Annotated in this window: 107 protein-coding genes, 2 tRNA genes and 1 riboswitch (2 of these 110 running past the window's edge); of the genes, 35 read left to right on the forward strand and 74 right to left on the reverse strand. The window is 69.1% G+C overall.

Annotated features, from left to right (window positions below):
• The 3 genes from ACYVGQ_RS16565 to galU form a co-directional block, all read right to left on the reverse strand.
• A protein-coding gene (locus ACYVGQ_RS16565; protein ID WP_460785779.1) for a hypothetical protein crosses the window boundary here: on the reverse strand, window positions 1-795 show its 5' portion. The gene continues 60 nt to the left of window position 1, outside the view; only the first 795 of its 855 coding nucleotides appear in the window; its start codon is at window positions 793-795; its stop codon lies beyond the left edge, outside the window.
• A gap of 63 nt (window positions 796-858) precedes the next feature.
• Window positions 859-1488 (reverse strand): GNAT family N-acetyltransferase, encoded by a 630-nt coding sequence (locus ACYVGQ_RS16570; protein ID WP_460785780.1) that lies wholly within the window; start codon window positions 1486-1488, stop codon window positions 859-861.
• A gap of 18 nt (window positions 1489-1506) precedes the next feature.
• Window positions 1507-2391: a UTP--glucose-1-phosphate uridylyltransferase GalU gene (gene galU, locus ACYVGQ_RS16575; RefSeq protein WP_460785781.1), complete on the reverse strand. Its 885-nt coding sequence runs from the start codon at window positions 2389-2391 to the stop codon at window positions 1507-1509.
• A gap of 38 nt (window positions 2392-2429) precedes the next feature.
• Here galU and ACYVGQ_RS16580 point away from each other — a divergent pair, with 38 nt between their 5' ends.
• From ACYVGQ_RS16580 to mscL, 3 genes are read left to right on the forward strand one after another with little or no spacing between them, the layout of a single operon-like run.
• Entirely contained in the window at window positions 2430-3026 is a 597-nt protein-coding gene (locus ACYVGQ_RS16580) for a 5-formyltetrahydrofolate cyclo-ligase (protein WP_460785782.1), read from the forward strand.
• Between the two features lie 15 nt (window positions 3027-3041).
• Window positions 3042-3314, forward strand: coding sequence for an FmdB family zinc ribbon protein (locus ACYVGQ_RS16585; protein ID WP_460785783.1), 273 nt, complete (start codon window positions 3042-3044; stop codon window positions 3312-3314).
• A gap of 24 nt (window positions 3315-3338) precedes the next feature.
• Complete coding sequence (mscL, locus tag ACYVGQ_RS16590; protein WP_460785784.1) at window positions 3339-3737, forward strand: large conductance mechanosensitive channel protein MscL; 399 nt, start codon at window positions 3339-3341, stop codon at window positions 3735-3737.
• 276 nt (window positions 3738-4013) lie between these two features.
• Here mscL and ACYVGQ_RS16595 read toward each other — a convergent pair whose 3' ends face one another.
• The gene (locus ACYVGQ_RS16595) at window positions 4014-7724 is read right to left on the reverse strand and encodes an AAA family ATPase (protein WP_460785785.1); all 3711 of its coding nucleotides are present in this window, start codon (window positions 7722-7724) and stop codon (window positions 4014-4016) included.
• 166 nt (window positions 7725-7890) lie between these two features.
• On the opposite strand from ACYVGQ_RS16595, the gene ACYVGQ_RS16600 reads away from it, so the two are divergent.
• Window positions 7891-8433 carry a methylated-DNA--[protein]-cysteine S-methyltransferase gene (locus tag ACYVGQ_RS16600; RefSeq protein ID WP_460785786.1) on the forward strand — a complete coding sequence of 181 codons (543 nt, stop codon included), beginning with the start codon at window positions 7891-7893 and terminating at the stop codon, window positions 8431-8433.
• Window positions 8434-8500: 67 nt separating this feature from the next.
• Here the strand turns inward: ACYVGQ_RS16600 and ACYVGQ_RS16605 are convergent, their stop codons facing one another.
• Both ACYVGQ_RS16605 and ACYVGQ_RS16610 read right to left on the reverse strand, forming a co-directional pair.
• Window positions 8501-10135 carry a solute symporter family protein gene (locus tag ACYVGQ_RS16605; protein WP_460785787.1) on the reverse strand — a complete coding sequence of 545 codons (1635 nt, stop codon included), beginning with the start codon at window positions 10133-10135 and terminating at the stop codon, window positions 8501-8503.
• Window positions 10132-10479 carry a DUF485 domain-containing protein gene (locus tag ACYVGQ_RS16610; RefSeq protein ID WP_460785788.1) on the reverse strand — a complete coding sequence of 116 codons (348 nt, stop codon included), beginning with the start codon at window positions 10477-10479 and terminating at the stop codon, window positions 10132-10134. The genes ACYVGQ_RS16605 and ACYVGQ_RS16610 overlap by 4 nt, the downstream gene beginning before the upstream one ends.
• A 109-nt stretch (window positions 10480-10588) precedes the next feature.
• Between ACYVGQ_RS16610 and ACYVGQ_RS16615 the strand changes: the two genes are divergently transcribed.
• The 3 genes from ACYVGQ_RS16615 to ACYVGQ_RS16625 all read left to right on the forward strand — a co-directional run bounded on the left by ACYVGQ_RS16615 (window position 10589) and on the right by ACYVGQ_RS16625 (window position 12290).
• A complete protein-coding gene (locus ACYVGQ_RS16615) occupies window positions 10589-11440 on the forward strand; it encodes a LuxR C-terminal-related transcriptional regulator (protein ID WP_460785789.1) in 852 nt (283 codons plus the stop codon).
• Window positions 11441-11495: 55 nt separating this feature from the next.
• A riboswitch (guanidine-III (ykkC-III) riboswitch) is annotated at window positions 11496-11564 on the forward strand.
• Window positions 11565-11575: 11 nt separating this feature from the next.
• A complete protein-coding gene (locus ACYVGQ_RS16620) occupies window positions 11576-11902 on the forward strand; it encodes a DMT family transporter (protein ID WP_460785790.1) in 327 nt (108 codons plus the stop codon).
• A 40-nt stretch (window positions 11903-11942) separates the two neighbouring features.
• On the forward strand, window positions 11943-12290 hold the full coding sequence (locus ACYVGQ_RS16625) for a histone-like nucleoid-structuring protein Lsr2 (protein ID WP_460785791.1): 348 nt from the start codon (window positions 11943-11945) through the stop codon (window positions 12288-12290).
• A gap of 107 nt (window positions 12291-12397) precedes the next feature.
• On the opposite strand, the gene ACYVGQ_RS16630 is transcribed toward ACYVGQ_RS16625, so the two are convergent.
• Window positions 12398-13195 carry an ABC transporter ATP-binding protein gene (locus ACYVGQ_RS16630; RefSeq protein WP_460785792.1) on the reverse strand — a complete coding sequence of 266 codons (798 nt, stop codon included), beginning with the start codon at window positions 13193-13195 and terminating at the stop codon, window positions 12398-12400.
• Window positions 13192-13860: a FadR/GntR family transcriptional regulator gene (locus tag ACYVGQ_RS16635; RefSeq protein ID WP_460785793.1), complete on the reverse strand. Its 669-nt coding sequence runs from the start codon at window positions 13858-13860 to the stop codon at window positions 13192-13194. The genes ACYVGQ_RS16630 and ACYVGQ_RS16635 overlap by 4 nt, the downstream gene beginning before the upstream one ends.
• A gap of 392 nt (window positions 13861-14252) precedes the next feature.
• On the opposite strand from ACYVGQ_RS16635, the gene ACYVGQ_RS16640 reads away from it, so the two are divergent.
• The 3 genes from ACYVGQ_RS16640 to ACYVGQ_RS16650 all read left to right on the forward strand — a co-directional run bounded on the left by ACYVGQ_RS16640 (window position 14253) and on the right by ACYVGQ_RS16650 (window position 15542).
• Window positions 14253-14999 (forward strand): gamma-glutamyl-gamma-aminobutyrate hydrolase family protein, encoded by a 747-nt coding sequence (locus tag ACYVGQ_RS16640; protein ID WP_460785794.1) that lies wholly within the window; start codon window positions 14253-14255, stop codon window positions 14997-14999.
• Window positions 15000-15114: 115 nt separating this feature from the next.
• Window positions 15115-15324 (forward strand): hypothetical protein, encoded by a 210-nt coding sequence (locus ACYVGQ_RS16645; protein WP_460785795.1) that lies wholly within the window; start codon window positions 15115-15117, stop codon window positions 15322-15324.
• Window positions 15321-15542 (forward strand): CDGSH iron-sulfur domain-containing protein, encoded by a 222-nt coding sequence (locus ACYVGQ_RS16650; RefSeq protein ID WP_460785796.1) that lies wholly within the window; start codon window positions 15321-15323, stop codon window positions 15540-15542. Before ACYVGQ_RS16645 ends, ACYVGQ_RS16650 begins: the two co-directional genes overlap by 4 nt.
• Window positions 15543-15553: 11 nt before the next feature.
• Here the strand turns inward: ACYVGQ_RS16650 and ACYVGQ_RS16655 are convergent, their stop codons facing one another.
• The 10 genes from ACYVGQ_RS16655 to ACYVGQ_RS16700 form a co-directional block, all read right to left on the reverse strand.
• Entirely contained in the window at window positions 15554-16582 is a 1029-nt protein-coding gene (locus ACYVGQ_RS16655) for an iron-containing redox enzyme family protein (protein WP_460785797.1), read from the reverse strand.
• A 205-nt stretch (window positions 16583-16787) separates the two neighbouring features.
• Complete coding sequence (locus ACYVGQ_RS16660; RefSeq protein WP_460785798.1) at window positions 16788-17888, reverse strand: reverse transcriptase family protein; 1101 nt, start codon at window positions 17886-17888, stop codon at window positions 16788-16790.
• 68 nt (window positions 17889-17956) lie between these two features.
• Window positions 17957-18616 (reverse strand): hypothetical protein, encoded by a 660-nt coding sequence (locus ACYVGQ_RS16665; RefSeq protein ID WP_460785799.1) that lies wholly within the window; start codon window positions 18614-18616, stop codon window positions 17957-17959.
• Between the two features lie 94 nt (window positions 18617-18710).
• Window positions 18711-19424, reverse strand: a complete 714-nt coding sequence (locus tag ACYVGQ_RS16670) for a GntR family transcriptional regulator (RefSeq protein ID WP_460785800.1) — start codon at window positions 19422-19424, stop codon at window positions 18711-18713.
• 10 nt (window positions 19425-19434) lie between these two features.
• Window positions 19435-20460: an aldo/keto reductase gene (locus tag ACYVGQ_RS16675; protein WP_460785801.1), complete on the reverse strand. Its 1026-nt coding sequence runs from the start codon at window positions 20458-20460 to the stop codon at window positions 19435-19437.
• Window positions 20457-21602 (reverse strand): mandelate racemase/muconate lactonizing enzyme family protein, encoded by a 1146-nt coding sequence (locus ACYVGQ_RS16680; protein WP_460785802.1) that lies wholly within the window; start codon window positions 21600-21602, stop codon window positions 20457-20459. The genes ACYVGQ_RS16675 and ACYVGQ_RS16680 overlap by 4 nt, the downstream gene beginning before the upstream one ends.
• Complete coding sequence (locus ACYVGQ_RS16685; protein WP_460785803.1) at window positions 21602-22492, reverse strand: carbohydrate ABC transporter permease; 891 nt, start codon at window positions 22490-22492, stop codon at window positions 21602-21604. Before ACYVGQ_RS16685 ends, ACYVGQ_RS16680 begins: the two co-directional genes overlap by 1 nt.
• Window positions 22485-23330 carry a carbohydrate ABC transporter permease gene (locus ACYVGQ_RS16690; protein ID WP_460785804.1) on the reverse strand — a complete coding sequence of 282 codons (846 nt, stop codon included), beginning with the start codon at window positions 23328-23330 and terminating at the stop codon, window positions 22485-22487. The genes ACYVGQ_RS16685 and ACYVGQ_RS16690 overlap by 8 nt, the downstream gene beginning before the upstream one ends.
• A 130-nt stretch (window positions 23331-23460) precedes the next feature.
• On the reverse strand, window positions 23461-24717 hold the full coding sequence (locus tag ACYVGQ_RS16695; RefSeq protein WP_460785805.1) for an ABC transporter substrate-binding protein: 1257 nt from the start codon (window positions 24715-24717) through the stop codon (window positions 23461-23463).
• A 41-nt stretch (window positions 24718-24758) separates the two neighbouring features.
• Complete coding sequence (locus ACYVGQ_RS16700; protein WP_460785806.1) at window positions 24759-26117, reverse strand: alpha-L-fucosidase; 1359 nt, start codon at window positions 26115-26117, stop codon at window positions 24759-24761.
• 81 nt (window positions 26118-26198) lie between these two features.
• Here ACYVGQ_RS16700 and ACYVGQ_RS16705 point away from each other — a divergent pair, with 81 nt between their 5' ends.
• The gene (locus tag ACYVGQ_RS16705) at window positions 26199-26528 is read left to right on the forward strand and encodes an L-rhamnose mutarotase (protein WP_460785807.1); all 330 of its coding nucleotides are present in this window, start codon (window positions 26199-26201) and stop codon (window positions 26526-26528) included.
• Window positions 26529-26797: 269 nt separating this feature from the next.
• Here ACYVGQ_RS16705 and ACYVGQ_RS16710 read toward each other — a convergent pair whose 3' ends face one another.
• The 8 genes from ACYVGQ_RS16710 to ACYVGQ_RS16745 are packed head-to-tail and all read right to left on the reverse strand — an operon-like array spanning window position 26798 to window position 37008.
• Entirely contained in the window at window positions 26798-28114 is a 1317-nt protein-coding gene (locus ACYVGQ_RS16710) for a glycosyltransferase family protein (RefSeq protein ID WP_460785808.1), read from the reverse strand.
• Window positions 28108-29649 (reverse strand): glycosyltransferase, encoded by a 1542-nt coding sequence (locus ACYVGQ_RS16715; protein WP_460785809.1) that lies wholly within the window; start codon window positions 29647-29649, stop codon window positions 28108-28110. Before ACYVGQ_RS16715 ends, ACYVGQ_RS16710 begins: the two co-directional genes overlap by 7 nt.
• An 8-nt stretch (window positions 29650-29657) precedes the next feature.
• Window positions 29658-31988, reverse strand: coding sequence for a preprotein translocase subunit SecA (gene secA / locus ACYVGQ_RS16720; protein ID WP_460785810.1), 2331 nt, complete (start codon window positions 31986-31988; stop codon window positions 29658-29660).
• Window positions 31985-32425, reverse strand: coding sequence for an accessory Sec system protein Asp3 (gene asp3 / locus ACYVGQ_RS16725; protein WP_460785811.1), 441 nt, complete (start codon window positions 32423-32425; stop codon window positions 31985-31987). The genes secA and asp3 overlap by 4 nt, the downstream gene beginning before the upstream one ends.
• Window positions 32415-33941: an accessory Sec system protein Asp2 gene (gene asp2 / locus ACYVGQ_RS16730; RefSeq protein WP_460785812.1), complete on the reverse strand. Its 1527-nt coding sequence runs from the start codon at window positions 33939-33941 to the stop codon at window positions 32415-32417. The genes asp3 and asp2 overlap by 11 nt, the downstream gene beginning before the upstream one ends.
• On the reverse strand, window positions 33916-35481 hold the full coding sequence (gene asp1, locus ACYVGQ_RS16735) for an accessory Sec system protein Asp1 (protein ID WP_460785813.1): 1566 nt from the start codon (window positions 35479-35481) through the stop codon (window positions 33916-33918). The genes asp2 and asp1 overlap by 26 nt, the downstream gene beginning before the upstream one ends.
• Window positions 35478-36752: a hypothetical protein gene (locus tag ACYVGQ_RS16740; protein WP_460785814.1), complete on the reverse strand. Its 1275-nt coding sequence runs from the start codon at window positions 36750-36752 to the stop codon at window positions 35478-35480. Before ACYVGQ_RS16740 ends, asp1 begins: the two co-directional genes overlap by 4 nt.
• A gap of 31 nt (window positions 36753-36783) precedes the next feature.
• Window positions 36784-37008, reverse strand: coding sequence for a hypothetical protein (locus ACYVGQ_RS16745; protein ID WP_460785815.1), 225 nt, complete (start codon window positions 37006-37008; stop codon window positions 36784-36786).
• Here ACYVGQ_RS16745 and ACYVGQ_RS16750 point away from each other — a divergent pair.
• The 3 genes from ACYVGQ_RS16750 (at window position 36992) to ACYVGQ_RS16760 (ending at window position 42196) form a co-directional block, all read left to right on the forward strand.
• Entirely contained in the window at window positions 36992-41215 is a 4224-nt protein-coding gene (locus ACYVGQ_RS16750) for a hypothetical protein (protein ID WP_460785816.1), read from the forward strand. The genes ACYVGQ_RS16745 and ACYVGQ_RS16750 overlap by 17 nt on opposite strands.
• A gap of 102 nt (window positions 41216-41317) precedes the next feature.
• Window positions 41318-41452: a hypothetical protein gene (locus ACYVGQ_RS16755; RefSeq protein WP_460785817.1), complete on the forward strand. Its 135-nt coding sequence runs from the start codon at window positions 41318-41320 to the stop codon at window positions 41450-41452.
• A gap of 165 nt (window positions 41453-41617) precedes the next feature.
• Window positions 41618-42196: a hypothetical protein gene (locus ACYVGQ_RS16760; RefSeq protein ID WP_460785818.1), complete on the forward strand. Its 579-nt coding sequence runs from the start codon at window positions 41618-41620 to the stop codon at window positions 42194-42196.
• On the opposite strand, the gene ACYVGQ_RS16765 is transcribed toward ACYVGQ_RS16760, so the two are convergent.
• The 9 genes from ACYVGQ_RS16765 to ACYVGQ_RS16805 all read right to left on the reverse strand — a co-directional run bounded on the left by ACYVGQ_RS16765 (window position 42129) and on the right by ACYVGQ_RS16805 (window position 48404).
• A complete protein-coding gene (locus ACYVGQ_RS16765; protein WP_460785819.1) occupies window positions 42129-42566 on the reverse strand; it encodes an ATP-binding protein in 438 nt (145 codons plus the stop codon). The two genes, ACYVGQ_RS16760 and ACYVGQ_RS16765, sit on opposite strands and share 68 nt — an antisense overlap.
• Window positions 42556-42888, reverse strand: coding sequence for an STAS domain-containing protein (locus ACYVGQ_RS16770; RefSeq protein ID WP_460785820.1), 333 nt, complete (start codon window positions 42886-42888; stop codon window positions 42556-42558). The genes ACYVGQ_RS16765 and ACYVGQ_RS16770 overlap by 11 nt, the downstream gene beginning before the upstream one ends.
• Window positions 42888-44117 (reverse strand): PP2C family protein-serine/threonine phosphatase, encoded by a 1230-nt coding sequence (locus ACYVGQ_RS16775; protein ID WP_460785821.1) that lies wholly within the window; start codon window positions 44115-44117, stop codon window positions 42888-42890. The genes ACYVGQ_RS16770 and ACYVGQ_RS16775 overlap by 1 nt, the downstream gene beginning before the upstream one ends.
• A gap of 9 nt (window positions 44118-44126) precedes the next feature.
• Window positions 44127-44555 (reverse strand): hypothetical protein, encoded by a 429-nt coding sequence (locus ACYVGQ_RS16780; RefSeq protein WP_460785822.1) that lies wholly within the window; start codon window positions 44553-44555, stop codon window positions 44127-44129.
• A 287-nt stretch (window positions 44556-44842) separates the two neighbouring features.
• Window positions 44843-44914: transfer RNA gene (locus tag ACYVGQ_RS16785), tRNA-Arg, on the reverse strand.
• Window positions 44915-44927: 13 nt separating this feature from the next.
• Window positions 44928-45494 (reverse strand): cysteine hydrolase family protein, encoded by a 567-nt coding sequence (locus ACYVGQ_RS16790; RefSeq protein ID WP_460785823.1) that lies wholly within the window; start codon window positions 45492-45494, stop codon window positions 44928-44930.
• A 342-nt stretch (window positions 45495-45836) separates the two neighbouring features.
• The gene (locus ACYVGQ_RS16795) at window positions 45837-46334 is read right to left on the reverse strand and encodes an HNH endonuclease (RefSeq protein ID WP_460785824.1); all 498 of its coding nucleotides are present in this window, start codon (window positions 46332-46334) and stop codon (window positions 45837-45839) included.
• 305 nt (window positions 46335-46639) lie between these two features.
• A complete protein-coding gene (locus tag ACYVGQ_RS16800; protein WP_460785825.1) occupies window positions 46640-47449 on the reverse strand; it encodes a M23 family metallopeptidase in 810 nt (269 codons plus the stop codon).
• A gap of 253 nt (window positions 47450-47702) precedes the next feature.
• Complete coding sequence (locus ACYVGQ_RS16805; protein WP_460785826.1) at window positions 47703-48404, reverse strand: metal-dependent transcriptional regulator; 702 nt, start codon at window positions 48402-48404, stop codon at window positions 47703-47705.
• 99 nt (window positions 48405-48503) lie between these two features.
• Between ACYVGQ_RS16805 and serC the strand changes: the two genes are divergently transcribed.
• A complete protein-coding gene (serC, locus tag ACYVGQ_RS16810; protein WP_460785827.1) occupies window positions 48504-49616 on the forward strand; it encodes a phosphoserine transaminase in 1113 nt (370 codons plus the stop codon).
• A 204-nt stretch (window positions 49617-49820) separates the two neighbouring features.
• Here serC and ACYVGQ_RS16815 read toward each other — a convergent pair whose 3' ends face one another.
• The 4 genes from ACYVGQ_RS16815 to ACYVGQ_RS16830 form a co-directional block, all read right to left on the reverse strand.
• Entirely contained in the window at window positions 49821-51419 is a 1599-nt protein-coding gene (locus ACYVGQ_RS16815) for a helix-turn-helix transcriptional regulator (RefSeq protein ID WP_460785828.1), read from the reverse strand.
• Window positions 51420-51675: 256 nt separating this feature from the next.
• Window positions 51676-55818, reverse strand: coding sequence for a DUF7507 domain-containing protein (locus tag ACYVGQ_RS16820; RefSeq protein ID WP_460785829.1), 4143 nt, complete (start codon window positions 55816-55818; stop codon window positions 51676-51678).
• A gap of 446 nt (window positions 55819-56264) precedes the next feature.
• A complete protein-coding gene (locus ACYVGQ_RS16825) occupies window positions 56265-56882 on the reverse strand; it encodes a DUF3027 domain-containing protein (RefSeq protein ID WP_460785830.1) in 618 nt (205 codons plus the stop codon).
• Window positions 56866-57246 (reverse strand): cold-shock protein, encoded by a 381-nt coding sequence (locus tag ACYVGQ_RS16830; protein ID WP_460785831.1) that lies wholly within the window; start codon window positions 57244-57246, stop codon window positions 56866-56868. Before ACYVGQ_RS16830 ends, ACYVGQ_RS16825 begins: the two co-directional genes overlap by 17 nt.
• Window positions 57247-57344: 98 nt before the next feature.
• Here ACYVGQ_RS16830 and ACYVGQ_RS16835 point away from each other — a divergent pair, with 98 nt between their 5' ends.
• The 6 genes from ACYVGQ_RS16835 to ACYVGQ_RS16860 all read left to right on the forward strand — a co-directional run bounded on the left by ACYVGQ_RS16835 (window position 57345) and on the right by ACYVGQ_RS16860 (window position 63992).
• Complete coding sequence (locus ACYVGQ_RS16835) at window positions 57345-57620, forward strand: multidrug ABC transporter ATPase (protein ID WP_460785832.1); 276 nt, start codon at window positions 57345-57347, stop codon at window positions 57618-57620.
• 1 nt (window position 57621) lies between these two features.
• Window positions 57622-59310 (forward strand): helicase-associated domain-containing protein, encoded by a 1689-nt coding sequence (locus tag ACYVGQ_RS16840; protein ID WP_460785833.1) that lies wholly within the window; start codon window positions 57622-57624, stop codon window positions 59308-59310.
• Between the two features lie 11 nt (window positions 59311-59321).
• Complete coding sequence (locus tag ACYVGQ_RS16845; RefSeq protein ID WP_460785834.1) at window positions 59322-60962, forward strand: DNA repair helicase XPB; 1641 nt, start codon at window positions 59322-59324, stop codon at window positions 60960-60962.
• Between the two features lie 146 nt (window positions 60963-61108).
• Window positions 61109-61804: a response regulator transcription factor gene (locus ACYVGQ_RS16850; RefSeq protein ID WP_460785835.1), complete on the forward strand. Its 696-nt coding sequence runs from the start codon at window positions 61109-61111 to the stop codon at window positions 61802-61804.
• Window positions 61805-61846: 42 nt separating this feature from the next.
• A complete protein-coding gene (locus ACYVGQ_RS16855; RefSeq protein ID WP_460785836.1) occupies window positions 61847-63553 on the forward strand; it encodes a sensor histidine kinase in 1707 nt (568 codons plus the stop codon).
• 151 nt (window positions 63554-63704) lie between these two features.
• On the forward strand, window positions 63705-63992 hold the full coding sequence (locus tag ACYVGQ_RS16860) for a WXG100 family type VII secretion target (protein ID WP_460785837.1): 288 nt from the start codon (window positions 63705-63707) through the stop codon (window positions 63990-63992).
• A 324-nt stretch (window positions 63993-64316) separates the two neighbouring features.
• On the opposite strand, the gene groL is transcribed toward ACYVGQ_RS16860, so the two are convergent.
• The 3 genes from groL to ACYVGQ_RS16875 all read right to left on the reverse strand — a co-directional run bounded on the left by groL (window position 64317) and on the right by ACYVGQ_RS16875 (window position 66978).
• A complete protein-coding gene (gene groL / locus ACYVGQ_RS16865; protein ID WP_460785838.1) occupies window positions 64317-65936 on the reverse strand; it encodes a chaperonin GroEL in 1620 nt (539 codons plus the stop codon).
• Window positions 65937-66089: 153 nt separating this feature from the next.
• Window positions 66090-66647, reverse strand: a complete 558-nt coding sequence (locus ACYVGQ_RS16870) for a LytR C-terminal domain-containing protein (protein WP_460785839.1) — start codon at window positions 66645-66647, stop codon at window positions 66090-66092.
• Window positions 66648-66720: 73 nt separating this feature from the next.
• On the reverse strand, window positions 66721-66978 hold the full coding sequence (locus ACYVGQ_RS16875; protein ID WP_460785840.1) for a DUF3263 domain-containing protein: 258 nt from the start codon (window positions 66976-66978) through the stop codon (window positions 66721-66723).
• Between the two features lie 118 nt (window positions 66979-67096).
• Between ACYVGQ_RS16875 and msrB the strand changes: the two genes are divergently transcribed.
• Together msrB and ACYVGQ_RS16885 are read left to right on the forward strand one after the other, a co-directional pair.
• A complete protein-coding gene (msrB, locus tag ACYVGQ_RS16880; protein ID WP_460785841.1) occupies window positions 67097-67507 on the forward strand; it encodes a peptide-methionine (R)-S-oxide reductase MsrB in 411 nt (136 codons plus the stop codon).
• Window positions 67504-68043: a nitroreductase family protein gene (locus ACYVGQ_RS16885; protein WP_460785842.1), complete on the forward strand. Its 540-nt coding sequence runs from the start codon at window positions 67504-67506 to the stop codon at window positions 68041-68043. The genes msrB and ACYVGQ_RS16885 overlap by 4 nt, the downstream gene beginning before the upstream one ends.
• A 196-nt stretch (window positions 68044-68239) precedes the next feature.
• Here the strand turns inward: ACYVGQ_RS16885 and ACYVGQ_RS16890 are convergent, their stop codons facing one another.
• Complete coding sequence (locus tag ACYVGQ_RS16890; RefSeq protein WP_460785843.1) at window positions 68240-69178, reverse strand: DMT family transporter; 939 nt, start codon at window positions 69176-69178, stop codon at window positions 68240-68242.
• 73 nt (window positions 69179-69251) lie between these two features.
• Here ACYVGQ_RS16890 and ACYVGQ_RS16895 point away from each other — a divergent pair, with 73 nt between their 5' ends.
• Entirely contained in the window at window positions 69252-69908 is a 657-nt protein-coding gene (locus tag ACYVGQ_RS16895; RefSeq protein WP_460785844.1) for an SOS response-associated peptidase family protein, read from the forward strand.
• A complete protein-coding gene (locus ACYVGQ_RS16900; RefSeq protein WP_460785845.1) occupies window positions 69908-70288 on the forward strand; it encodes an MmcQ/YjbR family DNA-binding protein in 381 nt (126 codons plus the stop codon). The genes ACYVGQ_RS16895 and ACYVGQ_RS16900 overlap by 1 nt, the downstream gene beginning before the upstream one ends.
• A gap of 21 nt (window positions 70289-70309) precedes the next feature.
• Here the strand turns inward: ACYVGQ_RS16900 and ACYVGQ_RS16905 are convergent, their stop codons facing one another.
• From ACYVGQ_RS16905 to ACYVGQ_RS16915, 3 genes are all read right to left on the reverse strand, one after another.
• The gene (locus ACYVGQ_RS16905; RefSeq protein WP_460785846.1) at window positions 70310-70474 is read right to left on the reverse strand and encodes a hypothetical protein; all 165 of its coding nucleotides are present in this window, start codon (window positions 70472-70474) and stop codon (window positions 70310-70312) included.
• 140 nt (window positions 70475-70614) lie between these two features.
• Window positions 70615-71589, reverse strand: coding sequence for an aldo/keto reductase (locus ACYVGQ_RS16910; protein WP_460785847.1), 975 nt, complete (start codon window positions 71587-71589; stop codon window positions 70615-70617).
• Between the two features lie 132 nt (window positions 71590-71721).
• Window positions 71722-73524, reverse strand: coding sequence for an RNA polymerase sigma factor (locus ACYVGQ_RS16915; RefSeq protein WP_460785848.1), 1803 nt, complete (start codon window positions 73522-73524; stop codon window positions 71722-71724).
• 343 nt (window positions 73525-73867) lie between these two features.
• On the opposite strand from ACYVGQ_RS16915, the gene ACYVGQ_RS16920 reads away from it, so the two are divergent.
• The gene (locus ACYVGQ_RS16920; protein WP_460785849.1) at window positions 73868-74518 is read left to right on the forward strand and encodes a helix-turn-helix transcriptional regulator; all 651 of its coding nucleotides are present in this window, start codon (window positions 73868-73870) and stop codon (window positions 74516-74518) included.
• 84 nt (window positions 74519-74602) lie between these two features.
• On the opposite strand, the gene ACYVGQ_RS16925 is transcribed toward ACYVGQ_RS16920, so the two are convergent.
• From ACYVGQ_RS16925 to ACYVGQ_RS16935, 3 genes are read right to left on the reverse strand one after another with little or no spacing between them, the layout of a single operon-like run.
• On the reverse strand, window positions 74603-75103 hold the full coding sequence (locus ACYVGQ_RS16925; protein WP_460785850.1) for a MarR family winged helix-turn-helix transcriptional regulator: 501 nt from the start codon (window positions 75101-75103) through the stop codon (window positions 74603-74605).
• 56 nt (window positions 75104-75159) lie between these two features.
• Entirely contained in the window at window positions 75160-75615 is a 456-nt protein-coding gene (locus tag ACYVGQ_RS16930) for a MarR family winged helix-turn-helix transcriptional regulator (RefSeq protein ID WP_460785851.1), read from the reverse strand.
• Window position 75616: 1 nt separating this feature from the next.
• Window positions 75617-77323, reverse strand: a complete 1707-nt coding sequence (locus tag ACYVGQ_RS16935; RefSeq protein ID WP_460785852.1) for an MFS transporter — start codon at window positions 77321-77323, stop codon at window positions 75617-75619.
• Window positions 77324-77454: 131 nt separating this feature from the next.
• Between ACYVGQ_RS16935 and ACYVGQ_RS16940 the strand changes: the two genes are divergently transcribed.
• On the forward strand, window positions 77455-77856 hold the full coding sequence (locus tag ACYVGQ_RS16940) for an ester cyclase (protein WP_460785853.1): 402 nt from the start codon (window positions 77455-77457) through the stop codon (window positions 77854-77856).
• Window positions 77857-77940: 84 nt separating this feature from the next.
• On the opposite strand, the gene ACYVGQ_RS16945 is transcribed toward ACYVGQ_RS16940, so the two are convergent.
• The 8 genes from ACYVGQ_RS16945 to ACYVGQ_RS16980 all read right to left on the reverse strand — a co-directional run bounded on the left by ACYVGQ_RS16945 (window position 77941) and on the right by ACYVGQ_RS16980 (window position 85436).
• Window positions 77941-78954 (reverse strand): Gfo/Idh/MocA family protein, encoded by a 1014-nt coding sequence (locus tag ACYVGQ_RS16945; RefSeq protein ID WP_460785854.1) that lies wholly within the window; start codon window positions 78952-78954, stop codon window positions 77941-77943.
• Between the two features lie 10 nt (window positions 78955-78964).
• Window positions 78965-79918: an aldo/keto reductase gene (locus ACYVGQ_RS16950; RefSeq protein ID WP_460785855.1), complete on the reverse strand. Its 954-nt coding sequence runs from the start codon at window positions 79916-79918 to the stop codon at window positions 78965-78967.
• A 1-nt stretch (window position 79919) separates the two neighbouring features.
• Window positions 79920-81131, reverse strand: a complete 1212-nt coding sequence (locus tag ACYVGQ_RS16955; protein ID WP_460785856.1) for a mandelate racemase/muconate lactonizing enzyme family protein — start codon at window positions 81129-81131, stop codon at window positions 79920-79922.
• Window positions 81128-81970 carry a carbohydrate ABC transporter permease gene (locus tag ACYVGQ_RS16960; RefSeq protein ID WP_460785857.1) on the reverse strand — a complete coding sequence of 281 codons (843 nt, stop codon included), beginning with the start codon at window positions 81968-81970 and terminating at the stop codon, window positions 81128-81130. The genes ACYVGQ_RS16955 and ACYVGQ_RS16960 overlap by 4 nt, the downstream gene beginning before the upstream one ends.
• Window positions 81967-82848, reverse strand: a complete 882-nt coding sequence (locus tag ACYVGQ_RS16965; RefSeq protein ID WP_460785858.1) for a carbohydrate ABC transporter permease — start codon at window positions 82846-82848, stop codon at window positions 81967-81969. Before ACYVGQ_RS16965 ends, ACYVGQ_RS16960 begins: the two co-directional genes overlap by 4 nt.
• Before the next feature lie 40 nt (window positions 82849-82888).
• Complete coding sequence (locus ACYVGQ_RS16970) at window positions 82889-84133, reverse strand: ABC transporter substrate-binding protein (protein WP_460785859.1); 1245 nt, start codon at window positions 84131-84133, stop codon at window positions 82889-82891.
• Between the two features lie 75 nt (window positions 84134-84208).
• Complete coding sequence (locus ACYVGQ_RS16975) at window positions 84209-84964, reverse strand: GntR family transcriptional regulator (RefSeq protein WP_460785860.1); 756 nt, start codon at window positions 84962-84964, stop codon at window positions 84209-84211.
• A complete protein-coding gene (locus ACYVGQ_RS16980) occupies window positions 84957-85436 on the reverse strand; it encodes a heme-binding protein (protein ID WP_460785861.1) in 480 nt (159 codons plus the stop codon). Before ACYVGQ_RS16980 ends, ACYVGQ_RS16975 begins: the two co-directional genes overlap by 8 nt.
• Window positions 85437-85552: 116 nt before the next feature.
• Here ACYVGQ_RS16980 and ACYVGQ_RS16985 point away from each other — a divergent pair, with 116 nt between their 5' ends.
• The 4 genes from ACYVGQ_RS16985 (at window position 85553) to ACYVGQ_RS17000 (ending at window position 88673) form a co-directional block, all read left to right on the forward strand.
• Window positions 85553-86161 (forward strand): hypothetical protein, encoded by a 609-nt coding sequence (locus ACYVGQ_RS16985; protein ID WP_460785862.1) that lies wholly within the window; start codon window positions 85553-85555, stop codon window positions 86159-86161.
• Window positions 86162-86272: 111 nt separating this feature from the next.
• Window positions 86273-86887, forward strand: coding sequence for a copper resistance CopC family protein (locus ACYVGQ_RS16990; RefSeq protein ID WP_460785863.1), 615 nt, complete (start codon window positions 86273-86275; stop codon window positions 86885-86887).
• Window positions 86888-86898: 11 nt separating this feature from the next.
• A complete protein-coding gene (locus ACYVGQ_RS16995) occupies window positions 86899-87435 on the forward strand; it encodes a copper chaperone PCu(A)C (RefSeq protein ID WP_460785864.1) in 537 nt (178 codons plus the stop codon).
• Window positions 87435-88673, forward strand: a complete 1239-nt coding sequence (locus ACYVGQ_RS17000) for a Dyp-type peroxidase (RefSeq protein ID WP_460785865.1) — start codon at window positions 87435-87437, stop codon at window positions 88671-88673. Before ACYVGQ_RS16995 ends, ACYVGQ_RS17000 begins: the two co-directional genes overlap by 1 nt.
• Window positions 88674-88819: 146 nt before the next feature.
• On the opposite strand, the gene ACYVGQ_RS17005 is transcribed toward ACYVGQ_RS17000, so the two are convergent.
• The 8 genes from ACYVGQ_RS17005 to ACYVGQ_RS17040 are packed head-to-tail and all read right to left on the reverse strand — an operon-like array spanning window position 88820 to window position 99396.
• Complete coding sequence (locus ACYVGQ_RS17005; RefSeq protein WP_460785866.1) at window positions 88820-90574, reverse strand: ABC transporter ATP-binding protein; 1755 nt, start codon at window positions 90572-90574, stop codon at window positions 88820-88822.
• Window positions 90571-92331, reverse strand: coding sequence for an ABC transporter ATP-binding protein (locus ACYVGQ_RS17010; RefSeq protein ID WP_460785867.1), 1761 nt, complete (start codon window positions 92329-92331; stop codon window positions 90571-90573). The genes ACYVGQ_RS17005 and ACYVGQ_RS17010 overlap by 4 nt, the downstream gene beginning before the upstream one ends.
• A complete protein-coding gene (locus ACYVGQ_RS17015; protein WP_460785868.1) occupies window positions 92328-93530 on the reverse strand; it encodes an alpha/beta hydrolase in 1203 nt (400 codons plus the stop codon). The genes ACYVGQ_RS17010 and ACYVGQ_RS17015 overlap by 4 nt, the downstream gene beginning before the upstream one ends.
• The gene (locus ACYVGQ_RS17020; protein WP_460785869.1) at window positions 93523-94440 is read right to left on the reverse strand and encodes an ABC transporter ATP-binding protein; all 918 of its coding nucleotides are present in this window, start codon (window positions 94438-94440) and stop codon (window positions 93523-93525) included. Before ACYVGQ_RS17020 ends, ACYVGQ_RS17015 begins: the two co-directional genes overlap by 8 nt.
• A complete protein-coding gene (locus ACYVGQ_RS17025) occupies window positions 94437-95483 on the reverse strand; it encodes a FecCD family ABC transporter permease (protein ID WP_460785870.1) in 1047 nt (348 codons plus the stop codon). Before ACYVGQ_RS17025 ends, ACYVGQ_RS17020 begins: the two co-directional genes overlap by 4 nt.
• On the reverse strand, window positions 95480-96523 hold the full coding sequence (locus ACYVGQ_RS17030; protein ID WP_460785871.1) for a FecCD family ABC transporter permease: 1044 nt from the start codon (window positions 96521-96523) through the stop codon (window positions 95480-95482). The genes ACYVGQ_RS17025 and ACYVGQ_RS17030 overlap by 4 nt, the downstream gene beginning before the upstream one ends.
• Window positions 96520-97491 (reverse strand): ABC transporter substrate-binding protein, encoded by a 972-nt coding sequence (locus ACYVGQ_RS17035; protein WP_460785872.1) that lies wholly within the window; start codon window positions 97489-97491, stop codon window positions 96520-96522. The genes ACYVGQ_RS17030 and ACYVGQ_RS17035 overlap by 4 nt, the downstream gene beginning before the upstream one ends.
• A gap of 30 nt (window positions 97492-97521) precedes the next feature.
• Entirely contained in the window at window positions 97522-99396 is a 1875-nt protein-coding gene (locus tag ACYVGQ_RS17040) for an SIP domain-containing protein (RefSeq protein ID WP_460785873.1), read from the reverse strand.
• A 129-nt stretch (window positions 99397-99525) separates the two neighbouring features.
• Here ACYVGQ_RS17040 and ACYVGQ_RS17045 point away from each other — a divergent pair, with 129 nt between their 5' ends.
• Window positions 99526-101118 carry an AraC family transcriptional regulator gene (locus ACYVGQ_RS17045; RefSeq protein WP_460785874.1) on the forward strand — a complete coding sequence of 531 codons (1593 nt, stop codon included), beginning with the start codon at window positions 99526-99528 and terminating at the stop codon, window positions 101116-101118.
• 48 nt (window positions 101119-101166) lie between these two features.
• Here ACYVGQ_RS17045 and ACYVGQ_RS17050 read toward each other — a convergent pair.
• Window positions 101167-101239 (reverse strand) — tRNA-Thr (locus ACYVGQ_RS17050).
• An 86-nt stretch (window positions 101240-101325) separates the two neighbouring features.
• Window positions 101326-102270 carry a DsbA family protein gene (locus tag ACYVGQ_RS17055; RefSeq protein ID WP_460785875.1) on the reverse strand — a complete coding sequence of 315 codons (945 nt, stop codon included), beginning with the start codon at window positions 102268-102270 and terminating at the stop codon, window positions 101326-101328.
• A 216-nt stretch (window positions 102271-102486) separates the two neighbouring features.
• On the opposite strand from ACYVGQ_RS17055, the gene ACYVGQ_RS17060 reads away from it, so the two are divergent.
• Together ACYVGQ_RS17060 and ACYVGQ_RS17065 are read left to right on the forward strand one after the other, a co-directional pair.
• Window positions 102487-103593 (forward strand): ABC transporter ATP-binding protein, encoded by a 1107-nt coding sequence (locus ACYVGQ_RS17060; protein ID WP_460785876.1) that lies wholly within the window; start codon window positions 102487-102489, stop codon window positions 103591-103593.
• An 83-nt stretch (window positions 103594-103676) separates the two neighbouring features.
• Window positions 103677-104981, forward strand: a complete 1305-nt coding sequence (locus ACYVGQ_RS17065) for a DUF4032 domain-containing protein (protein ID WP_460785877.1) — start codon at window positions 103677-103679, stop codon at window positions 104979-104981.
• Window positions 104982-105062: 81 nt separating this feature from the next.
• On the opposite strand, the gene ACYVGQ_RS17070 is transcribed toward ACYVGQ_RS17065, so the two are convergent.
• From ACYVGQ_RS17070 to ACYVGQ_RS17100, 7 genes are all read right to left on the reverse strand, one after another.
• The gene (locus ACYVGQ_RS17070) at window positions 105063-106943 is read right to left on the reverse strand and encodes a VaFE repeat-containing surface-anchored protein (RefSeq protein ID WP_460785878.1); all 1881 of its coding nucleotides are present in this window, start codon (window positions 106941-106943) and stop codon (window positions 105063-105065) included.
• 175 nt (window positions 106944-107118) lie between these two features.
• Complete coding sequence (locus ACYVGQ_RS17075) at window positions 107119-107760, reverse strand: NAD(P)-dependent oxidoreductase (protein ID WP_460785879.1); 642 nt, start codon at window positions 107758-107760, stop codon at window positions 107119-107121.
• Between the two features lie 13 nt (window positions 107761-107773).
• Entirely contained in the window at window positions 107774-108781 is a 1008-nt protein-coding gene (gene rlmB / locus ACYVGQ_RS17080) for a 23S rRNA (guanosine(2251)-2'-O)-methyltransferase RlmB (protein ID WP_460785880.1), read from the reverse strand.
• A complete protein-coding gene (gene cysS / locus ACYVGQ_RS17085) occupies window positions 108774-110174 on the reverse strand; it encodes a cysteine--tRNA ligase (protein WP_460785881.1) in 1401 nt (466 codons plus the stop codon). The genes rlmB and cysS overlap by 8 nt, the downstream gene beginning before the upstream one ends.
• A gap of 47 nt (window positions 110175-110221) precedes the next feature.
• Window positions 110222-110743 carry a hypothetical protein gene (locus ACYVGQ_RS17090; RefSeq protein WP_460785882.1) on the reverse strand — a complete coding sequence of 174 codons (522 nt, stop codon included), beginning with the start codon at window positions 110741-110743 and terminating at the stop codon, window positions 110222-110224.
• Window positions 110740-111963 carry a 2-C-methyl-D-erythritol 4-phosphate cytidylyltransferase gene (ispD, locus tag ACYVGQ_RS17095; RefSeq protein WP_460785883.1) on the reverse strand — a complete coding sequence of 408 codons (1224 nt, stop codon included), beginning with the start codon at window positions 111961-111963 and terminating at the stop codon, window positions 110740-110742. Before ispD ends, ACYVGQ_RS17090 begins: the two co-directional genes overlap by 4 nt.
• Window positions 111964-112067: 104 nt before the next feature.
• Window positions 112068-112550, reverse strand: coding sequence for a CarD family transcriptional regulator (locus ACYVGQ_RS17100; RefSeq protein ID WP_120229576.1), 483 nt, complete (start codon window positions 112548-112550; stop codon window positions 112068-112070).
• Window positions 112551-112685: 135 nt separating this feature from the next.
• On the opposite strand from ACYVGQ_RS17100, the gene ACYVGQ_RS17105 reads away from it, so the two are divergent.
• Window positions 112686-113022 carry the 5' portion of a DNA modification methylase gene (locus tag ACYVGQ_RS17105; RefSeq protein ID WP_460785884.1) on the forward strand. It continues 254 nt past the right edge of the window, so the window shows 337 of its 591 coding nt (coding positions 1-337); it begins with the start codon at window positions 112686-112688; its stop codon lies beyond the right edge, outside the window.

The raw sequence follows: 113022 nt of genomic DNA on the forward strand, positions 1-113022 counted from the left end.
GACGAAGCCCATCTTCGCGTACGGCGAATCCAGCCGGGCGGCCGGTTCCAGCTTCACCGGCTCCTCGGACGCGATGCTCGCAGCGCGCTCGCGCAGTTCGGCGATCCGCGCCGCATGGCGCAGATCCTCCTTCGCCTCGATCTCGGCGCGCGCGACCTGAGCGCGGGAGCCGGCGACCGTCACGAGCGGCTGCGGCAGCGGACGAGGGGTCCAGGAGGCCGCGCCCTGGTCATGCAGCGGAGGAGACTCGCGCACAGCGGCATCCTCCACGACGACCGCAGGACGGCGTGCGGCACGCGCGACCACCGAGGCCATCCGCTGCAGGACGAGAAGGCTCAGAAGCGCGGTCGCCCCTCCGGCCCATACCAGGGTCTGAGCGCCCGTCGAGAGGAGCTGCCACGCACCGAGCCCGGCAACCGCGAGACCTGCGAGCAGCACGGCGAAGGCCGCCACCCGCACGCGCCGACGCGCACGCGCCTGCCGCAGCGCGGGATCGGCCTGAGCCGTGGCCAGCTCCTCGCGGAGCCGCACGAGCTCGGCGGCCTCCTTCTCGGACTGCACGCGCCTGGCGAGCTTCTGCTGGGCGAGGGCCGTGCGGGCGTTGAGCTCCAGTCGGACCTCCTCCGGCGTCTCGCTCGTCTCGGCGAGGACGCGGAGGGCCTGGTTGAGCCGCACGGCGTTGCGCTCCGCCGCATAGTACTGATGCCGACCACGCCAGCTGGGCAGCAGGTACAGCATCCACAGGAGCACGGCGACGAGGACGATCACTCCCCCGCTCAGCACCGGCCCGTTCATAGGGTCAACGGTAAGGGACCGTCGGCCCCCGGCCCCGGACTCCGGACGCGTGTCGTCCGCGAATCAGATCGAGAGCCGGTCCGAGGGCGGGATCGCCGCCGCATCCGCCGGCGCCGCGCCCTGCACCCACCGCGCGAGAACCCCCTGCGGGACGTCCTCACGGGTGAGCGCGAAGGCGTAGTGATCGCGCCAGTCCCCGTCGATGTGGATGTACCGGCGGCGCAATCCCTCGTACCGGAAGCCGAGCTTCTGGACGACCCGGAGACTGGCCGCGTTCTCCGGGCGGATGCAGATCTCCATCCGGTGCAGCCCGAACTCGGTGAAACTCGCGTCCGTGGCGAGAGCGACGGCCGTCGGGGTGATCCCCTTGCCTGCGAAGCGCTCGCTCACCCAGTAGCCGATCGTCGCCGAGCACAGCGATCCCCGCGCGACACCCCAGATGTTCAACTGGCCTGCGATCTCGCCCTCGTACTCCATCACGAACGGATACCCGGCGCCCTCCCGGTACTGCTGCAGGAGCCGCCGGATGCTCACGCGCATGTCGAAGGAGGCCACGCCGTTCGGGATCGTCGCCTCCCAGGGCTGCAGCCAGGAACGGTTGGTCAGCAGTTCGTGCTGGAGCGGGCGCGCGTCACGGGCCCGGATGAGCCGAAGCTCCACCGGCCCGTGACGGCGACCGCCCATCAGGTCCATGTCGTCCTCCACCGGTCCTCAGAGGCGGCCGGCGAACTCCTTCAGCCACGGACGGAGGTCCGGGCCCAGGTCGTCGCGATCGGCGGCGAGCTGCACGATCGCCTTGATGTAGTCCACGCGATCACCGGTGTCGTAGCGACGACCGCCGAAGATCACGCCGACGACGCCGGGACCGCCGGCCGTGGCCAGCTCCTCCAGAGCGTCGGTGAGCTGGATCTCTCCGCCTTTGCCCGGCTCGGTGCGCTCGAGGATCTCGAAGACGCTCGGCGGCAGCACGTAGCGCCCGATCACGGCCAGGTTGGATGGCGCGTCCTCCGCCGCGGGCTTCTCGACGAGTCCGGTCACGGTCACGACGTCCGCCTCCTCGGTCGGCTCGATCGCCGCGGCGCCGTACAGATGGATGCTGGCGGGGTCGACCTCCATGAGGGCGATCACCGCCGCGCCCGTGCGCTCGTGCACATCGATCATGCGCGTCAGCAGCGGGTCGCGCTCATCGATCAGATCGTCTCCGAGCAGGACGGCGAAGGAGCTGTCGCCGACGTGGGTCCTGGCCCGGAGCACCGCGTGTCCCAGCCCCTTGGGCTCGCCCTGGCGGACGAAATGGATGTCTGCGAGATCGCTGGACTTCACCACTCGCTCCAGGCGACCGGTGTCGCCCTTCTCCATCAGCTTCACCTCGAGCTCGGGGACGGAGTCGAAGTGGTTGGAGATCGCGTTCTTGTTGCGTCCGATGATGACGAGGATGTCGTCGATGCCCGCCTCGGCGGCCTCCTCGACGACGTACTGGATCGCCGGCTTGTCCACGACGGGGAGCATCTCCTTCGGCATGGCCTTCGTGGCAGGGAGAAAGCGCGTGCCGAGGCCGGCGGCGGGGATGACGGCTTTGATCTTCTGTGTGCCCATTGGCACAGCCTACTGGAGCACCTGCCTACAATCGGAGCATGCCGAACGACGTCGAGCACGCCAAGCGCGCACTGCGCGCCGAGCTCCGCGAGCGGCGCCAGCTGCTCTCCGAGGCGCAGCGGGACGCCGCGGCGGCCGCCATCGGCGAGCGGCTCGACGAGCTCGTGGACACGCTCGGCGCGACCTCCGTCTCCTGCTTCCTCTCCACGACGACCGAGCCGGGAACGCGCGACTTCGTGACGAGGGCGGTGCGTCGCGGCATCCGGGTCCTGCTGCCCGTCACCCGCGCGGACGGGCTGCTGGACTGGGCCGTCGCGAACGACACCGACGAGGTCTCCGAGGGGCTGTTCGGCCTGCCGGAGCCGACCGGCGAGGTCCTCGGCCCGATCGCGGTGAACGATGTCGACCTCATGATCATCCCCGCGGCGGCCGTCGACCGCACCGGTATGCGGATGGGCTGGGGACGCGGCTACTTCGACAAGACCATCGGATCCATGCAGAAATGCCCTCCGGTGTATGCGGTGATCTATGATTCCGAGGTACTCGATTCACTTCCTCGCGAGGTGCACGACCAGCCGGTGAACGGCGTCGTCACCCCCACGAGGACGCTCACCCTGTCGCCTGCGCGACGCTGACAACCCGGAGCGGACATGCCCACCTACGCCTATGCCTGCACACAGTGCGGCCACCAGTTCGACGCCGTGCAGAGCTTCTCCGACGACGCCCTCACGACCTGCCCGGAATGCGGCGGGGCGCTGCGCAAGCAGTACGGATCCATCGGCGTCACGTTCAACGGGTCCGGCTTCTATCGCACGGATTCGCGGAGTGGTGCTGGCGGAAAGAGCGATTCGTCGGCATCATCGAAATCGGATTCGTCGACGAGCGCCACCCCGGCTCCCGCGTCGAGTCCTGCCTCCAGCTGAGGCACGAACCAAAGGGGGGTTCCCGTGATCCAGGGATTCAAGGAGTTCATCACCAAGGGCAATGTCATCGACCTCGCGGTCGCCGTCGTCATCGGCGGCGCTTTCACCGCGATCGTGAACGCCGTGGTGTCCAGCATCATCAACCCGCTCGTCTCGCTGTTCTTCGATGCGGATGCGACGGGCAAGGTCGGCATCCAGGTGCCCGGCATCTACGGCCAGATCGTGACCTTCCCGATCGGAGAGCTGATCTCGGCGGTCATCAGCTTCCTCGCCGTCGCACTCGTCGTCTACTTCGTGTTCGTCGTCCCGATGAACAGGTACAAGGAGCGGCAGGCCGCGAAGAACCCGGCCGTCGAAGAGGAGACCCTCCCGACCGAGCAGGAGCTGCTCATCGAGATCCGGGACGCGCTCCGCAAGGGCTGAACCCGCGGCATCCGCTTTCCCGAGCCGGCTCAGAGCACCGTCCGCCACAGGACGCCGTGCTCTGAGCCGGCTCGTCGCTTTGAGAGCACCGCTCAGTAGTGCGGAGGGACGTCCTGTCGCAGACGGGCGTCGTTCGGGCCGGAATCGGCCGGCTGTGCGGGCGCGGCGGCACCTGGATCCTCGCGAGGCGGCTCGGGCGCCGGATCGCTCCCGGGCGCCGGGGTCAGTCGCGCACGGCGCGCTCCCGCCACCCTGACCACCCGCTGGCGGGGTTCGTCAGACATCGCCCCGCTCGATCGGCTGGGTGTCCATGTCGACGCGCTGGGTGTCCGCCGAGATGCCGAGCACCTCGGCGATGCGCGCGGCCGCGGTCGCCGGGTCGCTGTAGAGATCGAAGGCGTGCACGCGCACGTAGTGCCAGCCGAGCCGGCGCAGCACGTTCGGACGCAGCCGCAGGGTCTCGCGCAACGACTCCCCGCGGGACTCGGGATCGGACTCGATGACGACCGCCCTGCCGTCGTGCTGGGCCACCAGCGGGAGCAGGCCGCGGTAGTCGACGTCGACCGAGGCTCCGAACCGGCGCAGCTCTCTGGCAAGAGCGAGCGTGAGCGGATCGGCGAGATCCTCCAGCCGCGCATCGCGGCCTCGAGCGGCGAGACCTCCCAGGATCGACATCAGCGTCGCCGCGCCGTGCTCCAGCCGCCCGTCGTCGAACGCCGAGGGCCGGATCGAAGAGACGATGACCATGGAACGGCGCGCCCTGGTCATCCCGACCGTGAGAAGGCGCTCGCCGTCCGCGGTGGACAGATCGCCGAAGTCGCTGAGCACCCTGCCGTGCTTGGTGAGGCCGAAGCCGAGCGAGAAGATCACCCGGTCGCGGCTCTCCGCCACCGACTCCTCGAGCGTGAGCACGGCGAAGGGCTCCGCCGTGTCGCGGGAGACGAAGGCCGTGACGTCGCCTCGCGCCGCGAAGGCGCTTGTGACGGCGGCTCGGATGCGTTCGGCGTGACGGCGGCTCGCCGTGACGACCATGAGCGACTCGGACGGGCGGTGCACGGCGTGCTCGACCACCAGCGTGACGACTCGGGAGACCTCGGCCTCCGGGCTCTCCACCGCGCCGGAGACCGGATCGGGCGCCCCGACCCCGCCCTCGACGTAGTCGACGGTGAGGCTGCCCCGGCCGAGATAGGACCCCGCCCACGGCAGCGACTGGATCTCGCCGCCGTAGAAGGCGTCGTTGATGAGCTCGGCGAGATCCTCCCCGCCGGCGCGGTAGCTGCGGGTAAGGGTGAGCACCGGCAGAAGCTCGGCGAGCCGCTCGAACACCGACACGGTGTCGAAGGGGACCTCGGACTCCCAGTCCGGATCCGCGTCGACGGCGACCCGGAACGGGGTCGGGCGCTGCGTCACGGGGTCGCCGAAGGCGACGACCTGACGGGCACGGCGGATCGCCGGCGCGGCCTCGGCGAGATTGATCGCGGCGGCGTCCACGAGCAGCACCGTGTCGAAGGAGATGCTGTCCGGGATCTCCGGCACCTCGTACGGCGAGGATATCCACGCCGGGGCGAGCACCGACATCAGCGTCGGCGCCGCCGAGACGATCTCCGCCGTGGTGGGCGCGCCCTGGGTCAGAGCCCGACGGAGGTTCCGGGACTCGGCGGGCTCGTCGACGATGGCGATCTTCCACTGGTTCGCGAGCTGCCACGCCAGCAGAGGGCCGGCCGCGGAGGCGTGCGCCTCGTCGACGAGGCGGAAATCGCGCTCCAGCCGGTCGACGACCGCGGTGTTGGCGCCGAGGAGCGCGCGGTCCTGCTGCAGGGCGCGCTCCAGCAGGGACTGCCACCAGGCGAACTCGAGCTCCTCCGCGACGCGCTCCTCTGAGACGTGCCGCACCGAGAGCTCGGCCAGCAGCGGCTCGAGTCCCAGCTCTGCCAGCTCGTCGCGGATCGTGGCGCGCTCGACGAGGTTCTCGAAGACATCCGATCTCGCGGCGAGACCGGCGAGCGTGCGGGTCAGGCGCGCGACCGGAAGCGTCGACAGGGGCTCCCGGCGGCCGAGCGCGGTGTCCAGCTCGGCCAGCTCGGCCTCGGCGCGCTGCCACGCGGCATGCACCTCGCCGAGACCGATCGGGATCTCAGGGGCGACGCCGGCGTCGACGAAGCGCTGCCACTGCGTCCGCTGCTGCTGGATGCGCAGCAGCGCCTCGTGCATGTCGAGGATGTGCACACCGGGACGGACGTACTCCTTGGCGAGCTTGCGCAGCCGGCGCCGGTTCGCACCGGACATGCCCGGCGCATCCCGGCGGGAGCCGTGCGCCTGGATGAGCTCGCCCAGCGGACGCTCGAAGACGGTGGGGCTGAAGCGGTCCAGGGAGTCGCGCATCCCCTGCAGGAGTTCCAGATACTCCCCCAGCTCGTCGATCGTGGCGAAGGGACGCATGCGGGTCTGCGCGATGAGCTCGTAGCCCCGCTCGAGCAGCGCCGGGACGCTCGCCGCGTTCAGCCGTCCGGCCAGCTCGTGCGCGGCGCGTGCGGCCTCCGTGCTGTCGAAGCTCACGCCGTACCAGGGCGAGTCGTCCGGCCCGAAGCGGAACTCGCCGAGCCTGGCGGCCTGCACGAGCCTGGCCGCGGCGGCTGTGCGGTCGCCTGCGAGCCGGACGAGAGCATCCGGTCCGAGCCGCGCGGTCGTGGACGGCGGATGCTCGAGGGATGCCAGCCGGGTGAGCTGGCGCGTCGCGTCCAGAACGGACGCGCCCGTGTCGGCGACCGGAGCGGTCAGCGCGCGGCGGTAGTCGCGCAGCACCGTGCGCAGTCGCACCAGCGCGTCGTCGATTTCACTGACCTTGGGCGCCGATGCCTTCTCATTGCGCCCGATCGCGCGGACCAGGTCGCGACGAACGGCGGAGGGACCGACGGCCAGGCCGTCCAGGCCGATGCCGGCGAGGCGGTGCCGCACGCCCTCGAGCGTCGACCGGCGCGCGGAGACCACGAGCACACGCTTGCCCGCCCTGACGAGCTCGCCGAGCGCGTTGATCACGGTCTGCGTGCCGCCGGTGCCGGGGAGCGTCGCGATCGCGAGCGACTGACCGGCCGCGATCCGCGCGAGGACGGCCTCCTGCTCGGCGTCCGCGTCGAGCAGGAGCGTGTCGGACGCCGGGGCGCGGTCGTCGGGGCTCGTGACGTCCGGCTGCGCCCGCGGCGCGGTGAGCCGCTCGCGCTCGTCGACGTGACCGGCGAGCGCGTTGAGCACGGGATGGTCGAGGTCGCGGTTGTCGACCGCCATCGCGCTGGCGATGTCGGCGAAGACCGAGACCACGAGGCGGGGCTGCACCGAGAAGGTGTCGATCGCACGGGTGGTCGCCCGCAGGCTGTCGATGACCCGCTGCGGCTTGAAGATGCCGCCGTCATAGGCGAGCGCGGCGAGCGCCTCCGCGTCGAGGGCGATCCCGAAGTGCTCGCGCGCGATGCGGACGAGCTCGGGGTTGACGGCGAAGGCGCCCTGCAGCTTCAGCTCGAAGTCGGCGTGATGACGCCGGATGGCGAGCGGACGCAGCAGGACGGGTGCGGCGAACTGCACTCCGCCGATCCGCCAGCCGGCGAGGCCGACGGCCAGGTTCACGGCCTCGATGCCGCGGACCGTGCGCAGCTCGGTGTGCTTGGCGGTGATCCGCTCTGCGGCCAGACGCGCGGTGCGCAGGCCCACCTCGTCGCGGAACAGGTTCGAGAGCAGCGTGGAGCGGCCGGTGATGAACTGCGGCAGGCTGCCGGGGTGGGCCTTCGAGATGTCGATGCCGCCCTCGACGCCGTCGCGGTACCGGATCAGAGGCGAAGGGCCTCCGAGGTCGGCAGCCTCCGTCCTCAGGCGAACGCGCTCCGCGTCGGCGGCATGGGAGATGCCCACGCCGGTGGATGACTCGCCCAGCGCGCCGAGCGTCACCGAGGCAGCCGTCACCGCGTCATCCGCGGACTTGTCCTCACGTCGCCACACATATCACAGAGTAGGTGCGGACGACCGGGTCCGCCGGTATCCTCGTGGGGTTTCCCCGGATTGATGCTCAACGCACTCCCTCTGCACAATCTCCGATCCGACCGGGTACTCCCCATTCACGTGTTCTCGGCTGTCCGCCGCTCGCCGGGACGACCAGGATGGAGGCATGAACTTCCGCTACGACTTCGTTCCCACCCCGCTGGGCGACGCCCTCGTCGTGTTCTCCGACGAGGGCGTCGTGAGCTTCGACCTCTCTGAAGGAGACGATCCCACGGTCCCCTGGCTGCTGGAGGGGGTCGCACGCCGCCTGCGTGCCGTGCCGGAGCCCGATCCCGGTGCGGCCGACGAGCTCGCGCATCTCGCCGCCGCGTACTTCGACGGAGAACCCGTGCGCTTCGACGAGCACGTGCCGCTCGACTGGCGGCTGATCGACGGCTTCCACCGCACGGCGCTGCAGACCATCTGCGGGATCCCCTGGGCGCAGACCGCGAGCTACGGCGAAGTGGCCGTGCTGGCCGGACACCCCGGCGCGGCACGGGCGGTGGGCACGGCCTGCCGCCTCACGCCGTTCTCCCTCATCGTGCCGGTGCATCGCGTCGTCCGCTCGGACGGCTCGGCCGGTCAGTACGGCGCGCATCCGGAGCACAAGCGGTTCCTCATCGATCTCGAGGCCGACAACGCAGCCGCCCGCACCCCGGCCCAGACCTGACGAGGCCCCGGCGGGTAGGCAGCCGGGGCCTCGTCCGGACGGCACCGCCCGGCTCCGAGGAACGAGGTCAGTGCTGGACGGGCTTCTCCGCACCGAAGCCGGTGAGCGAGCGCACCTCCATCTCGGCCGCGAGCTCGCGCGACTCCGCGCTGCGCGCCGTGACCGTCCCGAGCCATCCCAGAAGGAAGCCGAGGGGGATCGATACGATGCCGGGATTGTTCAACGGCCAGATCGCGATGTCGATCCCGGGGATCATCGCGGTCTCCGATCCGGAGAACACCGGAGAGAGCACGATCAGGATGATCGCCGAGCCGAGCCCTCCGTACATGCTCCACACGGCGCCCCGGGTGTTGAAGCGGCGCCAGAACAGCGAGTAGAGGATGGTCGGCAGGTTCGCGGATGCCGCGACGGCGAAGGCCAGTGCGACGAGGAAGGCGATGTTCTGCCCCTGTGCTCCGATGCCGCCGACGATCGCGAGGATGCCGATCACGACGACCGTGCGGCGGGCGACCCGCACCTCTCCGTTCGGATCCGCCGAGGCCGGAGAGCCGTCCGTGCTCCTCCGCCGCTTCTGGATGACATTCGCATAGATGTCATGCGCGAAGGAGGCCGCCGCCGTGATCGTGAGCCCGGCGACCACGGCGAGGATCGTGGCGAACGCCACAGCCGAGATGAAGCCGAGCAGGATCGGACCGCCGAGCTCCGCTGCGAGCAGCGGGGCGGCGGAGTTCACGCCGCCGGGCGCCGACAGGATCGTCTCGGGTCCCACCAGCGCACCGGCGCCGTAGCCGAGCACCAGGGTCAGCAGGTAGAAGCCGCCGATCAGCCAGATCGCCCACACGACGGACCGGCGGGCCTCCTTCGCGGTCGGCACCGTGTAGAAGCGCATCAGCACGTGCGGAAGGCCGGCGGTGCCGAGCACGAGCGCCATGCCGAGGGAGAGGAAGTCCCAGGGATTCGCGCCGTACTGCAGTCCCGGCGCGAGGATCGCATCGCCGTTCGGCGAGTTCGCCACGGCGGCCTCCAGCAGGGTGCTCAGGTTGAAGCCGTTGATCGCGAGCACCCAGATCGTCATCGCCAGCGCGCCGCCGATGAGGAGGAAGGCCTTCACGATCTGGACCCAGGTGGTGCCCTTCATCCCGCCGATGAGGACATAGACGATCATCAGGACGCCGACCACCGCGATGACGATCGACTGTCCCAGCCGGCCGTCGATCCCCAGGAGCAGGGCGACCAGGCCGCCGGCGCCCGCCATCTGCGCCAGCAGATAGAAGAAGCACACCGCCAGCGTGGTGATGGCGGCCGCCATCCGCACCGGTGTCTGCTTGAGCCGGAACGAGAGCACGTCTGCCATCGTGAACTTGCCGGTGTTGCGCATGAGCTCGGCGACGAGCAGCAGCGCCACGAGCCACGCGACGAGGAACCCGATCGAATAGAGGAACCCGTCATAGCCGTTCACCGCGATCGCGCCGCAGATGCCGAGGAAGGATGCCGCGGAGAGGTAGTCGCCCGCGATCGCGAAGCCGTTCTGCGGCCCGGTGAAGGATCTCCCCGCGGCGTAGTAGTCCGCCGCCGTCTTGTTATTGCGGCTCGCGCGGATGACGATGAAGAGCGTCACGGCGACGAACGCCGCGAAGATCGAGATGTTCAGGACGGGGTTGTTCTCGGCCGTCGAATCCACGGCCATCGGAATGCGGATCATGCTCGCTCCTGCGCCTTCTCGAGTTCTTCACGGATCCGTGCGGCGACGGGATCGATCCTGCGATTAGCGAATGCCACGTACCACATCGTGATGGCGAAAGTGGTGACGAATTGCCCGAGGCCGAGGAGCAGGCCGACGGTGATGTCGCCGGCGACGCGCTGTCCCATGAATTCAGGGGCGAAGGCCGCCAGCAGCACGTACCCGAAATACCAGATCAGGAAGAGCGCCGCCAAAGGGAAGATGAACGATCTCTGCGTCCTTTTCAAACCCTGGAAAGCGGGCGATTGCTCGATGGCGATGTAGTCGATGTCTCCGGCCGATTCATCGTCGATTCGGTCAGTCATGAGGCCTCCTTGCCGCATGTCGGATCCCCGCGCGGAGGTGACCGCCCGGGTGGTAGGGTCGACGCTACGAAACGGGGAACAGGGCCGTCACCCCCGAAAGTAGGTAGATGTGATCTCCACGATCTCGAGCGAGTCGGATGCCGAGCTCGTCGCGCAGGCGGTGCGCGAGCTGGCCCGGCGCACCCGCTTCCCGGTGGCGTTCGGAGGGCTCTTCGAAGACGGCGAGGTCTCCGTCACGAGCATCGTCGGCTCACGCACGCACAGCCTGGAGGGCCTGCGCGTGCGCCCGGAGCGCGGGCTCGGCGGTCGCGCCATGACCGAGCAGCGCCCGCGGATGACGAGCGACTACCGCACGTCCCAGCAGATCACCCATGACTACGACGGCTTCGTCCTCGGCGAGGGGCTGCGCACGCTGCTCGCCATCCCGATCGTGGTCGACGGACGCTCCAGGGGCGTGCTCTACGCGGGGGCGTGGGAGCGGTCGCCGGTGGGCGGGGTCACGACCGCGCCCGCGATGAGCGTGGCGGAGTCCGTGGCCGCCGAGCTGCGCATCCGCGATGAGGTGGGACGGCGCCTGCGTGCGATGGCGTCCACCGCGCACACCTTCACGCCGTCGCATCGGGAGGAGCTCCGGGAGAGCTTCGCAGAGCTCCGCAGCATCTCGGCATCCGTGAAGGACGAAGGACTGCGTACGCGGCTCAGCGAGCTGGAGCAGCGGCTGCTGCAGCTGGCCGGCGATGCTGCGACGACCGGGCCGATCCCTCAGATCCACCTCTCACCGAGGGAGAAGGACGTTCTCGCCTGCGCGGCGCTGGGCGCGACGAACGCCGAGATCGGAGCACAGCTGGGGTTGCGCGAGGGAACCGTGAAGGCCTATCTCGGCACCGCGATGTCGAAGTTGGACGCCTCCACCCGGCACGCCGCGGTCGCGAGAGCACGGCGTGCCGGGCTTCTGCCGTAAGCAGTTCGCGAGGACCTCTGCACCGGCTCTGCCCAGGTTCGGCCGCTAGCCTGGACCTCGGCTGCTCCCCCGCGGCCCCGGACGAGGCGGACCAGTACCCGGCGCGCGAAAAGACTGGCTCCGCGGGAGCGCGTCATGTCGTGGATCGTCCTCATCGTGTCGGGAGTACTGGAGGCTGTCTGGGCGACCGCGCTCGGCAAGTCCGATGGGCTCAGCAGACTCTGGCCGAGCGTCGTCTTCTTCGCGGGACTCACCGCGTCCATGTTCGGCCTCGCCTGGGCGATGCGTGAGATATCGACCGGAACCGCTTATGCCGTCTGGGTGGGGATCGGCGCATCCCTCACCGTCATATGGGCGATGATCACCGGCGATTCCGATATCTCCTGGATGCGCATTCTGCTTTTGCTGGGACTCGTCGGATGCATTGTCGGATTGAAGCTCATCGATCCCGGTCATGAATGAATTCCTGGCGGATAACAATTCCTGCGCCTAGAATTGCGGAATGGCCAGAAAAATCGTGCATCAGCTTGTTGACGACATCGACGGAACGGTTCTCGAGGTCGGGGAGGGGGAAACGGTTCATTTCTCCCTCAACGGCATCTCCTATGAGATCGATCTGACCGACGACAATGCGGCCGAGCTGCGTTCGGCGCTCGAGCCCTACATCGCCGCAGGGCGTCGTTCCTCCACGGGATCCGCTGCGCGCTCGGGCGCGACCCGCAAGCGGGCCTCGACGCGCAACCCCGAGACCGCGGCGATCCGCGAATGGGCGAACGCGAACGGCTACACCGTCTCGGAGCGCGGCCGCGTCCCCGCTCCGGTCGTCGAGGCGTATCGCGCCGCGCACTGAATCGTCGACGCGCTCTCACTCGGTGAATGCTCGCCGAGTGAGAGCGCGTCGCCGCGCGAGCCCTGGCATCTCAGGACCTGGCTCGCACGACGATGCCGGTCCGATGCTCAGACGGCGGCGCGCCGGCGCGCTCTGGCGCTCCACCGCCCGCCGTCGTGCCCGACATCGATGGGATGCCGGAACGCCTCGGTGATGATCTCCGAGGTGATCGTCTCGCCGACCGGCCCGGCTGCGAGCACGCTCCCCTCGGCGATGATCATGGCGTGCGTGATCGATTCCGGCAGCTCCTCGAGGTGATGGGTCACGAGGATCGAGGCCAGTTCGCCCTCCGTGTGCGAGAGTTCGTCGATCGTCTCGAGGAGCTGTTCGCGAGCGGCGACATCGAGACCGGTGGTCGGCTCGTCGAGCAGCAGCAGCGCGGGGGCGGCGGCGAGCGCCCTGGCGATGAGCGCACGTCCGCGCTCGCCTTGCGACATCGTCGGCCAGATGACGTCGGTGCGCTCGTCGAGGCCGACGAGGCCGAGGAGTCCGGCGGCGCGCTCGAGCTCTGGACCGCTCGGCGTCCAGCGCATCACCGGCTCGACCGTCCCGGTGAAACCCGTCAGGACGACATCGGTCGCGCTGAGCGCCGAGCGGATCGGATGCCGCGGGTTCACATGCCCGATATGTCGACGCAGCTCCTGCATGTCGACACGGCCGAGGCGATGCCCCAGCACGTCGACGGTCCCCGTCGTCGGGTGCGCCTGCGCACCGCAGAAGCCGAGGATGGTGCTCTTTCCCGCGCCGTTCGGCCCGAGCAGCGCCCAGTGCTCGCCGCGATGCACGGCGAGATCGATGCCGTGCAGGATCTCCTTGCCGTTGCGGCGGAACGTGACGGCATCGAGCCGGAGGACCTCATCCGTCACCGCAAGGCCTCCTTCAGATCCGCGAGGTGGTTGCGGCTCTCCGCAGAAGCCGCGACGGCGTCATGCGCGGCGATCGCGTCGGCGAGACGCTCATGCCGTTCGTCGTCGGCGCGTCCGCCGTCTTCGCCCCGAAGCCGGAGCATCTCCACCATCGCCTGCCGCAGCCGAGGGGTGAAGCCGTCGAAGAGCTCGAGCAGGATCGGATTGCGCGCGGCTGCGATGACGCTGCGATGGAACGCCGTGTCGGCGTCGACGTGCGCCTCGATCCCGGGCGGATGCGTGCGCCGTCCGACGAGCGCGCGACGGATGGCACGGAGATCGGATGCGGTCCGCCTCCCGGCGGCGAGCGCCGCCGCCTCCGCCTCGATGGCGATGCGGGCCTCGATCACGGCGATGATGTCCGCGCGGCGGAGAACGACATCCCAGTCCTCCGCCGCGTCGAGGGCGGTGACGAAGACTCCGGCCCCCTGGCGCGTGGCGAGCACGCCGCGCCCTGCGAGCTGGCGGATCGCCTCGCGCATCGTCGATCGGCCGATGCCGAGCTGCAGGGCCAGCGTGGTCTCACCCGGAAGCTTCTGCCCGAGCTGCCACTCGCCCGTACGGATGCGCTCGAGCAGGAGGTCGGCGGCCTGATCGGCGAGCGGCATGCGCTGGACGTGCACCATGAACGACAGCCTAGCTTGTCGACTTGTCTGAGGAGTGGATCGAGAGCCAGCGCTCTCGTCGAGCGAGCACCACTCCCCACCGCTCGGCGAGCATCATCCTCCACCGCTCTTCGGCGAGCATCATCCTCCACCGCTCTTCAGCGAACGCCACTCTCCACCGCTCGTTGAGCGAGCCGAAGGCGAGTCGAAACGCCGTTCGACCCAGATCCGTTCGTCCCGCTGCGCTCCCCCGCCGAAGAACCGCCTGATGACGCCCCATCGCACGGGAAGCGGAAACATCCCGGAAACATCGGCGACTCAGCCGCGCAAAGCTCGTCTTGCAGGATGGATGCCACACCTCAGCAGTAACGGGGTCGTGTGGGTGACACGGCCTGAGAACGACCGGAGACGCAATGCCCACCGCCGCCCGCCGAGTTGCGATCCTGCATCCACGAACGAAGCGCCCCCATGCCGCCCTCTACCAGGCCGAGCTGGACATGCTGAACGCCTCGACGATGGAGACCGCGAACCGGCTGGGATGGGACCCTCTCCTCGTTCCCACCGCCGAGGTGCCGACCGCGGACACGCTGGCCGCCGCCCGGGCCGCGGATCTCGTCATCCTGATGGGCGGCGAGGACGTGGACCCGCGCCTGTACGGCGACAAGGTCGACTATCCCGGCTCGGGCCATCACGAGCCGCGCACGGACAGCACGCACATCGCCGTGGTTCTCGAGGCCCTGCAGCAGCAGAAGCCGCTGCTCGGCATCTGCCGAGGACTTCAGGTGATCAACGTGGCGCTCGGCGGAACGCTCGTGCAGCACCTGCCGACCGTGCACAACCACCGCGGTCCCTCCGCGGCGGACGCCTTCGTCAAGATGCGCATCCGACTCGAGCCGGATTCCGGTCTCGCACGCGATGTGAACGCCGCGCTCCCCGTGCTGTGCACGCACCACCAGGCGGTGGAGGTGCTCGGATCCGGCCTGCGCGTCGCCGGCCGGGCTGCGGACGGTGTGATCGAGGCCGTCGTGCACGAGACCGCCCCGATCACCGGGGTGCAGTGGCACCCCGAGCATCCGGACACCGCGACGTCGCAGCTGCTGCCGCTGCTGAAGCGTCTGGAACGTCAGCTGAAGCAGGAGCCGGTCCGCGCGGCGAGCTGATCGCCCTGCACCGAGCCTCCGAGCGCCAATAGCGCTGTCGGGGCCGTCGGTCAACCCGATCGCCGTCGGCCGCGGGCGCGTCTATCGTGACGACATCACGACGAAGGGATGCGCCATGTCCGATGAGAAGAGCTCGTCACCGGAGGGGGATGACGTCGAGGAGGTGCCCGCCGGCGGGGCGGGTGCGGATTCGGGCTCCGCGGAGACCGTCAGGATCGATCCCGATGACGAGGCCGAGATTCCGAACCGGTCGGAGGCGAACGACGAGGCCGGCGTAGGAACGCGCCCGCCGTCACGGGATCCCCGCGGGACGGAGCTCCCGTGACGGCATCGGCATCCGACGGGAGCATCTCGGCCTACCGGGACGGTCCCCTGATCGTGCGCGGGAACGTGCGGATCTACGGTTCGGACGGGGAGCCCGTCGACCTGCGTCGGGCGACGGTCGCGCTGTGCCGGTGCGGTGTGAGCACGATCAAGCCGTTCTGCGACGGCACTCACAAGCTGGTCGGCTTCCGCACCGACGACGATCCGACGAACGCCTGACGAACAGGTGATCAGGCCCGCTCGGTGCGCAGCGATGAGGCTCCGGTCGCCCAGGCATCGAGGATGTGCGCTCCGACGAGACCGTCGACGGTCAGGCACGCCGCCGCGCCGAACATGATGTCCGGCAGCAGGACGGGCTCCGCCTCGGCCAGCGCACCGGCGAGATCGTGACCTGCGATCTGCTCGTGGACGGCGTCGGCCTCCACGTGCTCGTCGAAGTACGCCGTGACCACCGTGCCGTACCCGAGGCGACGCAAGCCGTCGGCATAGTGACGGTTCGGGATGGAGGAGGTCATCTCGAAGGCGGCGAGATGGCCGACGATCGCACCGACGAGACGCCGGTTGAGGCCGAACATCGACATCATGTTCAGCGATGCCAGCGTGATCGCGGGCACGGCATCCACGTAGGCGCCGTAAGTCGCGTCGAGGCCCGCGCCCGCCATGCTTTCGGCGAACATCTGCGCGTGCACGCGTTCCGGACGGCCTCCACCGTATTCATCGGCCTGGATCTCCACGAGCGCCGCCTTGGCCGCGCCCGTCAGGCGGGGGATCGCCCAGCTGTGCGGATCGGCCTCGCGCAGCGTGTAGACGGACCGCTGGATCAGGAACTCCTCGGCCTGCTGCAGGGTGGCCTTCTTCGCCAGGTGGCGAGCAAGGCTGGGACCCGCGTCCTCCGATGTCAGAGCGAACAGCGCCGCGGCCACATCACCGGCGACAGGAGAGGGAAGCGAAGGGACGGGGACGCGCTCGCGAATCGCCGTCTCGAACCCGTGCTCGAGACGGCGGCGCACCCGGATCAGCTCCGGATCCCACTCGAGCGCTGCGGGGAGCGCGGGCACGGATCCATAGCTCAGGCCGTAGAGCACGAAGAGGCTGAGCTGGATGTCGTCGTCCATGACGACGTCCTCCACTGCGGTCAGGGCGTCGGTCGCGACGCGGATCAGGTCGGCGAATCTGTCGCCCTCCTCATCGCCGATGCTCCCGAGAAGGATCTCGCTCAGCGGTCCTCGCGCCGAGAACGGGACCTGTGTCGTGCTCATGCCTGCCGCTCCTCAACTCCGACGGCGTCGGCCGTCAGCTCCACTCTCGCACCGGACACGGGACGAGGCGAGGGGGTTGCGCCCGCGCGGCGGGGACCGGTAGGCGGAGGGATTCTGCGACGGTCCTGGACGACGAGGGCTCCAGAGGCGGTGCGCGATTCGGCTCGCGATCGCTCGCACTGTGGATGCGGGAGAGCGCGGCTTCTCAGTCGCCGTCGGAGGTCGTGGAGAGTCCCTCCATCGGGCCGAGCTCGATCGTCGGCGTGTAGAACGGCAGAGCCTGGGCGGGTGCGGCGGTCACCATGTCGAGGAAATTCTCACGGTGTCGACGGACTCGCTCGATACGATCGTCGGTCCGACGGGGAATCAACGTCGCGTGCGCCTTCGGGTAGTTCCGCTCCAGCCCGGCCGCGAACTCAGGCTCGATCGAACGCGCATAGTGGAACAAGCCCATGATCCGGCCTTCCGCCTCTCGCGCATCCCGCCTTGTCCTCTCGGCGTGCTCGTCCAAGCCGAACTTCTCCACGAAGTAGAACTCCTTCCGGAGCTGAGCCTTCAGACGTTTCCTCAGACGGGGGTACTTGTCGTCCGAGACCGACAGGCCTGTGACGAACATCGGCTGGCCATGCTTGAACGTCCGGGTCTTCGAGGCATTGAGCTGAAACCCGCGGCGCGTCAGTTCCGACGCCACGACATCGCTGACGTCGAAAGCATGCGTGCCGCTGAAAGAGAGGTCATCCGCATAGCGCGTATAGGTGAGCCCTGCGTTCTCCGCGACCTGCATCACCGCTTCGTCGAAGTCCCTCAGGACCAGATTCGAGATCCGCGGGCTGGTCCGGGCGCCGAGAGGAAGACGTCCCTCGCACGACACGAGACGGGCGATGATGGTCGCGGCGTCCGCGCCGAACCCCGCCGCTTCAAGCGACGCCGTGATCCTCTCCGTGGTGATGTTGGAGAAGAAGTCCGCGATATCGAACTTCTGGAGGTGCTTCGCCCCGATATGGGGCTCTGCATTCGTCAGGATGGACCGGCGCGCGACATACCCGTGGACTGCCGCTCCCATGGCGATGTCGACCGGGAACAGGAAGGCGCTGATACGACGCTGTGTGATATCGAGTTCGCGGTCCGGGATCGCGACGGCGCGCCATTTGCGACGCACGCGCATCATCTCCTGGTCATACGCCTCGCCGGAGTCGCAACGCTCTGCAAGAACGTGCAGTCCCGCAGCCGACCGGCCGAGCGGTGCCTCCAATGAGGCAGCGGAGTCGTGATAGGTGAACTCGAAAATAGGGTCCAGGGGCGCCATAGTGGCTCTCTTTCAGGTCACAAGGTCACGGAGACGACTCGTCTCCAAAACTGCGGCGCCCCTGGCTACTACAGGATAGGGTGTCGGCGCCCGCCTAGGTGCCTATCGTCGTCATAGTCGATCAGATAAGCGTACTTCCGGCCGAGTGCGGCGAATCTCAGCGTCTGAAAATCCGCCGCCTTTCCGGAGAGGTGCTTTCCCGTCACACCCAGCACATAGTCCGTTACGGCGAGACAGGGCGCGCGCTTCGTGCCTCGCAGTGCGACGGCGGAAGGGAGATCGTCCACGGTCGACTTCAGTGCAGACCAGATCTTGCCGTAGAGCGGATCCATCACGGGGTTCTGCTCGAACACGACGGTGAGATCGAAGTCGCGATATCTCGCCAGCACGCTGCTCAGCAATGTGCCGTACATGTTCGTGAGCAGGTCCGTGACCGATCGTTCGTCATCCCTCCGCGCATACGCGGCGTACGCACGGAAATCGATCGAGCCGAGCGCATCCAAGAGCACGCCACGGACCGATTCGCTGTCTTCGGTGAAGTGGAACCCCGTGGCGCTGAAATTCCGCCGCCGCTCCTGATCCACCCACAGCGTCGCATCGCCGCGCACGCGATCGTATGCCTGCTTGATCAGACGCTCGGCTCTCGCGACGTCGTAGAACGCCGTCACTCCCACAAGGGTCATCGGGTCGTTGGCGGAGGTGCCCGACTCGTCGACGAACAGAAACACGGGCTGGCGGCGTTCGAGAGGAGCGGAAGATGGAGAGCGCACACACGAAACATATACGGCCGGCGAGCGGGTCGCACACGCGCGCATCCGATTCTCAGGCCCCGGAGCCGTCGAACCGTCGCAGCACCGGACCGAGACGCGCATAGGAGTTCTCGATGTGGGTGCGCATCGCCGCCGATGCCGACTCGGGATCGCGCGCACGCAGCGCCGCGAGCACGTCCGCGTGCTCTGTGACGGTGTTCTCCTCGAAATCGTGCCGGAAGTTCAGCCGGTAGAGGTGCATGTGCGAACGCAGTCGTACGATCGCGTCGGCGAGCAGCGGGTTCCCCGCGTGGTCGGCGATCAGATGATGGAAGCGGAGATCCTCGTCGATGAACCGACGGTAGTTCGTGAAGTGCTCGTCCTCAGCCGGGCTCGACGCCGAGCGCATCCGCGCCACCGAGGCCTCGAGCTCCTCCTCCGCCTCCGCCTCGAGCCGGGCGGCCGCACGCCGCGCCGCCTCCGGCTCGAGCAGTTCGCGCATGTCGTAGAGGTCGCGCAGGCCTGCAGCGTCCAGCAGCGGAGCCGCGACATACCCCTTGAGGGTGCGCCTCTCGACGAGCCCATCCGACATCAGGCGCGTGAGCGCTTCGCGGATGGGCGTCTGCGAGACGTCGAGGTCCCTGGCCACGGCATCGATGTTCACCCTCGCCCCCGGTTCGATCGTCCGGTCCATGAGGAGCGCGAGCACCGCGTCGTAGACGTCGTCGCCGAGGGCGCGACGAACGGGGAGCGGCCGCGGGCCGTGCCTGTCGTCGTCGCTGAACATGAGTCTCATCCTATGGCGTGCCCCGTCCGACTCCCGGGGATGCCCCTTCCCTGCGGGGCGCCGGGACGTCCGCCGCCGGCAGCTCCGTCCACACGTCGTCATCCACCCTCCTATGCAGAAGAGCGCTGTTGCGCCGCACCTGTTCCGCATTCGCCGCACCGATCACCACCGCATGCACGGCCGGATGGGTGAAGGGGAACTGCGCGGCGAGCTCCGGCAGCGTGCTGCGGTGCCGCCGGGCGAACTCCGCCAGCCGGGCGGCCCGCCGGAGCACCTCGCCGTCCGCCGGGGCGTAGTCGAACGGCGCGCCTGCGGACGGCCGGTCCGTGGCGAGCAGACCGGAGTTGAAGACCGCTGCGGCGACGAGGGAGACGTCGTACTCGAGCGCGGCGTCGAGGAGCTCCTCCGCCGCCGATCGGTCGAGGAGCGTCCAGCGGCCGGCGATCATCATCACGTCGGCGTCCGTCTGCCGGATGAACCGCGCCGGCATCGCGCTCTGGTTCATGCCCGCGCCGAACGAGGCGATGACCCCCTGATCGCGCAGCTCGCGCAGTGCGGGGAAGGCGCCGTCGAGCGCTTCGCGCTCATGATCGTCCGGGTCGTGCACGAGCACGAGGTCGATCCGATCGACCCCGAGCCGCTCCAGGGACGCCTCGATCGACCGCAGCACGCCGTCGCGGGAGTAGTCGCGCACGCGCCGATGGTCGGCGGGGACCGCGAAGAGGTTGTCGATGTCCGTGCGTCCGTGCGGCTCCTGCGGCACGAGCAGTCGTCCGACCTTGGTCGAGAGCGTGAACTCCTCGCGCGGGAACGCCCGGAGGCTCTCCCCCAGTCGGCGCTCGGCGAGGCCGAGCCCGTAGTGCGGGGCGACGTCGAAGTATCGCACGCCGCCTTCCCACGCCGTGGGGACGATGTCCTGCCATTCGTCCTCGGCGAGCGGCCGGTAGAGGTTGCCGAGCGCCGCCGCCCCGTATCCGATCGGCGAGACCCGCAGGCCGCCGCGGCCGAGCGGGACCCTGTCGACGAGATCGGTCATGCGACGACCAGACGATCGAGCGCGTCGTCGTCCCAGTCGATGCCGAGCCCCGGTGCGAGGGGCGCCCAGCTGCGACCTTCTTCGATGCGCAGCTCCGCGGTGGTGACGGCGCGCAGCTGCGGGATGTGCTCCAGGTACAGGGCGTTCGGGATGCTGCAGACGAGCGAGAGGTGCAGCTCCATGAGGAAATGCGGGGCGACCGGCGCATTGAATGCCTCGGCGAGGTGCGCGATCTTCAACCACGGCGTGATGCCGCCCACCCGGGCGACGTCGGGCTGCACGATCGAGGCGCCGCCCCGCTGCAGGTGCTCGCGGAAATGCCCGAGGGAGTACATGCTCTCCCCCACCGCTATCGGCACGGAGGTCGAGCGCGCCAGCAGGCGATGCCCCTCGATGTCCTCGGCGGGGAGCGGCTCCTCGAACCAGAAGACGTCGACCTGCTCGAAGAGCCTGGCGCGACGCACGGCCTCGGCCACGGTGAAGGACTGGTTCGCGTCGACCATGATGTCCATCCCTGGGCCGACCGCGTCCCGTACGGCGCGGAGCCGCTCCAGGTCCTGGTGCCCGCGCGGCATCCCGACCTTGATCTTGACGCCGCCGAGACCGCGTTCGCGGGCGTCGACGGCGTGCACGACCAGCTCGTCGGTGCTGAAGTGCAGCCAGCCCCCCTCCGTGTCGTATACCGGAACGGACGGCGAGGCGCCGCCCGCCGCCACCCAGAGCGGAAGCCCCGCGCGGCGGGAGCGTGCATCCCAGACGGCGGTGTCGACGGCGGCGAGCGCGAGTGCCGTGATCACCCCGACCATGGTCGCTCTGGTGATCCCGTAGAGCGTCTGCCACACCTCCTCCGGCCGGTCGGCGTCGAGCCCGATCAGCGCGGGCAGCAGGGACTCCCGCAGCAGGCTCAGCACCGCGGCTCCGCCCGTGCCGATCGTGTAGCTGTACCCGGTGCCCTCGCCGCCGTCCTCGGTGACGAGATGGACGAAGACGGTCTCCTGCTTCACGAAGGACTGCAGCGCGTCGGTGCGCGGCATCTCCACGGGAAGGTCGCAGAGCCGCGCGGTCGCGCGGACGATCCTGCTGCCCGGGGCCCGCCCGCTCTCCGCGTCGGGCGCAACCGCCGGCTCTTGTCGTGTCGTCATCAGCGTCCTCCCAGTCCGCCCAGGGTGACCCCTTTGATCAGCTGCCGTTGCAGCAGCAGCACGAGGATCAGCGACGGCACCACCGCCAGCGTCGACGCCGCCATGAGCAGCGACCACTGCGTGCCGAACTGACCGGTGAACATCCCGAGCCCGAGGGGCACGGTCGCCATGTCCTGCGTGTTGATGATGATCAGCGGCCACAGGTAAGAGTTCCAGTAGCCGATGAACGAGAACACCGCGAGGACGCTCAGCGGCGCCACCAGTTGCGGCAGGAGGACGGACCACAGCGTCCGCAGCCGTGACGCCCCGTCGATGAGCGCCGCCTCCTCGTACTCGATCGGGATCGTCAGGAAGAACTGCCGCATCAGGAACGTGCCGAAGGCCGTGAACGCGAACGGGATGATGAGCGCGCCATAGGTGTCGTTCCAGCCCCAGCTGTTGATCATGATGAACAGCGGCACCACGAGCACCTCCTGCGGCAGCACGAGCGTGAGCACGAAGAGCAGGAACAGCTTGTCGCGGAACCGGAATCGCAGTCTCGAGAACGCATAGGCGGAGAGCACCGCCACGACGACGGAGAGCGCAGCCCCGAGAACGGCGACCAGAAGGCCGTTCAGGATGAAGCGGCCGAACGGCACCACCGTCCACGCCTCGACGAAGTTCGCCCAGCGGATCTCCGACCCGAAGATCTGCGGGGTCGCGGTGAAGACCTCGTCCTCCGGTTTGAGCGCCGTCAGGAACATCCAGATGAACGGGAAGGCGAACAGCACCGCGACGACGGCGATCGCCCCGGTGTTCAGCCATTCGCCCATTGCTGCCCGACGCTGACGCGGTCGACGCGAGCGCGTCAGCGGCGCGGCGATCCGTGCCGCGCGTGCGCGATCACTCATAGTTCACCCACCTCCGCTGACCGACGAACTGCAGGGCCGTGATGAGCATCACCACGACGAAGAGGATCCATGCGAGGGCCGAGGCGTAGCCGAGCCGGTCGAAGACGAATCCGTTCCGGTACAGGTAGAGCACGAAGGTGTTGGTGCTCTCCCCCGGCCCGCCCTGGGTGAGGAACAAGGGCTGCACGAACACCTGGAAGGCGCCGATCATCGTCATGGTCGAGCAGAAGAAGAGCGAGGGCGACAGCAGAGGCAGGACGATGTGCCGCAGCCGCTGCCATGCCGAGGTGCCGTCGATGCGCGACGCCTCGAGCAGTTCCTTCGGGATGGCGCTGAGCCCTGCCGAGAGCACGATGACGTTGTATCCGAAGGACTGCCAGACCGACATCGCGATGACGGAGGGCAGCGCCCAGGCGGCGTCGGAGAGCCAGTTCGGGCCGTCGATGCCTGCACCGGCGAGCAGCGAGTTGACCAGGCCGTCCTGCGACAGGAGCAGGCGCCAGACCAGGGCGTTCGCCACCATCGGCGTGATCACCGGCAGGAAGAAGATGACCCGCCACGCGCCCGCCGCCTTCATCCTCGTGTTGAGCCACAGGGAGATCACGAGCGCGACGAGCAGGTTCAGCGCGGTGTAGACGACGGCGAAGATCACCGTGTTCCCCAGGACCGTGTAGAACGTGGGGTCGCGGAAGAGCTTCAGGTAGTTCTCGATGCCGATGAAGTCCGGAGCGCCGAACAGCTTCCAGTCGAAGAGGCTGATGAACGCCGACCCGAGCAGCGGCGTGAGGATGAACAGCGCGAAGCCGATCATGCCGGGCGCGAGGAAGGCGACCGCCACCCATCCATGCCGCGCCCGCCGAGGGGATCGTGCACCCCGTGGTGCGGGGGCGCCGTTCGGCGCCCCCGCACCACGGGACAGCACGGAGGAGGAGGAAGCCTCCCGCCGTTCGCTCACGATCGCCATCCGCTCAGCCCGCGACCGAGTTCTGAATCGTCGTCATGATCTCCTCCGCGGTGAGCTCGCCGCGGTATCCCTGGACGCCGTACTGCGTCATGAGGGTCTCGACCTGGTTCCAGGTCGGGGTGGTGCGCTGCGGCGTGGCGTTCGCGAGCAGCGCCTCCACGACCTCGGATGCGCCCTCCGACTTCCCCTCCGCCCATGCCGGGAGAGCTTCGACGCGAGCCGGGACGATGCCCCGGGCCTCCGCCTGCTTCTCCTGCACCGAGAGGGAGGTGAGCGCGGTGATGGCCTCGAAGGCCTCCTCCGGCCGCTCGCAGTTCGCGGCGATGCCGAAGCCCGAGCCCGCCGTCATCGCCGCGGCCTCACCGCTGGTGGACGGGACGATCGTGACGCCGAGAGTGAAATCGGCGGTCTCCGCGAAGCTGCCGTACATCCACGGCCCCTCGATGAGCATCGGGACCTCTCCGCTGGTGAACGCCTGCTGCGAGACCTCCGATCCATCCGCGGCCTCGGGCGCCTTCGCGACATCCTCGACCGCGACGAGGTCGAAGAAGCTCTGCATCTGCGCGACGAGGTCGGGGTTGGTGAGGTCGAGCTCGCCGTCCTCGGTGACCGCGGGGACGCCGTCCGCCAGCGCCCAGGCGTTGGGGATGAAGAGCCCGGGCGCGATCGCCAGACCCTTCTTGTCGCCGTCGGTGAGCGCCTTCGCGTCGGAGACGAACCGCTCCCTGGTGTACTCGGCGCCCGGAAGGTCCAGGCCGGCGGCCTGGAACGCGTCGACGTTGTAGAACAGCACGACCGGTTCCGCGTCGTAGGGGATCGCGCGGATGGTGCCGTCCACGGTCATGCCGCTGAGCATCGAGGCATCGATGTTGTCGATGTCGAACCCGCTCTGCTCGATGAGATCGTCGAGGGGCATCAGCAGGTCGCCGAGCTCCTGCGCCCTGGCGGCCTGCGTCGTCAGCAGGCAGGGCGGGTTCGCGCCGGACAGACGCGTCTTCACCTTGGTCCAGTAGTCCGAGAAGCTCGGCCCCTCGACGGAGATGTCGAGGTCGGGGTCCTCCGCCTTCGCGCCGGAGACGAAGTCCGCCCACTGCGCCTGATCGCCCTCGCTGGCGGCCCAGGTGTAGAGCACGAGCGGGCGTCCGGCGTCGCCTGCACCCGGGGAGCCGCCGCCTGCGCAGCCGGCGAGGGTCACGGCGGTCGCGCCTGCGACGCCGATGAGGACGAGGCGCTTCACGCGCCGAGAGGGGATTGCATTCATACTGTGTGCCTCCTTCATTGGATGCATCATCGATGCGAGGGTTACTGCTCGGGCCGTTCCGGGGAGAAGTCGATCGCGATGACGTCGATCAGCGCGCCGCTGGGTTCGGGGGCGACGATGCGCAGTTCCCCCAGCTCATCGCCGTTCGCGGACTGCTCGTGGACCTCGAAGGCAACGCCGTGACCCGGCTCGAATCCATCGGCGAGGCGGTGCACGCGCGTGATCCTGCCGACGGGCAGTCCGCGCACCACGATCTCCTCGACAGGCAGGGTCGTCAGATGGAGATAGACACGGCCGTCTCTCGCCGTCGTCGGCCCGTGGTAGTCGACGCCCGCGGTCGGCTCCACGCCGATCACGGCTTCGGCGTGCGACCGCATCCAGTCCGCGAAGGCGCCGAGGCGATCCTGCTCGACGTCCGGCAGGGCGCCGTCCGGCCCCGGCCCCACGTTCAGCAGGAGGTTCCCGCCACGGGCGACCACGTCGATCAGGGTGACGAGCAGAGATCGCGCGGACTTCTCGTTGTCCGGATCCCTGCGCCAGGCCCAATGGTCGCCGATCGTGAGGCAGAGCTCCCACGGCCCCGTGGGCGCGGTGAGCGGGAAGCCCTGCTCCGGGGTGCGGTAGTCGCCCTGTCCGGGGAGGCGGTCGTTGATCACGACGTCCGGCTGCAGTTCCTTGATGAGCCGCCGCAGGCCGGGCGATGTCCATTCCGCCGCGGAGCGCTCCCAGTCGCCGTCGAACCAGAGCAGGTCGATCCTCCCGTAGTCCGTCAGCAGCTCCGTGAGCTGCGCGCGCACGTACTCGAGGTACCTCGACCACTCCTCAGGACTCGACCTTCGATGACGGTCCGTGGCCTCCGGGGCGTCGGCGAACTCGGCGAGCCCGGCCGCCGGCCAGTGCTCCAGTCTGTACGGTCGGTCCTCATCCCGGAAGGCCGGATAGTCGGTGTGGTTCCAATCCGGGAGGCTGTAGTAGATGCCCACGCGGAGGCCCTCCGCGCGGACGGCATCGACGAACTCCCTCGTGATGTCGCGCCCGAAGGGGCCATGCTCGACTCCGAAATCGGACTCGGCGGTGAAGAACATGTTGTAGCCGGCGTGGTGGCGTGCCGTGAAGACGACGTAGGTCGCGCCGGCCTCACGGGCGCGACGCGCCAGGTCCGCGGCGTCCCATCGCGTCGGGTTGAAGGTCGGCGCGGTCGCCTGGTACTCGGCGACCGTGACCGCGTCCTCGACGGCTTCCATCCCGGGGATGATCGACCGTCCGACCAGCGGCCAGGAGATCTCGATCCCCTGCTGGGATGCCTGGTCCCAGTGCACGAAGATGCCGAGCCCCGCGCCGCTGAACCATTCACCGCCCGGGATGCGGTCCGTGGGCTGCTGGAAGCCTGCGTATGACATTGAGCTCTCTCCTTTGAGATTCCGATATCCGATACGATACCTGATACACGCACTTCGGACAAGAAGGAATAAGGTCTCCCCATGCGCATCGCCTTGCACTCCGAGATCCGCGAGGGCGCGATCGATGAATATCGACGTCACCATGCCCGGATCCCCGACGACCTCGCCGCTTCATTCACCCGCCTCGGCATCCGCGACTGGACGATCTGGCGCGCCGGTCGCAGACTGTTCCATCTCGTCGACTGCGACGACTGGGATGCCGCCCTGGCGGCGCTCGACGCCGATCCCGCCAACGAGGCGTGGCAGGCCGACATCGGCCGCTTCGTCGAGCTCTTCCGCGACGCCGACGGCGCCGAGGGGCTCACTCCGCTCGAACAGATCTGGAGCTTGAGCGCTCAGCTCGGGCGTTGAAGCGCCTCGCGCGAGGAGACGCGATCCGCAAACGCTCCGCGCACACGTCCTATCATGGCTTCGTTCCGGAAGCCATGGACCTCCGCCGAGGCGGGGACCAACGTCGCCCGGTCGCGCTCTCGTCGGCCGCAGCGAGGATCGCTTCATGCCTGTTCGTGACGCCCAGCTTGCGATAGATGCCGCAGGGGCGACGTCGATGCGCTCGGCGACACATACTGGGCTCGCGCGTCTGCGAGACGCTCTCGACGGCATAGCCGGCGGGGCTGCGGTCAAGGGCTCTGTGGTGATGCGAGGAGCCGCCGCCAGTCGTCGGGCGTGGAGAGCGGGCCACGCTGCTGGTGCAGGGCGTCGAGCTGCCGCCGTCGGCCTTCTTCGTCTGCGGTGGCATCCGCCAGGCGCGCGGCCAGCTGCTCTGGGGTGTCGAGCACCAGCTCGTGGTCGGGCGCTTTGGCCTGAGGCGCGAGAGCAAGCACCACGAGGTCGAGGTGATATGCGGCCTTGACCACGTCGAGCACGTGCGTGCCTCCGTTGATGTCGAGGTAGGTCGACGCGCGCGCCAGCTCTTCGCGGATCCCCGTGTGCGTGATGCGCGGGGTAAGCCGAAGGTTCGGATGCGCGCGGGCCAGGCTGTGCAGCTTCTCGCTCATCAGCGTCAGCGCGGCGACCGAGAACGTCACACCGGGAAACGCCTCGAGCAGCGCCGGCAGCGCCGGCAGCGCATCGGAGCTGGTCAGCGTGAACGTGCGCGCGAGGTCGTAGCCGCGCTTGTCGGCGAACTGCCCGATGTGCGAGAGGTAGGCGAGGTCGATGGCGGTGCCGGGATGCCGCTCGGCGACCGTGCGTCGCAGCCTGTCATCGCAGAACACCACCCGGGTCAGGGCGCGCGGCGCGTCGAGTTCGGAGGCCATGTTGCCGGGCACGTCACCGGGCATGGGCTCCTGCCAGACCAGCGTGGTGCGTGCGCGTCCGGCACGTCGGCGCATCGTGAACAGCGGGTGCGACAGCGAGTTGATCAGCACATGGTCGTCGGGGATCCCTCGTTCCTCGAGGAAGTGGGAGACGAACTCGGCGAGCGATCCGAAGGTGTGCTGGCTCTGCGGCGAGCGCAGCGTCACGACGCGCGAGGCGTGGTCCACCTCGATCTGCCGTCCGGAAGGCCCGCGGTACGCGGTCTGGTAGGCGATGCCGCCGCTGTGGTGTGTCGTGGCGTACTGGTTGCCGTAGCGGTCCCAGTGGTCGGTGTGGGTGGGTGTGCCGTCGGGCAGCACCCAGTCGACGCTCTCCACCTGCCGGAAGCCGTCGGGCTCATAGTGGATGCGCCCGATCGGCCGGCCGTCGCGCAGGATCTGCGCGTAGGGCTCGCGCCCCTGTCGGATCTCACTCCACGCGGGCACGGGTACCTCGTCGAAGAACAGCGGCCTGCCCGTGCGCTCGATCCCCGTGTACTCCGTGAACGGGGACAGCGCCCCGTCGGGGAGCTCGCCGTCGTAGCGGATGACCACCGTCGCGAACGGGATGCCCGCGGTCGTCAGCGACTGCAACAGCTCGCGGGTGGCGTCGTCGTACGCGTCGAACAGGGCTAGCATGTCGGCCCCTCGCTCAGCAGGTCCTCCCACAGGCGCCGCACGCCGTCGGCCGTGTACGCCGCCGCCTTGCGCAGGCTGTGCGCGCGCATGTCGTCGAGCCGGTCCGACGTGAGCGTCTCGATCAACGCCTCGGCCATCGCCTCGGCATCCCTCTCGCTGAACGTGCACGGCACGAGGCGGCCGTTCACGCCGGGCTCGACCATCTCCCTGTTGCCGTACTCGACGTCGAACCCGACGAGCGGCAGACCCTCGGCCATGGCCTCGAGCAGCGACAGCCCGAAGCCCTCCGAAGTGGAGGCCGACGCGTACACGGCGTATCCGCCGAGCACGCCCGCGAGCTCGCGATGTCCCATCAGGCGCACACGGTCGCGCATGCCGGTCTCCTCGATCACCGCGTCGAGCGGGTCGCGCTGCCCCTCCCCGTACACGTCGAGGCGGATGCCCGGCAGGATCTTGCTCGCGATCGCGACGGCGCGGATCAGGATGTCGATGTGCTTCTCGGCGGCGAGGCGGCTCACGGTCACCACGGCCTGAGGCTCGTACCCGGCGCGTGCGGTGGGCTCGTGCACCACGCCCACGGGGATGCAGGCGACCGGGAAGCGCCTGTCGGGGAACCGGCTGGACAACTGGTCCTGCAGCACCTGCTGCTGTCGCCTCGTCGAGACGATGAAGCCGTCGACCAGGTCGGGCCGTGTGAACACGTGCTCATAGTGGTTGTTCCACAGCAGCACGCCGTCGTCGATCTGCCTCAGGTCGTAGTGTTCGGCGTGCACGACCGAATACAGGCTCCGATCGCCGATCACCGGGTAGATCCCATCGATGACGTCCAGCGCCCGGTCGACGATCACGACGTCGTCCGGGCGATCGAACAGCCGCGCGAACACGTGCTGGAGGAATGCCGAGCGCCCATCGAGCAGGAGATCGCCCGGGAACGCCAGGGCGCGCCCCCGTCGGACCGGGACCGCGTACAGCGGCGAGGCGGGCGTGATGCGCGTGCGCACGATCTCCCCGTCCTGCAGGAACTGCTCGGCGGCGACGCGACCGTCGGGCGTGTGGAACACACGACGCACGGCCTTCCCGTCATGGAAGTGCTCCACGCTGTGCAGCGTGTCGGCGTAGTGAGCGACACGCACGGCCTCGCCGCGCACGATGGTCTCGACGCGGTCGACGAACCTCCCCTGCACGGTCCAGATCCGCAGACGGACACCCGTTCCCGTCAACGCGAGGTCGATGCGCCCCCGTGCGCGCTGCGGCTCGCCGTGCGGCTGGTCGACGGCCGCCAGGAGCTCGTCGACGCTCACCGTGCAGCCGGGCGCAGAGCCGCCCGTGAGCAGGTCGTATATCCAGATCACCCGCTCGCGCGCGAAGCCGAGCCGCGCCGCGGCTACGCTCGGATGCGTGGCCATGTAGTCGGTGAACACGTACCGGTCGTCGACCCACGGGATGCCCGCGAGCAGCCGGCTGCGGTACATCTGGGCGTACTCGACCCCGCTGGAGGCCCGACCGATCGCCTTGTTGACGTTGAAGACGCGCATGGCGCCGCTCAGGCGTACTGGATGACGAGGCCGCCGCCGGCGCCGCGCTCGATGCGGCTCAGGCAGAGCTGCCGCACGATGTCGCCGTCGATGCGCCGTTTCATCTGCTCGAATGCGAAGTACGCCTCCCGACGGTACTCGTACTCGACTTTGTGCTGCGCCATGTTCCGGTCCTTCACCACGGTCTTGAGCTGCTCGAGGAAGTCGACCTGTTCGATCCAGGCGACGTCGATCGACTTGAGGAACACGATGTTCTGGAACCGCGCGTACACCTCGGGGTCGGCCAGCAGGTCGACCTTCTGCTGCACCGCGTCGGCGAACATCCGCATCAGCAGCGCACGCACGCGCCGGGGCTCACCGACGTCGAGCGCGTCGAAGTCGTCGGGCAGGCGGTAGCCCAGGTTGTCGAACACATAGCGCATGACGTCGCCGCGCGTGCGCCAGGAGTGGCCGGCCTCGGCCTCCGCGAACACGCCGGCCGCGATCGCCTCGAGCTCCCGCCGGGCGACCGGCGTGCCCGTGATGATCTCATCGCGCATCGCGTATACGAGGTCGCGCTGCCGCGACACCGCGATGTCGAAGTCCTTCGACAGCGCCCGGGCGCCGCTCGCGCTCTCCTCGCTCGCCCGCTGAGCGCGCCCGAGCAGGCGGGCCATGGCGCGCGGGCTGCGGCGGCCCTTCAGCACGTCGTCCTGCTCCACCGATCCGAACCTCACGAACAGCTCGTCCTGCAGCGAGGCGTGGAAGCGGCTGCTGCCGGGGTCGCCCTGCCGGCCGCTGCGGCCTCGCACCTGCCCCTCGACGCGCTGGTTCGGCATCTTCTCGGTGCCGATGATCACCAGGCCGCCCCGTTCCCTGGCCTCCGGAGTGAGCTTGATGTCGGTGCCGCGGCCCGCGATCAGCGTCGCGACCGTGATCGCGCCCACGCGGCCCGCCTCGCGCACCATGAGCGCCTCCTTGGCCTCGCTGAGCGCGTTCAGCAGGTTGTGCTCGATGCCGCGGTCGAGCAGGTGGTGCGAGTACGTCACCGAGCTCCTGACCGATCCGGTCGTGATCAGGATCGGGCGTCCGGTCTGGCGCATCTCCTCGATGTAGTCGAGCACCAGACGATCCTTCTCGGCGGCCGTCTGCACGACGACATCCGGCTCGTCCACCCGGATGACCGGGCGGTAGGTGGGGATCTCGACGACCTCGGTGCCGTAGGTCTGCAGCAGCTCCTTCTCCGAGCCCTTCGCGGTGCCGGTCATCCCGCCCATCCGCTCGAACATCAGGAACAGGTTCTGATAGGTCACCGATGCCATCGCGCGGTTCTCGGTCGTGGTGTCGAGTCCCTCGCGCGCCTCGATCGCCTGGTGCAGACCGCCCTGCAGCTTGTTGCCCTCGAGCAGGCGACCCGTGACCGAGCTGAGCAGCACCAGCGATCCGTCCATGACCATGTAGTCGCGCATGGGCTGGAAGCTCGTGCGGGCGCGCAGGGCCAGATTCACGTGCCGGTTCAGCTGGAACAGCTCGGGCGCATACAGGTTCGGCACATGGAAGAACCGGTTGCCGCTCGCAACGCCCTCCTCGGTGAGGCGCACGACGCCCGTGCTCTCGTCGTACTCGTACTCGACGCCCTCGCGCAGGGTCGCTGCGAACTCGTCGGCCAGCGGGTACAGGTTCGACTGCACACGCGGCGATCCCGAGATGACCAGCGGCATCTGCGCCAGGTCGAGCAGCACCGCGTCGGCCTCGTCGATCAGCGCGTAGTGATACGGACGCAGGTACTTGTCGGCGCTCGTGCCGGCCAGGTTCTCGAGCAGATAGTCGAAGCCGATCTTGTCGCTCGTCGAATAGACGATGTCGGCCGCATAGATGTCCTTCTTCTCCGCGATGGAGAAGTCGGGCGCACCCGCCTCCTGCACACCGATCGCGAGCCGCAGGCCCATGAACTCGAACACCGGTCCGAACTCCTCGGCGTCGCGCCGAGCGAGGTAGCCGTTGACGGTGACGAAGATCGCCCCGCGTCCCGTCAGCGCGTTGAGGTACAGCGGCATCGTGGCCGTGAGGCTCTTGCCCTCGCCGGTCTTCATGGCCGCGATGCCGCCCTGGTGCATCACGATCGCGGCCAGCAGCTGATTCTCGTACGGGAACTTCCCGACCACGCGCAGATCGGCCTCGCGGATCGCCGCGAACGCCTCTGGCAGCAGCCGATCGAGCGTCTCGCCTCGGGCGAGCCGGTCCCGGAACTCGCGCGTCTTGTCCCGCAGCTCCGCGTCCGACAAGGCCCGCATCTCGTCCTGATGCGCGTTCACCTGCTGGACCGAACGGCGGTTCCGCACGTCGCCGCGAGCGCTCATCCCTCTCCCTCCCGCAGGGTGAACGCCGTGAAGCGCAGCTCGTCGCAGCCGCCGTTCACCAGCCGGATCGTGTAGTGATGGCACCCGGCCGGGTACTCGAACGCGTACGCCGGCGGGTGGAGCACCTCGGCGCGGATGAGTGCGTCGAAACGGTCGAAGAACCGCACCTCGAAGATCACGCTGTCATCGGGCGTCGGCGTGAGCTCCGGTTCCAGCCGGTATGTCCGCCCCGCGTGCAGCAACGGCAGCGAGGGCGCGTCGCGCACGGCCTGATAGTCGGTGAACGAGTACCACTCCTGCATGGTCGTGCCGCTCGGCATCAGGCGGTTCACGAGGTGCACGTCTCCCGATGCCTCGCGTGCGAGCGCCGTGCCGTACAGCGAGGCGCGGCTGTTGATGCCGCCCCAGCGGACGGTCGCGATCCGACTATTCGCCATCCCGTACCCCCTGGTACTCGTCGATGACCCGCTTGTACTGGTTCACGAACCACGTCACGATCGACGGGCTGTCGTCGTTGTGGCGCCCCTGGTAGCCGCGCGCGATCACGGTGGTCGGCTTGCCGGTCTGCGAGCCCAGCAGCGTGTAGTAGGCGCGGTCGTCGTAGTCGTCCTGCTCCATGTAGGACATCAGGATCTTCGTCGCGCCGAACCCCGGGTCGCCGTTCCAGCGGTCGATCAGCCCACGCGTGAACGAGCCGACGTCCGTCGGCTCGCCGTCGTCGTCCGTCCGGTCCCAGAAGTTCACGATGTCGAGGACCGTGAGGAACTCCTTCGGCCGGACGAGGCGCCCGCGCTCGGCGACATAGCCGAGGTCGATGATCGGCTTGCCCGCGATGATCGCGTGCGCGTCGAACTGCGAGCCGTAGTGGAGTGCGCCGAACGACCCCATCGACAGGCCGGAGAAGATCACATCGCCATCCGTGAAGCCGAGGGCGTCGATCAGCTCGCGGATGACCTGCCGCAGCTGCTCCTCGAGCTCGCCGCCCGACAGATAGAAGCGCCCGCCCTCAAGCCGCGGATCGGTGATCAGGAGGAACGGATGCCCGAGCCCGGCCATCATGAAGTAGCCCTCGAACCCCTCGGCCGGGCGGTAGCCGGCGAAGTAGATGTTGAGCGGCGGCGTCAGGTCGCCGGGGTGGAAGTAGTAGAACAGCTCCTCACGGCGGCTGTCGACGAGGCGTCTCCCGCCGGGCAGGAAATGCCCCGCGCCCATCCTCGAGTGGCGGTAGTGCAGCGGGCCGATCCTCACGCTGCCGCGGCCGCGTGCGAACAGCGCGCACGACAGGTAGCCGCTGGTCGGGTGCGCGAACACGATCGGCTGGGCCAGCTCGGCCTCGGTGTAGGTCTTCTGGAACGCGATGACGTCTGGGGTGCCGCTCTGGATCAGCTGCACGACCAGCTCGAGCTCGCAGCCGTCATCCTTCGTGAACTCCGGCCACAGCTCGAGCGCCCGGTCGTTCTCGTAGCGGATGTTCTCCTTCCACATCATCAGCTGACGGGCGTCGCCGTCGTGGTCGACGTCGACGACGAGGTGGCCGCTGCCTTCGTACCGGGCGGTGCCGCGGTGGAAGGGCGACAGCTCGGTCTTCTGCATGCCGAGCTTCTGCCCGAACTGCTTCGCGAAGTAGCGGCGCGGCAGCTCGTCCATGACGCGGGCGCGGTCCTCGACGCTCTGATACGTCGCGGCCTTGCGCGTCAGCAGGGGACGGTGGACGTCGCCGAAGCCGGGCATCAGCGCACGGTCGACGATCAGCGTGTGGGGCGTGATGACCGCATCGACGGCTCCCAGCCGCTCGGGCGCGCACGGGGCGTCGATGATCGTCACGTCGACGCGACCGATGAGCGCCGGCTCGAAGCCGACCTCGTCGTCGACGTGCGCGAACACCCACTCGACGCCCGCCGGCGTCGGGGACGAGGCCGACCAGTCGTCACGGCCGATCTGCAGCACCCGCATACGTCACCTCCTCCTTGATGAGATCCCAGCGCCCGAGCACCTCTGGGGCGCTGAACAGGTCCTCGAGCACGCGGCACTGAACAAGCGACTGGTTCCAGTGCTCGAGGCCCGACAGGTAGTGCTCGAGCGCCGCGGCGAGTTCGGCGTCGTCGCGGATCGCGTAGCCGTTGATCGGATGCGTGCACAGCTCCTGCTCGTAGCGGTTGATCTGCGGCACGCCCGCGTTCACCGCCTCGGTCGCGAGGCGGCGATTGACCGTGGCACCCAGGTCGACCAGCACGCGCGTCTTCGCCAGAGTCCGGATGAGGTCGGCCTCGCGATCGACGAACGCCAGCTGGATCTTCTCCTCTGGCCCCTCCGCGATGCCCACGTCGATGCCCAGCAGCGCGCTCTCGTCATCGGCGAGGAAGGCGAGGTCGAGGTTCTGATAGCCCGCGATCACACGCCGGATGCGCTGCAGATGGTCGAGGTCCTGCGACCGAAACGTGCACACCAGCAGCCGGGTGCGCTCGTCGGCCACGAGCTGCGTGGCCATCGTCGCGATCGCGAAGTCGAGTTCGTCGGCCGTGATGTCATCGGCGAACAGCGAGATGTACACGTCGGCCTCGTTGGCGCTCGCACCGAACGTCGGGCGGCGCTCGAGCGGGTAGACCGACAGCGTCGGCAACATCGCCCAGTCCAGCTCCTGATCCGGGTCGGCGCTGTCGCCCGGCGTGCCGAAATCGGAGAGCACCACGCCCGCCCTGGCGAGCAGCGCGCTCGACACGCGCGTCGGGCGCGCTGCGGTCCACGACAGCACGAGCGTCTGGTCCGTGAGCAGCGACGCGACCAGGTCGTCGTGCTGCTCCGCGAGCGCCAGCACGACCGTGCCCTCGCCGTGCTCGCGCAGGTATGCGCCGAGGAGCTCGGCGATCAGCTGCTCCCAGCCGTCGTACGACGCCTGAGCGAAGCGGTCGTCCGCGTTCTGCACCACGTCGATCCGCCCGGTAGGCAGATCCTCGCTCACGATCACGTCCCCGGCCGGTGACAGGTAGTACTGGGTCGCCGGCTGGCCGTCCTCGCTGTGCATCAGCACGCTCGAGAGGAAGCCGCGGTCGTCGTAGATGCGCTCGACCGTGGGCATGCCGTCTCCGTAGAACCGGATGGACTGCAGCGTGCCCTCGCGCGACAGGTGCACGCGCGCGTACACGCTCTCGCCCCGCATCACCGTGACGAGGAACGGGTTGTAGAAGAAGCTCGCATCGTCGGGCCACTCGAGCTCGAGGAAGTCGAGCGGGCGCGTGTAGTCGTCGACGACGCCCTGCACATGGTCGAAGAACGACCAGTACGGCACGTCGAACACATCCTGACCGTGCAGGAACCGACGCAGGCTCGGCGCGTAGTTCAACACGATCAGCCGCGTGGGCTCGTCGCCCTGGCGGAAGATGCGCACGCGCGTCACTGTGTCGTCGGGCTCGCCCCCCGCCGTCTGCGACGCCGCGTCGTCGGCGACGTACCAGGGCCGGGACGCGCCGTACCAGGCCGGGATGAAATGCATCATGCCGCCGCACCTCCGGCTCGCGTCGTGAAGCTGAACACGTACTTCGTGCCGATCAGCGTGTCGGTGATCTCCTCCTGCAGCATCCACAGCAGGCTGAGCAGGATCATGAGCGTGCCGGGCGCCATCAGCAGGTGCTGCAGGTTCGGGTGCGCGCCGACGAAATGCAGCGGCAGACCGACGAGCACCACCAGGAGCACGCCGCTGATCGCGGAGAGGGCGACCACGCGGTGGCGGATGTGCCGTCGGGTCGCGGGGCCGGGCTCGACGTGGTCGAAGTATTCTCCCGCGTCGCGCATCCGCCTGGCCGTCTCGCGTGGATCGACCGTGAACAGCCCGAAGAAGATCGTCAGCGCGAACAGCAGCAGGAGGAACATCCCGAAGCCCAGCGGCGTGCTCAGACCCCACGCCGACAGGAACAGCTCGGCTCCCGCCGCCGCCGCCGGGATCACCTCCGCGACCGCGTGCGCCACGTACTGCGGGATCGCGAGCAGCGCGAGCGCGTACATGATGGGCGAGGCGCCGGCCGGGTTGAGCTTGATCGGCAGATACGACACCCCGATGTAGCCGCTGTCGATCGCGACCTTGTTCACGTGCAGACGCAGCTCCGCGTTGCCGGCGAGCACGCCCAGCAGCACGACGCACACGCACGCGGCAGCCACGAGCCAGAGGATCGGCGCATACTGCGGGTCGGTGATCGTCGCCGCGAGCGCCTCCCCGTCGCGCATGGCCGTGATGACCAGCTGGTACAGGATGAACATCGTGATGCCGCCGAGGCCCAGGTCCTCGTTCTTCTGCGCCAGCCACGCGACGAGCATCGCTCCGCCGGTGAGGATCACGACCACGAGGATCTGGGCGTTGACGCGCCCGTCGAAGGGGCCCCAGCTCAGTTCGCTGATCTCGTAGCTCGCGGTCAAGCTGATGGCCTGGATGACCGCCAGGATGACCATGACGACGTAGCGCGCCCGCTTCACGGTGTCCTCGGGGATCTTGCGATCGCGCGCGATCCTGCCGATGAACAGGAAGCGCCACAGGATCGCCGCCCCCATCCACGGGCCCAGGCCCAGCGAGAACACGGACGGCGAGAAGAAGTCGCCTCCGGTGGCGATGTTCGCCGCGTTGAGCAGCGCGCTCGCCTCATCCGGTCCGGTCGCTGAAGAGTGCAGCCACGGGATGGGGATGCTGCGGCCGATCATGAAGCACACGAACAGCAGCGCCGTCCACAGCAGCTTGGTCCTCAGCGGCGCGAACTTGCCGTCACGTATCTGCGCCACGCGCCGTCCCTCCCCCCTCACGCGTCGCAGCTCACTTCCGGTTGCCGAAGATGTTCAGCGACGACAGCAATGAGCCGAGGCGCGATGTCCGTCCGGCCGCGGGCGCGGCCGACTCGCTCTGCAGGTAGCTCTCGGCCTGCGACATGCTCTCGAGCACGGAGTCGCTGACCGACGACTCGGAGTCGCTCGCCGACAGCGTACCGCTGACCGACTCGTAGATCACGCCGCTCTCCGACTCGGTGGTCGAGCCCGACATCGACTCGGAGTCGCTGACCGACTCGGATGCCGATTCCGAGCCGGGAGCCGCGCCCGATTCGCTGAGCGGCGCCGGACCGTCCGCGAAAGGCGATGCGGACCCGCTCGCCGAGGTGGAAGACGACTCGGCGCCCGGCTCCGACTGGCTCGTCGAACCGGACTCGGATTCGCTTGTGGAGTCACTGGCCGATTCCGACTCGGACTCGCTCATCGGCTCCGACTCGCTGGTCGACTCCGACTCCGACTCACTCGTCGACTCAGACTCGCTAGTCGACTCCGACTCAGATTCGCCGGCCGACTCCGACTCACTCGTCGACTCCGACTCACTAGTCGACTCCGATTCGCTGGCCGACTCAGACTCAGACTCAGACTCACTGGCCGACTCCGACTCACTCGCCGACTCAGACTCCGACGCACTCGTCGACTCCGATTCGCTAGTCGACTCCGACTCCGACTCAGACTCCGACTCGCTAGTCGACTCCGATTCGCTAGTCGACTCAGACTCCGACTCAGACTCCGACTCACTGGCCGACTCAGACTCCGACTCGCTCGTCGACTCCGACTCGCTGGCCGACTCCGACTCACTCGTCGACTCCGACTCGCTAGTCGACTCCGACTCACTAGTCGACCCCGACTCACTAGTCGACTCCGACTCAGACTCACTCGTCGACTCCGACTCCGACTCCGACTCCGACTCCGACTCCGACTCAGATTCGCTAGTCGACCCCGACTCGCTAGTCGACTCCGACTCAGACTCACTGGCCGACTCCGACTCCGACTCAGACTCACTCGTCGACTCCGACTCCGACTCAGACTCACTGGCCGACTCCGACTCCGACTCAGACTCACTGGCCGACTCCGACTCCGACTCAGACTCAGACTCCGACTCACTGGCCGACTCAGACTCCGACTCACTCGTCGACTCCGACTCCGACTCAGACTCGCTAGTCGACTCCGACTCAGACTCACTAGTCGACTCCGATTCGCTGGTCGACTCCGACTCCGACTCAGACTCCGACTCAGACTCCGACTCACTGGCCGACTCAGACTCCGACTCACTCATCGACTCAGACTCCGACTCACTCGCCGACTCCGACTCAGACTCAGACTCCGACTCACTGGCCGACTCAGACTCCGACTCGCTAGTCGACTCCGACTCACTCGTCGACTCCGACTCGCTAGTCGACTCCGACTCCGACTCAGACTCCGACTCACTAGTCGCCCCCGACTCGCTAGTCGACTCCGACTCAGACTCAGACTCCGACTCACTCGCCGACTCCGACTCCGACTCACTCGTCGACTCCGACTCCGACTCAGACTCGCTCGTCGACTCCGACTCCGACTCCGACTCACTGGCCGACTCAGACTCCGACTCAGACTCCGACTCACTGGCCGACTCAGACTCACTGGCCGACTCCGACTCCGACTCCGACTCGCTAGTCGACTCCGACTCCGACTCCGACTCACTAGTCGACTCCGACTCCGACTCACTGGCCGACTCAGACTCACTGGCCGACTCCGACTCCGACTCAGACTCACTCGTCGACTCCGACTCCGACTCCGACTCACTAGTCGACCCCGACTCGCTAGTCGACTCCGACTCAGACTCAGACTCCGACTCACTGGCCGACTCAGACTCCGACTCACTCGTCGACTCCGACTCCGACTCACTCGTCGACTCCGACTCCGACTCACTCGTCGACTCCGACTCGCTAGTCGACTCAGACTCCGACTCCGACTCACTAGTCGACTCCGATTCGCTGGTCGACTCCGATTCGCTGGTCGACTCCGACTCCGACTCAGACTCCGACTCAGACTCCGACTCACTGGCCGACTCAGACTCACTGGCCGACTCCGACTCCGACTCAGACTCACTCGTCGACTCCGACTCCGACTCAGACTCAGACTCACTGGCCGACTCCGACTCCGACTCACTAGTCGACTCCGATTCGCTGGTCGACTCCGATTCGCTGGTCGACTCCGACTCCGACTCAGACTCAGACTCCGACTCACTGGCCGACTCAGACTCACTGGCCGACTCCGACTCCGACTCAGACTCACTCGCCGACTCCGACTCCGACTCACTCGTCGACTCCGACTCAGACTCCGACTCACTCGCCGACTCAGACTCCGACTCACTCGTCGACTCCGACTCAGACTCCGACTCAGACTCGCTAGTCGACTCCGACTCCGACTCCGACTCACTAGTCGACTCCGATTCGCTGGTCGACTCCGACTCCGACTCAGACTCCGACTCACTGGCCGACTCAGACTCACTGGCCGACTCCGACTCCGACTCAGACTCAGACTCCGACTCACTGGCCGACTCAGACTCCGACTCGCTAGTCGACTCCGACTCGCTAGTCGACTCAGACTCACTCGTCGACTCCGACTCGCTAGTCGACTCCGACTCCGACTCCGACTCACTAGTCGACTCCGACTCCGACTCAGACTCAGACTCCGACTCACTGGCCGACTCAGACTCACTGGCCGACTCCGACTCCGACTCAGACTCCGACTCACTAGTCGACCCCGACTCGCTAGTCGACCCCGACTCAGACTCAGACTCCGACTCACTGGCCGACTCAGACTCAGACTCACTCGTCGACTCCGACTCCGACTCACTCGTCGACTCCGACTCGCTAGTCGACTCAGACTCCGACTCCGACTCACTAGTCGACTCCGATTCGCTGGTCGACTCCGATTCGCTGGTCGACTCCGACTCCGACTCAGACTCCGACTCAGACTCCGACTCACTGGCCGACTCAGACTCACTGGCCGACTCCGACTCCGACTCAGACTCACTCGTCGACTCCGACTCGCTAGTCGACTCCGACTCCGACTCCGACTCACTAGTCGACTCCGACTCCGACTCAGACTCAGACTCCGACTCACTGGCCGACTCAGACTCACTGGCCGACTCCGACTCCGACTCAGACTCCGACTCACTAGTCGACCCCGACTCGCTAGTCGACCCCGACTCAGACTCAGACTCCGACTCACTGGCCGACTCAGACTCAGACTCACTCGTCGACTCCGACTCCGACTCCGACTCACTCGTCGACTCCGACTCCGACTCACTCGTCGACTCCGACTCGCTAGTCGACTCAGACTCCGACTCCGACTCCGACTCACTAGTCGACCCCGACTCGCTAGTCGACTCCGACTCCGACTCCGACTCACTGGCCGACTCAGACTCCGACTCACTCATCGACTCAGACTCCGACTCACTCGTCGACTCAGACTCCGACTCAGACTCGCTAGTCGACTCCGACTCCGACTCCGACTCGCTAGTCGACTCCGACTCAGACTCCGACTCACTAGTCGACTCCGATTCGCTGGTCGACTCCGACTCCGACTCAGACTCCGACTCACTGGCCGACTCAGACTCCGACTCAGACTCACTCGTCGACTCCGACTCCGACTCCGACTCACTAGTCGACCCCGACTCGCTAGTCGACTCCGACTCAGACTCAGACTCCGACTCACTGGCCGACTCAGACTCACTGGCCGACTCCGACTCCGACTCCGACTCAGATTCGCTAGTCGACCCCGACTCGCTAGTCGACTCCGACTCAGACTCACTGGCCGACTCCGACTCACTCGTCGACCCCGACTCACTCGCCGACTCAGACTCAGACTCACTCGTCGACTCCGACTCCGACTCAGACTCCGACTCACTGGCCGACTCAGACTCAGACTCACTCGTCGAGTCCGACTCGCTGGCCGACTCCGACTCACTAGTCGACCCCGACTCGCTAGTCGACTCCGACTCAGACTCACTCGTCGACTCCGACTCAGACTCACTCGTCGACTCCGACTCCGACTCCGACTCCGACTCGCTAGTCGACCCCGACTCGCTAGTCGACTCCGACTCAGACTCACTGGCCGACTCAGACTCCGACTCACTCGCCGACTCCGATTCGCTAGTCGACTCAGACTCGCTAGTCGACCCCGACTCGCTAGTCGATTCCGACTCAGACTCACTCGCCGACTCAGACTCACTCGTCGACTCCGACTCGCTAGTCGACTCCGACTCCGACTCACTGGCCGACTCAGACTCAGACTCACTCGTCGAGTCCGAGTCGCTCGGCGTGATCGACTCGGAGTCCGACTGGCTGACGGACTCCGAATCCGACTGCGATTGCGATTCACTATCCGAGATGATGTCGCTCGGGGCGCCGGGCGAGCTCGCCTCGTTGAAGTAGTAGAACAGCGCGTTGATGTTGTAGACGGAGACGCCGCCCGGGGGCAGCGCCTGGGCGGCGATCATCAGGCCGTCGGTGGTGGTGAGATAGCCCGCGTAGAGCGTGCCGCCGATATACATCGGATACGCGACGAAATGCGCCTGCGCGCCGTTGATCGTGACGTTCAGCGCGGCAATCACGGCCGCGAAGTTCTCCGCCGTGATGGTGCTGTTCGACGTCGTGATCGCGGTGGTGTAGGTCACGACGTTGCCGTTGTAGGTGCCGCTGCCGACGCTGCCATACGACGCGTGGCCGGCGTCGCTGCTCGACAGGCTCGAGTCCGCGCCTCCACCGTACGAGATCGAGGCGTTCGTGAGGCCCTGATCCGAGTAATGCGGGATCTCCGCAGCCGTGGCGATCCCGATGCCGGCGTTCGTGCGCAGCAGCGATGCACGAGACGGTCTCGCGGTCTCGCTCGTCAGCTCGCTCTCGGACGTCGACTCGCTCGCTGCAACCGACTCGCTCGCTGACTCGGACGAGGAGATGGATGTCGAAATCGACTCGCCGGAGGATGTCGACATCGACTCCGACTGGGCAGCGGTCTCGAACGGCGCCTCGGACTCGGATGTCGCGGTGGACTCAGACGCGGTGGCCGGCTCCGACGCGCTCTGCGATTCGGCAGCCGCGACGAACGCGGCCGCCTCCGAATCCGAAGCGGACGTCGACTCCGCCGCGCTCTCCGAGCTCGATTCGGAGGCGCTGGTCGACTCGGAGCCGCTCTCCGATGTCGACTCCGAGGCAGAATCACTCGCCCCCTCGGTGCCGGGCGTGAGCACCGTGCTGCCGTCCGTGGCGAGCGTGGTGAGATTCGTCGCCGTGACGTCATATGAGACCGGAGTGATGTCTGACATGTTCTACCGCGCCCTCCCTGAGGTCAGTCGTGCGGGATCTGCCCGAGACGGCGTACCATCCGCCAGTGGTTCGTGTCGTCCATCCGTTTGAACTCGATCCGGTCGAGTAGCGCCTCGGCGATCGGCAGGCCGCGGCCGCCCTCGGCGTCCTCACCCGGCATGTCCTTGCCACGCTCGGGGGTGAAGGTCTGACCGGTGTCGTCGAGCTCGGCCTCGATCGCGTCGTCGTGCACGCGGATCGTGAACTTCCACCGCACCTCGCCCTCGGGCCGCCCGTACTCGACCACGTTGTTGGCGATCTCGATGATCGCGGTCTCGAAGAGCATCACGTCCGTCGGGTCAAGCTCGGGGTGCGCGGCGGCGGCCTGCGCCAGCAGGGTATGGACGGCATCGAGCTGCTCGGGCACCGCGAAGCCCTCCAGCACGAACTCGTCGCCCGCAGGCGCGTTCTCACCAGTCATGAAGCGCCTCGTCGACAGTGCCGTACGGCGACAGGATCCGGTCGAGGTTGGTCAGCTTCAGCACCGCACGCACCTGATCGCCCGCGGCGGCGATCCGCAGGTCGCCACCCTGCTGACGTGCCGTCTTGAGGCCGCCGATCAGCGCGCCCAGGCCCGACGAGTCGATGAAGTCGACCGCGTGCAGATCTACGATCAGCCGGGTCTTCCCCGCAGCCACTAGGTCATCGATCCGCGCCTTCAGCGGCGGCGCCGCGACCAGATTGAACTTGCCTTCAGGTGACAGCACGACGTGCGTGCCCTGGTCTGCTTCCTCGAAACTCATCAGTCGGTGCTTCCCTTCTCCGATACGGGGATCATCTGGTGGCGCGGGGCGTCCGCGCCGGGCAGCCGCCTCAGCGCGACGGCCGTGACGTCGTCGGTCGCACCGTTGGACACCGCGAAGTCGACGATACGGTCGACGATCTGCCGGCATGTGAGGCCAGGGTCCAGAATGTCGTCGAGCTTGGCCTCGACCTGCTCGAACGAATCGTCGAGCACGTCGAACACACCGTCGGACACGATGACCAGCAGTTCGTCCTCCGCCAGCACGTCCGTGGCTTTCGTCCAGTCGTCCTCGATCGGCGCGCCAAGGGGCAGGTACCCCTGCGTGAGCCGGCGATAGCCCCGTTGCGAGGCGATGATCGCGAGTCCGTGCCCCGCATCCAGGTAGTCGAGATCGCCGGTCTCCGGCTCGAGCCGCCCGACCCAGAGCGTCGAGAACCGGTTGTTGGCTTCGAGATCATGGCGGGTGGTCTTGGAAGCCCGCACGACCGCATCGCCGACGTCGGTGTAACGGGAGTGACCGCGCAGCACGGCACGCACCTCAGAGGCGATCAGCGACGCGGCGAGTCCCTTGCCCATCACATCACCGAGCACGACCTGCAGTCGCTTACCGCCATCATCCGGATCATCCACGACGAACCAGTCGAAGTAGTCGCCACCGGCCTCGCGCGCGGGCTGCACTCGTCCGGCGATGTCGACGCCGCCGATGTCCGGCGTAATCGTCGGCAGCATCAACTGCTGCACCTGCCCCGCGAGATCCATCTCCTCCTGCACCGCGAGCTCGCGCTCGAGTAGCGCGCCCAGGTCGGCGAGCATCTCGCGCTGCTGGCGGCCCAGCCGGCGAGGCACCAGGTCGAGGATGCACAGCGCACCGACGTTCTGTCCGCTCTGTCCGCGCACGGGCACGCCCGCGTAGAACCGCACACGCGGCCCGCCCGTGACCGAGCTCATGTGCGCGAACCGCTCGTCCTCACGCAGATCGTGCACCTCGAGGATGTCGTTCTGCTGCACGGTGTAGCCGCATGCCGAGTCCTCGACCGGGATCTCGCCCGTCGGGAACCCGACCGACGCCGCCGTGAACTGCGAGTCATTGCCGATCAGGTTGAGCGCCGCGATCGGGGCGCCGAAGATCGCCTGCGCGAGACGCACGACGCGGTCGTAGCGGTCGCTCGGCACGAGACTCGCGAGCGCCTCCGCCTCATGGCGGGCAGTGCTGGGGGGCATGGCCATGGCAGCTCCTCAGCTAGCGAGCTGGTCGAGGATGGGTTCGATCTGCAGCACAGAGCGCCGCGTCGCCGACCAGCCCATGCCCAGCGAGGTCTCATGCGTGGTGATCAGCACCACCACAGCCTCCTGATGGTTGGGCAGCACCATCATGAAATGGATCGTGTGGCGCGTCGTCATCTGCATCTCGTCGATGAGACGCTCGCTCGGCCGTCCGCGCTTGGCCGAGATCAGATCCTCCACCCGGCGCACCGTGGAACCGCGGAACATCTCGACCGCCGCCGCCGCAACCGCCTCGAGGTACTCCTCTGTGAAGTACGAGACATGATGGGCCACGCCGAGCAGCCCACCCGTACGCAGATCGGCAACGGCGCAGCCGAGCGCCCCATCCACCTCCAGGAGGACGGACTCCATCACCTCATCAAGCGCGCTCACGTTTTTCATGGTAGCTGTACCCGCCTATTTGTGATGATGCAACATCAGGCGCTGAGACGGTCGTCGACTCTGTCGAGGGTGCAGGGGGAATCGCCGACCTCGAGCGTGATGGGGCGCTGAGCGGGAGTCGTCGCTTCTGACGACCCGCCCGGCCAGCACCAGAAGGCGCGCCCACCTAGACGATGAACTCGCCCTCCCTGGGAACTAACTGCGCCGTCCTGGGCCGCAGACGCGGACAAGGCCCGGGCCCCGGCCCTTGATCTCATAGGGCCAAGGTTCGAGCCTTGTGCGTCAAGTGCCCCTGGAGGGACTCGAACCCCCAACCGTTTCCTTAGGACGGAACTGCTCTTCCATTGAGCTACAGAGGCTGGCCCTGACAGTCTACCCAGTCGAGACGAGTTCCTTGGTCGACACGATGCGGGCGAAGCCGCCCTGCTGCAGCACGAGGGCGGTGGTCGCCATGATCTCCGCCGCGGATCTGGTCACCCGGCCGACGCCGGCGACCTCGGCATCCAGATCGAACGTCCGCGTCGCATCGAGCACGACCGTCACGACGAAGCCGAGGTTCCCGGCCATCCGCGCCGTCGTCTCCACGCACATGTTGGTCTGGATTCCGCAGATGACGACCTCCTGGATCGACTCGGCGTCGAGCCAGGCCTTCAGATCCGGCGTACCGTAGAAAGCGGAGTTCACCTGCTTCACGACGAACAGCGCAGGGTCGACGGCGGCGACCGCGTCCACGAGCGCGTTGCCGGGATTCGACGGATGCAGCGGCGAGGCCGCCCCGCGCGAGTCATGACGAACGACGACGATCGGCTCGGACGAGGCCTCCCACGCCGCGATCAGGCGCCGGACGTTGTCCTCGCATTCGGGATTGGCCGTCGGCCCCCAGAACGCGAGGTCGTCGAAGCCGCGCTGCATGTCGATCACGATGAGAGCACGCGTCATGTGGCCATTCTGCCGTGGATGCTCAGAGGCCGGCCCGTTTCGACTCGGGCGCTGCGCGTCCTCGCTCAACGAACGGGGGACAGCGGCTCCGGCATGTCCTCGCTCGACGAGCGGGAGGACAGAGGCTCCGGCATGTCCTCGCCCAACGAACCGGGGGGACAGGGGCTCCGGTATGTCCTCGCCCAACGAACCAGGGAGACAGCGGCTCCGGCATGTCCTCGCTCAACGAACGGGGGGACGGCAGCTCCGGCATGTCCTCGCCCAACGAACCAGGGAGACAGCAGCTCCGGCATGTCCTCGCTCGACGAGCGGGGCGGCAGAGCGCTCGACGAGCGCGGAAGCTCAGGCGGCGAGCGCCAGATAGGGCTCCCACCGAGGATCCGTGCGCTCGGTTCCCCGGACGGTCCACGCGGTGCCGTGCGGTGGGCGCGGCGTGAAGCGGAGCTCCCAGCCCATCTCCTGCGGCGTGCGGTCGCTCTTGATGTTGTTGCAGCGCAAGCAGCACGCGACGAGGTTCTCCCAGGAATCAGCTCCCCCACGCGAACGCGGCAGCACGTGATCGATCGTGGACGCGGCTTTGCCGCAGTATCCGCAACGATGATTGTCGCGTCGCAGCACACCGCGCCTCGTCACGGGCACGCGTCGCGACGACGGCACCCGGACATAGCGACTGAGGATGATCACCGCCGGCCGATCGAAGGAGCCATGGGACGCCCAGACGGGATCGCCCTCGACGTGCTCGATCACGCTCGCCTTCTCGTTCATCACGAGCACGAGCGCTCTCTTGAAGGACACGACCGCGAGCGGCTCATACCCGGCGTTCAGGACCAGTGTGCGCATCTTCATCCTCTCGATACGCCGGGACGGCTTCCCGGCACTCTCGACTCACTCGGTCGCGCGGGCGGACGAATTCTGCACGCAGGGACGAAAAAAGGCGCCGTCTAAAGACAGCGCCTCTCACGCACGGCTGCACCGTGGCATCCCTGCGGGCAATGCCGAAGCACCAGAAGGCCGAGCGCATCCATGGTTCGGATGCCCGGTATTCGGTCCATCAGCGACTCCCGCCTGTGCGACAACGGGATCAGGCTAACCCATCAGCCTGCATACCGACGAAACGGCGGATGAACGGCCAGGGCGTGTCGGCGTCAGCCGGCGTTGGCCTTCAGCCAGGCGATCGGCTCGACGAGGCTGTCGTTGATCCGGACCTCGAAGTGCAGATGCGCCCCGTAGGAACGGCCCGTGTTGCCGACGAGCCCGATGAGCTGACCGGCCTCGACCGTCTGACCGGCCTGCACGACCCGTGAGCCGTAGGTCATGTGGCCGTAGAGCGTGGATACGCGCGTACCGCCGATGACATGGTCGATCACGATGCCGACGCCGTAGCCGTAGTAGCTCTCACTCGAGACGCGCACCACACCGGAGGCCGCCGCGTAGATCGGCGTTCCCGCCGGCGCGACCATGTCGGCGCCGTTGTGCGAGCTGCTCAGCGTGCGGGAGACGTAATAGGAGCCCCGAGGAAGCGGATAGCGCACCTCGCCGGACCCGGCGGCGGTCAGCGCATATTTGCTGGTGTCGAAGGACACGGAACTCGCGGATGCAGCAGCGGCGGCACGCGCCTTCGCCGCCTCCTCCGCCTTCTTCTGCTCGATCTCCGCAGGGGTGGTGGCCGCGTAGGTCCCCCGATCCATCGGCGCCGATGTCGCCTCCGAAGCGACGACGAGGGATTGAGCGTCCTCAGCGGCGAGCTGCTGCAGGGTGGTCGAATCCGCGAGCGGAGTCGTTGCGGCGTAGGCGGGAAGAGCGACGGCTGCGACGAGAGCTCCGACCGCCGCGAAGATCGCGACGGAACGCAACGGCTTCGTCACCGAGCCCCGACGACCGCGACGTGCGGCATCTCGCCGGGACGTGATGCGCTTTTCGGTTGCGGTCGTGGGCTTCTCGATGTCTGCGGCCAAAAGGGGATCCTCCTGCACCCGTGCGCTCGGGCAGCGCTGACTCGTCGGCGCTCTGCTCCTCGACGCGCTTCCTGCAGGACGGCACTCGATTCATGCAGACGACGAGCCTGTTGGGCGATCTTCGTCGGGTGCCGTCAGCGGGCTTCTTCGCTGGCGACCTGTCCGAGGTTACCGGAAGATAACGATCCTGTCACCCTCAGAGCCTGGCAATCCCCCGAGCGCGGATGCTTCAGCAGCCGCGCCGACAGGGTCGTCAGGCCTCTTCGCCGACCAGGAAGATGTGCGAGGCGAGCTCGACGGGTAGCTCGAGGCTCTGCTCGTTGTCCTCCATCTGGATGAGCACATACCCCTCGTTGTAGCGGTACGAGCCGAGTGCGCCGGGAACGACGCCCGCGTCGCGCAGCTGCTCGAGAAGCTCGGGGTCGACCTGCGCCGGCTCGGCGAGTCGACGGACGGTGCCCTGGGTGGACTCGCCCGCCGCGTTCAGCTTCTGCACGAGACCGATCACGCCCTCATCGAACGTGCGCGCAGGAAGGTCGCCCAGCTGATCGAGCCCGGGGATCGGATTGCCGTAGGGCGATTCGGTCGGGTGGCCGAGCAGTTCGACGAGACGTCGTTCGACCTGCTCGCTCATCACGTGCTCCCAGCGGCACGCCTCCTCGTGCACGAACGCCCAGTCGAGGCCGATCACGTCGGAGAGCAGCCGCTCGGCGAGACGGTGCTTGCGCATCACGTCGACGGCCTTGCGCCGGCCGGACTCGGTGAGCTCGAGGGTGCGATCCTCCGAGACGACGACGAGGCCGTCGCGCTCCATGCGGCCGACGGTCTGCGAGACGGTCGGACCGGAGTGACCCAGGCGCTCCGAGATGCGCGCGCGCAGCGGAACGATGTTCTCCTCCTCAAGTTCGAGGATGGTGCGGAGATACATCTCCGTGGTGTCGATCAGATCGGTCATGAGCCCTCCGAAGGTTCTTAGGCAAGCCTACATTCTTCGTGGGACATGAGCGCTGCCACGCGGCGAGGCAGCGCAGGCATCCGGACCTAGAATCGACCTATGGCGATCGAGATTCCCCGTGACCTCCTGCCCGATGACGGCCGCTTCGGCTGCGGTCCCTCGAAAGTGCGCCCGGCGCAGCTCGAGGCCCTGATCGCATCGGGGTCCTCGATCCTCGGCACCTCGCATCGCCAGGCGCCCGTGAAGAACCTGGTCGGCAGCGTCCGGGAGCAGCTCTCCGCACTGTTCCGCCTGCCGGACGGATACGAGATCGTCATCGGCAACGGCGGATCGACGGCGTTCTGGGACGCCGCGGCCTTCGGCCTCATCGAGAGCCGCAGCCAGAACCTCGTCTTCGGTGAGTTCGGCGGCAAGTTCGCCGCCGCGGCGGCGGCTCCGTGGCTGACCGCGCCCGACGTCCGCGACGCCGAGCCCGGATCGCGCACGTCCGCGGAGCAGGTCCCGGGCGTCGACGTCTACGCCTGGCCGCACAACGAGACCTCCACCGGCGTGTCGGCTCCCGTCGAGCGTGTGGCGGCCGCCGGCGCCCTGACCGTCATCGATGCGACCAGCGCGGCGGGCGGCATCGACTTCGACGTCGCGCAGACCGACGTCTACTACTTCGCTCCGCAGAAGAACCTCGGCTCGGACGGCGGGCTCTGGCTCGCCGCGGTCTCCCCCGCCGCGATCGAGCGCATCGAGAGGATCGCGGCATCCGATCGCTACATCCCCGAATTCCTCAGCCTGAAGAACGCCGTGGACAACTCGCGCCTGAACCAGACGCTGAACACCCCGGCGCTCACGACCCTGCACCTGCTGCACAGCCAGCTGGAGTGGATCAACGGCAACGGCGGACTCGCCTGGGCGGGAGCGCGCACGGCGGAGTCCTCGCAGGCGCTGTACGACTGGGCCGAAGCGTCAGCCGTCGCGACGCCCTTCGTCGCCGACCCGGCACATCGCTCCCCTGTCGTCGTCACGATCGACTTCGACGAGAGCATCGACGCCGCCTCGATCGCCAAGACGCTGCGCGCGAACGGGATCGTCGACACGGAGCCGTACCGCAAGCTCGGGCGCAACCAGCTGCGCATCGCGACGTTCGTCTCGATCGAGCCGGACGACGTGCGTCAGCTCATCCGGTCCATCGACTACGTCCTCGCGCACATGGAGGGCTGAGCGACCCCCGATCCTCCTCCGCGATGTCCGCGCGCTCGCGCTGCTCGTTCCTGACACACGCGGCTCTTCTCTCCCCGCGCGGCAGGAATCTCCGCAGCGCACGAAGGAAACAGCAGCGCGACTCGGGAAAGAGCAGCGCGAGGAGCGACTACTCCCCTTCGGAGGGATCGTCGAATCCGCAGGGAGCGGGACGCGGAGGAGAGGTCACCGCGACGAGCGCTTCCTCGGCGAGCGGACGCCGTCCGGGGCATCGCGGTCGACATCGAGGATCCCGAGCAGATGCGCTCGTCGCACCGCCTCGGTGCGCGAGCTCACCCCGAGCTTCCGGTAGATGCGCTTGATCTGGGTGCGGACGGTGTGTTCGGACACCACCTCCTTCTGCGCGATCTCACCCGCTCTCATCCCGCCCACCCACAGCATGAGCACGTGGCTCTCCCTGGGCGTGAGAGTGACGATCTCGACCGGATTCGCATCCTCCGCCGCCATGGCCTCGGCAGGAGGGGTCCGGCCGATGAGCGTGTAGAGATCCTCGATGTCGCCCCGAGGCGCCCTGTGCAGCAGCGCTGGCAGGCTGCCGGGAGCCGCCTGCACCAGCTGGCCGAAGCGCATCCGCGCCTCCGTGCGGTCGCCGAGCCGCAGTTCGGCGACCGCACTGATGAGATGGGACTCCCACAGGTCCCGCTTGGGCAGATCCGCCGTCCGCAGCGCCCTGGCCGCGATTCGCGACGCCGTGATCGCGTCGCCCGCGAGGAGATGGGTCCGCGCCCGGGGGACCAGGGTCCGGACCGGATCGCCGTGCCGTTCGGAGAGACGGAGGACCATGCTCCCCTCGCCGTTCAGGAGCAGCGCGTCGAGACGAGCGCGCAGCAGGATGCCGCCGGCGATCGATTCCGGGGCCCCTCGTCGCCCTCGTTCGAAGCCGGCCTCTCTCAGTCTTCGCAGCGCACGGACCGGCTCCTCCCTCATCAAGTCCGATGAACACTGGGCGTAGATCGCGAACGGCCAGAGCTCCGAACCCTCCGAGAGTCTGGTCAGATCGGCGGCGTATCGCCCCGCCTCGGTCAGATCGAGGCGGTCCGCGGCGAGGATGCCGCGGGCGATCGTCGCGCCCGCGAGGATCGCCTCCTCGCACCAGTCCGGCACCGGCGCGGCGCGTCCGATCCGATCCAGCCATCGGGCGGTCAGGTCCGCCTGTCCGTCCACGGCGGCGGTCATAGCCGCGTTGGCCATGGCGCCGACTTTCGCGAAGTGACGATGCGGTGGATCGCCTCCTGCTCTGTGCGCCTCGATGAAGTGCAGCATCGCCGCCGGGAGATCGCCGCGCAGCAGCTCGGTCACGCCGCACTGCAGAGCGATCTGACCGGGCCGGATCTCCTCCGTCCCGCGATCGAGCACCGCATCCTTCAGACTGCCCCGCAGGGATCTGTCCCTGAGCAGCTCCGTCAACTCGACTGCTCTCCCGTAGTCGCCCCGCCACCGCGCGCTGACCATCTTCATGAGGATGCGCAGCGTCGCGCTCGTGGGATCCGCGTCCGCGTGCGCCCGCCCGCCCAACCGCTCGACGACCGAAGCGAAGCGCTCCAAGAGCGCTCCCGACTCGACCGGCGCCCCCGGCCGAGTCCGCTTCAGCTGATAGGCGATCACGCCGGCGGTCACGAGCAGCGGCCGCTCGCCCAGCGACTCGTCGTCGAGGGCGTCCACGGCGTCGAGGATCAGCCGGACATGGTCCTCGTCGAGGTCGTACCAGCGGTTGCGGAAGACCTCCTCCGCCTTTCTCGCCGCCTGTCGGCCGCCGCGATCCATCGAGGATCCTCCCCTACCCGCACGATGACCGACACGGAGTCTTCGAGTTCGCGGAGGAACGCCCCCTGACCGCGCGCACGCAGTGTCCGTCCCCCAGAACAGTCGGTGTCCTCGCACCACGACGGCTCCCGCCGTCGCAGCACCCGCGCGGGGGACGTGCTTCCGCTCGATATCGTCCCAGCGACGGCGCGAGGCACGCGAAGGCTCCGCTGACCCTGACGCATACGCCGCGGGTCAGCGGAGCCTCCGCTCGCGCCTATGCGCCGCGTCGCCGCCTCATGATCGCGATCCCGACCGCGATGAGCAGGGCTCCTGCGGCGAGCGGTGCGAGGAGCCAGGCCGCCTGACCGCCCGTGATGGCGAGCGAGGGCCGCTCCTCCGCCGTGTACCAGGACTCGTCCTCATCGGTGACGGGTCCCCCGGATGGGGTCGTCCCGGTCACGACCGCGACGTTGTGGTACCCGCCTTCGATCGCGACGTCCTGCGCGGTGAACGTCACCGACTCACCGGGCGCGAGCGTGCCGTCGAAGCCCTCGGGAGGCGCGATGCGCCCTTCGGGATCGTCGACGAGCTGCACGTTCCGGAGCGTCGTATCCCCCGTATTGGTGACGATGTAGCTCCACTCGACGGCGTCGCCCACGGCGAGCTGCGCGCCCGGGGCCTCTTCGTACTCGACGCCGTTGGTCAGCTTGACCAGGGCGATCGAGCTCGCCGGTGTGAAGCACACCTGTGCGTCGTCCTCGTTCGACGGCGCTGCCGCCAGCGCAGGCGTTCGTCCGTCGGCGTCCGCGACGTTCACCACGCAGCCGGCGTCGACGTCGTCCTGCGTCAGCGCGTAGCCCGCCGACGCCGTGACGCTCTCACCGGGCGCCAGCGCGAAGGCCTCCCCAGGCCATTCCTGCCAGACGATCTCGCCGAGCCCTTCGAGCTCGTCGTGGATCTGCAACCCGGAGAGCGTCACGTTGCCGGTGTTGGTGAGGGTGAAGCTCCACCGCACCTCTCCGCCCGCCGCGGCATCGCCGAGGAGCGCTCCCTCCTTCTCCAGCAGCAGCGATCCGCCCTCGGGAAGGGTCACGGTCGCGTCGGCAGGATCCTCGACGACGGTCCCGTTCGGATCCAGCCCCGAGGCCGTCGCCGTGTTGTGCACGAACCCGCGGTCGAGATCCTCCTGCGTCAGCTGATAGCGAGCGGTCGCCGGAGCGGAATCGCCTGCTTCGAGCACGCCCTCCTCGCCGGGCCACTGCACCTGCAGGTCGACGACGCCGTCCAGATGATCGACGAGCTCGACCGACGTCAGCGGGTTCTCTCCCGTGTTCGTGATCGTGAACTCCCAGTCCACCCATTCACCGGCACGGGCGTCGCCGGCGAGCCGACCGCTCTTCTCGAGGTCGATCTCGGAGACGCGCGTCGCATACCCGAAGTCGACGGCGATGCGATCCTCGGCCTTCGCGAGCTGGATCGCCCCCGAGTCGCTGTCGAGGTCTCCGTCGAGGTCGTAGGTGTTGGACACGACGTGGTTCGCCGGGAAGCCGAGGCCGGAGACGTCCACGACCGTGCGGTATTCGCCCGAGTGGAGGGCCGGGAAGAGGTATCCCCCGTCGGCTCCGGTCTCGACGACCGCGACCTCCTCGCCCGCCGCGTCCAGCAGACGCACGGTCGCGCCGCCGATCAGCGGCTCGCCTTCGTCACGCACTCCATCGGCGTTCAGGTCCTCCCAGACGATGCCCGCGATGGACGAGTCGACGACGGTGATCTCCGCAGGATTGCTCATGCCGAGCAGACCGTTCACGCCGAGCCAGCCGTTCGTCGTGTTGACGTAGCGGTCGCCGTCCCGCTGCCCTTCGACGTCCAGGGTCACGAGCAGCCCGCCGAGGCCCGGCTCCCCACTCGCGAAATCATGCACGATCACGCGGAGGGCGGTCACGCCGTCGATCTCCGCGAGGTCGACGCCGTCGGCGTCGGCCCAGTCGATCGATGCGTCGTTCGCCTCGGCGGCGTAGACGTCGGATGCGGGATCGGTCGTGTACTGAAGGGTCGCGTATCCCTCGGCCGCCGGTGCTCCGGCTCCGTCGGTCACGATCGCCGTCGCGAGCTTCGCCGTGCCGGAGAAGCCCGTCCCCCTGGCATCCCCGTCATAGGGCAGGACATCGACGAAGTAGCTCTCGCCCTGGGAGCTGCTCTGGAAGTTGTACCAGCGGGTCTCCCAGGACGCCTGCGGGTCGCCGACCTCGATCTGCTCCTCTCCGACGACGACCTTCTCCTCGGTGACGACCTGGGCCTGGAAGACCGTGGTGGTCGTGGCATCCGTGCGTGCGCTGACCGGCTGGGTGGTGCCCAGAGCGTCGATCGTCGCCGTGTTCACGAGTCTGCTGTCGGCCGGCGCGAGGACCGACGTGGTCACGACGTAGGAGATGCTCGGAAGCTCATCGCCCGTCCGAACGACGCCGTCGTAGGCGAAGGTGAGCACAAGACCCGATTCCGCGCTGCCGCTGCGCGTCACCTGCCACGGTGCGGCCACCTCGCTGGTGTCCACCGAGACGAGACCTGCGGGAAGCGTGTCGACGATCCTCAGATCGCGGACGTCCACGTCCTCGATCGCGCCCAGGGCTCGTTCGACCGCAGGGGTCAGCGTATAGGTGACGTCCGACCCGCTGACGATGGAGGACCGATCCGCGGCCTTGTCCAGCAGGAGCCGGTACGAGCCGACGTTCACGAACTGGGTGACCGCCGACTCGCGCGGCGTCCCCTCCCCGTCGGTGAAGGTCCAGCTGGCGTGATCCGTGGCGCTCGTGCCGAGCGGGGCCACGATCGTGAAGGGCACCGCCACGGTGAAGGAGGATGTCGCCGCCGGCGTGCCGTCGCCCCATGCGCCGGCGGTGTACGCCACGCGGATCCCGGAGACGGCCGTCGTGCCGCCCGCCTCGGCGACCGAGGCGACCCAGGAGTTGTCCTCGGGGTTCTCGGAGTCGCCGCCGGCGGTGTACTGGATCGTGTAGTCCCCCGCCGCGAGGGATGCGCTCCCGGTGCTGTTGCCGACATAGATATCGGCGCCTTCGACGATCCTCTGCTCGGCCGGATCCCAGAAGTCGTAGGCGATCAGGTCGTCCGCCGCGGTCGTCGTGTTCGTGGTGCTGTCGACCGCCGGCCGCACGACGAATCGGGAGGCGACCGTGCTGCCGAGCGAGATCTCCGCACCGCTCACGTTCGTGTAGGGCTGCCCCGAACGCGAAGGGTCGGCCGGGATCGAGAAGTCGCCTTCCTGATCGTCGAAGAGGTAGATGTTCTTGCTCCGTGCGATCGCTCCGAAGGGCGGCGGCTTGAGGACCGTCCCCTCGGCGGTGTTGCCGTCCGCGTCCTCGCCGACCGCCTCGCCATCCGTGTCCGTCCAGTCCCGCGGCGTGACGGTGTTCACGAGCCTGATCGCGCCGAGCGAGTCGACGGGCACCTCGGACTCGCGCACCCAGAGGCGCACCGTCGCCGTTGCCGAGGGCATGCTCGCGAAGCCGTCGAAGGTGAGCGTCGCCGCGTTCCCCGACTGCGCGAGCTCGACGGTGGCGCCCTCTTCGGAGATCGAGACGATCTGCGCGACGAACCGCGCGTCCTCATAGCCCTCGGGGGCCTGGAGCGTGAAGGCGTCGTCGACGACCACCGGCTGCCGGAGCTCGATGTTGTGTGCGCCGATCTTGCCGACGGCATCCGTGATGCTGACGGGGAAGTCGATGTACCGCGCGGGAACCGCCCCCGCACCGTCGCCGAAATCGAACGTGCTGAGGATGTTGTTGCCTCCGCGCGTCTTCGTGAGCTCGGCCCGGGGTGCGTTGCGCACCTCGATCGGGTCCGTGGCAGCGGTGCGCGCATCCTCGCCGACGACGGCGGTCACGGCGGGCTCGTACACGCTGCCGTTCGGCACGTCGCCGGACGGTATCGCCACCAGCACCCCGAAGCTCAGCACGCTCGGGTTCCCCGTCCCATTGCCCGTGCTGATCGTCGCGGTCAGCGTGCGGCCGTCACCGGAGAGCGTGTATCCGGCCTGGTAGACGCTGCTCGAGCTGTCGAGCGAGGCGAGCGAGGACTCGTCCCAGGCCCACCCTTCGGGGAGGGTCTGCGTGAACACGCCGTCGCCGAGATCGGTGGCGTTGAGGTTCCAGCGGAAGCCGACGACGTCGTTGCTCGCGACGACGCCGTTCTCCGCCCCGGCGTCGAACTCGTTGGGCACCTGGGCGCCGTCGTAGACCGTCACCAGCTCGAGCGAGTTGATCGTCCCCGAGGCTGCGACGGCGGCTGCCGGCAGCGAGATAGCCCCCAGCACCGCGAGCGCGAAGCCCAGTACAGCGGCGACCAGGCGGGCGAGCCTGTTCTTGGCGATGGCGACGTCCTGTCGCTCCCTGTCCGTGCTCATTGATTCATCTCCCCTGTCGAGTGGAGCGACCTGCTCCCTCGGTGGCGGCCCGGCCCCTCGCCTGGGGTGGGAATTCTGGGGATTCGAGAACGGGGGCCGGGCTCGCCGATTGCACGGCCTTGAGGCTGCGCAATCGAAACGCTATGAGCGCACCGGTGGTGATCGCGGCCCGGGCGCCCGTTTATACCCAGCGATGTACCCAGTCGAGAAGGCACGGATCGTCAGCGGCGAGGCGCGGTGACCGGGGGCCTCTCGCGCGGTTGCGGGCAGGATGCCTCACGGCTCCTCGTCGGGGACGGAGAGTCCGGCAGGCTCGCGCTGCTCATTCCTGGGGCACGCGGCCCTTCTCTCCCCGCGCGGTGGAAGTCTCCGCCGCGCGTGCGGGGGACGGCAGCGCGACGCGGGGAGCAGCAGCGCGACTCAGGGAAGAGCAGCGCGAGGAGGGACTATTCCTCTTCGGAGACGTCGCCGGACGCCTCCGAGTCGTCAGGGGCGGCCTCGAGATCATCCTCGAGCACCGAATCGTCTCCCTCGCCCTCGAGCACCGAATCGTCGAGCTCATCGATGTCGACGCCGTCCAGATCGCCGGCGTGCAGACGCGGTATCACGTCGTCGTCCTCATCGAAATCGTCCAGATCGGCGTCCTCGAGGTCCTCGTCGTCGAGATCTCCTTCGGCGTCGACCGCGTCCTCGGCATCCTCGTCGGCCGCAACGGCCTCCGCGGCGGCCTGCTCCGCGAGCTCGGCCTGATGCGCTCGGTATTCGGCGAGCCGCTCCGCCCACGGCACCCAGTCGGGGGCGAGCAGCGCGCCCTCCCCCGGAAGCAGCTCGACCTCGAGCACGGTCGGCTCCTCGTCCTCGACGCGCGCGACGGTGACCGTCCAGAACCAGCCCGGGTAGCCGGGCAGACGGTTCTCGAAGCGCAGCGACACCGAGCCGTCGTCCTCGAGGAGATATCCGGCCGCAGGCCCGACGGTCGACGAGGGCGTGATCTCGTGGAGCGCGGCGAGCGCGAGATCACGGGCGGCGAGCAGTCGCTCGTCCGGTTCAGGCTTCGAGGTCATCGGCCACCTTGCGCAGTACTGCCGCGATCTTGCGACCGTGACTCGAGGAGGGGTACCGACCGCGGCGGAGGTCGCCGCCGATGCTGTCGAGGAGCTTGACGAGGTCTTCGACGATGATCGCCATGTCGTCGGCCGGCTTGCGCTTCGCCTTGGAGAGGCTCACGGGAGCCTCGAGCACGCGGACGGACAGCGCCTGCAGACCGCGCTTGCCGTCGGCCACGCCGAACTCGACGCGGCTGCCCGACTTCACCGCCGCTCCTTGAGGCAGGGCGGAGGCGTGCAGGAAGACGTCCTGGCCGTCATCGCTGGCGATGAAGCCGAACCCCTTCTCGTCGTCGTAGAACCTGACCTTGCCGGTGGGCATGGGAGAACCTCGCTGGTTGATGCTGTCGATGTGCGGGCACGCCGAAAGGCTTGCCCTTCCCCCAGCCTACCGGTCCGCGAGGCACTAGGCTGAGACGGATGAGCAGCCAGAACTCCGAGCCGGACGTTCCCGTCCGCGCGGTGGATCGGATCCTCGCCTTCACGGCGCTGACGCTCGCCGCGCTCTCGGTGCTCTGCTTCTTCGCCATCATCATCGCCACCGCGGTCGGCATGCAGCACGCCGAGTTCGCCGCCGCGCCGTGGCCGCTCGTCGCCGCAGTCCCGCAATGGGGTCTGCCCATCGCCTTCGTCATGATCATCACGCTGCTGATCATGAGCTTCGTGCGGAAGGGGCGCGCAGCGAAGCGCTCCTGAGATGAGCACGCACGCACGCCCGCTCGCCGTGTGGCTGGCCGCTGCCGATGACACGGATCTGGAGCGGCTGTTCGCAGAGCGCGAGGTGCGCTCTGACGCTGCATGGCACGACTTCTTCGATGCGGCGGAGGCGCTGCTCGAGCCGGCATCGCTCGAGCGCGCCCTGCAGTCGGTCAGCGCGGAGGAAGCGCGTGCGCTGCTCTCCGGGGACCCCGCTGACGCACCACGACTCGCCGCCCTCGGCCTGGTGACCCCGGAGGGGACGCTTCCGCCCCCCGTCGCCGGACTGCTGGCGGGCCGCACGCCCCCGGACCTCGCAGAGGACGCGCCGCCCGCCCCGGCCGCGGACACGGCGGCGGCCCACGCCGCGGAGCGGGCGTTCACGGATGTCGCCGCCATCGCCGATCTGCTCCTCGCGACGCGGGAGACGCCGTTCTCCCTGCTCGCCGGGGGCACGCTCAACGCCGCGGAGCGCCGACGCATGTCGGAGGCGGGCATCGCGGCGGACGGCATCGGTCCCCTCCTCGCCCTGGCGGAGATCGCCGGACTCGCACGCGCTCACGAGCGCACGCTGCGTCTCACCCGTGCCGGCGACGCCTGGCTGCGCCGGAGCGCCACCGAACGCTGGGCGCAGTTGGCGACGGCCTTCCGCGACGCTCTGCCCCGCAGCATCCGCACCCCCGACGGCGGGTGGGCCCCGCCGTCGGGCTGGTCCGCGCGACGTCCCTGGGATCCGGCCTGGCCCGCGCGCAGCGCCGAGCTTCTCCACGAGGCGGCACTCCTCGGTCTCGTGGACGACGAGGGCGGCGAGCCCGCCTGGGCGACTCCGCTTCGCCTGGGGCGCCCCGCCGACCCGGAGCCGCTCCGGGCGATGCTCCCCGCCGAGGTCGATCGCCTCTTCCTGCAGAACGACCTCTCCGCGATCTCCCCCGGTCCTCTGGCGCCGAGCCTGGACGTGCGCCTGCGCTCGATGGCCGACCGCGAGTCCGCCGCCCAGGCGTCGTCGTACCGCTTCACGGCCGACTCGCTGACCCGCGCGCTCGGCGAGGGCGAGACCGAGACGTCGATCACCACGTTCCTCGGCGAGCTGTCGCTCACCGGCATCCCGCAGCCCCTGCAGTACCTGATCGCGCAGACCGCCGCCCGGCACGGCCTCGTCCGCATCTCCGCGGATGCCGCCGCCGGCCGCACGCGCGTGACGAGCGCCGACGCGAACCTCATCGACGCGATCTCGGTCGACCAGGCGCTGCGCCCGCTCGGCCTGCATCGCGAATCCGGCGCGCTCACCACTCGCGTGAGCCCCGAGACGACCTACTGGGCCCTCACCGACGCTCGTTACCCCGCCACGATCGTCGATGCGGACGGGACCCCTGTCGCGGCGCGGCGCGAGCTGCTCGACGACGTCGACCGCGCCTCGGCGCCCTCGTACGCCGCGCTGATCGCACGGCTGCGCGAGCGCCAGGGTCCGGACGCCGATGCGGCCTGGCTCGATCGGGAGCTCGACGCCGCGGTGCGCCAGCGCGCGGTGATCCTCGTCGAGGTGGGGATGCCGGACGGATCCACGAGGCAGCTCACGCTCGAGGCCAGCGGCCTCGGCGGCGGACGGCTGCGCGGCCGCGACAGGGCGGCGGATGTGGAGAGGACGCTGCCGGTGTCCAGCATCCGATCCGCTCGCATCGTCGCGCAGTAGACTGGTCAGCTATGTCTGATGGCCCCCTGATTGTCCAGAGCGATCGCACCGTGCTCCTCGAGGTCGCCCATGCGGATGCCGAGAGCGCCCGCCACGAGCTCGCGATCTTCGCCGAGCTCGAGCGAGCTCCAGAGCACATCCACACCTACCGCATCACGCGTCTGGGCCTGTGGAACGCCCGCGCGGCGGGCCATACCGCCGAGGACATGCTGGACACGCTCGACCGCTGGTCGCGCTTCCCCGTGCCGCCGTCGGTCTCCGTCGACCTGACCGAGACGGTCAACCGCTACGGACGCCTCGTCATCGAGCGCGATGACGAGGGGGGCCTGCTGCTGCGGTCCACCGATCCGGCCGTGCTCGCGCAGGTCGCGGGCAACAAGCGCATCCAGCCGCTGTTGATCGGACATCCGGCGCCCGACACCTACGTCGTCGACGCCTGGGCGCGCGGCCAGATCAAGCAGGAGCTGCTCAAGATCGGCTGGCCCGCCGAAGACCTCGCCGGCTACACCCCCGGCACCCCGTACGACATCGATCTCGCCGAGGACGGCTGGCAGATCCGGCCCTATCAGCAGGAGGCCGTCGACGCCTTCTCGAAGGACGGCTCCGGCGTGGTCGTGCTCCCCTGCGGCGCGGGCAAGACCATCGTCGGCGCAGGCGCCATGGCCGCGACCAAGACCACGACGCTGATCCTCGTGACGAACACCGTCTCGGCGCGGCAGTGGCGGGACGAGCTGCTCAAGCGCACCTCCCTCACCGTCGAGGACATCGGCGAGTACTCCGGGCAGGTCAAGGAGGTCAAGCCCGTCACGATCGCGACGTATCAGATCCTCACCGCCAAGCGGAAGGGCCAGTACGCCCACCTCGCACTGCTCGACGCCTTGGACTGGGGACTCATCGTCTACGACGAGGTGCACCTGCTGCCTGCTCCGGTCTTCAAGCTGACCGCCGATCTGCAGGCGCGCAGGCGCATCGGCCTGACCGCCACGCTGGTGCGCGAGGACGGCAGGGAGGGCGATGTGTTCAGCCTCATCGGTCCCAAGCGCTTCGACGCGCCGTGGAAGCAGATCGAGGCGCAGGGGTTCATCTCCCCGGCCGCCTGTTACGAGGTGCGCGTCGACCTGCCGCCGAGCGACCGGCTCGAGTACGCGGCGGCGACCGATGACGAGCGCTACCGTCTCGCCGCATCCGCCCCGGCGAAGATCACCGCGGTGAAGGAGCTCATCGCCAAGCACTCCGACGAGCGCATCCTCGTGATCGGTCAGTACCTGGATCAGCTCGAGTCGCTGTCCGAGTCTCTGAACGCCCCGCAGATCACCGGTGCGACGCCCGTCGACGAGCGGGAGGAGCTGTACCGCGCGTTCCGCGAGGGCGAGATCTCCCTGCTCGTGGTGTCGAAGGTGGCCAACTTCTCGATCGATCTGCCGGAGGCGTCGGTCGCCATCCAGGTGTCGGGGTCGTTCGGGTCGCGCCAGGAGGAGGCGCAGCGGCTCGGCCGCCTCCTGCGCCCGAAGCAGTCCGGCCACACGGCCAGCTTCTACACGCTGGTCGCCCGCGACACGATCGATCAGGACTACGCCCAGAACCGCCAGCGCTTCCTCGCCGAGCAGGGGTACAGCTACACGATCATGGATGCGGACGCGATCGCGGCCTAGCCGCTCTTCCTCGAGACTGCGACACCACGCCGAGCACGCCGCGATGCGCCCGCCGCTCGGCGTGGTGTCGCGGTTTCGAGGGGCGAGAGCCGGGCGCTCCGGCAAATGATCAGCCAGGACATCACCGGAGTCACCATAATGGGGGCATGACTGATGCGCGCATCCTGGTCGTCGACGACGAGCCGAACATCCGCGACCTGCTGTCCACAGGCCTGAGCTTCGCCGGGTTCCAGGTGAAGACCGTCGCCAACGGCGCAGCCACCATCTCCGCCGTTCTGGAGGAGGAGCCGGACCTCATCATCCTCGACGTGATGCTGCCGGACATGAACGGCTTCAGCGTCACCAAGCGGCTGCGGGGAGCGGGCTTCACGGCGCCCATCCTGTTCCTCACCGCCAAGGACGACACGCAGGACAAGATCGAGGGGCTGAACGCCGGAGGCGACGACTACGTCACCAAGCCGTTCGCTCTGGACGAGATCGTGGCCCGTGCACAGGCGATCCTGCGGCGCACGATGCAGGCCGACGAGGAGTCGATCATCCGCGCCGGCGAGCTCTCGATGGATCAGGACACGCACGACGTCTTCGTCGGCAAGGCGCCGATCGAGCTCAGCCCCACCGAGTTCAAGCTGCTGCGCTACCTCATGCTGAACCCCAACCGGGTGCTCTCCAAGGCGCAGATCCTCGACCATGTCTGGGAGTACGACTTCAACGGGGACGCCGGGATCGTGGAGAGCTACATCTCCTACCTGCGCCGCAAGATCGACCCGCACACCGAGGAGTCGCTCATCCAGACCAAGCGCGGCTTCGGCTACATGCTGAAGGTCGCAGGCAAGTCGGCCTGACCGGCCGGCGCCGCACGCCGTTCACGGAAGGGACCGGACCGCATGGCGCACAAGCCCGACGCGGTCACCCGGTGGTGGCGGCGGATCAGCCTGAGGGCGAAGGTCACCGGCGTCACCGTCGCCGTGCTCGCCCTGGGACTCGTGGTGGCAGGCATCGGCACCGTCCCGATTCTGCGCGCGGCGCTGGTCGGGAACATCGACGCACAGCTGCCCGGGCTGACGGATCTCGACCTCGCGGACCGGTACTTCGTCGTGGCCCCCGACGGGCAGGGCGGGCTCAGCTTCACGCCTCAGGACGACGCGGCCCGCGGCGACACCTTCGTCGCGTTCTACGACGCCACCGGCCGGTTCATCGCCGAAGCCGGAGGCGCCCCTGGCGCAGGACGCCCCGAATGGCCTGCGACCTACACGCTCGCCCAGGCGAAGATCGACGAGGACAACCGTCCGCTCACCATCCGGGGCGAGAAGGGCAGCGACTTCTACGCCGCCGTCAGCATCAAGGAGGGCGACGGGACCTTCTACGTGCAGCTCGTCGCGCTGTCACTGGAGGAGGCCGACGGCATCATCGGCACCTACTTCGCGATCTACATCACGGTGACGCTGTTCACGATCCTCATCGCCGCCCTTCTCATCCGCGGGCTCGTCACGCTGACCTTCCGGCGGCTCAGCCATGTGGAGTCCACGGCGATGGCGATCGCCTCGGGCGACTTCAGCCAACGGCTGACGGATCTCGAGCCCACCACCGAGGTCGGCCGCCTCAACTACGCGATCAACACGATGCTGGACCGCGTGGATCGCTCGCTCGCGCAGCGCGACCGCACGGTGCAGCACATGCGCCGATTCATCGGCGACGCCAGCCACGAACTGCGCACCCCGCTCGTGAGCGTGCGCGGCTACGCCGAGCTGTACCGGATGGGCGCCATCCGCGGCGAGGAGGACACCGCCAGGGCGATGGAGCGCATCGAGAAGGAGGCGATCCGGATGGGCGTCCTCGTCGAGGACCTCCTCGCGCTCGCCCGACTCGACGAGGAGCGCGAACCGGAGATCTCCCCGCTGGATCTGCGCCCGATCGCGCGGGATGCCGCGCTGGATGTCAGGGCTGCCGCTCCCGGGCGCACCGTGACCGTCATCGACACCACGAACAAGAGCGTTCCCCCGAAGGATGCCGCGACGCCTCGGGCTCCCGAGCCGAACCACCCGTCGCCGACCGCGCGCGGAAGAGCGGGCGCCACCTTCGCGCGGCTGCGCCGCCGCCCCCGCGGAGTGCAGCCCGAACCGGTGCCGGAGATCGACTTCAGCGAGGCGGTCGACGTGCCGGTCCGCACTCCCCCGATCGTGCTCGGCGAGGAGAACAAGGTGCGCCAGGTGGTCACGAACCTGCTGGGGAACGCCCGCCGGTTCTCCTCGGAGGACAGCCCCGTCGAGATCATCGTCGGGGCGGACCGCGCATCGGGCACGGGCTCCATCGCGATCGCCGACCACGGCGAGGGCGTGCCGGAGCAAATCCGTGAGCAGATCTTCCAGCGCTTCTGGCGGGCCGACACCTCCCGCGCGCGGGAGACCGGCGGCTCGGGACTGGGTCTTGCCATCGTGGCCTCGATCATCGAGGCGCTGCACGGATCCGTCGCAGTCACGGAGACCCCGGGCGGAGGCGCCACCTTCACCGTGACACTGCCCTTGGCCCCCGCTCGCGCCGTGCCGGAGCATCTGCTGGAGGACACGCAGCCGATCGAGCCGCTGACCCTCTGAGCACGCACTCGCTCTGCACCGCCGGTGCTGTGAGGCGTCTCTCCCGGAGACCGCAGGAATCCGCCGTTCCCCTCCTGCGGGTATGACAGCAGCCCGCCTACTCTCGGAGAACCCGACGCAGAACGTGTCGGCCACCGAGAGGAGTCTCCCCATGACCGTCTTCAGCGTCGACACGGAAGCCGTGCAGGCCGTCACCACCGCCACTCGCGGGACGGTGGATCGGCTGCAGGCCGAGTCCACCGCTCTCACCGCACAGCTCGCGCAGCTGCAGGCCTCGTGGACGGGCAACGCCTCCGCCGCGTTCCAGGCCTGCGGCGAGCAGTGGCGCACCGCGCAACTGCAGGTCGAGCAGGCTCTCGCCTCCATCAGCACCGCACTCGGCACAGCCGCGGTGCAGTACGCGGACGCCGACCAGTACTCGGCGAACCTGTTCCGCTGACCCTCTGCTCGACCGGCGACCGCGACACTCCCGCCCCGCTCACTGGGCGAGGATGCCACAGGGGCCGCCCACCCCGCTCGTCGAGCAAGGACACCACAGGGGCCACCCACCCGCTCATCGAGCAAGGACACCACAGGCCACCCACCCGCTCATCGAGCGAGGACACCGCAGGTGATCGAGTCGAAACGCAGAAGGACCCCGAGCCGTCAGGCTCGGGGTCCTTCTGTCAGGACATGAGGTCTCGACTCGCTCCGCTTCGCGGGGCTCGCTCGACCCTGACCCGCCCTGGCTCAACGCCGCTGCGCGGCATCAAGCCCGGTCGTGTCAGAAGTCCATGCCGCCCGTCGGGTCGGCGGCGGGCGCCGGAGCCTTCTCGGGCTTGTCGGCCACAACGGCCTCCGTGGTGAGGAACAGGCCGGCGATCGACGCGGCGTTCTGCAGCGCGGAGCGGGTGACCTTGGCCGGGTCGATGATGCCGGCGGTGAACAGGTCGACGTACTCGCCGGAGGCGGCGTTCAGGCCGTGGCCCGCCGGGAGCTCGGAGACCTTGTTCGCGACGACACCGGGCTCGAGGCCGGCATTCAGGGCGATCTGCTTCAGCGGAGCCTCGATGGCGACGCGGACGATGTTCGCGCCGGTCGCCTCGTCACCGACCAGCTCGAGGGCGTCGAGCGCCTTCTTGCCAGACTGGATCAGCGCGACGCCACCACCGGGGACGATGCCCTCCTCGACGGCCGCCTTCGCGTTGCGGACGGCGTCCTCGATGCGGTGCTTGCGCTCCTTGAGCTCGACCTCGGTGGCCGCGCCGGCCTTGATGACGGCGACGCCGCCGGCGAGCTTGGCGAGGCGCTCCTGGAGCTTCTCGCGGTCGTAGTCGCTATCGGTGTTCTCGATCTCGCGACGGATCTGCGTCACGCGACCCTCGATCTGCGCGGTGTCGCCCGCACCCTCGACGATCGTGGTCTCGTCCTTGGTGACGATGACCTTGCGCGCACGGCCGAGCAGGTCGAGGGTGGCGTTCTCGAGCTTGAGACCGACCTCCTCGGTGATGACCTGTCCGCCCGTGAGGATCGCGATGTCCTGCAGCTGCGCCTTGCGACGGTCGCCGAAGCCGGGCGCCTTGACGGCGACGGACTTGAAGATGCCGCGGATCTTGTTCAGCACCAGGGTCGCGAGAGCCTCGCCCTCGACGTCCTCGGCGATGATGACGAGCTCCTTGCCGTCCTGGATCACCTTGTCGACGACGGGCAGAAGGTCCTTGATGTTGGAGATCTTCTGGTTCGCGATGAGGATGTAGGGCTCCTCGAACACGGCCTCCTGGCGGTCGGGGTCCGTGACGAAGTAGGGGTTGATGTAGCCCTTGTCGAAGCGCATGCCCTCGGTGAGCTCGAGCTCGGTGCCGAAGGTCTGCGACTCCTCGACGGTGACGACGCCCTCCTTGCCGACCTTGTCGATGGCCTCGGCGATCAGCTCGCCGATCTCGGAGTCGGCGGCGGAGATGGAGGCGGTCGCCGCGATCTCCTCCTTGGACTCGATCTCCTTCGCGCTGGAGAGCAGCTCGGCCGTGATGGCGGAGACGGCCTTCTCGATGCCGCGCTTGAGCGAGATCGGGTCGGCGCCGGCCGCGACGTTGCGCAGGCCTTCGCGGACCAGAGCCTGTGCCAGCACGGTCGCGGTGGTGGTTCCGTCGCCCGCGACGTCGTCGGTCTTCTTCGCGACCTCCTTGACGAGCTCCGCGCCGATCTTCTCGTACGGGTCGTCCAGCTCGATCTCCTTGGCGATCGACACACCGTCGTTCGTGATGGTGGGGGCGCCCCACTTCTTCTCGAGCACGACGTTGCGACCACGCGGGCCGAGGGTCACCTTGACAGCGTCGGCGAGGATGTTCAGGCCGCGCTCGAGGCCGCGGCGGGCCTCCTCATCGAAAGCGATGATCTTTGCCATGAGTTTTGTCGTCCCTCCTGGACGTATACGTTCGGTTTAGCACTCAGAGCAATCGAGTGCTAACGCCCATTCTGGCACTCGACCCCATCGAGTGCAAGCCGCGTACGCTCAGGGAGGAACGGCGGATCGGCGCGAGCGGATCGCGCGAGACGGCTACTCCGCCGGAGCGACGGTCGAGCGGTCGACGCCGATCACGACCGTCAGCTGGGCGCCCTCGGTGTTGTTCAGGTCGGCGTAGAAGTCGCTCTGCTCGACGAGCGCGCCTCCGATGAGGTTCGCCAGGCCCAGCGCCGCCTCCTCGTCCGCCTCCGCCACGTAGTAGACGGTGGTCTCGGGGAAGTCGTCCGCCGAGCCGTCGACGGCGAACACGATGTCCGCATTCCATCCCGCGTTGACCAGCGTGTCCCGCATGGCGTCGTCCAGGGCCTCATCCGGCGACGCGTTCAGGATCATCACCGAGTAGGCCGTGTCCACCACGCCGGTGTCCTCCGGCAGCGGAGCCGCGCTCTGCTGCGACTCGGGGAACAGGGAGATGCGGTCCATCACGACGAGGGTTCCGAAGATGCCGACGACGAGCAGGACGAGCGCGGCGACAGCCGCCCAGAGCAGCACCATCCAGCCGTTGCTGCCGGGATTCTCGGCGCGGTGCGCGCCGACTCGACCGGACGTGCGGGGGACATCGTCGAAACGATCACGAGCGGGCTTGGACACCCCTCGATGCTAGGGCATGCGCTCTGGGATCCTCGCGGACGACGCTCAGGATGCGACGGACGCGAGCCCGCTCTCAGCCGACGAAGCCCTGCATCCGAGCGGTCCGCCGCGCTCCCCGCGCATCGCGGATGCGGCGCAGCCGGCGCACCAGCAGGGGGTCGTGCTCGAGCGCCTGCTCGGTGTCGATGAGCCGCCAGAGCAGCTGGTAGTACCGTGCCGGGCTCATCCCGAGCCGATCGCGGATCGCCTCCTCCTTGGAGCCGCTGTGCCGAGGCCAGGAGACCTCCAGCGCGAGGATCGCGCGGTCGCGGTCCGTCAGATCTCCGAGCATGTCCGAAGCATACGTCCGCACGCCCGGATCAGGCCCGCGCCACTCCCGGCTCGCTCATAGCCAGGACGCGCCACGGGATGCGAGAACGCGAGAGAATGGGAGGGACTCAGGAGGTCCCATGTCCTACAGCGTGAACAAGTCCGACGCCGAGTGGCGCACCGAGCTCGGCGATGAGCAGTACGCCGTGCTCCGTCAGTCCGCCACCGAGCGCGCCTGGACCGGCGAGCTGCTCGACGAGAAGCGCGCCGGCCTGTACACCTGCGGCGCCTGCGGCGTCGAGCTCTTCAAGAGCGGCACGAAGTTCGACTCCGGCTGCGGCTGGCCGAGCTTCTACGAGTCGATCCGCCCGGAGGCGGTCGAACTCATCGAGGACCGCTCCCTCGGGATGGTGCGCACCGAGGTGCGCTGCGCGAACTGCGGCTCGCATCTCGGCCACGTCTTCCCCGACGGCTTCGGCACCCCGACCGGAGACCGCTACTGCATGAACTCGCTCGCGCTGAACTTCACACCCGAGGCCCCGCAGGCGTGAGCGCGCTCGACGCCGTCCGCGCCAGGCAGTCCTGGTCGAAGGTCACGGAGGACGCCCCGACCAGGGAGGACCTGCTCCCCCTTGTCGCCGCTGCCGGACGCGTCGCGGATCACTCGTCCCTGCGCCCCTGGCGTCTGATCGAGCTGCGCGGCGACGACCGTGAGGTCCTTGGCAGGGCGATCGCGAAGGCGAACGGCGACAAGGACCCGTCGTCGAAGCCCCTGCGCGCTCCGCTGCTGATCGCCGTGGTGGCCAGCTACCGCAAGAGCGACAAGGTCCCGCGCTGGGAGCAGGAGGCCGTCGCTTCCGGTGTCGCGCACACCCTGAGCCTGCTCCTCGACGAGGCGGGCTGGGGCGTCATCTGGCGCACCGGCGGATATACGCGCGCGAAGGCCGTCGCCAAGGCGCACGGGCTGAAGAAGAACGAGGAGCTGCTGGGCTGGCTCTACGTCGGCGGCAAGCCCGCGAAGAGCCCGGGGCGGCGCAAGCCCGTGGATGCTGCGCAGCTGCTCACCCGGATGCCCCCGCGAGAGTAGTCGTCCCCGCCGCCGGCCGCAGGTGGCCCGAACGGCCGACTCCTCGCGCCCGAGGCGACGAAACGGGCCCCCTCCCCGCGCCGGGTCGCAAGCCGGACGTGGGCGGGTGGCCCGATTGGCCGCGTCACGACCAGCAAGGCGACGACACGAGACACCAGCCGACGAGCACGGGCCGGACGGAGCGCAGCGGCGATGGTCAACGCCGACGCCGCACCAGCGCGACGAGCACGGATGCCATGGCGACCGAGACCATGGCGACGAGCTGCCACGTCGCCGGGCCCGCCTCCGTCGGCCAGATCGTGTCGATGACGACCGCCGTCACGAGCTGTCCGAGCACGGATCCCAGTCCGAGCAGCAGCACCCCCGTGTGCGCGACGAGGAACGCGCCGAGGAAGATGTAGGTCACGCCGAGGAGACCGCCGAGGTACAGCCAGGGCTCGGCGGGCAGCGACTCCGGCATCCCTCGGACGAGGATGCTCGCCGTCGCGGCGAGCGCGAGCACGATCGTCCCGACGATGAAGCTCGTCATCGTCGCGATCATCGGAGAGCCGACCCGCTGCGCGAGCCTGCCGTTCGCGGCCTGCTGCCAGGCGATGCCCACGCCGGCGGCGAAGGGCAGCAGAAGCATCCACAGCGGCGTGCCGGCGAGCACGTCGCCTCCCAGCGAGATGCCCGCGGCGACGAGGGCGAGGGCTCCGCCTGCGACCCGGCCCATGGTCACGGCGACGACCCCTGCCGGTCCGAATCCGATGCGGTCCAGCACGAGGCCGTGCACGGTCTGGCCGGCGACGACCCCGACGGTGAACAGCGAGACGCCGAGCACCGCGGCCGTGAACCCCTGCGTGGAGACGGTGAGGGCGCCGCAGGCGCCGCCGAGCAGCATCCACGGCGGGATGCGGCGGCCTCGGATGCTGTGCAGGAGGCGGACCATCCCCGACCGGCCCGAGGGAAGCGACACCACGATCAGCGCGAGCACGAGCGTGCCAACGGCGAAGGACACCAGCCCGGCCGCGACACCGTCGTCCAGGCGCGCGCCGAGGACGCCGTTGATGCGCGCCTGCACCGCGGTCATGACCCCGATGAGGACGGCGCCGCCGAGGGCGATCGGAGCGGGCAGCGTACGATTGGCGGGCACTCGTGCACCCTATCCGAGCCCGGTGGCACGCTCTGACACCCGGCATGTCCGTGTCCGGGACTACTCTTGCGGCATGTGCGCAAGCTACGGCCTCGATCCCCGCTTCACGGACGCCGAGCTGCTCGCCGAAGTGGATGCCGAGGTCCTCGAGGGCCTGCGGGAGTGGGCGGCGCGGAATGCCGGGGAGACCCTCCGGCCGACCGGCAGGAACCTGCGCAACCTCAATCCGCTGCTCGTCTCCCGCGACGGCGATGCCGCGCGGGAGGCCGCCTGGTGGGGCTATCTGGTGAACGGCGAGCCAGCGAGGTTCCCCTCCATCAACACGCGCTCCGAACGCCTGCAGGAGCAGGCGGGCGGGGCGAGGATGCATGCGATCGTTCCTGCGACCGGCTGGTTCGAGCTCCAGAAGCCCGATCGCGTCTGGCACGAGTTCGGCCTGGAGGAGGGCACGCTGTTCGGCATGGCGGCCGTCGCCCGGCGGGCGCGCATGTCCGACGGCGGATGGATCACCTGCTACTCGGTGGTGATGCGCCCGGCTCCGGCTCATCTCGTCGGACTCCACGACCGGATGCCGGTGCTCATCCCGGCCACTTTCGCGCACGAATGGCTGACGTCGGACGCCGGGCGCGATGTCGTCGACGAGGCGCTCTCGTCGGCGGCATCCCTCGACGAGCGGGTGAGAGCCGTCCCTCGCACAGACGACACCGGCGATCAGGAGCGGCTGTTCTGATGGACGGCGAGGCGCTGATCGCCGCCGCCGCGGCACGCGTGGATGAGCTCCCCGGTGCCGGCCTCGGACATCCCTTCGGACCGGAGACGGACGTGTACAAGGTGCGCGGTAAGGTGTTCCTCCTCGTGTCCGGGGTCGACGCCGACGCGATGCTCGTCCTGAAGTCGCTCCCGGAGGAGTCCGAGGCGCTACGCGCCGGATTCGACGAGATCACGCCCGGCTATCACATGAACAAGCGGCACTGGATCTCGGTGCGGCCCGGCCCGTCGCTGGAAGCGGGGCTCGTCGCCGAACTCGTCACGGAGTCCTACCTGCTCGTCGTCCAAGGGCTGCCGCGAACCCTGAGGCCGGTGGATCCGGCGCTGTTCGGACGCATCTGAACAGCGCCGGACCCCCGTCGTTCAGACCTTGCTCCGGCCTCCGATGACGCGGAAGAGGAACGCGATGAGCGCGATCACGCCGACGATCAGCGCGACCCACAGCAGCCAGTTGAGCGCTGCGTTCAGCCCGCCGACGATGGCGAGTACGACGGCGATGATGATGATCAGCACCAGTGCGATATTCATGAGAACGTCTCCTTCGCTCGTGACGGACTCCACACTGGCAGCGACGGCGACCGCGGGCACGAGGGTTGACGCGCTGTCACGGCGGTGGTATCGCCACCCCGCGCAGCCCTCGCGGCGCCGCGATCAGCGTCGCGGGACGCTCACCAGGCGTATGCCTCCGGCGCCTGTCCGCCGGGACCGGGGAAGATGGCGTCGAGCGCCGACAGGTCGTCCGCGGAGAGGCTGATCTCGAGCGCGGCCACGGCCGACTCGAGCTGTCCGACCGTGCGCGGGCCGATGATGGGACCGGTGACGGCGGGCTGGTGCAGCAGCCAGGCGAGGCCGAGGGCTGCCGGGGTCCAGCCGCGCTCCCTGGCGAACTCCTCGTAGGCGTCGACCTGCGCGCCGTGCTTCGCGCGCGTCTCGGCGGCACGTCCGGTGTTGGACCGGGCGTTCGCATCGTTCGAGCCGCCGCTGAGGAGACCGCCGCTGAGCGGCGACCACGGCAGGATGCCGAGGCCGTAGTTCACGGCGGCGGGGATGACCTCGAGCTCGATCGAGCGCTGCGCGAGGTTGTAGAGCGACTGCTCGCTCACCAGCCCGAGGAAGTGCCGCTGCTTCGCGACCTCGTTGGCCTGAGCGATGTTCCAGGCGGCGAAATTCGAGCTGCCGGCGTAGACGACCTCCCCCTTGGCCACGAGGATCTCCATCGACTGCCACAGCTCCTCCCAGGGGATGTACCTGTCGATGTGGTGGAACTGATAGAGATCGATGCGATCGGTCTGCAGCCGGCGGAGCGATCCGATCGCCTCACGGCGGACCTGCCAGGCGGAGGCGCCGCGCGCGTTGACCACATCGCCGTCGACCATCGGCGAATGCACCTTCGTGGCGAGGACGATGTCGTCGCGCACCCCCGGTCGCGCCGTGAACCAGCGCCCGATGATCTCCTCGGTCGCACCTCGTCCCGCGCTGCCTCCGTAGGCATTCGCGGTGTCGAAGAAGTTCACGCCCAGCTCGACGGCGCGGTCCATGATCGCGAACGACTCCTCCTCCGAGGTGCGATCGCCGAAGTTCATCGTGCCCAGCACGATGCGTGAGACGGAGGTTCCGGTGCGGCCGAGGTGCGTGTAGTCCATGGGAATCATCCTGGCACGCACCGGTGCCGTCAGGGGCCGCCCCGTCGCATCGGCGTCCTCCGGTCGCACAGCGGGAAGCGCCGGCGGCGTGCGTCATGGATGCGCCGAACGGTTCACCGCGGCGAGGTCCTCTCACTCCTCGGTGAGCTCCCAGTACATGACGTCGTCCAGGACCCAGGGATCGAAGAGGCCGTTGTTGACGGAGACGTTGCGCGGCAGGTCAGGGCCGTAGAAGTCGCCGTCGCAGGGCGTGAGCCGCAGCAGGTAGATGCCGTAGTTGTAGAAGCGCAGGATGCGGGTGGCGCGACCGCTCGCATCGAGGGGGACGAGGGTGGACTGACCGTTGTCGGAATCGACGCAGACCGCGCCCCCCGGAGCGCCGATCATCGTGAACCGGATCCCGGCGTCCATCCCCTCCCGAAGCGTGACGGACGGGTAGTCCATGAAGCCGTCGAGGATCAGCGGCTCGATCGTGAACAGCACGTCCGTCGCGCCCGATGCGACGCCGTCCACGACGCTCCACACGGTCGCGGTGTAGGTCCCTGCGCTCAGCGCCACCGAGCGCGCATCGAACGACCAGGTTCCCTCCTGGGTCGCCGCTGTCCGGTAGACGTCATCGCCGATGCCCACGGAGATGTCCGTCCCTGGAGGGGCGTCGCCGCTGAACACGGGGGCGAGATAGGCAGATGACGGGGTCGCCGTCATCACGGCGGGCGCGGGCGGGGCCGCGGGCTCCTGCGAGGGAGGGGTCACCGTGGACGGATCCGCCGGCGCCTCGGGCGCCGGGCGTACGGGGAAGCCGTCGCTGTCCGGACCCGGGAGGAAGATGTCGATCTCCTCGACGGGCGGCGGCGTGCTCGGCGGCCCGAGCGGGGCGCCGGTGGCGGCCGGCGTCGGGGTCGGCGACGGGAGCGACGGCTCCGGGCGCGCATCGACGACGGGGCGGTGCGTGGCGTCCGGCAGCGGAAGCGCGACGATCGCGTCGCCGGGCGCGACCGGACGCGTGATGGCGCCGAGGCCGAGGCCGAGGCCGAGAGCGCCGATCAGCACGGCGGCGACGCTGGCGAAGCCGAATCCGACGCCGGCTGCGACCGTGATCGTGACGGGCGCAGCCCACAGCGCCGACGCGGCCGGGAGGACGACCCCGAGAGCCGCGAGCCCTCCGACGGACGCCGCCGACTTCTTCCCGTCGCGATACGCGGCCCTGAGCTCCATCTCGAGCGCGCGGCACCGCTCGCACGTGCCCAGGTGGGATGCGAGCGCGAGCCGGCCCTGCACGCTTCCGCCGACGATCGTCTCCGGAAGTGCCGCGGCGACATGGTCCGGGTCCGCCCTGAGGTCCGCCGGGACCTGATGGAGCAGCCACTGCACGCGCAGGCCGCTGCGCGCACGGCGGTGCAGAGCGGAGACCGCATTCGGACGGATGCCGAGCTCAGCCGCGATCACGGGCCGGCTGACATCCTGGATCTCGGACAGCCACAGCACCCGCTGCCAGCGGTCGGGAAGCGCTCGAAAGGCGTCCAGCAGGATGGCTCCGTCGTACTCCCGTTCGAGGTTGCGCAGGTTCTCGTCCTCGCTGACGACGTCCGCGTCGGGGTCGTTCACCAGAAGCGCGTTCTCGCGGTGCCAGCGCGCCGCGATGTTCCGGATGACAGCGAAGAGATAGGCGCGGAAGGCGCTCGTCGGCCCCTTCCCGCGCGTCCGGATCTGCTCGTAGATCGTCAGGAAGGCCTCCGAGACGAGGTCCTCCGCCTGCATCGGCGCGAGCCGCCGCGCCGCACGGCGCGCCGCAGCGACATGACGGATCCACAGCAGCTCGTACGCGCGGTCCTGGCCGCCCCGCAGCGCGCTGACGAGCTCCTCGTCGCTCATCGCCGCGAGGTCATCGGCGACGTCCTCAGGGGATTCGGCAGGGGGGATCGATGCGCTCGTCAACGGCGTCTTTCTCTCAGGACGGCCTGAACCGGACCTCGGCGACGTCATGACGAGAGCCCGTCCGATCCGCGCGAAGAACTGGACAGCCGGAGTCTATTGCCTCGCGTTCACGTCGGGGCGGCAGGGTGATGCGATGCCCACCGGCTGACCTCCGTTCGGGGGTCAAGGCCGGCCGCTGCGTCACCTTTCCCGCCGAACGCGCACTACTCATATGAACGAGGTACAGAGCTCGGCCCCGAGGGCAGCCCCCCAGCCCCGCCGGCTCCGGTCTCGAACGAGCGTTGGGAGGTGCTCGGTGAGTGACGTGCGCAGATCGGGACAGAGGATGCGGCGAGCAGCGGTCGTGGACGGATTCGTCCTCCAGCGGAGCCGGATCGGGCAGCTCCTGGCGGACGAGGGGGCGCTCGAGGTCGTCCACGAGTCCGGCGCGCTGCGGCAGTTCATGTCGTGGCTGAGCAAGGCGGATCGCGGACGATGGCCGCACCTGCTCTCGTTCGGAGTCCCGGCGGATGCCACCGACCGCCCGCCGCTGCGCGCTGTGTCGGCGCTGCGCAGGGCGGGTATCCGGATCCTGCTGGTGGCCCCGCCGTCCTCGCGCGCCAACTCGCGTACGCTGATGGACTCCGGCGCGGATGGGATCGTCTCCACATCGGATGGCGAGGCCGAGTTCCTCGCCGCGGCGACGACCGTGCTCGCCGGCGCCCCGTTCGTCTCGGCCCACGCGCAGAGCATGATCGACGGCACGCAGCGGGCGGCGCGGCTGAGCGCGCAGGAGGAACGGGTCCTCACGCTGTACGCCTCCGGCATGACCGTCGCCGAGGCGGCCGCGGCGATCGGCGTCCGGCACGACACGGCGCGGAAGTACCTCAATCGCGTCAGGGACAAGTACACCGCCGCAGGCCGTCCCGCACGCACGAAGCTGGAGCTCGCTCGGATCGCCTGGGCCGAGGGGCTCATCGTCACCGAGCTTCCCGCGGCGTCAGAAGCAGGCTGACACCGGGGCGCCCCGCATAGAGACCGCACGGCCTCCCACCTCGCCCTCCCCAGGTGCGGGAGGCCGTGCCTCCTTCACGAGGCGTCAGCCCGTTCCGCCGCCCAGGGCGGCGAGCAGGTCGGCGAAGTGCTCGAGATCCTCCGACGACCAGTCGCGCAGTCGCTCGCCGAGACGTCCCTCGTAGCGGGATCGCGCGAGGGCGACGCGCTCCTGCGCCAAGTCGGTGGCGACCAGCACGCGAGCACGGCGGTCCTCCGGGTCGCGGACGCTCTCGACGAGGCCCAGCTGCTCGAGCTGACGCACCTGGCGGCTGACGGCCGATTTGTCCGTCTGCAGCCGCTCGATGATGGCGCCGGCCGAGGTCGCCTTGCCCGTCGCGATCGAGACGAGCACCTGGTAGCCCAGCGGCTGGAGATCCGGATGCACCGTGATGGCCGCCTCGCGCCAGCTGATCCGGATGCGGGCGAAGAGACGGGCCAGCTCGTGCTCGACCCTGCTCACCGCCTGATCGATCTCCGATTCCGGGATGCGCCCTCCGACGGCGGACGCCCCGGAGTCGACGGGTTCGGCGGGGGCGGTGCTCATGCTCGCCAGTGTACGGCTAAGCCCCGCCGTCGGGCTCGACGGCGGGGCTTCATGAGTCAGACCTCGGCGAGCAGCCGGAAGACCTTGGAGGCCGTCTGGATCTCGTCCGCGGAGAGCTCCCCGATGACCCCGCGCAGGCGCGAGGCGTGATCCCGGCGCAGCTCGGCGAGAGCAGCCACCGCAGACGACGTGGCCGTGAGGACGCGCAGCCTTCCGTCTCGCTCGTCCGGCCGGGATTCCAGCAGGCCGAGCTCCTCCAGCATCCGCACCTGCCGGCTGATGACGGACTTGTCCATCTCGAAGCGCTCCGCGAGGAGATGCGCGTTCGCGCTCCCGGCGCGATCGATGAACGTCAGCAGCTTGTATCCGGAGACCTGGAGCTCGGGGTGGACGCGGGCGGCGGACTCCTTCCAGAGCGACCGCGCCCTCGCGAAGATCAGGTTCATGTGCCCCTGGAAGTCCGCGAGCGCACCGTCGACATCCGTCGGGACGTCCGCCTCGGCGGTGACCATGTCAGCGCCCCTGCTCCCGATCCTCGCGCTCGAGCACGCGCACCGAGCCCGTGGCCGGTGACGCGGATTCGTCGCCGACGATGCGGATCGTTCCCGTGGCCGCTCCCACCTCGGCCTCGGAGACCTCGATCACGGACTCCTCGGCCTGCTCGCGCAGCTGCTCCGCGGCGTTCTTCGTCGACAGCGGCTTGTTCTTGATGAACGCGATCGCGATGACGGCCAGCACGGCGAGCGGGATGGCGATGATGAACGCATCCGCGATGCCGTGCCCGTAGGCGCCTTCGACGATCGCCCGGATCGTGTCGGGCAGCTCGGCGACCTTCGGCACATCGCCGGAGGCGAGGTTCTGCAGCGCGTCGATCTCATCCTGCGTCGTCGGGGCGAACCCTTCGAGGCCGTCGGTGATGTACGTGGCGACGCTGGTGGACAGCAGCGAGCCCATGACGGTGACGCCGATGGTGCCGGCGATGGTGCGGAAGAAGTTCACGTTCGACGAGGCCGCTCCCAGCTGCTGGGGGTCGGTGTCGTTCTGCACGATGAGGGTGAGGTTCTGCATGACCATGCCGAGGCCCGCGCCCAGGACGAGCATGTAGATCGCCACCAGCGCGAACGGGGTGTCGTAGCGGAGGGTGGCCATCAGGCTGACGCCGATCGTGGTGAGCACGGAGCCGGTGAGCATCCATCCCTTCCACTTGCCGAAGCGGCTGACGAGCTGACCGATGACGATCGAGGAGCCCATCTGGCCGATGATCATCGGGATCGTCATGAGGCCCGACTCGGTGGGCGTGGCGCCGCGGGCGAGCTGGAAGTACTGCGCGAGGAACACCGACGTGGCGAACATCGAGACGCCGATCGCGATCGAGGCGAGGACCGACAGCGTGAACGTGCGGTTGCGGAACAGCGACATCGGCACGATCGGTTCCTTGACGAAGAACTCGACGGCGATGAAGCCGAGGATCGCGAGGACGGCGACGACGCCGAGCATGATGCTCGTGGCGGAGTCCCACTCGAACTCGCTGCCGCCCATCGAGACCCAGATCAGCAGCGTCGAGACGCCGACGGCGAGCAGGACGATGCCGAAGTAGTCGATCGAGACCTTGGCTCGCTGCGGCTTGGGCAGATGCAGGGTGAACTGCAGGAGCACGAGGGCGACGAGGGCGAAGGGGACGCCGATGAAGAAGTTGGCGCGCCAGCCCCACACGTCGGTGATGACGCCGCCGAGCAGCGGTCCGCCGATCGTGCCGAGCGCCATGATGCCGCCGACGACTCCCATGTACTTGCCGCGCTCCCGCGGCGAGATGATGAGGGCGACGGCGATCATCACGAGCGACATCAGGCCGCCGACGCCGATGCCCTGGACGACGCGGACCGCGATGAGCATGTTCGTGTCGGTCGAGAAGCCGGCGATCACGGTGCCGACGGTGAAGAGGATGAGCGAGATCTGGACGAGGATCTTGCGATCGACGAGGTCGGCCAGCTTGCCCCAGATGGGGGTGGAGACGGCGGTCGCCAGAAGGCTCGCGGTGATGACCCAGGTGTACTGGGACTGGGTTCCGCCGAGGTCGGCGATGATGACGGGCATCGAGGTCGACACCACGGTGCCCGAGAGCACGGCGACGAACATGCCGACGACGAGCCCGGAGATCGCGGTGAAGACCTCGCGTGCCGAGCGCTGCGTCTCGGGCGTGGAGGAAGAGATGGTGGTCAAGGTGGGATGCTCCTAGAAAGTTGATCTGGATCAACGATACGACTTTAGTTGCGGAAGCGCAACTATCGCTCTGAGTCAACCAATCCGGCCGTCCGTCTATGCCCGCGCCTTCTATGCCCGAGAATGAGGAGATGCAGTCGTGGGAGTTGCGTGAGTGGTACGGCGAATACCTCGACGCCGTCAACCGTCATGACCTGACGGCGATCCGCGCACTCGTCGATCCGGCGGTGCGAAGGGCCCATCTTCCCGGCGGCGCCGATGCCTGGATCGAGGACATGGCGGAGCTGTTCCATGCCTTCCCCGACTGGCGATGGCGGCGGATCCAGCTCATCATCGAGGACGATCGCATCGCCGCGCACCTGCGCGGCAGCGGCACCCATCTCGGGACGTACCGCGGCGCGACCACGACCCGAAGGCACGCCAACGTCGCGGAGTTCGGGATGTACCGCGTCTCCGGCGGCCGCATCGCCGAGTACACCGGCTCGGACCGCGAGCTCGAGCTGCTCGCCCAGCTCCGGGGAAACGGCTCCTGAGCGGGCCGGCCGCGGAGCGGCACCCTCCTGCCCGCCCGGATCGGCGCATCGGGCACCAGAGGGCGCCCGCGAGGCGGGCGGCGCTCAGCTGCCGGAGCGGAGCGCGAGTTCGATGATCTCGAGCCCTCGGATGCTGTCACGAGGGTCCACGGGCATGTCGGCGCCCGCGGTCAGAGCATCCGCCACGCCCTCGTAGAAAGCGAGGTGCCGTCCCGGCCTCAGGTCGATGGACGCGCTGCCGTCGGGCGTCGCGACCGTAGCCGTCTGACCGCCGCTGCCGAAGCCGGGGTCGGTGGGCCGCATGCCGGCGATCGACTGGGGCTCCTGCGGGTCGAGGCCGTGCGACTCGAGGACGGCGTGCGAGCCGGACGCCCGGAATCGCGGACGGTTCGAGGGCGACACGGCGCTCATCCACAGCCGCGACCGCACGCCGGAGAGATGCGTCAGGGAGACGAACGCGTCGTCGTCCGCGGCTCCCCCTCGGCGACGATCGAGCTCGGCGTGGACGCCGACGACGTCTCCGAAGAGGATCATCGCCTGGTCGATCAGGTGCGGACCGAGATCGAACAGGATGCCGCCGCCCTCGGCGGGGGTCGCGGTGTCCTTCCAGCGCGCGCCCAGCTCGGGCGCCCACCATTCGAACGCCGAGTCGAACTGGTGGATCTCCCCGAGCGCGCCGGCGTCGATGTGCGTGCGAAGGGTGAGGAAGTCGCCGTCCCAGCGCCGGTTCTGGAACACCGTCAGCGGGACTCCCGCACGCTCCGCAGCGCTCACGACCGCGGCGGCCTCGCGCACGGATGTCGCGATCGGCTTGTCCAGGACGACCGGGATGCCGGTCCCGATCGCGCGATGCGCGAGCGGCGCATGCGTCTCGTTGGGGCTGGTGACGACGATCAGGTCGAACCCGCCTGCGGCGAAGAGGGACCCTGTGTCGGGGAGGATCGTCGCGCCCGGGTGCCGCTCACGGGCGGCGGCCGCGCGCCGGGGATTCCCGGTCACGATCGCCGCGACCTCGAGCCGCGGCTCCGCTTCGACCAGCGGAGCGTGGAAGACGCTGCCGCCCGTGCCGTAGCCGATGATGGCGGTGCGGATGCTCATCGCGCTCCTCTCAGCGGGGTCCGGCGAGGTCCGCGGGGAGCCCCGCGACGACGCGGTCCACCTCGTCGAACAGCGCGTCCGGGATGGTCAGCGTGACGGCGGCGACGCTCTCCTCGATGCGCTCCGGTCTCGATACGCCCACGATCGTCGTGGCGATGCGCGGATCGCGCGTGGAGAACTGCAGCGCCGCGGCGGCGAGCGGCACGTGCGCCTCGGCGCACAGCTCCTCGATGCGCCGGATCGCCGCGAGCAGCTCCTCCGGCGCCTCGCGATAGCCGTAGCGCGTGGACGACCCTGCGCCCGTGGCGAGGATGCCGCCGCCGAGGACGGCCGCGTTGACGACGCCCATGCCGCGCTCGGCCGCCGCGTCGATCATCCGGCCGGCGCGACGGTTCACCAGCGTCCACCGGTTGTGCGTGAGGAGGACGTCGAAGAAGCCCGTCTCCACGTATTCCGTGATGGTCGTCGTGTCGCCCCCGGCGACGCCGATCGCGCCCGCGACGCCTTCGTCCTTCAACGCCCGCACGACCTCGACGGGACCGCCCGGCGCGGTCGCCTCGGCGAACGTCGTGTTCTCCGGGTCGTGGAGGTACAGCAGGGGCACCCTGTCGACGCCGAGACGTTCGAGGCTGCCCTCGATGGCCCGGCGCATCTGCGCACCGGAGAAGTCCCCGGTGGACAGGTCGCGAGTCACCTTGGTGGCGAGGACGAAGTCGTCCGGCACGCCGCCGACCTGGGCGATGGCCTTGCCGATCCGGCGTTCGGACTCCCCGTCGCTGTACGCGCAGGAGGTGTCGATGGAGCGGATCGGCCCCGTCAGCGCTGCGACCGCGGTGGCGATCCCCTGCTCCTCGGCGACGTCGTAACCGAAGTTCTTCGGCATCGATCCGAGCGGGGCGCCTCCCACCGTGAGCGGGGTGATCCGCAGTCCTGTGCCGCCGAGCGGCCGCAGGTTCCATTCCATGTCAGTGCTCCCTGATGTTCCAGTCGAAGAAGTCCTCGGCGCCTGGTTCGAGATGCGCGGCTGCAGCTTCCCGATCGAAATCGACCCCGAGGCCGGGACGGTCTCCGACGCGAACATGCCCGTCCACCACGATGGGGCTGTCGAATCCGTCGAGGATGTCGTACCACCAGGCGTCGGCCGAGACGGGGTATTCGAAGGCGATGAGATTGTCGGGCAGCGTCGCGGACAGCTGGATCAGCGCCGCCAGCCCGAGCAGTCCGCTGCTCACCCCGTGCGGGGCGACGCCGACGCCGTGCAGATCGGCGTACTCCGCGATCCACTTGAACTCGGCGAGGCCTCCCACATCCCCTGGATCCGGTCCGATGACGCGGACGGCGCGCTGTTCGATGAGCTCGCGGAAGTTCTGCCGCAGGTACAGCTGCTCGCCCGTATGCGTCGGAACCGTCGTCGACGTCGTCACCTCGCGGTAGCCGGCGACGTCATTCCACGGCACGAAGTCGCCGGTGAGAAGGTCCTCCGCCCACGCGATGTCGAACGGCTCGAGCGCGCGCAGCAGGGTGATCGCATCGGGGACGGTGAAACCGGGGCCCATGTCGAGCGCCAGCCGTCGATGCGGTCCGATCACGTCCTTCATCGCGGCGACGCAGTCGACGATGTGCCCGATGCCGCGGGGCGTGAGAGGCCCGCGGTTCGGGTGCAGGGGCCCCTCACGCAGTTCTCCGTAGAGGAAGTCGGGAGTGTTCGGCGCCATGAAGCCGTGCAGGCCGACGCCCTCCTTGAAGATGGAGAACTGCTCCGGGGAGTCGACCATGAACTGCATCGACGCCGCGTAGTCCTCGGGAGCGTGGTTGCCGAGCGTCGTGCGGATGCCGCCGTTGTAGACCCGGACGCGGTCGCGCACCTTGCCGCCGAGCAGGCGGTGCACGGGCACGCCGAGCGCTCGTCCGGCGATGTCCCACAATGCGATCTCGATGGCGCTGACCACCGCTCCCCAGGGCTTGGAGCCCCCGAGCCTGCGGATGCGGATCATGCAGCGCTCGACCTCGGTGGGATCCTGCCCGATGAGCAGCGGGCGGTAGAGGTCGAGCGAGCCGGCCACCGCACGCGGCTTGGAGAACTCGATCTCGGAGAACCCGTCGATGCCCTCATCGGTGAGCACGCGGATGATGGGGCTGCGACCGATCCGGGCGCAGCGGATGTCGATGATCCTCACCCCTTGACCGCCCCTCCGGTGAGGCCGCCGACGAAGTAGCGCTGCAGGGCGATGAACGCGATGACCAGCGGCACGGTGAGCACCACCGACGCGGCCATGGTGGCGCCCCAGTCGACCGAGAACTCGTTGGCGAACTCGGTGAGCGCCACGGGCGCCGTGCGCGCCGCGGTCGAGCTGGTCATGACGGAGGCGAAGAGGAACTCGTGCCACGACTGCAGGAAGGCGAACATGCCGCCGGCGACCAGGCCGGGCGCGCAGATCGGCAGGGTGATGTAGGTGACGGCGTCGAACCGGCTCCCGCCGTCGATCTGCGCGGCCTCCTCGAGGTCGACGGGTATGGCTGCGATCTGGTTGCGGATCATCCACGTCACAAGGGGCACCGTGATGGCGAGATGGGCGAACGCGAGCCCGATGGTGGTGTCCAGCAGCTGCATCGACGACACGATCTGGTACAGCGGGAGCAGGACGACCGTGAGCGGAACGACCTGCCCGAGCAGGATGAACAGGGCCATGGGTCGCGCGCCACGGAACCGGAAGCGCGCAAGCGCGTAACCGGCGCTGAAGCAGAAGATCAGGGTGGCCGCCGCGACGAGCAGTCCGACGACGATCGAGTTGAGCAGGGCTCCCGGCATGTTCGACGCCGTGAAGACGGTGACGAAGTTGTCCCAGGTCCAGGCATCCGGGAGGAGGCGGGTGGGGACGCGGAAGATCTCGTCACGCGGCTTGAACGACGTGAAGACCATCACGACGACCGGAGCGAGCGACCAGACGAGGATGACGGCGAGGACGAGCCACACGCCGACGACGGAGAGCGAGCGGGCGAGGGAACGGTTCTTCATGACTGCTCCTCGATGTCGGTGCGCATGGTCCGCGCGAACAGGACGGCGAAGACCCCACCGATCACGAGCTGGACGAACGCGACGGCGTAGACGAGGGTCTGATCGCCGTTCTGGAACGCCTGGTACAGCAGGATCGGCAGGATGGTGGAGGCGCCGGCCGGTCCGCCGCTGGTGGTGACGTAGATGATCGTGAACGAGTTGAGCGCCCAGATCGCGAGGGTGAGGATGCAGATGCCTGTGGTGGTGCGGATCGCAGGCAGGATGATGTTCCACAGGATCCTGACGCTGCCCGCGCCGTCCAGGCGTGCGGCCTCGTACCGTTCCTCGGGGATGCCCGTCAGGGCTGCGGACACCATGAGCATCACGAACGGCGCGGTGACCCAGATCTGGATGAGAGCCACAGCGATCAGGACGATGTCGGGGTTGGAGAGCCACCGCACCGGGCCGTCGATGAGCCCGAGGTCGAGCAGCGTCTGATTGAGGATGCCGTAGTCCGTCGAGAGCGTCCACCGCCAGATCGTGGCGGCGACGACGCCGGGGATGATCCACGGGATCATCACGAGTCCCCGCCAGAGCCCGACGAGACGCAGGTGCTTCGACTGCAGGACGAGGGCGCCGAGGTAGCCGATGACGACGCCGCCGACCACGGAGCCGACCGTCCAGACCAGGGTGTTCCACATCACCGGCCCGATGTTGGGCGCGGCGAACAGGCGGATGAGCCCCTCTCCCCCGTCCGCGATGACCCGCACGATGGTGGTGCCGATCGGCACCACCATCAGGACGACGGTCAGCACGAGCGCGGGGAGCATGAGGGCCACGGGACGACCGGACCGGCGGCGCGTGCCGGTCGTCCCTGCGGTGATGCTCTGCGTCGACATCTTCTCTGCTTACTGTGTGGCGTTTCTTATGGTGGGTCGTCTACTCGGCGAATGCCTGATCGACGATCTGCTGGATGTCCGCTGCGGCCTGCTCGGCGGTCTTGCGACCGAGGGCGACCTCCTGGATCTGGTCGTGCACCGCCTGCACGGAACCGGTCCACCGTGGGTCGTTCGGCGCCGGCACCGAGTGCTCTGCGAGCTGGTCCGCATAGGCCACGCGCTCCGGCGTCTGGAACTTCTCATCCTCCGAGGCGCTGATGCGCGCCGGGAAGGTCAGCGTGAGCGCGGCCATGCTCTCGGGCTCCGCGAGGAAGGCGACGAAGTCCTTCGCCGCGTCGAGATGCTCGCTCTCAGCCGGCACCAGATGCGCCCAGCCCACGCCCAGCGCGGTTCCTGGACCTTCGGGGCCGGGGAGCACCGCGGTGGCGATCGGCGAGCCCTGCGCCTGAGCCTCCGCCACGTCGAAGACTCCGCCGGGGTACATCGCCACCCTGCCCTGCAGGAACAGCTCGCGGATGGCGGTGTTGTCGAGCTCGAACGAGCTGGAGCTCGCCCACCCGTCCGCGATCGAGCCGCCGATCATCTCGACCGCCGCCTGCGTGGACGCCTCGTCGAGCTGCGGAGCGCCGTCCTCGATCGTGGCGCCGTCGGAGGCCGCGAACTCGAGGAAGCGGAGGGTGAGATCGCTCGGATCGCCCTGCATCGGCCAAGCGGTGCCGACCACGTCACCGGAGGTGAGGGTCTTGGCATCCGCCACGAACTCGTCCCACGTCGCCGGCGGGGCGTCGATCCCCGCGGCCTCGAAGAGCTCCGGGTTGTAGATGAGCGCGTTCGTCGCCCAGCGGTAGGGCATCGCATAGGTCTTGCCGTCGAACGTCAGCGATTCGACGAGACCTGGCGCGAAGTCGTCCTCCGGGATGTCCGCACCGAACAGATCGCTGAGATCCGCGAGCTGGCCCTTGTCGGCGTAGGTGCGAACGCGAGAGATCGATTCGGTGATCACGTCCGGGACGTTGCCCGAGTCGAGCGCAACCGCGGTGCGGTTCGCGACGGTGTCGCCGGTCGTCTCCACCAGCTCGACGGTGACGCCGGGGTGGTCGTTCTCGTACGTCTCGACGAGCTGCTCCGCCACGTCGTAGTCCCAGTCCGGCACCCACCAGGTGACGACGTTCTCGTCCTCACCGGCATTGCTCTGAACGATGTTCACGATGACGGTCGCCGCGATCGCGGCGACGGCAACGCCCGCGACACCGATCAGGACCCCTGTCCGCGCCTTCACTGCCATGTTCTGCTCCATTGCTCGAAACGACCCCTCGGGTGGAGCCGGTAGACCAATGATGCAATTGGTAATTACAGGATGTCAAATCCTGTCGTGATGAACTTCGACATCCAGACGGCTCAAGTCACCCCGGTGGAAGCCGGCGAACCGCTCGATCGCCCGATCGGAATCGTCGAAGGAGGTGCTGCGCATGACCAGGAGCGGCGCCCCCGCCTCGACGTCGAGCGCCTCGGCCACGGCCTGCGAGGCCTGCTCGGCGACGACGGAGCGGCGGGCGCGCGCGAAACGCACGCCGAACTGACGCTCCAGGATGCCGAACAGCGAGACGTCGTCGAGCGGCACGTCCAGGAGGGGCCGCCCCACATCCAGCGGGAGATGCGTGCGCGTGAAGGCCCACGGCACCCCGTCCACCTCGCGGATGCGCTCTATCTCCACGACCTCCACGCCTTCGGATATCCCCAGATCATCGGCGATGCGCTGCGGGGCAGGCACGATCCCGCGCCGGATCACGCGGGAGTGCTGATGCCCTTCGTCGCTCTGGATGTCCTCGAAGGCGCCGACGAGGGCTCCGCCGAACCCGGCCGACGATCTCCGGTCGGCCAGGAACGTGCCACGCCCCTTCTCGCGGCTGATCACCCCCTCGTGCTCGAGCTCCAGCAGGGTCTGCCGCACTACGGTCCGCGAGACGTCGTAGGAGTCGCAGAGCTCGCGCTCCGTGGGGATGCGATCCCCCGGCTCGAGTCCGCGCGCGGCGATGTCCGCGAGCATCAGCGCCTTGAGCTGCGAGTAGAACGGCACAGGGGACCGGCGGTCGATCGTCGCCATCTCCTCAGCCATCGGCGCGCTCCCCGACGGCACGCAGAGCGGACATCGCCAGATCGTGGTCTCCGCTGGGAGACCCGACGATGCCGGACACCGTCACCGCGCCGACGACGCTGCCTGCGACCTCGACCGGCACCGACCCGCCGGCGACGGCGAACTCCCTCGGATCGAGCCAGTCCGGCGCCCGCCCCGAGTCTCGCTGCCGGAGGAGGAGCTCATAGCTGGGCACCTCGTGCCTGACGGCCGTGTTCACCTTGCGGCGCACCCAGTCGTCGTGCTCCGCGGTCGTCCCCGCCAGTGCTGCATGGAACACGATCTGATCTCCTCGGCGCACGTCCACCACGACCGGAAGACCGTGCGCGTCCGCGATCCGCAGCGCCTCCTGCCCCACGGCGATCGCGTCCGAATGCGAGAAGCGGTCGACCTGCCTGATCCCGCGCTCCGCACGGACTCTCGCCAGTTCTTCGCGAATGAACGCCTCTTCCATGAATCTCCCGTCATTGGTAATGACAGGATACTTGCTGCCGGCCTTCGACCCGGCCGCGCCGCTCCGGGGCTCCTCGGCGATCGCTGCGCCGATATCCTCCGTGCCACAATGTTCTCGTGCGCCCCTCGAGAAGACCGGCCGTCATCCGCGGCTTCGCAGGTTCTTCTCTGGCGACCTTCGTCGCCCTGGCCGGTCACGTCTCGGCGGGCGGCGCGATGCCCGCCCCGTCCGGGATCCTCGTGCCGTGGCTGCTGTCCTTCATGGCCTGCGTCCTCCTCGCGGGTCGCAAGCTCTCCGTGACGCGGCTGGCCCTGTCGGTGGCCGTGAGTCAGATCCTCTTCCATGCCCTCTTCGTGCTCGGCACGATCGCACCCTCCGGGACTGCGCCGCTCGGACACGTGCACGGCACGGTCGCAGCCCTGCCGGTGGCCTCGGCGACCGCATCCGCTCTGCTGGCCGATGGGACGATGTGGTTCGGTCACGTGATCGCCGCGCTGTCGACGATCGTCGCCCTGCACCGCGGCGAACGTCTGCTCCTCGCACTGCGGGATCTCGCCATGCAGGCGGTGCGGTGGGCGCGGCAGCGTCTCGGCGCCGCCCTCATCGTCCTCCGCCCTCGTCCGGCGATCCGGTTCGCCGGCTTCACGGATGCCGATCGGGCGCTGTGCGAGCGTCTGCTGAGCTCGCTCCGCAGACGCGGCCCGCCTCTCCTCCTCACCGTCTGATCCCCGCCCGTCGGCACTCGTGCCGCAGGTCGGCTTCCCACGTGCGCCGCGGCGCGCGCCGAATGCACGGCGGCGCCCTTCGGGACGCCCGACGAGAGGTCCATCGATTCCATGTCCCCTGTCCGCAGGATCGGGGCGGGACTGGCGGTGGCGACGGTCGCGACGCTCGCGACGGCCGCCCCGGCATCCGCCCACGACGAACTCACCTTCAGCGACCCCGCCGCCGAGGCGCGGCTGGACTCCGCACCCGAGGAGGTCACGATGGAGTTCTCCGGCGACCTCCTGACTCTCGGCGAGTCGATGACGGGGGCCGTCGTCCTCGTCATCGACGGAAGCGGGAGGGATTGGGCGACCGGTGATCCCGAGGTGATCGGGAACTCCGTGACCGTCGATCTCGACGAAGGCATGCCGGATGCCGGCTATCAGGTGCGATGGCAGGTGGTGTCGGAGGACGGTCACCCGATCTCGGGGGTCATCCCCTTCACGATCGGAGACGCCGAGCCCTTCGAGACCACGACCGCCGAGCAGGCCCTCCCCTCGGACGGGGCGGCGGACGCTCAGGATCAGACCGTCTCAGAGACGAGCAGTGCGATGCGCATCGTGCTCGTCGGCGCGGGAGGCGCGGCGATCGCCGCCGTCTTCTTCGCCCTCTACCGATTCCTCCGCCGTCCTCGGACGGCGCCCGCACAGCCGGATGCCGGCGAGAGTGCGGGATCAGAACTGTGAAAGGCAACGACATGAACACCTCCATCCGACGACTTCGCCTCTTCGCCGCCCTCGCTGCGGCATCCTCGCTCGCCCTGACGGGTTGCGCGGCCGAAAGCGCTCCGACCGACACGTCCGCCGCGCAGGCCGGCGACGTCGTCTCGATCGAGGACGCCTGGGTCAAGGCGGCCGACGAGGGGATGTCCGCCGCCTTCGGCACCCTCGTGAACAGCGGGAGCGCCGATGTCACCATCGTCTCCGCGGAGACGGACGCGTCGAGCATGATCGAGCTGCACGAGACGGTCGAGAACGAGTCCGGCGAGATGGTGATGCGCGAGATCGACGGCGGCTTCGTCATCCCGGCCGACGGCGATCTGACGCTGGAGCCCGGCGCGGACCACATCATGCTGATGGATCTCGCCTCGCCGCTGGCCGCCGGCGACGAGGTGACCTTCACCCTCACCTTCTCGGACGACTCCACCTACGCGTTCACCGCCCCGGTCAAGGACTTCACGGGCGCGGACGAGAACTACGAGGGCGGCGGCGAGCACGAGGGCATGGAGCACTGATGCCGGCGCCCGCACAGGGCGCAGGCGCCGATCGCGCCGGGTCGACCCGGCGGCAGTTCCTCCTCGGAGGAGCCGTCGCCGGCGTCGGCGCGGCCGCGGCGATCGGCATCGACCTCGCCCTCACCGGCCGGCCCGCGGAGACGCAGCCGGCGTCCACACCGATGAACGGCGCGGACACCGTCCCGTTCTTCGGCGCGCATCAGGCCGGCATCGACACGCCCGCACAGGCGCATGCGACCTTCCTCGCCCTCGATCTCCTCGAGAGCACCGACCGCGACGACGTCATCCGTCTCCTGCGCATCCTCACCGACGATGCCGCCCGGCTCACGCAGGGACGGCCGGCCCTCGCCGATTCGGAGCCGGAGCTGGCCGCATCGCCCGCCCGGCTCACGGTGACCTTCGGATTCGGTCCCGGTCTCGTCGCGCGTGCCTCCGCGGACGCGCCGAGCTGGCTGGTCCCGCTGCCTCCCTTCGGTGTCGACAGGCTGCAGCCGGAGTTCTCGGACGGCGACCTGCTGATCCAGATCGCCAGCGACGATCCGCTGACCGTCGCGCACACCGCACGGATGCTGCTGAAGGACTCCCGCTCGTTCGCCGTCCTCCGCTGGAGCCAGCAGGGCTTCCGCCGCGCCTACGGCACCGAACGGCCGGGCACGACCATGCGGAACCTGTTCGGGCAGGTCGACGGCACCGCCAGCCCGCAGCCGGGGACGCGCGAGTTCGACGACGTCGTGTGGTCGTCCGACGGACGGCTCTCCGGCGGCACGGGGATGGTCGTGCGGAGGATCCGGATGGACCTGGACAAGTGGGATCGCCTCGACCGCAGCGGACGGGAGGCGTCCGTGGGGCGGACGCTCGGCAACGGCGCACCGTTGACCGGGGTCGAGGAGTTCGACGAACCGGACTTCGAGGCCACGACTCCGATCGGATTCCCTGTCATTCCGCAGTTCGCCCACATCCGGCGTGCGCGCGGCGGAGGCTCCGAGAAGATCTTCCGCCGCGCGTACAACTACGACGAACGGCCCGGCGGCGCCTCCGTGTCGGAATCGGGCCTGCTGTTCGTCTCGTTCCAGGCCGATGTCGAACGCCAGTTCGTCCCGATGCAGAGACGGCTGGACGAGCTCGACCTGCTCAACGAGTGGACCACTCCGATCGGCTCTGCGGTGTTCGCCGTCCCGTCGGGGTGCGCCGAGGACGGCTTCATCGGCGAGACGCTTCTCGGCGGAACGCGCGACTGACCGGGAGCGGCCCGTCGTGCGCGACGTCGCCGGCTGCGGAATCGAGTGCGGCCGGCCGGACGCCCGCGCAGCGAGGCAGAGACCGAAACGACAGGCTCGGGCTCCCCGTCTGCGATCGGGGCGCGACCATGAGCGGTTCGCCCGGATCATTCCGCCCTCGTCGCGCCGCCGACGCCCTGGCCTTCGCGCCACGCCGACCACAGCCTGGCGTAGACACCGCCGGCGGCGAGCAGCTCATCATGCGTGGCGCTCTCGACTATCCGGCCGTCGTCCATCACCACGATCCGATCGCAGGTCGCCGCCTGAGAGAGGCGATGGGCGATCACCAGGCCGGAACGACCAGCCAGGACGGCTTCGGACGCGCGATCGAGCAGCCCTGAGTCAGCGGACCCGGCCTCTGCGGTCGCCTCGTCGAGGATCGCCAATGCCGGATCGGCGAGCAGGAGTCGGGTGAGCGCGACCTGCTGCGCCTGGGCATCCGTGAGCGGATGCCCGCCGGCGCCGATCGTCGTGTCGAGTCCATCCGGCAACAGGTCGAGCAGCCCGGCTGCAGCGGTGGCCTCCAGGGCGGCGCGTATCCGATCGTCGGTGACGTCGGGCGCAGGGAGGGTGAGGTTGTCGCGCAGCGTCCCGGCGAACACGTGCACTTCCTGTGTGATGACCGCGGTGCGGGCGGGCCGGATGACGGTTCCCTTCGAAGGCTGACGGATGCCGGCGACCACAGCCGCGAGGGTGGTCTTGCCGGCACCGGACGCGCCGACCACGGCGACGTGCTGACCTGGAGGGATGTCGAGGGAGATGTCGTCGAGCACGAGGCGACTGCCGTCGTACCGGAACGCGACGTCTCGCAGCACAAGGGCGGCTCCCGCATCCGCCGCCGGCTCCGGCCCGCCCGCCGCGTCGGCCGGGATCGTCACGACGCCGACCATGCGGTTCAGCGACGCGAGGGCCGCCTGGAGGGTGTCGATGACGAACAGCAGCTGGTTCACCGGGCCGAGCAGGCGGAGCACCAGCAGCATGGCGGTGGTGGCGCCGCCGACCGTCGATGCGCCGCTGTCCACGAGGACGAAGCCGACTGCGAGCACCGCGACCAGGCTCAGGCACTCGCCGAGATTGAGGCGTCCGTTGAGCATGCTCTGCACGATCCGAGCACGCAGCGACTGCACCGCGACGCCCCACGAGTCCGTCATGACGGCACGGTGCCGCTGCGGGGCGAGACCGAAGCCGAGCACGGTCGCGTAGCCGCGCTGGGACTCCAGGATCTGCTGGGCGCGTGCGCTCATCGCTGTGCGCTCTGCGCGGTAGACGCGCGGCCCCGTGCGCAGGTACCACCGCATGGCCACCACGTAGACCGGCAGCACCACGACGAAGGCGGCCGCGTAAGGCCACTCCAGCGCTGCGAGTCCGCCCAGCGACACGACGATGGTGAAGGCGGTCACGGTCAGCACCGGGATCACGGCGGGGGCGGCGTCGGCGACGGCGGTGACGTCGTCGCTGGACCGGGAGATCAGGTCGCCCGTCCCGGTGCGCTCCACGAGGTGCTGCGGAAGCGTCATCGCACGGCCGACGAGACGCTCCCGCAGCGCAGCGAGGATGGTGTGGTAGGCGCGGGTGGCGAGCACGATCGTGAGCGCTGTTCCCGCGGCGCCGAGAACAGCCGAGAGCGCCATGGCGGCCGTGACCGCGAGCACGGTGCCGAGATCCGCCGTACCCGCCCGGACGCGATCGACGAGGAATCCGATCGCCACCGGAGCGATCAGATCGACGCCGGTGCTGACGATCCCCAATGCCCCGGTGGCGGCGAGCCGGAGCCGGTGGCCGCGGCTCAGCCGCCACACCTCGGCAGCCGTCTCGCGGCCGCTGGCGACCGGCAGCCCGGGCGGCTCGGACACGCGACTCATGGCGCCGTCCTTGTCCGCCCTGGCACGTCGTCATGCAGTTCGACGACCCGGTCGCAGCGCCCGAGCAGAGCCGGCGCCGAGGTGATGAGCAGCGTGGACCGGCCAGCGCGCACCTCACGAAGCCGCGCCGCGATCGCGTGCTCGGTGACCGAGTCGACCGAGGTGGTGGGGTCGTGCAGCACGAGCACCGGCGCGTCGCTCGCCAGAGCGCGGGCGAGCGCGATCCGCTGGCGCTGACCGCCCGAGAGCCGATTGCCGTTCTCGCCGACCGGGAGATCGAGGTCCGTGGCGAAGTCATCGCACGCAGCGGCCCGTACGGCGTCGTCCACCCTCTCGATCGCGCTCGCGGACGCCGCTATGTTGTCACGGAGCGTGCCGCTGAACAGTGTCGTGCGGTGCGGTGCGACGGTGACCAGGGAGCGGTACTGCGCTGGGGGGAGCTCCCGCACCGCGATCCCGTCGAGCCGCACCTGGACCCCTCCCTCGGCCGTCGGGTCCAGCAGCGCCTCCACGACGCCGGCGGCGGTGCGATCGCCGGCACGCACTCCGACGAGCTCGCCGTGCTCCACCAGGATCACCGTGCCGGACCCGGATCCGTCGGGCACGGCCACGGCGAGCGCCGGCAGTGCGGCCACCTCGCGCCGGATCGCTTCGTCGGGTGCATATGCGGAACCCGTTCTTCCTCGCAGCGCGTCGAGCACGCGCGCGGACGAGGCGAGCGCGCCGGCGAGGTTGGGGATCGACAGGCTCGCGATCCCCTGGATCTGCGGCAGCAGTGCTTGGGTGAGCCCCACCGCCGCGATCAGCCCGCCGATGCTCAGCTGCGCATCGACGGCGAACCAGCCGGCCAGCCCCATCACCGCGGCGACGAAGACGCCGCTGACCACGCCCGAGCCCACGAGGAACCTCCCCAGCAGCCCCGCGTTGCGCCATGCGCCGATGAGCGTCTCCTGGCTCGCCTGCCGGTACCGCCGGGTCGCCTCGGACTCCGCCCGGACCCCCTTGATCACCCGGTACCCGGCGACGAGGTCCGTGGCCCTGCCGACGGTGGCGGCCAGCAGGTTCTGGTATACGCGGGTGTCGTGCGAGAGCCGCTCGCTGAGCACGCCCATCAGCCAGACGGCGACCGGTGCCCCGAGAAGCACCACGAGACCGAGCAGCCAGTGCGTCTCCAGCAGCGACACCGCGATGAAGGCGATGGCCGCGATCCTCGAGACCGGGATCACCAACAGGATCACCGCGTTGCATACTCTCGTGACGTCCGTGGTCATCACCGAGACCACACTGCCGTCGGGCGGGTCGGCGCTGCCGCCGAGCGGATGCAGCACGGCGGTCGAGAGCGTGCCGCGCAAGCGGTGCTGCAACAGCTGCACGGCATAGCTCGTGAGCCGGTTCGACGATCTCGCCGCGAGTGTCAGAGCGAGGTAGACCGCGACCAGGACTCCGAGCCACAGCACCAGCTGTCCTGGATCCCCGGTCGCGAGCGCGCGGTCGATCGCGAGCCCCATCACGACCGGGACCGCTGACTCCCCCACCTGCCACACGATCGCCAGCAGCGTGGCGGGGACGCAGATCCGCCAGGCCGAGAGCATCACGCGCAGCAGGAACCGGCCCGGTGCGAGTCCCGTCTCCGCGGGGAACGGCCGGGCGTCCAGCGGCTCGGCGGGATCGTGCAGGAACACGGGCAGCCAGCGCGTCAACGGTCCTCGGCCCAGGCCGGCCGGGTCGCCGTCCGGGAAGCCGGCGCGATCCCTCACGCTCCGCTCCGCTCCGGATGCTCCGCATCGAGCGGGAAGCACCACTGCAGGGCGTCGGCGAACAGCCCTCGCCACCAGGCGTAGTCGTGTCCCCCGGCGAACTCCCGATAACGGGTGTCGTAGCCCTTGCCGGTGAGCACCTGGTCCAGCCAACGGCTGAGAGAGAGCGATCCCTCCAGCTCGCCGACATCATGATAGATGCGCACCGGCGCCTGCGGCGCCGCCAGGCAGTCGGCCATCAGCGTCGGGACCGGGTTGCGGCGCAACAGCTCATCCGCCCCGGTGCCCCACCGCTGCGCGGGATGGTATCCGCACGAGGGGGACTGCAGAATGGCGTTGCCGAACGCATCCGGGTGATGAAGTGCCGTCCACCCCGCGCACAGGCCGCCGTAGCTCTCCCCCGCCAGCGCCGCATCCGCGGGATCGTGGGAGAGCGGATACCGGTCGCGCAGCCACGGCAGGAGCTCCTCGACCAGCATCCGGGAGAACCCCGGATCGCACAGCAGCTCCGTGTACCTCTGCCGCCCGAGCGGATCGACGAGCACCACCGCGCACGCTCTGATCACGCCCGCCGCGACGAGGGCGTCACGAACGCTCGGCGCGCTGTGGTCCTCTGCGCCGTCCAACTGGATGACGAAGGGCAGCGAGGCGTCACGCGGGACCTCGCCCGGTGGCATCGAGACCCAGATCCGGCGTTCGTTTCCCAGGATCCCGCTGACCAGCACACCGGACTCCATCGCGGGGGTCGAGCGTTCTTCAGCCCGCGCGAGCCAGCGCAGCGGATCCGCGTCGGGCATCACGGCCACCGAGGATCCGGAGAACCGCGCCTCCGGATAGTCGGAGAACCGCGGCGGAGGGTTGAACGGGTCCGGCACCTGTTCCTCCCGCCCCTCGGGATCCCGCCGCGAGAAGACGTACCCGAAGCGCAGGTCGGAACGCGTCCGCAATGTGAGGACACGGAACGGCGTCCCCGCCACGGCCACGAACTCGGCGTCGATCGTGTTGCGGCCGATAACGGGTCCGATGACCGCGGAGAGGCGCGTCGTCGTCGCGCTCATCGCCTCGTCGACGAAGGTCACCTCCACCTCGTCGGCGGAGACACGCCCGACGAGCGGCGCACCCGTCTCCTCCAGGTGACGACGGAACCGTTCTGCGCTCCACTCCCCGCTCGCCAGCTTCTCGACGTGGGGATCAGTCATCGTCGCCCTCTTCCACGCCTGTGCCGGCGGAGGCAGGCGCGCCTCCGGTCTCTGCGCCCGTCGACGAGTTCGGGCGGATCATCGTCCGTTCTCGCCCCAACGGCACGACCTGCGGGGTGCCGGCCACCGGATCGGGCACCACCAGGCAGCGCAGACCGAAGACCTCCTCGACCAGTTCGGCGGTGACGACCTGCTCCGGCGCGCCTTCGGCGACCACGGCGCCGTCCTTCATCGCGACGAGGTGGGTGCCGTACCGGGCGGCGTGGTTGAGGTCGTGGAGCACCGCGACGATGGTGTGGCCGACCCGGTGCAGGTCGGTGAACAGTTCCATCAGCTCGATCTGGTGGGTGATGTCGAGGAAGGTGGTGGGCTCGTCCAGCAGCAGGATGTCCGTATGCTGCGCGAGCGCCATCGCCACCCACACCCGCTGTCGCTGGCCGCCCGACAGCTCGTCGACCTGCCGTCCGGACAGATCGGTGACCGCAGTCTGCTCCATCGCTCTGGCCACGGCCTGCTCGTCGGCTTCGGTCCACTGCCGGAGGAATCCCTGGTGCGGGTACCTGCCCCGGGCGACCAGATCGGCCACCGTGATCCCGTCGGGTGCGATCGAGATCTGTGGCAGCAGACCGATCCGGCGCGCCACTTCCCTGGTCTTGTACGACTGGATGTCGGCCCCGTCCAGCATCACCCGTCCGGAGCTCGGCGCGAGCAGCCTGGACAGGCCGCGGAGCAGAGTCGACTTGCCGCAGGCGTTCGGGCCGACGATCACCGTGAACGACCCGTCCGGGATCGCCACGGAGAGGCCTTCGCTGATGACGCGTCGGTCGTAGCCGATCGTCGCCGCGTCCACGTGGAGACGGGCCGCGAACGGCAGAGCTGCATCGTCCTCGTGACGGGCATCGGTGTTCACAGGCGTCTCCTTGCTTCGATGAACAGCAGGTAGCCGAGGTAGCCGCCGCCGATGATCACCGTGATGATCCCGACCGGCAGCGGCGCGGGCGCGATGTGCTGGGCGACGTAGTCGGCGGCCAGGCACAGCAGAGCGCCGACGAAGCCCGCGGGGCCGAGGGTGATGCCCGCGGTGCGGGCGAGTCGACGGGCGATCTGCGGCGCCACCAGCGAGATGAACGCGATCGGCCCGGATGCGGCCGCGACGGTCGCCGTCAAGGCGACTCCGACCACGATCAGACCGAGCCGGGCGGAGGAGACGCGCACCCCCTGTGAAGCGGCCGCGTCATCTCCCAGCTCCATCTGGCGCATCGGCCGGATCAAGGAGCCCGCCAGCACCAGGAGCACTGCGATGCTGCCGCCGCCGACCACGACTCGCTCCCAGGAGACGCCGTTGAGCGACCCGGCGCCCCAGACGGCAGCCGACATGGCGACGTCCAGGTCGGCCTTGAGGATCAGCCAGGTGTCCAGAGAGGCCAGCATCGCCGAGAGACCGATGCCGACCACGATCAGCCGGAATCCCTGCACTCCCTTGCGGTAGGCGAGCACGTACACCAGGAGAGCCGCGGCCAATCCGCCGAACAGCGCCCCGCCGACCAGTTGCCAAGAGGTGCCGTTGATCACCAGGATCACGATCAGCGCCCCGGTGAAGGATCCCTGGGAGAATCCGATGATGCCCGGGTCGGCGAGTGGGTTGCGCAACAACGACTGGAAGATCGCGCCGCTCACTCCCAGTGCGGCGCCGAACACCAGGGCCGCGACCACCCGAGGAAGTCGCCACTCGACCACGATGTCGTGGACGATCCCTGGCTCCCCGCCGCTCAGTGCGGAGACGACCTGCCCGGGGTTCAGCTGGTACGAGCCGGTCATCAGCGCGAGCATCGCCAAGCCCGCCGCAGCCAGCGCGAGTCCGCAACAGACGACGATGCTCCGCACCTCCACCCGCATACCGAGCCAGGACCGTCGCACGATGAGCGTCCGCCGCCCGAAGTCGACCGCACTCACAGACCGCTCGCCTTCTTGCGGCGGACGAGCGCGATCAGGACCGGGGCGCCGACGAACGCGGTGACGATCCCGACCGGGATCTCGCCCGGGTGCATCACGACCCTGCCGAGGATGTCGGAGGCCAGCAGCAGGCTCGGCGCCAGCAGCAGGCTGTAGGCGAAGATCCAGCGCTGATCGGGGCCCACGATCCAGCGCGCGACGTGCGGGATCATGAGCCCGACGAAGCCGATAGGCCCGGCGATCGCCGTGGCGCCCCCGGCGAGCAGCGTCAAGGCGGCGACCGAGAGGACGCGGGTGCGCACCACGCGGGCACCCTGGGCGACGGCGAGGTCGTCGCCCAGGGCCATGGCGTTGAGCGGGCCCGACACGGCGAGCGCAAGGACGATCGCCACCGCGAAGAAGGGCAGGATCGGCCACACCAGTTCCAGAGGGCGACCAATGATCGAGCCTGCGTTCCAGGACCGCAGCGCGTCGAACGCCTGCGGATCGGTCAGTTGAAGCGCCTCCCTGACGCCGCCGAGCACGGCGCCGATGCAGACGCCGGCGAGCACGAGGACGACGGGGGATCGGCCTCGTCCGCTCGCTCCGAGGCCGAGCACCAGGATCGTCACGACCAGCGCACCGGCGAAGGCGAACCACATGTAGCCGCTGATGTCGCTCACCCCGAGGACGCCGACGCCGACCGTCACGGCCAAGGACGCCCCCGCGTGCACCCCGAGGATTCCCGGATCCGCCAACGGGTTGCGCGTGAGAGCCTGGATCAGAGCACCGGAGAGCCCGAGCGCCGCCCCCACGACGAGACCCACGATCGTGCGCGGCAGCCGGTAATCGCGGATCGCGAACTGGTCGATGTCGGCGGACGGATGCGTCAGGGCGTCCCACACCACGGACGGCGCGATCGTCGTCGATCCGATCATCACACTGAGGATCAGGAGGATCAGCAGCGCCAGCAGCGCGACGATCAGCCCGAGCAGTCGACGACGAGGTCCGGGCGCCGCCACGGCGCCCGGACCGTCGTGTCGCAGGGTCAGAGCCGTCACTCCTCGGCCGGGAGCGTCGCCAGCGCGCTGTCGAGAGAGTCCAGATAGCGGTTGACCTGACCGTAGGAGCCGTTGCCGGGGCAGAAGACGCCGAGCGCACGACCGGACTCCACGGCAGGCAGCGCCCGCCAGGTGTTGGTCTCGACGACGGGCTCGAAGGGCTCCTTCGGGTTGCCTTCGGCGTCGACGTCATAGGTGATCACGTCGTACTGGGCCAGTTCCGCGAGCTTCTCGAACGGCAGAGAGGTCCATCCCAGAGGGTCTTCGCCCGCGGCCGCCGACACGAAGTCCATGCCGACGTCGTCCCTGGCGACCTCCACGCACCCGATGTCTGCGATGGAGAACGTGCCGGGATCTGCGTTGGCCCAGCGAGCCACGTTGACGAACGACGTGCTGTCGATGAGGTCGGCGTACTTCTCCTTGATGCCCGCGACCTTCTCCTCGAACTCCGTCCTCTGGTCGGTCAGCCCCTCCGTCAGAGCGCCGGCGTCCGCGATCGCCCCGGCCATCGTCTTCCACTCCGTGTCGAGTCCCCAGAAGACGGTGGGGGCGATCGCCCCCAGCTGCTTCTCGACCTTCTCGAACCCGGAGTCATCGCCCTGGTACAGGATGAGATCCGGGTTCAGACTGGCGACCTTCTCGATGTCGATCTCTTCGGTTCCGATGTCTGTCGCCGCGTTGAACTTCGCCTGCTGGTCCTCGGGCAGCGCCTCGGGCTGGTAGTACGGCGTGACGCCGACCGGTGTGCCGCCGAGGTCGATGAACGGCTGAGCGGTGCCGCCGATCGTGACCACCCGCTGCGGGTCGACGGGAACCTCGATGGTGCCGTTGTCCGCCGTGATGCTGTGCGTCTCACCGGTCTGATCGACGGCGTCCTCCTCCGCGCTGCCACAGGCGGTGAGGAGGAGCGCGGCGCCTAGGAATGCGGCGGCTGCGGCCGCGTCGCGTCGCGTCAGTGTCGTGGTCATGGATATGCCCTTCTTCTCGGGTGATGGGGTTCAGCGGGGATCGCCGCGCACGAGTTCATGTACGACGACCCCCCAGCCGACGGTGCGGGTCGCGCTGATGGCCATTCCCGCACGGGCGATGACGGCGTCGAGCTCCGCGACGGTGCGCAGTCCGGAACCGTGCACGGTGAGAGCGAGCAGATCGTCCTCGGCGTCGTGCTCGTCGAGGCCGTCTGCATCGAAGGTCTCCTCGATCAGCAGCACCCGTCCGCCGGGCAGGAGGCTCTCGGCCGCCCGTCGCAGCGCGTGGGCGGCGTCGGCGTCTGCCAGCGGCTTGAGCGCGCGGCTGACGAGCACGGCGTCGGAGGCCGGGCCGGGTTCGAAGATGGACTGCTCGACCACGCCGACCCGCGCCCGCTGCTGCCCGTCGCCGAGGGTGTCGCGCAGGTCGCGGCGCAGCCAGTCGGCCTGTGCGGGGAGCGCGCAGATCGTGACGCGCAGGTCCGGATGCGTGGTGACGAACTCACCTGCCAGTGCGCCCGCGCCATCCGCGTGGATCACCAGGTGCTCGACGCCGCTGAGGAGATCCGAGCCGGCGAGCGGCACGGCCAGCGCAGGGGTGAACTCGGCGATGCGCTCGAGGCGACGGTCCTCGTAGCCCTGCTCCTTCCGCACCTCGGCGTATGTCCTGCCGGTGACGGAGGCATACGAGGCCCGCCCCGTCCTGATCGACTCGGTGAGCCCGTGGATGCCGAGCATCTCTCTGCCGAGCGCCCCGGACGGGTTCAGGTAGTCGGCCATGAACTCGACGGTCAGGACCTCGCCCATCGGCGCCAGGCCGTAGTGACCCGGCTCGGTCTCGCTCACCACGTTAAGGGCGTGGAGATAGCGCAGCAGCTTGCCGAGCGCCCGCTCGTCCGCACCGGTCCTGGCCGCCAGGTCCGCGACGCCGGTGACGCCTCGGGAGATCAGCTCGGCGACATCCAGCTCGACGGCCGTGCGGACCGCGATCGGTGCGATCAGCTCGGTCAGGTCGTGGAGCTGCTCGAACGGCGTCCTCGACTTCTCGGGATCCGGCACCTCCCCGTCGGTCTCCAGAGCGACGACCTCGCCGCGCCGCCAGTATCCGGTGAACTCGATGGCCTGCTTCGGCATGCCTCGGTCCTCGACCAGGTGACGGCGCAGGTCCCGCACGGCCGTGCGTTCGCCGGCGACCCAGGCGAACGGACGACCGTCCCACCAGGCCGCGCCGCGGACGGCGTCCACGAGAAGGGTGGTGGTACCCGCCTCGGCGCCGTCGCGCACGAGCCAGGTGACCTCGACGCCCGGGAGCTCCTGCGCATCGCGCAGCGGGATGCGGTGGGAGCCCTCTGCGACCTCTACGAACACCTGCGCCCGGGCATCCGCGGGCAGCTCCTCGATCAGGCGGGCGATCGCGGGGATGGTGGTGTCATCGCCCGCGACGAGCAGCCAGTCCGCCTCCGCCGGAAACGCCTTCGAGCCGGTGGGACCGGTGAAGTGGAGGCGGTCGCCCGGCCGGGCACGATGAGCCCAGGTGGTGCCGACGCCGATGCCATGCCTGACGAAATCGACGTCCAGCTCGCCGGTCTCGCGACTCCACCGACGCACCGTGTACTCCCGTGACAGGGGGCGCGGATCCCGCGGAGTGCTCAGGCCGCTCTCCTGCTGCACGGGGAGCACCGGCTCGCTCTGGCCCGGATACGGGAAATAGAGCGCGATGTCATCGTCGAAGCCCAGCGAGTCGAACGCGGGCTGCGCAAAGCCGGTCGCCGAGGTGAAGGAGCGCAGCTGCTCACCGGACAACGTGACCCGGCGCATTCCGGGTGTGATGTCGACCGTCCGGACGACCTCGACCTCCCGGAGGACGGCAGGGTGCACCGTGAGGCGGCGTGAGGTTTTCGGCATGCGGAGCGCAGCCCTTTCGGATCGCATCGGGAAGGAGAGGCCGCGCGCCGCCTGCGGCAGGAGGGCCGCTGATAAGGTTAGGTAATCCTCACTCTCGACAGGGTGCGCAGACTGTCGGATACTTAGGATGTGATCCGCCCCTCCTCCATCACCGTCGGCGCGAGCGATCCACCGCCGATCCCCGGCGCCCGTGCAGGTGAGACCGGGATGCCGCGTCGACCGATGCTGCTCTGGGTGCGCACGGGCACCGCGCACGTCCGCCTCGACGGCCTGGCATACCGGATCGACCGCGGACAGGGGATCTGGATCCCGGCCGACGGCTGGCGCGACCGCGTGATCGTCACCGAGCCGGGCACCGTGGCCTTCCCGCTCCTGCCGCAGGCCACGATCGGGTCCGGCGCGCCGAACGCGACGACGCGCTTCGACGTCCCCGACGACTGGCAGGACTGGCTGATCCAGCACTTCAATCTCCAGGTCACGCCGTACAGTGCGCACGGCTATCCCGAGGCCGCCATCGCGGAGCTGCTGCGTCCGGCACGACGTCGCCGGCACGAGGCCGGGCCTCTGGCACCGCCTTCGCCGCCTCCGCTGCCGAAGACTCCCGGCGCTCGAAGGCTTGCGGAGGAACTGCTGCGCGACCCCGCTCTCACCCTCACCGTCGAGCAGTGGGGTGCGCGCGTGCTGTGCAGCCCGCGCAGCCTGCGCCGTGCCTTCGTCGCCGACACCGGCCTCACCTTCGAACAGTGGCGACTCGGCTGCCGGCTCGATGCTGCCGTCGAACTCCTCGCCGCCGGCTACGACGTCGAGCAGGTGGCCGCACGGGTCGGCTTCGCGAGCCGCAATGGCCTGACCCGCGCGTTCAAGCAGCGTTTCGGGCAGACACCCCGCGATTTCGGCAGGGAGATGCGGCGCACGCTCACCGGCGACGGCTCGATCGGACTGGGCGAGCGGGCGACGGCGGCCCGACAGACCGATGCGATGGTCGGCATGGTGGGCCGGGGCTCTGCCCGCGTCGTGCCGGACCTGCTCCCCGCGACCCGCACGCCGCCGCACGCCAACGACGCCCATGTGCTCTCGTGGGTGTACCGCGGCAGCGGATATCTGGACGTCGCCGATCGTCGGTACGAACGGGAACGAGGGGTAGCCACCTGGATCCCGGCGGGAGCCGACCACGTCACCGCTCTCCGGGAGAACTCGATCTCGCTGCCCCTCGGCAACGCCAGCACCGCCGATCTCACCCTGACGGAGCCGCTGCAGGTCCGATTCTCGCCGGCCTGGGACGACTATCTGATGTTCTGCTCCGTCAGCGCCCGTTCCGAGCTGCGTCCTGCAGATCACGATCCCCGTCACGTCCTCGGACTCTTCGCCGAGCAGGTCGCCGCCCAGCATGCGCTGTCGGTGCCGATGCCCGCCGACCCGCGGGCGCGGGCGGTCGCCATGGACTATCTGCGCACCCTCGGCACTCCCGGCGGATCATCAGCGCACGACGTGTCCGCAGACATCCACCGCGCCTTCCGCGACGAGACGGACATGACGTTCGCCCACTGGCGTTACGCGGCCCGCATGCGCATCGCTCGCGACCTGATCCTCGGCGGCGCGAAGCCCAGCGCCGTCGCGCGCCGGGTCGGCTACGCGCACCTGCCGACCTTCAGTGCCGCCTTCTCCCGCTTCCATGGAGTCTCGCCCCGCGAATACCAGGAACGCGAGACCGCGAGCGGCTGACCGGCGTTGCGTCTTCAGCAAGAGCGCTCCACACGGACGAAGGCACGGAGCCGACTGCGGGACTCGAACCCGCGACATCCTGTTTACAAGACAGGTGCTCTACCAGCTGAGCTAAGTCGGCGGACAGCGTCGGAGCGCTGCTGCATCTGAGATTCTATGGCACCGGCATCCTGCGGATGCGACCGCCGGATACCTGACGCAGACCGATCAGTCGGCCGGCGTCTCGGTCGGCTCCGGCGTCTCCGCGGACTCATAGTACGCGTCGCTCGCGACCGTGAGCACGAACTGGGAGAACTCGGCGGGGTCGTCGAGCGCTCCCACGTAGACCTGACCGTCGACGACCACCGTCGGCGCGGAGCTCAGCACGAGGTCGTCCGAACCGGGCAGCGGGCCCTCCAGCGCACGCGCCGTGGCATCCTTGGCCCACGAGACGTAGTCCTGGTGCTCGATGCACGAGCGCACCGTCTTGACGTCGTCGACGCCGACCGCGCCGGCGAGGTTGGCGAGCTCGACGTCGGTGCGTCCGTCGGTGTCGACGTCCGGCTGGTCGGCGAGCAGCTCATGGTTGAACGCGTAGAACTGGGTCGGCGCGTAGCTCGCGACGCAGGCGGCGGCGGCGGCGGCGCGCAGCGAGTACTTCGTGCCGTTCGAGTTGGCGGTCAGCAGCGCGACCGGGTGATAGGTGACGGCCGCAGCGCCCTCGGTGATCCAGCCGGACAGCTGCCGGGCGTTGGCGCGCTCGAACTCGCCGGCGCCCGGCGAGAGGTAGTCGACGTAGATGTGGATGTCCACCGTGCCGGCGCTAGTGGGCTCGGGCGTCGGCGTCTCAGCCCCGCCCGCCTCGGAGGGATCGGGGTCCGGCGTCGCGGGGATCTCGGCGCCCGAGATCGTGGAGCCGGTGATCTCGTGAACGACGACGCCGTCGTCCTCGAGTCCGGCCGGGCTGAGCGTCGGTGCGGACACCGTCGAGGAGACCGCCCACGTCACCGCCGTTCCGACCGCCCCGACGGCGACGACGGCGACGAGGCCGATGATGATCCGTCGCACGATGCGCGCGCGGGACTGGCGCGCCTTGACCTGCTGTGCCTTCTCCCGAACCGCCTCACGGGAATTGCGAGGGGTGGGGACGTTCGGCGTTTCGTCGCTCGACATCGTTCCTCTTGAAGATCTGGTGGGGACGGGCCTCCCCGGCGGGCCGCGGAGAGGCGGCACCGAGATCGATGCTAACGAGGCATTCTGGGAAATACCCAGAAGCGGCCATCCATGACATACTGATCTCGGCCCGAAGGCGGGCCACGGCGGGTCGTCCCCGCCGCTTCCATCACAACGGATCGTCCGGCACGTACCTGCCGGTGAAGGAGAAATGCAATGGCATCTGTAACGTTCGACGACGCTACCCGCCTGTACCCCGGCGGCACCCGTCCGGCTGTCGACAAGCTCAACCTCGAAGTCGGAGACGGCGAGTTCCTCGTCCTGGTCGGCCCCTCCGGCTGCGGCAAGTCCACATCCCTCCGCATGCTCGCCGGCCTCGAAGAGGTCAACGCCGGCCGCATCCTCATCGGCGACCGCGACGTCACGGACGTGCCGCCGAAGGACCGCGACATCGCGATGGTGTTCCAGAACTACGCGCTGTACCCGCACATGACCGTCGCCGAGAACATGGGCTTCGCGCTCAAGATCGCCGGCATCGGCAAGGAGGAGCGCGCCGCTCGCGTCCTCGAGGCCGCGAAGCTGCTCGATCTCGAGGACTACCTGACCCGCAAGCCGAAGGCCCTCTCGGGTGGCCAGCGTCAGCGTGTCGCCATGGGCCGCGCGATCGTCCGTCAGCCGCAGGTGTTCCTCATGGACGAGCCGCTGTCGAACCTCGACGCCAAGCTCCGCGTCCAGACCCGTACCCAGATCGCGTCGCTGCAGCGCCGCCTCGGCGTCACGACCGTCTACGTCACGCACGACCAGACCGAGGCCCTCACCATGGGCGACCGCATCGCGGTCCTCAAGGACGGCATCCTCCAGCAGGTCGGCTCCCCGCGCGACCTGTACGAGAAGCCCAACAACGTGTTCGTCGCCGGCTTCATCGGCTCCCCCGCCATGAACCTGTTCTCGGCGGACCTGGCCGAGGGCGGCGTCCGCTTCGGCACCGAGGTCGTCGCGCTGGACCGCGACACCGTCGGCCGCGCCACCGGCAGCCAGGTCACGGTCGGCGTCCGACCCGAGGACATCACCGTCGGCGGGGCGGACAGCAAGGGCCTCTCGGTCACGGTCGACCTCGTCGAGGAGCTCGGTGCCGACGGCTACCTCTACGGCCACACCGAGATCAACGGCAAGCGCACCGACCTCGTCGCACGCGTCGACGGCCGCAACCACCCGAACGCGGGCGAGACGGTCACCCTGTCCGCCAACCCGGGGCACGTGCACGCCTTCGACATCGAGTCGGGCGACCGCCTGAACGACAAGCCGGTCGTCTCGGCCTCGTAGCCCCTTCCACCTCGCGGCGCGGGTCGACCTCCTGGGTCGCCCCGCGCCGCGTCGTTTTCGGCGACGACCCCGCAAGGAGCACCATGCAGGACGCCCTGCGCATCACCGCGCGTACCGTGGACCCTGGACTGTTCGCCCTGCCGTGGTCGACGCCGCTGGCCACCTGGCCCTCCGAGCACATCGTCTCGCTGCCGAAAGGTCTGTCCCGTCACCTCGTGCGCTTCGCCGACCTGTCCGGCCGCGTCGTCGCCGTCAAGGAGACCACCGGCGAGATGGCACGGAGGGAGTACGAGATGCTCGGCAACCTCGCCAAGCTCGACGTGCCCTGCGTCGAGAGGGTCGCGGTCATCGAGGGACGGACGGATGCCTCGGGAGATCCCCTTCCCGCCGTCCTCGTGACGTCTCATCTGCGCTTCTCCATGCCGTACCGCGCCCTGTTTACCCGGGTCCTCCGTCCCGATACGGCGACGCGCCTCGTCGATGCGCTCGCCCTGCTGCTCGTGCGCCTGCACAACGTCGGCTTCTACTGGGGCGACGTGTCGCTGTCCAACACCCTGTTCCGCCGGGATGCGGGCGCCTTCGCCGCCTATCTCGTCGACGCCGAGACCGGGGAGCTGCACGAGGAGGGGCTCACCGAAGGACAGCGCGCCTACGACCTCGACCTCGCCCGGACGAACATCGCCGGCGAGATCATGGACCTCGCCGCGGGCGGCCGGCTCGAGCACGGCGTGGACGCCGTCGCCATCGCCGACGGCATCGTCGACTCCTACCGCTCGCTCTGGGCGGCCCTCACCGCCGAAGAGTCCTTCGCCGCATCCGAGACCTGGCGCATCACCGAGCGCGTCGAACGGCTGAACGCCCTCGGCTTCGACATCGACGAGATGTCCATGTCGACGACCGCGGACGGCACCCTCGTCGAGATCCAGCCGAAGGTCGTCGACGCCGGACACCATCAGCGCCGGCTCATCCGGCTTACGGGGCTCGACGTCGAGGAGAACCAGGCACGGCGCCTGCTCAACGACCTGGACGAGTTCCGCGCACGGTCGACCAAGCAGTGGGCCGACGAGGAGATGTACGCGCACGAGTGGCTCACCCGGGTGTTCGAGCCGGTCGTGCGCGCGATCCCCTATGACCTGCGCGCCAAGCTGGAGCCCGCGGAGGTGTTCCACCAGGTCCTCGAGCACCGCTGGTACCTCTCCCAGGCGCAGGGGCGCTCCGTCCCGCTCGCCGAGGTCCTCACGAGCTACATCAACGAGGTGCTCCGGCATCGCCGCGACGAGGCCACGATCATGGGCCCGCCGACCGAGACGGTGAGCCTGCCGATCGTGACGGGCTCCGTGCCCGTCTCCGACGACACCGACGAGATCGACTGGCGCGACCTGGTCTGAGCGACATGCGGATGCTGCACGCATCCCCGCGCGCGCGAGCGGGCGACGGTGGATCGCACCGTCGCCCGCTCTCGTCGTTCGTCAGCCGAGCTCGCGCTCCCGCTCGCGGCGCCGGGCTGCGATCAGCACGGCGCCCGCGACCAGGACGAGGACTCCGAGTCCGAGCAGCCCGACCGGGAGGACCGCCCCCGTGAGGGCGAGACCGCCGTCATCGCCGGGAGCGGCGGGAACGACCGGCCTCTCCTCGACGGCGACCGTCTGCGCAGCATCCTCGATGTCGGTGTGCTCGGCCACCGGCTCGCCCTCCGCGGCCGATCCCTCATAGAGGTGCTCGAACGCCACCAGGCTCTCTCCGGCGTAGCCGGCGGGAACTGCGAACACCACCTCGACAGAGCCGTTCGCCTCGGTCGGCGTGAACGTCGTCGAACCGGTGATGCCCGTCGCCGAACCGTCGGACTGCAGCATCAGCTCACCGGCGACGGTGTACTCGGTGCCCGGCGTCAGGTTCTGGTAGGCGATCGTGTCGATGACCGTACCGCCGCTCCAGACCAGGTCGTGATCCTGATCGGCATCATCCACCAGCGAGGTGCCGATCGCAGGAACCGTGACGACCGGCTCCTCCTCCACCGTCACCGTCTGCGCGGCATCCTCGATGTCCGCATGCTCGGCCACTGGTTCGCCCGCAGCGGCAGATCCCTCATAGAGACGCTCGAACGCCACCAGGCTCTCCCCCGCGTACCCGATCGGAACGGTGAAGGCGACCTCCACGGTGCCGTCGGCTGCGGTCGGCGTGAACGTGGTCGTCCCCGTGATGCCCGTGCCCGAGCCGTCCGCCTGCAGCAGCAGGTCGCCCGCGACGGTGTACGGCTGCCCCGGCGTCAACCCCGCGTACACGATCGTGTCGACCACCGTGCCGCCGTTCCATGCCAGCGCGTGGTCCTGATCGGCGCTGTCGACCAGAGTGGTGCCGATCGCGGGATCCACTGCCGCGAGCCATGCGCCCTCAGCCGATGCCGTCGTCGTCGCCTCCGCAGCAGCAACGAGGATGATCGACTGCGCGTGCGCATCCTCCGTGGGCGCCGTACTGCCGGAGACGGGGACGGAGATCACGAGCCCGGTCCCCTCCGCGCCGTCGACCGTCGCGGAGATCGTCGCGGATCCGGCCGCGGTCTCGCCACGGAGATCGAGGTACAGCTCCTGACCGTCGACGACCGCATCGATGTCGACGGCCGTCCCGGCCCCATCGGTGATCGGATACGCCGGGTCGGCGGCGACGCTCGCCGTGGCCTGGTTCGTCGAGACGATGAACGGGCCGTAGAGCACGCCGGCTGTCCCGGAGGCCGCTGGGGCCGTCACGGAGACCTCGACAGGAGCAGGAGCCGGCGGCGACAGCGCGGTGTCGGCGTTCGCGCCGTTCACCAGGTACCAGTACACCGCCTCCGAGTCGGGGGTCTCCCAGCTCCAGGCTGCGTCGAAGTCCAGGTCCGTGTATCGCCAGATCGCGTACTGGGTGGCCTCGACCGCGTCGTCGACGGAGAGATCCGCGACGCCGGCTGCCGCACCGAGCTCCGTCAGGCCCAGCGCCGGAAAGGAATGCGTGAGGACCCAGTGCACCTTCGCCTGGATGACGGGATCCGTGAAGTGGTTGTCGCCGAGGTAGCTCGCGTAGTCCCCTGCGACGGCGTCCGTGAAGGTGCGGGCGCTGATGTCGTGCTCGATGCAGTAGGCCCAGAGACCGGTCGCTCCGGGGTCGTCCGGATCGGCGGGAGCCTCTGCGTAGACCGGATGGATGGAGGTTCCGCCGTATCCGACCGACCCGCCGATCCATACCGTGTCGCCGGGGTCGATCTCCGCGGCAGCGGCCGATGCGATAGCTGCGGGAACGACCGCCGCGACCCCCAGGAGCACGGCGGCGAGACCGCGCCCCCATCGCCCGCTCGTCGTCGAAGTCCTCGTGCGCACCACTGTCGCTCCCCTTCCTCTCGCCATCGCGCGTGTGCGGCGACGGCGTCCACGGGCAGGGGTTCGGACCCCCGCGGAGTCAGTCTGAGGCGGGGAGGATGCCGGGGGCAAAGCATCCGCCCGCTATGACCCCCGAACGGAGGTCAAAGCAGCAGACCCGCGTCATACCCGCGAGTCAGTATCCGACGGTGAAGCGCTCCCGGCGGTGATTGCCCTGCTCGATCTCATCGACGACCGCGACGGCGAGATCGGCCCCCGAGATGTACGACTTCCCGTCGGCATCCCGCACGAGGACGTCGCCGCCGTCGCGGTAGTGACCGGTGCGCTCGCCCTCGGCCCAGGGACCGAAGACCTCCGCGGGGTGGATGAAGAACCAGTCCACGGATGCATCCGATGCCTCCAGAAGCGCGAGCGAGTCGATGCCGACCTGCGCCTCATGCCTGTACTCCTCCGGGAAGTCCTGATCGAACAGCCTCGGCCCGCCCGGGGCGACGAGACTGCCGCCGGCGCCGCCGATCACGCCGAGGCGCATCGGTGTCCCTGCGACCTGCTGCACGAGATTCGTCAGCGCCTCCAGCGCCTTGTCCGCCATGTCTCCCCGCGGGGAGATCGCGGAGACGACCGCATCCGCCTCGGCGAGCAGTCCCGAGAGCGGTGCGAGGTCCAGCGCGGAGCCCTGCTCGTAGAGCGCGCCCTCCACGCGGCCCGTCGGAACGGAACGCGAGACCGCGACGACGGCGTGGCCTCGGCTCACCGCCTCCTGCACGATGTGCCGTCCGGCGTAGCCGGTTCCTCCCAGGACGATGATGCGGGCCATGACGGTTCCTCCCCTACTGCCGGGCGTTGCGGATGGTCGAGATCTGATACAGCGCGACCGAAGTGGCGATGCCGGCGTTCAGCGACTCGGTCGTCGCGCTGATCGGGATCGACACGATCTGGTCGCAGGTCTCGGCCACCAGGCGCGAAAGCCCCTTGCCCTCGGAGCCGGTCACGATCACGACCGGACGATCCGCGAGCTCGAGCGCGGGGAGCGAGACGTCGCCGTCGCCGTCCAGCCCCAGCACGAAGACGCCCTGCTTCTTGAACTCCTTGAGCTGACTCGTGAGGTTCACGGCGAGCGCGACCGGGATGCGCGCGGCTGCACCCGCGCTCGTCTTCCACGCCGCGGAGTTCACCCCCGCCGAGCGCCGCTGCGGAAGGATGACCCCGTGGCCGCCGAAGGCGGCCGTCGAGCGGATGATCGCACCGAGGTTACGAGGGTCGGTGATGCCGTCGAGAGCCACGAACAGCGGGATCTCGCCGCGATCGATCACCTGCTCGAGGACATCCTGCGGGTGCGCGTACTCGTAGGGCGGCACCTTGAGGGCGACGCCCTGGTGCACGCCGTCGAAGCCGGCCATCCGGTCGAGCTCCTGGCGCGTGACCTCGAGGATGGCGATGTCGCGGTTCTTCGCGATCGACAGCATCTCCTTGACGCGGTCGTCCATCTCCACCCGCTGCGCGATGTACAGCGCGGTGGCGGGGATCCTCGTGCGCAGCGCCTCGAGGACGGAGTTGCGCCCGGTGACCGTCTCCGTGTCGCTGGTGTTGTCCTTCGAGCGCGCCGATCGGTTCGGGCTGCCGCCGGAGGTCTGCCGCTGGCCGGGACGGCCCTTTCCTCCCGCCGCGGCATAGCGCTCGGCGGCCGCCTTGCGCTTGCCCGCGACGTGCCAGCCGCGATCCTCCGCCTTGGGGGTCGGGCCCTTGCCCTCGAGCGCCTTGCGCCCGAGGCCTCCCGTGCCCTTGGTGGCGCCCTTCTTCTTGCTGTTGCCCGCTCCGGGGCGGCCTGGCTTAGCCATCGATGCTCCAATGTGTTCCGTCCGGGCCGTCTTCCAGCGCGATGCCCGCCGCCGCGATCGCGTCGCGGATGCGGTCGGCTGCCGCCCAGTCCTTGTCTGCGCGCGCCTGAGCGCGCTGGTCGATCATGGTGCGCACGAGTGCATCCAGCGCGGATGTCTCGGCGGAATCGTCTCGCGCCGCTGCCGCCGCGCCGTCCAGCCCGAGCACGTGCAGCATCGCACGCGCGGATGCCGCGGCCGTCGTCGCAGCATCCGAGTCGCCGGCATCCAGCGCCGTGTTCCCCGCTCGCACGGTCTCGTGCAGCACGGCGAGCGCCTGGGGCACGCCCAGGTCGTCGTCCATGGCGACGGCGAAGGCCACAGGGAGGCTCTGCGCGGCGAACCGGCCGTACCCGCCCGTCGTCCTGGAGACGCGCTGGAGGAAGGTCCTGATCCGCCCGAGAGCGGCGTCCGCCTCGGCGTACGTGGAGTCGGTGAGGTCGAGGCTCGAACGATAGTGCGCCGCGGAGAGCGCGTAGCGCACCACGAGCGGATCGTGCTGGGCGAGCACATCGGCCGCGAGCGTGAAGTTCCCGAGCGACTTCGACATCTTCTGCCCGTTCACCGTGATGAGGCCGTTGTGCACCCAGTACTGCGCGAAGCCGTCCCCCGCCGCGGTCGACTGGGCGAGCTCGTTCTCGTGATGCGGGAAGCGCAGGTCGAGTCCGCCGCCGTGGATGTCGAACTCCGCGCCGAGGTAGCGCTTCGACATCGCCGAGCACTCGATGTGCCAGCCTGGACGTCCGGCGCCCCACGGGGACTCCCAGACGGCATCGGCGGGCTCCCCGGACTTGGCGCCCTTCCAGAGCGCGAAGTCCTGCGGGTTGCGCTTGCCGCGGGGATCCGCGTCCTCGGCGGCCTCCATCGCGTCGATCGACTGATTCGTCAGAGAGCCGTATCCCGGCCAGGAGCGCACGTCGAAGTAGACGTCGCCCGAGTCGTCGGGCGCGGGGTAGGCGTGACCGCGCTCGATGAGCGTGGCGATCAGCTCCTGCATCTGCGGGATGGATCCCGTCGCCCGCGGCTCGTAGGTCGGAGGGAGGATGCCGATCCCGGCATACGCCGCCGAGAACTCCTGCTCCATCCGGTACGCCAGCGCCCACCACGGCTCGTCCGCCGCGTTCACGAGCACCTTGTCATCGATGTCCGTGACGTTGCGTACGAAGGTGACCCGCCCGTAGCGGTGCGCGAGCCAGCGGCGGAGCAGATCGAAGCTGAGCGCCGCCCGGACGTGCCCGATGTGGGGACCGGACTGCACCGTGGGTCCGCACACGTACATCGTGATGTTCTCGGGGTCGAGAGGCACGAAGTCGCGCAGCTGCTGTGCGCGGGTGTCGTAGAGGCGGAGAGTCACCTCACTAGCGTACCGGGGCGCGCCTGCGCGAACCCCGGCGGCGGGCCTCAGCGCCGTGACGTGACGCTCTCGCGCCGGTAGGTCACCGCCTGCGCCCTCCCCCGGAAGACGCTGCGCCTGTCCACCTCGACGAAGGCCGCCGCCGGGATCGCGAGTTCCTGCGCCTGCCGGAAGTCCTGGATCCGCGGATGGAGCTCGAGGAGCACCCGCCCGTCGTCGCCGAGCAGACGCAGCGACCCGGTGCTCGTCGGCTCGTTCACGGTGTACCCCGCGATCTCGCCGTCGCGGATGATCCGCTCGTCGCGGCGGATCCGCACGGTCAGCGTCGCGGCGTCGCGGCGCAGCAGGACGCGCTCCCGTGCGAGGAGCAGCAGGACGATCAGGGGGATGAAGACGATGACGCCCACGATCATCCCCGTGGACTTCGCACCGCCCGCCGCCAGCTCGTTCACGATGCCGGCGAGGAGGTCGAAGTTGATCAGCGCCGGCACGAGGATCGCGACGAGGTACGCGAGCCCGAGGACGAGCATCAGCCGGCGTCGCGGCTGCCGGATGGCGAGCTCTCTCATCGTGTGTCTCTGATGGTGTGCACGAGCGCGACCGCGGTCACCGCGATCCCCTCCCCGCGGCCGGTGAAGCCGAGCCCGTCGGCAGTGGTCGCGGTGACCGTCACCCGCGCCCCGCCCAACGCGCTCGACAGCGCGCGTTCGGCCTCGGGCCGTCGCGCGCTGAACCGCGGCCGATTGCCCTGAAACTGCACCGACACGTTGCCGATCGCGAACCCCGCCTCGGTGAGCAGCTCGAGCGTGCGGACCAGGAAGACCTCGCCGTGCGCGTCGGCGTACTCCGGATGCGCCGTGCCGAAGTGCTCGCCGATGTCGCCGAGCCCCGCGGCGCCGAGGAGCGCGTCGACGATCGCGTGAGCGACGGCGTCCCCGTCCGAATGCCCGGACAGCGCCGGCTCCCCCGGCCACTCGATCCCGGCGAGCCAGAGATCCCCCTCGCCGCCGAAGGCGTGCACGTCCGTGCCGATGCCGACGAGCGGCCCGGCAGGAGTCTCCGGCCGGGCGACGGATGCCGTGGGCGCGGCGCTCGGCGCCACGAGACGCCGCGCGCGCTCGAGATCGGATGGCGTGGTGATCTTGAACGCGCGCTCCGACCCGGGAATGTGCCGCACGGCGTGCCCCGCGGCGGCGAACAGCGCGGCGTCGTCGGTGTACTCGGCACCGGATGCGAGGGCGGTCGCGTAGGCCGCCTCCAACGGAAGGCGCGCGAATCCCTGAGGGGTCTGGGCCGCGGCGAGCTCATCGCGATCGACTGCGCCGACGATCTCGCCCGCGTCCACGCGCTTGAGCGTGTCGACGACCGGAAGCACCGGGATCACGCCGGCATCGCCCTCCACGGCCTCGGCCACGGCATCGAGCTGCTCAGGCGGCGTCAGCGCACGCGCGGCGTCGTGGACCAGCACGGTGGTGATGTCGCCCCAGAGCGCACGGAGACCGGCGGCGACGGACAGCTGCCGCGTCTCACCGCCGGTGACCACCCGACCGAGATCGGCACGATCGCCGGCGGCCGCACGCAGCTCGGTCTCGGCGTCGCCCTCGTAGCCGACGGGCGCGACGACCACCACCTGCATCGGACGGGCGGCGAAGACGCCGTCGAGGGCGTGCCGGAGCACCGGGCGCGTATCGATGCCGACGAACGCCTTGGGCGCATCGGCGCCCAGGCGCGTGCCGGCGCCCGCCGCGACGACGATCACCGCCGTCGTGGGAACCGGGAGCAGAGTCACGCTCTCACGTTACCGCGCGGGAACCACGCACACGTCTCGATGCACGTCCCCCGAGCGCCACGCGCACTTCGACGCCGCGCTGCGCGGAATCGATGCGGAGCGCCTCAGGACGCGAGGACCTCGTCGAGGAGGGACCCCGCCTTGTCCTCGTCGATCTTCTCCGCGAGAGCGAGCTCGGAGATGAGGATCTGGCGAGCCTTCGCCAGCATCCGCTTCTCTCCCGCGGAAAGACCGCGGTCCTGGTCGCGACGCCACAGGTCGCGGACGACCTCGCTCACCTTGATCACGTCGCCGGAGGCGAGCTTCTCGAGGTTCGCCTTGTATCGACGGGACCAGTTCGTGGGCTCCTCGGTGAAGGGCGCGCGCAGCACCTCGAACACGTGGTCGAGGCCCTCCTTGCCGATCACATCGCGAACTCCGACGAGGTCGACGTTCTCGGCGGGGACCTCGATGATCAGATCCCCCTGCGTGACGTTGAGCTTCAGATACTTCTTCGTCTCGCCCTTGATGATGCGGTCCTTGACCTCGATGATCGTCGCGGCCCCGTGGTGCGGATAGACGACCGTCTCGCCAACCTCAAAAAGCATAAAAGCGTGTCCTTTCGGCAACCTCCAGAATACCACAGGGGACATGCGCTAAGGTATGCCCCGCATCGTCCGGGACCGGGTGCGGCATACGCATAGAATGGATGTGCACTTCCCCGCCGCACCTCTGGAGGATCCGTGAAATCGCGCCTTGCTGCGTCTGTCGTTCTCAGCGCTCTCGTGCTGGCGGGAGCGACGGGGTGCACGTTCATCACGCCGCAGGCCAGCACGATCGCCTACTCCGCCTCGGACGGCGTCAACGTCTCCGACGACGACGCTCCGCTCGCGGTGCGCAACGCCTTCGTCGTGGCCGACGAGTCCGGCCAGTTCGGCAACCTCATCGCCGGCATCGTCAACCCGACCGACGACGATCTCGTCCTGCTCGTGACCGTCACAGGTCTCGACCCGATCGAGATCGAGGTGCCGGCCGGCGAGACCGTGAGCCTCGGCGCCAACGCGGATCCCGTGCTCCTGC

The organism is Microbacterium tumbae (assembly GCF_054780175.1).

Bases quoted from the DNA above. Each gene is read 5' to 3' on its own strand.
- ACYVGQ_RS16775 (WP_460785821.1), bottom strand. From the start codon at position 44,117: ATGGCCATGCCCCCCAGCACTGCCCGCCATGAGGCGGAGGCGCTCGCG.
- ACYVGQ_RS16990 (WP_460785863.1), top strand. From the start codon at position 86,273: ATGTCCCCTGTCCGCAGGATCGGGGCGGGACTGGCGGTGGCGACGGTC.
- ACYVGQ_RS16635 (WP_460785793.1), bottom strand. From the start codon at position 13,860: ATGGTGCACGTCCAGCGCATGCCGCTCGCCGATCAGGCCGCCGACCTC.
- ACYVGQ_RS16780 (WP_460785822.1), bottom strand. From the start codon at position 44,555: ATGAAAAACGTGAGCGCGCTTGATGAGGTGATGGAGTCCGTCCTCCTG.
- ACYVGQ_RS16570 (WP_460785780.1), bottom strand. From the start codon at position 1,488: ATGGACCTGATGGGCGGTCGCCGTCACGGGCCGGTGGAGCTTCGGCTC.
- ACYVGQ_RS16815 (WP_460785828.1), bottom strand. From the start codon at position 51,419: ATGGATCGCGGCGGCCGACAGGCGGCGAGAAAGGCGGAGGAGGTCTTC.
- ACYVGQ_RS16845 (WP_460785834.1), top strand. From the start codon at position 59,322: ATGTCTGATGGCCCCCTGATTGTCCAGAGCGATCGCACCGTGCTCCTC.
- ACYVGQ_RS16835 (WP_460785832.1), top strand. From the start codon at position 57,345: ATGAGCAGCCAGAACTCCGAGCCGGACGTTCCCGTCCGCGCGGTGGAT.
- ACYVGQ_RS16825 (WP_460785830.1), bottom strand. From the start codon at position 56,882: ATGACCTCGAAGCCTGAACCGGACGAGCGACTGCTCGCCGCCCGTGAT.
- ACYVGQ_RS16860 (WP_460785837.1), top strand. From the start codon at position 63,705: ATGACCGTCTTCAGCGTCGACACGGAAGCCGTGCAGGCCGTCACCACC.
- ACYVGQ_RS16795 (WP_460785824.1), bottom strand. From the start codon at position 46,334: ATGCGCACACTGGTCCTGAACGCCGGGTATGAGCCGCTCGCGGTCGTG.
- ACYVGQ_RS16610 (WP_460785788.1), bottom strand. From the start codon at position 10,479: ATGACTGACCGAATCGACGATGAATCGGCCGGAGACATCGACTACATC.
- ACYVGQ_RS16670 (WP_460785800.1), bottom strand. From the start codon at position 19,424: ATGTTCAGCGACGACGACAGGCACGGCCCGCGGCCGCTCCCCGTTCGT.
- ACYVGQ_RS16980 (WP_460785861.1), bottom strand. From the start codon at position 85,436: ATGGAAGAGGCGTTCATTCGCGAAGAACTGGCGAGAGTCCGTGCGGAG.
- ACYVGQ_RS16970 (WP_460785859.1), bottom strand. From the start codon at position 84,133: ATGGCAGTGAAGGCGCGGACAGGGGTCCTGATCGGTGTCGCGGGCGTT.
- ACYVGQ_RS16715 (WP_460785809.1), bottom strand. From the start codon at position 29,649: ATGCGCGTCTTCAACGTCAACAAGGCGATCGGTCGGGCCTCCAGCGGG.
- ACYVGQ_RS16710 (WP_460785808.1), bottom strand. From the start codon at position 28,114: ATGCTAGCCCTGTTCGACGCGTACGACGACGCCACCCGCGAGCTGTTG.
- ACYVGQ_RS16660 (WP_460785798.1), bottom strand. From the start codon at position 17,888: ATGGCGCCCCTGGACCCTATTTTCGAGTTCACCTATCACGACTCCGCT.
- ACYVGQ_RS16895 (WP_460785844.1), top strand. From the start codon at position 69,252: ATGTGCGCAAGCTACGGCCTCGATCCCCGCTTCACGGACGCCGAGCTG.
- ACYVGQ_RS17015 (WP_460785868.1), bottom strand. From the start codon at position 93,530: ATGACTGATCCCCACGTCGAGAAGCTGGCGAGCGGGGAGTGGAGCGCA.
- ACYVGQ_RS16770 (WP_460785820.1), bottom strand. From the start codon at position 42,888: ATGAGTTTCGAGGAAGCAGACCAGGGCACGCACGTCGTGCTGTCACCT.
- ACYVGQ_RS17065 (WP_460785877.1), top strand. From the start codon at position 103,677: ATGCAGGACGCCCTGCGCATCACCGCGCGTACCGTGGACCCTGGACTG.
- ACYVGQ_RS16625 (WP_460785791.1), top strand. From the start codon at position 11,943: ATGGCCAGAAAAATCGTGCATCAGCTTGTTGACGACATCGACGGAACG.
- ACYVGQ_RS16640 (WP_460785794.1), top strand. From the start codon at position 14,253: ATGCCCACCGCCGCCCGCCGAGTTGCGATCCTGCATCCACGAACGAAG.
- groL (WP_460785838.1), bottom strand. From the start codon at position 65,936: ATGGCAAAGATCATCGCTTTCGATGAGGAGGCCCGCCGCGGCCTCGAG.
- ACYVGQ_RS16940 (WP_460785853.1), top strand. From the start codon at position 77,455: ATGCAGTCGTGGGAGTTGCGTGAGTGGTACGGCGAATACCTCGACGCC.
- ACYVGQ_RS17090 (WP_460785882.1), bottom strand. From the start codon at position 110,743: ATGAGAGAGCTCGCCATCCGGCAGCCGCGACGCCGGCTGATGCTCGTC.
- msrB (WP_460785841.1), top strand. From the start codon at position 67,097: ATGTCCTACAGCGTGAACAAGTCCGACGCCGAGTGGCGCACCGAGCTC.
- ACYVGQ_RS16905 (WP_460785846.1), bottom strand. From the start codon at position 70,474: ATGAATATCGCACTGGTGCTGATCATCATCATCGCCGTCGTACTCGCC.
- ACYVGQ_RS16910 (WP_460785847.1), bottom strand. From the start codon at position 71,589: ATGGACTACACGCACCTCGGCCGCACCGGAACCTCCGTCTCACGCATC.
- ACYVGQ_RS16675 (WP_460785801.1), bottom strand. From the start codon at position 20,460: ATGACCGATCTCGTCGACAGGGTCCCGCTCGGCCGCGGCGGCCTGCGG.
- ACYVGQ_RS16925 (WP_460785850.1), bottom strand. From the start codon at position 75,103: ATGAGCACCGCCCCCGCCGAACCCGTCGACTCCGGGGCGTCCGCCGTC.
- ACYVGQ_RS17000 (WP_460785865.1), top strand. From the start codon at position 87,435: ATGCCGGCGCCCGCACAGGGCGCAGGCGCCGATCGCGCCGGGTCGACC.
- ACYVGQ_RS16830 (WP_460785831.1), bottom strand. From the start codon at position 57,246: ATGCCCACCGGCAAGGTCAGGTTCTACGACGACGAGAAGGGGTTCGGC.
- ACYVGQ_RS16840 (WP_460785833.1), top strand. From the start codon at position 57,622: ATGAGCACGCACGCACGCCCGCTCGCCGTGTGGCTGGCCGCTGCCGAT.
- ACYVGQ_RS16585 (WP_460785783.1), top strand. From the start codon at position 3,042: ATGCCCACCTACGCCTATGCCTGCACACAGTGCGGCCACCAGTTCGAC.
- ACYVGQ_RS16930 (WP_460785851.1), bottom strand. From the start codon at position 75,615: ATGGTCACCGCCGAGGCGGACGTCCCGACGGATGTCGACGGTGCGCTC.
- ACYVGQ_RS17100 (WP_120229576.1), bottom strand. From the start codon at position 112,550: ATGCTTTTTGAGGTTGGCGAGACGGTCGTCTATCCGCACCACGGGGCC.
- ACYVGQ_RS16790 (WP_460785823.1), bottom strand. From the start codon at position 45,494: ATGACGCGTGCTCTCATCGTGATCGACATGCAGCGCGGCTTCGACGAC.
- ACYVGQ_RS16805 (WP_460785826.1), bottom strand. From the start codon at position 48,404: ATGACCGATCTGATCGACACCACGGAGATGTATCTCCGCACCATCCTC.
- ACYVGQ_RS16760 (WP_460785818.1), top strand. From the start codon at position 41,618: ATGCCGGCGTTCGTGCGCAGCAGCGATGCACGAGACGGTCTCGCGGTC.
- ACYVGQ_RS16655 (WP_460785797.1), bottom strand. From the start codon at position 16,582: ATGAGCACGACACAGGTCCCGTTCTCGGCGCGAGGACCGCTGAGCGAG.
- ACYVGQ_RS17055 (WP_460785875.1), bottom strand. From the start codon at position 102,270: ATGTCGAGCGACGAAACGCCGAACGTCCCCACCCCTCGCAATTCCCGT.
- ACYVGQ_RS16605 (WP_460785787.1), bottom strand. From the start codon at position 10,135: ATGATCCGCATTCCGATGGCCGTGGATTCGACGGCCGAGAACAACCCC.
- ACYVGQ_RS16900 (WP_460785845.1), top strand. From the start codon at position 69,908: ATGGACGGCGAGGCGCTGATCGCCGCCGCCGCGGCACGCGTGGATGAG.
- ACYVGQ_RS17005 (WP_460785866.1), bottom strand. From the start codon at position 90,574: ATGAGTCGCGTGTCCGAGCCGCCCGGGCTGCCGGTCGCCAGCGGCCGC.
- serC (WP_460785827.1), top strand. From the start codon at position 48,504: ATGGCGATCGAGATTCCCCGTGACCTCCTGCCCGATGACGGCCGCTTC.
- asp1 (WP_460785813.1), bottom strand. From the start codon at position 35,481: ATGATGCATTTCATCCCGGCCTGGTACGGCGCGTCCCGGCCCTGGTAC.
- ACYVGQ_RS17075 (WP_460785879.1), bottom strand. From the start codon at position 107,760: ATGGCCCGCATCATCGTCCTGGGAGGAACCGGCTACGCCGGACGGCAC.
- ACYVGQ_RS16645 (WP_460785795.1), top strand. From the start codon at position 15,115: ATGTCCGATGAGAAGAGCTCGTCACCGGAGGGGGATGACGTCGAGGAG.
- ACYVGQ_RS16685 (WP_460785803.1), bottom strand. From the start codon at position 22,492: ATGAGTGATCGCGCACGCGCGGCACGGATCGCCGCGCCGCTGACGCGC.
- ACYVGQ_RS16995 (WP_460785864.1), top strand. From the start codon at position 86,899: ATGAACACCTCCATCCGACGACTTCGCCTCTTCGCCGCCCTCGCTGCG.
- galU (WP_460785781.1), bottom strand. From the start codon at position 2,391: ATGGGCACACAGAAGATCAAAGCCGTCATCCCCGCCGCCGGCCTCGGC.
- ACYVGQ_RS16700 (WP_460785806.1), bottom strand. From the start codon at position 26,117: ATGTCATACGCAGGCTTCCAGCAGCCCACGGACCGCATCCCGGGCGGT.
- asp2 (WP_460785812.1), bottom strand. From the start codon at position 33,941: ATGCGGGTGCTGCAGATCGGCCGTGACGACTGGTCGGCCTCGTCCCCG.
- ACYVGQ_RS16855 (WP_460785836.1), top strand. From the start codon at position 61,847: ATGGCGCACAAGCCCGACGCGGTCACCCGGTGGTGGCGGCGGATCAGC.
- ACYVGQ_RS16600 (WP_460785786.1), top strand. From the start codon at position 7,891: ATGAACTTCCGCTACGACTTCGTTCCCACCCCGCTGGGCGACGCCCTC.
- ACYVGQ_RS16950 (WP_460785855.1), bottom strand. From the start codon at position 79,918: ATGGAATGGAACCTGCGGCCGCTCGGCGGCACAGGACTGCGGATCACC.
- ACYVGQ_RS16765 (WP_460785819.1), bottom strand. From the start codon at position 42,566: ATGACTGGTGAGAACGCGCCTGCGGGCGACGAGTTCGTGCTGGAGGGC.
- ACYVGQ_RS16745 (WP_460785815.1), bottom strand. From the start codon at position 37,008: ATGTCGGGCTCGACCACCGAGTCGGAGAGCGGCGTGATCTACGAGTCG.
- rlmB (WP_460785880.1), bottom strand. From the start codon at position 108,781: ATGGCTAAGCCAGGCCGCCCCGGAGCGGGCAACAGCAAGAAGAAGGGC.
- ACYVGQ_RS16705 (WP_460785807.1), top strand. From the start codon at position 26,199: ATGCGCATCGCCTTGCACTCCGAGATCCGCGAGGGCGCGATCGATGAA.
- ACYVGQ_RS16620 (WP_460785790.1), top strand. From the start codon at position 11,576: ATGTCGTGGATCGTCCTCATCGTGTCGGGAGTACTGGAGGCTGTCTGG.
- secA (WP_460785810.1), bottom strand. From the start codon at position 31,988: ATGAGCGCTCGCGGCGACGTGCGGAACCGCCGTTCGGTCCAGCAGGTG.
- ACYVGQ_RS16975 (WP_460785860.1), bottom strand. From the start codon at position 84,964: ATGGCTGAGGAGATGGCGACGATCGACCGCCGGTCCCCTGTGCCGTTC.
- ACYVGQ_RS16580 (WP_460785782.1), top strand. From the start codon at position 2,430: ATGCCGAACGACGTCGAGCACGCCAAGCGCGCACTGCGCGCCGAGCTC.
- ACYVGQ_RS16960 (WP_460785857.1), bottom strand. From the start codon at position 81,970: ATGAAGAACCGTTCCCTCGCCCGCTCGCTCTCCGTCGTCGGCGTGTGG.
- ACYVGQ_RS16680 (WP_460785802.1), bottom strand. From the start codon at position 21,602: ATGACGACACGACAAGAGCCGGCGGTTGCGCCCGACGCGGAGAGCGGG.
- ACYVGQ_RS16820 (WP_460785829.1), bottom strand. From the start codon at position 55,818: ATGAGCACGGACAGGGAGCGACAGGACGTCGCCATCGCCAAGAACAGG.
- ACYVGQ_RS17040 (WP_460785873.1), bottom strand. From the start codon at position 99,396: ATGCCGAAAACCTCACGCCGCCTCACGGTGCACCCTGCCGTCCTCCGG.
- ACYVGQ_RS16850 (WP_460785835.1), top strand. From the start codon at position 61,109: ATGACTGATGCGCGCATCCTGGTCGTCGACGACGAGCCGAACATCCGC.
- ACYVGQ_RS17035 (WP_460785872.1), bottom strand. From the start codon at position 97,491: ATGACCACGACACTGACGCGACGCGACGCGGCCGCAGCCGCCGCATTC.
- ACYVGQ_RS16945 (WP_460785854.1), bottom strand. From the start codon at position 78,954: ATGAGCATCCGCACCGCCATCATCGGCTACGGCACGGGCGGCAGCGTC.
- ACYVGQ_RS16695 (WP_460785805.1), bottom strand. From the start codon at position 24,717: ATGAATGCAATCCCCTCTCGGCGCGTGAAGCGCCTCGTCCTCATCGGC.
- asp3 (WP_460785811.1), bottom strand. From the start codon at position 32,425: ATGGCGAATAGTCGGATCGCGACCGTCCGCTGGGGCGGCATCAACAGC.
- ACYVGQ_RS16875 (WP_460785840.1), bottom strand. From the start codon at position 66,978: ATGCTCGGAGATCTGACGGACCGCGACCGCGCGATCCTCGCGCTGGAG.
- ACYVGQ_RS17060 (WP_460785876.1), top strand. From the start codon at position 102,487: ATGGCATCTGTAACGTTCGACGACGCTACCCGCCTGTACCCCGGCGGC.
- ACYVGQ_RS16965 (WP_460785858.1), bottom strand. From the start codon at position 82,848: ATGTCGACGCAGAGCATCACCGCAGGGACGACCGGCACGCGCCGCCGG.